This is a genomic window from Chitinophaga sp. CF418, from assembly GCF_900142925.1.
Taxonomy (GTDB): domain Bacteria; phylum Bacteroidota; class Bacteroidia; order Chitinophagales; family Chitinophagaceae; genus Chitinophaga.
Window position 1 is genome coordinate 1 of record NZ_FRCN01000017.1, and the last position, 115,343, is coordinate 115,343.

The window sequence follows — 115,343 nt, forward strand, 5'->3', positions numbered from 1 at the left end:
AAATGTAATACGCCTTCCTTCACACTGGCTGCTAACGCACCAACTGTTGGAACAGGCGCATGGAGCGTAGTTTCTTCTTCTCCTGCCGGATTTACTTTCCCTGCTGCAAGTGTAAGCAACCCAGTTGCAACTATCACTGTACCTGCCGGTACAACGGTAACGCTGCGCTGGACGATCACTAACGGCAGCTGTACTTCTACAGATGACGTTACCCTGATCGACAACGCACTGCCAACAACTCCGGTTGCTGGTGCTGACCAGGAAAAATGTAATACGCCTGCCTTCACGCTGGCTGCTAACGCGCCAACTGTTGGAACAGGTGCATGGAGTGTGGTTTCTTCTACTCCTGCCGGATTTACTTTCCCTGCTGCAAGTGTGAGCAACCCAACTGCAACTATCAATGTACCTGCCGGTACAACGGTAACATTGCGCTGGACGATCACCAACGGTACCTGCTCTTTAAGCGACGATGTGACGCTGACAAACAATGCAGCTCCGGCTCCTGCAAATGCAGGTCCTGACCAACAGGAATGTAACAATACTTCAACCTTTACCCTGGCGGCCAATACTCCGTCTGTGGCTGGTGCAACCGGTACATGGACTGTGGTATCCCCTGCCAGCTATACTTTCCCTGCGGCTGACGTGAATAACCCTGCCGCTAGCCTCACCATACCAGCTGGTACAGTCCTGACACTGAGATGGACTATCACCAATGGTGTATGTACCACAAGCGATGATGTGGTGCTGACCAACTATGCACAACCAGACGTAGCTGATGCGGGTCCTGACCAGTCTAAATGTGCTGGTAGTGACTTCGTAACGGCTGCAAATACACCAACTGTGCCTGGCGCCGTAGGTACCTGGACCGTGATTAGCGGTGCAGCTACGATCAAGGCCGGTGAAGAGAACCTGGCTGTGGCGCATATCACTGTTGCAAACGGTGCTACTGCTGTCCTCCGCTGGACTATCAAGAATGGTCTGTGTGAAAACTTCGACGAAGTTACACTGACTAACTTCCTGACTCCATCTCCTGCTAATGCAGGTCCTGATCAGCGTGATTGTAATAATCCTACATTCACTATGACAGCAAACGCTCCTGATGTTCCTGGTGCTATCGGTACCTGGACACTGGCTGCAGGATCTCCAGGTACTATCACTCCGGGTGATGAAAACAAACCAGATGCTGTAATCAACGTGCCAACAGGTACAACTGTAACAGCTATCTGGACCATCTCCAATGGTACCTGTCCTTCTGTTGACACCGTGCTGCTGACAAATGATGAAATGCCATCACCTGCTGTAGCGGGTCCTGACCAGGAAAAATGTAATACTCCGGCCTTCACAATGGCTGCCAACGTACCATCTGTTGGCGTAGGTAAATGGAGCCTGACAGCAGGCACCACTGCTTCCTTCGCTGTTGCAGACAGTACTAATCCAAATGCAGTGATCAACGTACCTGCGGGTGTGACTGTAACTGCTACATGGACCATTACAAATGGTACATGTGTAACTTCAGACGATGTAGTACTGACTAACTATGTAGCACCAGCTCCTGCTGCTGCTGGTCCTGACCAGGAAAAATGTAACACACCAACCTTCACTATGGCTGCTGCTGCACCATCTGTAGGCGTGGGTAAATGGAGCCTGGTACCTGGATCTACAGCTTCCTTCGCTGTTGCCGACAGTACTAACAGAAATGCGGTGATTAACTTACCTGCCGGTGAATCTGTTCAGGCTATCTGGACTATCACCAACGGAGTATGTAGCACTGTTGATACTGTAAGACTGACCAACTATGTTGCGCCAGCTCCTGCTGCTGCCGGTCCTGACCAGGCACAGTGTAACACGCCTGCCTTCACAATGGCTGCTAATACGCCATCTGTAGGTGTGGGCAAATGGAGCCTGCCTGCTGGTTCTACTGCTTCATTCGCTGTAGCAGACAGTACTAACCCGAATGCTGTAATAACTGTTCCTGCCGGTGTAACAGCCGTGGCTACATGGACCATCACCAATGGTGTTTGTACCACTTCAGATGCGGTGACATTAACTAATGATGCACTGCCAACTGCTACCGCTGGCGCAGACCAGACTAAATGTAACACTACTGCCTTCACAATGGCAGCCAATACGCCTGCAGTAGGTATCGGTACCTGGACACTGCCTGCTGGTACTACTGCTACCATTACTGCTGGTCAGGCGAACAACCCTGCCGCGGTAATTAATGTACCTGCCGGTGTAACTGTAACAGCTACCTGGACTGTAGTAAATGGTACCTGCTCCGTTTCTGACCAGGTAATCCTGCAAAACGACGCATTACCAACTGCTACCGCAGGTCCAGACCAGACCATGTGTAACACACCAGCCTTCACAATGGCTGCTAATACACCTGCTGCCGGTCAGACCGGTACATGGACACTGCCTGCTGGTACTACTGCTACTATCACTGCTGGTCAGACGAACAGCCCAACCGCAGTAATTAATGTTCCTGCTGGTGTAACTGTAACCGCTACCTGGACTGTAGTAAATGGTACTTGCTCCGTTTCTGATGCTGTAGTGCTGAAAAACGATGCTCCGCCAACTACTCCGGCTGCTGGTGCTGATCAGACAAAATGTAATACTCCTTCCTTCACACTGGCTGCTAACGCACCAACTGTTGGAACAGGCGCATGGAGCGTGGTGTCTTCTACTCCTGCAGGATTCACTTTCCCTGCGGCTAGTGTAAGCAACCCAACTGCTACCATCACTGTACCTGTTGGTTCAACAGTAACCCTGCGCTGGACTATCACTAACGGTACCTGCTCTCTCACAGATGATGTGGTATTGACAAATGATGCTCCGCCAACTACTGCTGCTGCTGGTGCTGATCAGACTAAATGTAATACGCCTTCCTTCACACTGGCTGCTAACGCACCAACTGTTGGAACGGGCGCATGGAGTGTGGTTTCCTCCACTCCTGCCGGATTTACATTCCCTGCTGCAAGTGTAAGCAACCCAGTTGCAACTATCACTGTACCTGCCGGTACTTCGGTAACACTGCGTTGGACTACCACTAACGGTACATGTACTTCTACTGATGATGTTATTCTGACTAACAACGCGCTGCCAACAACTCCGGCTGCTGGCGCTGATCAGGCAAAATGTAATACGCCTTCCTTCACGCTGGCTGCTAACGCGCCAACTGTTGGAACAGGTGCATGGAGTGTGGTTTCTTCTACTCCTGCAGGATTCACTTTCCCTGCAGCTAGCGTAAGCAACCCTACTGCTACCATCACCATAAATGCGGGTACTTCGGTAACTCTCCGCTGGACTATCACAAATGGTACATGTGTGGCTTCTGATGATGTTGTACTGACCAACTATGTGGCGCCAGCTCCTGCTGCTGCTGGTCCTGACCAGGAAAAATGTAACACACCAACCTTCACGATGGCTGCTGCTGCACCATCTGTAGGCGTGGGTAAATGGAGCCTGGTACCTGGATCTACAGCTTCCTTCGCTGTTGCCGACAGTACTAATAGAACTGCGGTGATCAACGTACCTGCGGGTCAATCAGCTCAGGCTATCTGGACTATTACCAACGGAGTATGTAGCACTAATGACACGGTAAGACTGACCAACTATGTTGCGCCTGCTGCTGCTGCTGCCGGTCCTGACCAGGCACAGTGTAACACACCAGCCTTCACGATGGCTGCTAATACACCATCTGTAGGTGTGGGCAAATGGAGCCTGTCTGCCGGTTCTACTGCTTCATTCGCTGTAGCAGACAGTACTAACCCGAATGCTGTAATAACTGTACCTGCCGGTGTAACCGTAACAGCTACATGGACTATCCGCAACGGAGTATGTACTACCACCGACAACGTAATACTGACCAACTACGAACAGCCAACTGCTGCTGCCGCTGGTCCTGACCAGGAACAGTGTAACACGCCAGCCTTCAGAATGGCTGCTAACAGACCATCTGTTGGTGTAGGTAAATGGAGCCTGTCTGCCGGAACTACTGCATCTTTCGCTGTATCCGACAGTACTAATCCTAATGCTGCGATCACAGTACCTGCGGGTGTAACTGTAACAGCTACCTGGACTATCAGAAATGGTAACTGTGTAACTTCCGATGATGTTGTTCTGACCAACTACGCGCAGCCAACTGCTGCCAATGCTGGTGGTGATATGACACATTGCGATAACGATCGTTTTGTAATGGCGGCCAACACGCCTTCTGTTGGTACCGGTACATGGAGCCTGCCTGCAGGTACAACTGCAAGCATCGCTGCTACTGACTGGAACAATCCGAATGCTGTGATCACAGTACCTGCGGGTGTAACTGTAACAGCTACCTGGACTATCAAAAATGGTACTTGTACTACATCTGATAATGTGATCCTGACCAACCACCAGATGCCAGCCAACGCGGCTGCAGGTGCAGATCAGACTCATTGTGACGATCCAAACTTTACAATGTCGGCTAACGTGCCGTCTCCTGCTACCGCTACCGGTACATGGACCATTGTAAGTGGTACGGCTACTATCGCTGATATACACAGTCCATCTACCAAAGTGACAGTTCCCGCCGGTGGTACAGTAACCCTCCGCTGGACGCTCACTAACGGTACCTGTACTTCAACTCCTGATGAAGTGGTGCTGACTAACCAGGCTGCAATCCTGGGTAACACCATCACCGCAGATCAGCTGCTTTGTGCTAACCAGACGCCTGCAACACTGCAGGGCGCTACCCTGAGTGGCGGTAACGGTACCTTCACTTACCAATGGCAGGTGAGCACCACAAGTGCTACCACCGGCTTCGTAAATGTGGCTACCAATGGCACAAATGCAACCTATACTCCTCCAATGATCACACAGAATACCTGGTACAGACGTGTGGTAATGTCAGGTGCATGTACAGGCAACATCAGCAACGCAGTAATGCTGACCCTGATGAATGTTCCGCCTGTTGTGATATCCGTACCTGGTCCGCTGACAGTGGATTGCGTACAGGGTACTGACTACACTACCAAATTCGGTACTCCGGTGTTCAGTCACGCTCCTTACAACAACGAGCCACTGAGTGTTACTTACAACGATGTAACTGTAACTGTTGACGCTTGTACCTTCACGATCATGCGTACATGGACAGCAACTGACCGTTGCGGTCTGACCACTCAGGCACAGCAGACCATCACAGTAATAGACAGAACTGCACCTGTATTCACAGGTACAGCTCCTGCCAACATCACTGTTGAATGTGATAAAGTGCCTGTGGCAGTAAACCTGACAGCAAACGATGCTTGTACCGGTATACTGAATATCGTTCCGATCGAAGTAAGAGTTGATCAGCCAGGTGCATGTGCGAGCAACTATCAGCTGATCCGTAAATGGGTAGCTGTGGATGCATGCGGTAACGCCAGCGATACACTCAGACAGGTGATCACCGTAAGGGATATGACACCTCCTGTGTTCACCAACCCTGCTCCTGCCAATATCACTGTAGATTGTGATAAGGTGCCTGCAGGACAACCGCTGACCGCTACAGACAACTGTACGCCTGGTACTATCACTGTAATCCCGGTTGATGTACGTAAGAACCTCTCCGGTAGCAGATGTACTGATAACTACCAGATCATCCGTACCTGGACAGCGACTGACCTTTGCGGTAACAAAACTGTACTGACTCAGACCCTCACTGTACAGGATACTATCAAGCCAAGATTCTCCATGTCACTGCCTCCGGCTATCACTGTTGATTGCGATAAAGTACCAACAGTAGCCACGATAACAGCCACAGACAACTGTACTGTTTCCGTAGCAGTGAAGGTATCTGAGAAGAAAGAGTTCCTCTCTTCTGTATGTACCAGCAACTATAGATTAACTCGTACCTGGACAGCCATCGACAATTGTGGTAATACTGCCACCATGCAACAGGTGATCACTGTACAGGATACAACAAGGCCGGTATTCACCGTAATACCTCCTGCCGATACCACAGTAAGCTGTGATGCAGTTCCTGCTCCGCCTACCAGCCTGAAGGCAACAGACAATTGCAGCGCTGTGAAGATCTCTTACACCCAGACACGCGAAACCATTCCAGGTGCATGCGCAAGCAACTACCGCCTGATCCGTATCTGGACTGCTAAGGATCAATGTGACAATACCGCGACTATCCGCCAGGTAATAACAGTAACGGATACCACCAAACCAGTGATCGATCCTGCTCCGGCAAACGTAACACTGAACTGTGGTGATGCTATCCCGGCTGCTGCTACCCTGTATGCACGCGACAACTGTGATGCTACCTTCCCTAAGAAGGCGACTATGACACAGGATCCGTTTACAGTTGACCTGTGTGCCGGTTATACCATCACAAGAAGATGGACCATCTCCGATGCATGTGGCAATGCGGCTATCGAACGTGTGCAGACAATCACTGTGAATCCTTGTCCTAAACCGGCACTGGATCCTCAACTGCCAGCTAACTGTTCTAACAACACCAAGTTTGCGATCCTGTTGCAGAACAAGGTAAGCAAGCCTAAATTCACCCTGGTGAGCGTAGTTCCTGCTACCGCAGTAAGCACACCGCTGACACAGAGCAGCAACGTGTTCGACCTGAATGGTGCTACACAGGCTACCTTCATCGTAACTGATGGTGTAACAGGTTGTGTATCCGATCCGATCACTTACGACCTGCAGTATGTAACCAAACCAGTGGTTGATCTGGGCGCCGATGTAGCTATCTGTCAGGGTAGCAGCGTCACCCTCGATGCTGGTGCAGCCAACGCAGCTTACGGTATCCGCTGGTCAACCGGTGCAAGCACCCAGACCATCGACGTAACAACTGCCGGCACTTATTGGGCTACTGTTACCAACGGTATCTGTGCTACCACAGACTCTGTTAAAGTAACGGTGAACATACCGCCTGTAGTGAACATTCCGGATACTGCGATCTGTGAAGGCCAGTCCGTGAAACTGAACGCTTACGTACAGGGAGCTACCTATGTATGGAGCACAGGTGAAACTACCGCTTCAATTATGGTGAACATGTCGGGCACTTACAGTGTAGACGTTACACTGAAAGGTTGTACTACTCATGAAGAAGCTACGGTAACAGTTGGTACGCCTCCTGCTATCACGCTGACTGATGATACAGAGATCTGTCCGAATGAAACCCTGATGCTGACCGTTGAACCAGACGGTGGCAGCGTACGCTGGAGCACTGGTGAAACAACCAACTCCATCGTTGTAACAAAAGCAGGCACCTATGACGTAACCGTAACACGCGATGGTTGTGTGGTGAACGATCAGGTGACTGTAACTGAGAGACCTGACCTGGATATTGACCTCGGACCAGACAGAGAGTTCTGTACCGGCGGACGCGTAGTAGTAGATGCTAGCAACCCTGATGCAATCTCTTACCTCTGGAATGATGGCGAGACCACTCCGGTTAGAGAAATAGTAATGCCTGGTAAATATGTAGTGTCTGTTATGGACAGGTTCTGTTCAAGAATAACCATGGATAGTGTGAATGTAACTGTGGCGGGTATTCCTGATATACTCCTGGGTCGTGACACAACACTGTGTATCGGTGAAGACCTGACACTGAAAGTAAATGGTGGTGCTGGTAACACAGTCCGCTGGCAGGATGGTTCTACCGGATCTACTTACAAAGTAACCGGTCCTGGAATCTACACTGTAACAGTGTCTAACGAATGCGGATCCGTATCTGACCAAATAGCTGTAAGCTACAAACCTTGTGAGGCTGAGCCACACTTCCCAACCGGCTTCACGCCGAATGGTGACGGACATAACGATGTCTTCAAACCAGTCGTGAGAGGCCCGATGTATGATTACGACTTACGTATCTTCAATCGTTGGGGTGAGCTGATCTTCCTCAGTAAAGACCAGAAGAACGGATGGGATGGCCGATACAAAGGCGCCCTCGTAGAAAATGGTACTTACGTTTGGCTGCTGACCTATAAGAAGGTACTCGGTGGTGCAGTGAATATCGTGAAAGGTGAAGTAACCGCTATCAGATAGTAGAAGTGTAAAGTACAATAGGCAAAGGCGTCCCGGTTATTCCGGGGCGCCTTTCTTTTTGTCTGGTATGGTAATTTTAGTTAATTTGGAACTGATAGGTACCTATACCACCCTCGTAATAACTATTAAATTGTCCCTCATGACAACCTGCAATCTCCATTACAAGCGGGTAATGCGTGCGTGTGCATTATTCGTATTTCTGCTGCTGTCTGCAGTATTCCACGTTCAGGCGCAAACGCCCCGTTTCAAGGTTATCGCTTTCTACCACGGCACCTATGATCCGGCGCACATTGCCTTCGTAAAAGAGGCGAACCAATGGTTCCCGCAAATTGCCGCCCAGTATGGATTCTCCTATGAAGCCACTACAAACTGGGACAACCTGAATGCCAGTTTCCTTTCGCGCTACCAGGTGGTGCTCTTCCTGGATGATTCGCCTGCCAGCGCATCACAGCGTTCCGCATTCCAGACGTATATGCAAAATGGTGGCGCCTGGATGGGTTTCCACGTTTCTGCGTACACTGACAATGCTGCCGGCTGGAGCTGGTATCACAACACCTTCCTGGGTACCGGTAACTTCCAGACCAACACCTGGGGACCTTCAAGCGCTACATTGCGTGTAGATGATCGCACACATCCGAGCACACTGCGTCTGCCAGCCACCTTTACCTCCGCAGTCAGCGAATGGTACGGCTGGCAAAACGACCTGCGCAACAACAGCAACATCAGGATCCTCGCTTCTGTAGATCCTGTAAGCTTTCCGCTGGGAAACCAGGCTGGCAATATCTGGTACAGTGGCTACTATCCGATTATGTGGACCAACAAGAACTACAAAATGCTGTATGCCAACTTCGGGCATAACGCGATGAACTACTCTACCAACACACAGACATCATCTACTTTCGCCAGCGAGATCCAGAACAGATTTCTCATTGACGGATTACTGTGGCTGGGTGGTGTTGACCCAGGCCCTGCTCCTGCCATCCCCATCCCAGGTACCGTAGAGGCAGAGAATTTCACAACCATGAGCGGTATCCAGACAGAAGCCACTACCGACGCTGGCGGCGGGCAGAATATCGGGTATACCGATGCAGGCGACTGGCTCGATTACAAAGTCAATGTCCAGACTGCGGGCGCTTACAAGGTAGAATTCAGGGTTGCCAGCCAAACACTTGGCGGCGCTATCGAACTGAGAAAAGACAGTGTAGTACTGGGCAGCGTCACTGTACCGGTTACCAGCGCATGGCAAACCTGGGCCACTGTAAGCGACACAGTTGACCTCACAGCCGGTGAGCAGACACTGCGTGTTCAGGTGGCAGCAGCCGGTTTTAATCTTAACTGGATCCGCTTCTCATCAGCTACCAATCCTCCATCGGTAATTCCTATCGGCCAGGTGATCACCCTGAAAGGCAACAACGGCCTTTATGTAAGTGGTGAGAACGGCACTAAAGCCATGATATGCGACAGACCTGCTCCACAGACATGGGAACAGTTTTCCGTACTGGACGCCGGTAACGGTAAAGTAAACCTGCGCAGCATGGGTAAATTCGTTTCTTCTGAAAATGGTACCAAGGCGATGAACTGTAATCGCGCAACGGCTGCTACCTATGAAGCATTCGACTGGATCACCAATGCTGACGGAACCATTTCACTGAGAGGGAATAATGGCATGTATGTATCTTCTGAGAATGGAGAACAGGCCATGAATTGTAACCGTCCTTCGATTGACGGATGGGAGAAATTCAATTTCACAATTGTAGGTCCTGTAGCTTCAGCCGCTAAACTGGCGGTATCTGCTCCCGTGGAAGCAGAACAGCCAACAGCCGGTATTGTGTACCCGAATCCTTTCGGCTCACAGCTCAACTATACACTGCCGGCTAAGATCTCTTCCCACACTGTTGCGATCTATGACATCTCCGGAAAACAGGTATTACGCGCTGTAGTAAGATCTAAACAATCTACCTATTTCCTGAATGTAAGCAGCCTGCCAAGAGGCTTCTATATCCTGGATATTTCCAGTGGTACCTATCACCAAAGAGTTAAAGTGCAGAAAGCTGAATAAAGATTCATAGCAGGATCAAAAAAGAAAGGGTGTCGGCTTAAAGCTGACACCCTTATATTTTTAAAGCCCCTTGCTATTAATATAGCAGTCTTGCCTTGATCGTATGGTTCACTTCCCTCAATAAGGAGAATGCTTCCTTGGACAATTTACTGTCCACATCCAATACCACATAACCGATGGTATCGTTGGTTTTCAGGTACTGACCCAGGATGTTGATCTTATTCTGGGATAATACAGTATTGATCTCTGACAATACCCCCGGCACGTTTTGGTGAATGTGCAGGATACGGTGCGTATGGTCAATAGCCGGTACGCTGATAGCTGGAATGGTATGAGAACCGAAGCTGGCGCCTTTTTCCAGGTAGTTCAGCATTTTGCTGCTCACATCCAGACCGATGTTGTGCTGTGCTTCCTCTGTGCTACCACCAATGTGCGGCGTCAGGATGACGTTAGGCAGCTTTTGCAGGGGCGTAGAGAAGGCCGCGCCATTCTTTTCCGGCTCCACAGGGAATACGTCAATTGCCGCTCCGGAAAGATGTCCGCTGGTCAATGCCTCTTTCAGGTCGTTCAGTTCCACCACTTCGCCACGGGCGTAGTTGATGAAGATCGCACCTTTCTTGGCATATTTCAGCGTTTCCTTATTGATCATATTGGCAGTGGTCTTGGTAGACGGTACGTGCAGTGAGATGATATCCGCCATTTCAAAGAGGGCCTCCAGGCTGCGGATCTGTACAGCATTACCCAACGGGAGTTTGGTTTCCACATCATAGTAAAACACATTCATACCCATGGCTTCCGCCAGTACGCTTACCTGGCTGCCGATGTTACCGTACCCTACAATACCCAGCGACTTGCCGCGCAGTTCATAACTACCTTTAGCTTCTTTCATCCAGGTCCCCTCGTGTGCTGCCAGGTTCTTGTCCGGGATACGGCGTATCAACATAATGGAAAGGCCGATCACCAGTTCTGCTACTGAACGGGTATTTGAATAAGGTGCATTGAACACGGCCACCCCCATCTCACGGGCGCTCTTCAGGTCTACCTGGTTGGTGCCAATACAAAAGCAGCCAACTGCCTGTAACTTATGAGCGGCCTCCAGTACTTTCTTTGTGACCTGGGTCTTGGAACGGATCCCCAGCAGATGAACATCTTTTACTTCACGGATCAGATCTTCTTCGCCCAATGCGCCCGACAGCCTTTTTACATTAGCATACCCTGCCGATGTAAACTCCGCCGCTGCGGCATCGCTGATATTCTCCAACAATAAAATATTGATCTTCTCCTTCGGATAACTTGTCAACTTTTGCTGATCCATGATTATATTTTATGTGTTACCAATTGCAATAAACAATTGGCTTAATAATTGTTATATGGCCAAACGAAGGCACAAACCTAAAAGATGTTCAGCAATTATCAAACAGTCTGTCCTTCAAATTTGATTTCGTCAAAAATTATATCATATTTAGCCTTTTTTATCCATTTTAGAGGATTAAATCTTAAAATACCTTTAAAATCGCATTTTTAGGATTGTTTTTTTTGTGTAACAGATCAATAGGGCCTAATTTTAGCGCCTTTATAATTAAGCAGAAACAGAATCGAGTCTAACTAGCAGAATGAAAGCAGCTTATATTGTATTGACTATCTCAGGTATTGCTTTATATGCCATTACCGCGTGCCAGAGCAACGCGGCCAATAGTAATCGTAAAACCAAAACAGATACTCCCAGGATCGAAGTATTGAGCGAAGCAGCGCTCGCCGTCCTTAACTCATCCGTTACTAAGTCACAGCAGACAGAACTGAACACCTTTTACCAGGATATGGTCCGCGCAGGTTTCAACGGCTCCATGCTGGTGGCTAAAAAAGGTGTAGTGATCTTTGAGCGCTATCATGGCCTGGAGAACTACCGGAACAGAGCTTCCGCCATGAACGACAGTTCCTCTTTCCAGCTCGCATCCGTATCCAAAACCTTCACTGCCATGGGCATCCTCCGGTTGATGGAGAAGCAACAACTGAGCCTGACTGACTCCGTACAGAAATATTATCCGCAATTCCCATATAAAGGTATTACGCTCCAGATGTTACTGTCTCACCGCAGTGGCCTGCCGAACTACCTCTACTTCTGCGACAGTATCTGGTCTGACAAGGACAAGTTCCTTTCCAATGACGATGTGATCCAGCTGATGATCAAACATCGTCCCCGCATTCAACATGCCCCCGGTACCCATTTCCAGTACTGTAATACAAACTACATGCTGCTGGGTTCCATTATCGAAAAAGTAAGCGGACAAAAGTATGCCGACTTTATGCAACAGACCTTTTTTGGTCCTCTCGGCATGACCAATACCTTTGTGTATGCCCCTGCTACAGCCGTACGTCCTCACCAGACCGCCAGCCATAAATACAATGGTCAGCTGGAACCGGATACTTATTTTGATGGCGTAGTGGGCGACAAAGGCATTTACAGTACCGCCAGGGATATGCTCAAATGGGACCAGGCCCTTTACAGCGGTCAGCTGTTCAGTCCAGAAACAATTAAAGCCGCCTATACTCCTTACAGCCATGAGAAACCGGGCATCCGGAATTACGGCCTTGGCTGGCGATTAATGGTATATCCTGACAGCAGCGAGATAGTATATCACAATGGCTGGTGGCATGGCAACAATACCGTATTCAACCGTATTATCAAAGATACTTCCACCATCATCATCCTCGGTAATAAATACAACCGCAACATCTATCGTGCAGTAAAACCGATCAGCGCCATTCTGGGACACGGTACTGAAGAGGGAGAAGAATAATTATTCCCCGTGTTTCCGGTTAGGTAACACATTCTCTCTTGTCCACCTGATCAGGCCTGTAAATCTATCCTGTCTTACCGGACAATCTGCCAGTTGGCAATAATGACAGCATATGGGGATGCAGGGGTCGGTATGTATAAAGAATTCAACTTCTCCGGAGGAAAATTCACTATTGACCAGCCGTTCCAAAGCTTTCAGCTCGTCGTGCGCATCGCTGAGCTCCAGGTAATAAGGCAGGGTGAGATGGCAATCTATGTGATAGTTGCGCCCATACTGCTGCACTCTCATGTTATGTATGTCGATCCAGTTGGCATGTCTGTGAGCGCTCAGGATCTCTATCACCCTGTCCACTACACGCATATCCGTTTCATCCATCAGGCCTGAAATAGAAGTTCTCAGTAACTGGTATCCTTTCCGTAAGATCAGCACGCCCATCAGCAGCGACGCCAATGGGTCTATCCATTGCCAGCCTGTGTAATGTATCAGTAACAGGGCGGCGATCAATCCCACACTGCTGTACACGTCTGTCATAATATGCTGGCCATTTCCGGAAATAGTCAGGGAGGATAATTTTTTCCCTTCACGCACCAGGAATAAGCCCAATAGCAAGTTGGCTAATGTCGTGCAGGCTATCAGCCATAGACCTTTGTCCAGTTTGTCCAGTGACGTTGGATTGAATAGATACTCTGCAGTCTTGAAAAGAATAAGAACACCGGCAATAAAGATCATGGCCCCCTCAAAACCGATGGAAAAAAACTCTACCTTCCCATGTCCATAAGGATGGTTCTCATCCTTCGGCTTACCCGTCAGGTAAATACTGTAACAGGCAAAGGCGCCGGCAACTACGTTGATAATGGATTCCAGGGCGTCAGATAAAATAGCGACGGAATTGGTCAGGTACCACGCCGCGAATTTGGTTCCCGTCAAAATAAAACTGACGATCAGTGATACCAGTATAACGCGTAATTCTCTTCTCTGCAAAACGTGATGGATTGATCCACAAAGAAAAGGAAAATATTGCGTAAGTTAGTAGAGGGTTCTGTGACTGATAACTGTATGTAGATTGCGTTGAATTATCCTTAGCAAATCAAATAATCCTGAGTATTATAGTGTAATCGTTTCTCTTTCAGCTCCTTTATGGGCAACCAAAATCTGTAGTATGTACATTTTAAACCCAAAAGCAAAGTGGTTTTGCCTGCTCGTATGTAGCGCATTCTGCGAAGTCCATGCAAACGCTTCTCCCCTGATCAGTAAAGCTGTCTCACCGGGCAGTTACGGACTATTCCAACAACAGCAGCCTGCCATGGAAACTGTTACCGGTATCGTCCGTGTGTACGGCAAGAGTGGCCGCCCGGAGGCCATTCCGGGTATCAATGTGATCGAAAAGGGCACCGTCAATGGCACCATCACGGATGCCGCAGGCGCCTATACGTTACGGGTGAAAAAGGGCGCTACCCTTACCTTCTCGATGGTCGGATATAAGGCACAGGAACTGAAGGTTTCTGCCGCCACACCGGTCAATCTCATCCTGGAAGAAGACATCAGCGCACTGAAAGAGGTGGTGGTGACCGGTTACCAGACCATTGACCGTAAGCTATTTACCGGGGCCGCCACCAGTGTGAAGGCATCCGATGTTAAACGTGATGGTATTGCAGATGCAAGCCGTATGCTGGAAGGCCAGGTGGCCGGCGTTAGTGTACAGAACGTATCCGGCACTTTCGGTGCAGCGCCCAAGATCCGTGTGCGCGGCGCCACTTCCATTACGGGCGACAATAAGCCTCTCTGGGTGGTGGATGGTGTGGTACTCGAAGATGTGATCAACGTCTCCAACGAACAGCTATCCACTGGTAACCCTGCTACCCTGCTGGGCTCTTCCGTAGCGGGGCTGAATACAGACGATATTGAAAGCTTCCAGATCCTGAAAGATGCCGCCGCTACTTCCCTCTATGGCGCCCGGGCCATGAACGGTGTGGTAGTGATCACTACCAAAAAGGGGAAGGTCGGAAAACCTGTTATCTCCTATACCGGCAACTTCTCAAGTTATCTGAAGCCTACATATGACCAGTTTGACATCATGAAATCTGACGATCAGATGGCTTTCTACAATGAATTGTCCCTGAAAGGCTGGCTCAACCACTCAGATGCTACCCGTGCAGAGAATGGCGGCGTTTATACTAAAATGTACAATCTCATTGATACTTATAATGCGACTAACGGCCAATTCGGGTTGTACAACAGTCCTGAAAGCAAACGCCAGTTCCTGGAAAGATATGCAAAAGCCAACACCAACTGGTTCAATGTACTGTTCCGCAATTCCTTTATGCAGGAGCATTCACTGAGCGTTTCTTCCGGTACAGATAAATCACAGCTCTATGTCTCCACCAGCTTCCTGCAGGACCAGGGCTGGACAATGGCAGATAAACTGAAGCGCTTTACCGGCAACGTAAGGGCCAATTACAACATCAGTGACAAAGTATCTTTCGGGTTCATCACGCAGGCCGTGATCCGTGACCAGCGGGTGCCGGGTACACTGAACAGGAACAGCAACCCGGTAACCGGGCAGTTCGACCGCGACTTTGACATCAACCCATATAGCTACGTACTCAATACCAGCCGCGCCCTCACCGCCTACGATGAAAACGGCAAGCTGGAATATTTTACACGCAACTTCGCCCCTTTTAATATCGTGAATGAGCTGCGCAATAACTACATCGATCTCAGTCAGCTCGATATCAAACTACAGGGCGATTTCTCCTATAAGATCCTGAAGAACCTGAAATATACCTTCCTCGGCAACATCCGTTATGTGAAGTCCTCCCAGGAACACAAGATCAAGGAGAACTCCAATATGCCGCAGGCTTACCGGGCCGCAGGCGATGCCACCATCCGGGACAGGAACCGCTTCCTCTACCGCAACCCTGACGATCCGGAGGCAGAACCAGTGGTAGTATTGCCTTTTGGTGGTATTTACACTACAGAAGATGATTACCTGGTCAGCTATTACTTTCGTAACACGGTAGAGTTCAACAAGAACTGGAACGACATTCACATCATCAACTTCCTGGGAGCACAGGAACTGCGCTATGCCAACCGGCAGAACCGACAATTCGATGGTTTTGGCTACCAGTTTGACAAAGGTGGTGTACCGTTCATAGATCCCAATATCATCAAACAGAATGTTGAAAATAATTTCAACTACTATAGTATGACCATGAACTATGACCGCTACCTGGCATACCTGGCCAATGCTGCTTATTCCTATAAAGGGAAATATAACTTTAACGCGAGCATCCGTTATGACGGTTCCAACCTGTTGGGGGAATCCCGTACGGCGCGCTGGCTACCTACCTGGAACGTGAGTGGCTCCTGGAACGTGGATACAGAAGACTTTATGCGGAGCCAGAGCACCGTCAACAGACTGACCCTCAGAGCCACCTATGGTCTTACCGGCAGTATGGGTGATGCCCGCAACTCCAGCGTGGTATTGCAGAACCGCAGCACCAGGCGTCCTTATCTTTCAGAAATAGAATCGTCCATCTACATCCAGAGCCTGGAAAACTCCGAGCTGACCTGGGAGAAACAATACGAAACCAACGTCGGCATTGACGCAGGTCTGTTCCACGATAAACTGAGCATTACAGTAGATGGTTATCTGCGTAAAGGCTTTGACCTGATAGGCCCCATCCGTACCTCCGGTATTGGCGGGGAAAGTATCAAGATCGCCAACTATGGGGATATGAAATCGCACGGGATGGAAGCTACCGTTGCCTATAAAATCATCGATAATTCCAAATGGGGATTGCGCACGCAACTGACCCTCGGTTATAACAAAGGGAAGATCACCAACCTGCAGAACATCCCAATCATCTGGGATCTCGTCGTGGCAGAAGGTGGCGCCACTGTCGGACATCCTGTACGGGGGCTTTATTCCATACCGTTTGAAGGACTGAACCCTAAAGACGGTACACCCCTGTTCACCAACCAGGACGGTGTGAAAAGCAACAATGTATACCTGCAAAGCGACAAGGTACAGGGCCTGGTGTACAATGGTCCGGTAGATCCAACACTGACAGGAGGCTGGTACAATACACTCCGTTACAGCAACTTTGCCTTATCTGCCCTCGTAACTTACAGCTCAGGTAACAAAATCCGTCTGAATCCCGGTTTCAAGCAGAAGTACTCCGACCTGGACGCCAGTTCGAATGACTTCCTGAACCGCTGGACATTACCTGGTGATGAAAACCGCACCAATGTGCCTTCTGTAATGGACAAGCTAAGTGAGTCGCTGCTAAATGGCGCCTCTCCTTACAATAACTACAACTACTCTACCGCCCGTGTGGCAGATGGTGATTTCGTAAGGCTGAAACAGGTGTCCCTGTCTTATAATCTGCCGCCAAAAATGATACGCCGCGCAGGATTTAACAACCTGTCCGTCAGTCTGGTAGCCAATAACGTCTGGCTGATCTATTCAGATGACCGTCTGAATGGCCAGGATCCGGAATTCTTCAATTCAGGTGGTGTAGCCCTGCCTATACCAAGACAGTTCACATTCTCCCTGAAAGCAGGTTTATAACGTAAAACACTGATAGATGAAAAAGACAACCTACTATATACTTGCTGCCGCCTTACTCCTTTCAGCCGGATGCAAAAAATACCTGGAACAGGCCCCGGACCAGCGTACCCAGCTCAATACGGTAGAAAAGGTGGCTGAGTTGCTCGCCACCGCCTATCCACAGGCGGACTATGCCACCTTTACCGAAGCCGCTTCTGATAATGCGGCCGATAAAGGTTCCGGTGGTACAACGAGTGAGGAGATCAACACGAACCCCTTCTACTTCCGGGATGTAACGGAAAGAGACCAGGGCTCGCCCACCAATTACTGGAATGCCTGCTATCAGGCTATTGCCGCGGCCAACCAGGCACTGGATGCTATCAGTAAGGCAGATAATCCAGCCGACTACAACGCCCAGAAAGGTGAGGCACTGGTAGCAAGGGCCTATAACCACTTCATGCTGGTGACCCTGTTCTCCAAAGTTTATGATGCCGCCACTGCCAGCCAGGACCCGGGCATCCCTTATGTAACGACTCCGGAAAAAGTGGTAAATGGCAAGTATGAAAGGAAGACCGTCGCTTATGTCTATGAACAGATAGAGCAGGACCTGCTGGCCGGTATGCCGCTGATCAACAACACCTCCTATAAGGTGCCTAAATATCATTTTAACAAAGCTGCGGCCAACGCATTTGCCGCCCGTTTCTACCTGTATAAAAAAGATTACCAGAAGGTGATCACTTATGCGGACAATGTATTTCCAGGTGGAAATATCAAATCTAACCTTCGTCCCTGGGTAACGGTATACAGCCTGCTGACTGGTACAGAAATGGAAGCCATCTATACAAAGGCGACCGAGACGGCCAACCTCCTGCTGGTGGAAGCACCGTCCAACTGGGCACGCTCCTATGGCTCATACCGCTACGGCCTGAGAACAGACCTGGTATATTCCCTGTTCGTCTTCCGGAATGTAACCGGCGCAACCTGGGTACAACCCCTGTATTATTCCGGAAGCAATACAGAGAACTGGCTGATACTGAAATTCCGTGAGCATTTCGTACGCTCCAGCGCCAATGCGGATATCGGCGTCCCTTATACTATCTTCCCCCTCTTTACAGCAGAAGAAGTGCTGTTCAACCGGGCAGAAGCCAATATCTACCTGGGTAACTTCACAGCCGCCAAACAGGACCTGAACGATTATGCCAGCATGCGTATAGAAAACTATACCTCCAGCTTCAGGATCACAGATTCCAAGCTGACCAACTATTATGGCACTTCCGATATAAAGACGGCCCTTATCAATACTGTACTGGATTTTAAACAGGCGGAATTCATCCAGGAAGGTATGCGATGGTTTGACATACTACGTTATGGTATTACTGTTAACCATACCAATGTAGCTGGTGAATCTGAAACACTGACCCCGAATGATCCCCGCCGGCTGTTCCAGCTTCCGCAGGAAGTGAAACTGGCAGGTCTTGAACTGAATCCCCGTTAATCCGGTTAAACTAATTGACTATGAAACAAATGCATATAAAATTCTTAATGGCCTTTATCCTCCTCGGGAGCCTTATGGCCTGCTCCAAGGATGATAAAATAGACAGTGTGAACATACCTGGGTTGGGTGGTGAGACCTGGGAGAAAGGCCCGCTCGATTTCTGGCTGGATTCGGTCTTTACCCGGCCGTATAACATAGAAGTGAAATACCGTTTCGAACGGTATGAACTGACACTGGACAAAACACTGGTACCTGTTAAGGAAGAAAAAGTAGAACCGGTCATGTCCTCCATCCTGAAAACCTGGGCAGCACCTTACATTGCCGAAGCAGGAGAAACCTTCTTCAAAACCTACTGCCAGAAACAGTTTGTGCTGGTGGGTAGTCCGCAGTTCAACTCCAACAATACCATCACCCTTGGTACAGCTGAAGGCGGCCGTAAGATCGTGTTGTTCTGGCTTAATGATTTCAACATCACCGACAAACCATTTGTGCGGCAAATGCTTCACACGATCCATCACGAGTTTGCACACATCCTGCATCAGACCATTATGTATCCCGTGGAGTACAAACGCATTTCCACCGGTTATACCGCCAGCTGGAATGACTATACGCTGGATGAAGCCCTGGAAAAAGGGTTTATCACTCAATATGCCCGCAGCGCGCCGGATGAAGACTTTGTAGAAATGGTATCTACCATGCTGGTAGAAGGCAAAGATGGATACGACGCCATTGTTGCTTCGGCCCCGGCTGATGCACAGACTAAATTCCGGCAGAAAGAGGAAATCATTGTCCGTTACTTCAAAGAGAGCTGGAACATTGATTTCCGTAATCTCCAGACCCGGGTACAGGATGCAATTGATCATTTGTAAAACAGGAAACATGCTTTATAACAGACTATATATCATCCTGCTGGCTATCCTTTTTGCAGGGTGTACAAAAGATAAAACCACCTCGCTTTTTGGAGAGAAACCGGAAGAGCGTATGGAGAAAGCCCTGGCAGCGTACAAAGCCACGCTTACCGGTAGTACCTATGGATGGAAAACTGTGGTTTATCCTTCCGCAGGCGGAGGCTACAGCTTCTTTTTCAGGTTTGGCACCAACGACCGCGTGACTATGTATAGTGATGTTACACTGGAAGCTGCCGGTACCGGGAAAGAAAGCACCTATCGCCTGAAAGCTGTACAAAGGCCGTCCCTGTTATTCGACACTTATTCCTACCTCCACCTCCTGTCAGACCCGGATCCAAATGTTTATGGCGGAGAAACCGGATCCGGTTATTCTATTGATTTTGAATATGCTATAGACAGTGTTTCTGCTGATACTATCAAGCTGACAGGCATCTCTTTCAATACAAAGATGATCCTTGTAAAAGCCACACAGGCAGAAGCGGAAGCATATGCGGCCGGTAGTTATGCGAATATAATCGGCAGTATGGAAGATTACATGCTGCAGAACCCCTGGCTGTACCTGCAGTTTAGTGACGGGAAGAAGCTACAGGTGAGTGTTAACACCTTCACCAAAACCTTTACCCTGATCTATATCGACGATGCCAACCAGGTACAGTTATTGTCCAGTCCCTACTACTACACGCTGAATGGCATCTACCTGAAAACGCCAATCACCTATGGAGGCAATACCTTCCATGAAGTACTGTGGGACAGCGTGCGGGAGGTCTTTTATGTTACTATTGATGGTCAACGGATAGAAGTAAAAGTCGCTCCCACATCGGTAGTGCCTATGCACAGGCTGTTGGGAGTGGACTTTTCTTCTCTGATCGTTCCTCCACAGCAGCTGCCGGGATGGTCTGCCAGTTTCACCACCATCTATGCAGGTATCGCTAGTTCATTGGTGAATGGTCCTTACGGTTTAACCCTGTATTATACCGAGTTTGCGTTCGATGTTAGTCAGCAGACTATGAATGTGGATGTATATATCATCCAGAATAATTCACTTTACCTGGCCCGGTATCCATTCACTTACACCAAGACCACTGATGGGGTATTTAACTTTACGGGGCAGACATTCGGGGGCAATGCCACCCTTATTGCCACTGATATGCAACCACTGCTGGATTATATCCGCAATGACCGTTTCACGATGGATTTCATTGTAGATACGCAGGGAGGAAACGGAAGGCTGGGTCAACTGAAAAGTGTGGAACACCCGGATTTCTTCTTTACAGGATTCCCCCAATAAAATGAATCAGATATAAAAAATGCCGCGATGATCGTCGCGGCTTTTTTTATTGTTATACGATACCTTTACTGGTCTGCCCGCAATATGACCGTGAATGTTGCACCCTCGTTTAACCGACCTTCCGCTTTGATCACGCCATGGTGATTTTCCACGATCTTCTTGCAAAGGGCCAGCCCAATACCTGTACCGGTATATAATCTTCCGTCATTCAGGCGCTGGAAGATGGTAAAGATCTTTTCTGCGAATTCCTGTTCGAAGCCTATACCCTTATCGGTGAATTCCAGCTTGACATAGGCCATATTGTCCTCCAATCCTGGATAACGAGACCGTTCAGCTGCAGGCAATGCAGCCGCTGTAATTGTGATAAGGGGCTGTTTTTCAGAGAACTTCAGCGAGTTGCCTATCAGGTTGGTAAACAGTTGCAATAATTGTAAGGGAATGCCTTTTACTGTCGGGAGCCTGTTGCTTTCGATGCGGGCTTGCTTCTGTTCAATGAGCAGATCAAAATCCACTTTTACCTGCTGAAGGACGGCATTAAGATCTGTGGAGACGAACTGTACATCCCTATTGGACAAACGGGAGTAATCCAGCACGTCATTGATCAGTTGCGTCATACGTTTTGCGGAAGACTGTATCTTTTCAAAATAATTGTCTACAGGTGTTCCTTTCTGCAGGCCTTTCTGTAACAGTTCAGAGAATGTCCTGATCTTACGCAACGGTTCCTGCAGATCGTGGCTGGCAATGTAGGCAAACTGCTCCAGCTCTGAATTCTTACGAAGCAATTCAGCGGTGCGCTCTTCCACTTTCTTTTCCAGCTCGTCTGCACTATGCTGCAGGATATCTTTAGCTTGCTGATGTAAACGGGAAATCCTGATCTGCGCACGCACCCTTGCCAACAGCTCTTTTGCAGAAAACGGTTTGGTCAGATAGTCGTCCGCACCAATATCATACCCTTCTATTTTGGCCTCCTCACCTGCCCTTGCAGATACCAATATGACTGGTAATGAAGTGGTTGCCGGGTCATATTTTATATGATGTAAGAGCTGGATACCATCCATTTCCGGCATCATAATATCGCTGATCACAAGCTCCGGCAGAAAAGCTGTGATCTTCTCCAATGCCTCTCTGCCATTAGCTGCTGTATCAACCGAATAATATTTTTCGAGCAGGCGTTGCAGATAATCCCGCATATCAGCATTATCGTCGACAACGAGAATACGGGCTTTTTCTTCCCCATCAGGTGTGTTACTATTAACACCGGTTTCATTCTCACGCCCCAGGTGAAATGCTTCATTGACATATACCTCACTCAGGTCCGAGATATACGCTTCGTAATCATTTTCCATTATCCGGTCTTCGGGCAGATGGGCATTGCCCAGCGGAATGCTGACTGTAAAGGTGGTGCCGGAACCGTCTTCGCTTGCTACGTGGATATCGCCGCCATGCAGCAGTACCAGTTCTTTTACCAGCGAGAGACCAATGCCTGTTCCTTCGTACGTACGTCCTTTGGTATATCTAACACGATGAAAGCGTTCAAACATATGGGGAATTTCTTCTGCCGGAATACCAACACCTGTATCCTGGACACGCAGTACCGCATCATCGCCTACCTGATCCAGGGAAACAGTAATGCTGCCCCCCAGTGTATATTTAAATGCATTGGACAAGAGGTTGAGAATGATCTTCTCCCACATGTCCCTATCTACGTAAGCACCTGTTGTCAGGGTCTTGCAGATCACATCAAATTGTAGTCCTGCCTGCTCTATTGCCGCTCTGAAAGTGCTTGCTATATCTTCTGTGAGTATTGAGAGGTTGACCGGAAAATAGCGTGCCTGTACCCTGTCTGCTTCTATACGACTGAAGTCGAGCAATGTATTCACGAGGCGTAAAAGACGTAAAGCATTACGGTGTGTGGCCGTAACATTTGCTTCCTGCGCCAGGGTAAGGGTGCCTTCCCGCTGAACCATTAATTCTTCCAGTGGGCCCAGCATAAGCGTGAGCGGTGTTCTGAATTCATGGCTGATATTACTGAAAAAGGCAGTTTTAGCCCGGTCTATTTCCATGAGTGCTTCCGCCTTTTTACGGGCTTCTTCAACGGTATGTACGTTTACAATACCGCCTGCTACCTGGTCGGCCACCAGCTGGAAGAAACTACGGTACTTTTCATCCAATTGGCGGTAAGGACTTAATCCTACGATCAACAGCGCAAAAGGACACACCTGCCCGCTTTGTACAATAGGTATCACCAATGCCTGATCCGGACTAATTGTCCAGTTACCTGAAGGCAATTGGCCATATCTATCCTTCAATCCGGTGACAATCACAGATTTATTACTATAAATAGCCTGTTTGAATTGCCAGTCGGCAGCCAGGGAAGATTCAATCTCCAGGGAGGCCGGCAGGATGCTATTGGCAATGGAAGTATCTGTTTTTCCTGCTATTTCAAGGGTACCGTGCTTCAGGTCCGCCTGGTAAATGCAGGCAAACGGGAAGTCGGCCGGATTTTCTTTCAGGATCGTAATAGTCCTGTTGTATACATCTTCATCGCTGATACTGTCCGGAAGATATTTACCCAGGTCTTTCAGGGTCATTAGTTGTCTCTCACCGACAATGCGCTGGGTGTCGTCTGTATTGGCGCAAATGATGCCGCCGGTGCCTCCCGCATCACCTGGTACGGGACTATAGGAAAAGGTATAATAGGTTTCCTCAGGGTATCCATTACGCTCCATGATCAGTTGCAGGGACTCGTCGTAAGTGCCTTCGTTTTCCTGCATAGCGGTTGCCGCGCGGGGTCCAGCCTGGTCCCATATTTCTTTCCATACTTCGCTGGCCCGCATACCCAGCACTTCGGGGTGTTTTCCTCCCAGAATACTTCTGTAAGCGTCGTTGTAAAGATTGATCAGATCAGGTCCCCACCAGACAAACATGGGTTGCCGGGAAGTCAGAATAATGCGCATACAAGTTTTCAGACTTTGAGGCCAGGCTTCTGCGGGGCCTAACGGCGTATCAGACCAGTCCCTGGAGCGTATCAATTCCCCCATTTCACCACCGCCGGTGAGGAATTCAGGGCTTGCCGTCTTCGTTAGTTCCATAATATAGCTGAATCACACTATTCTTTTCTCAAAACTTGCTCCAATCTTTCTGTGAGTATAGATATGCTGGGCGGCTTCACGATATAATCTGCTGCCCCCAGGAGCATCGTTTCAGTAATGTCTTTCTGCTCTGAGGAAGTGGAGTATATAATAACAGGGATATTATTCAGATGTGGAATTTTTTTTATCTCTTTAAGGCATTCCCTGCCATTCATGCGTACCATATTGAGATCGAGGAAAATAAAATGGGGAGTAAATCCGCGATCCTTACGCAGTTTATTAAGGGCATCTACACCATCATTGGCGGTAATACAGTCTATATCTTCATCTATTGCATTCAACGCCAGAGAAAAAATTTCCTGGTCGTCATGATCATCATCAATCAGAAAGCAAATAATCTTCTCCTGCATATTGTGTCAAAACTTACCCAATATACACATTATCGGCCACCGATTTGTTTATAGATCAATAAAAAAACCCGGAACGCAAGGCTCCGGGTTCATTTGATATAATTGCACCAAGTAAATAAAGTGTATCGGACTATGCCTCCTGATCAGGCTTAGCTTCGGAAGACGCCGCCGCAGGACGAGGTTCCCTCGGCTGCTGTATGCGCTCTTCTCTGGCTTCTTTGGTTTCCATTTTCTTTTTCGCACTCTTTGGAGCGAAAATGGCGATCATACGTTTACCTTCCATGGTTGGCATTCCTTCCAGGGCGCCTACCTCTGCCAGTCTTTCAGCAAACTTCAGCAGGATCAGCTCACCACGCTCTTTAAACATGATAGCACGGCCCTTGAACTGTACATATGTTTTTACTTTATTACCGTCTTTGAGGAATTTCTCGGCGTGTTTCGCCTTGAAGTCAAAGTCGTGATCGTCTGTATTTGGCGTAAACCGAATTTCCTTTACCTCGCTCTTATGAGCTTTGGCCTTCATCTCCTTTTCCTTCTTCTTCTTTTCGTAAAGGAATTTATTATAATCGATGATTCGGCATACCGGTGGTACAGCATTTGGGGAAATCTCCACGAGATCCAGTCCCTGTTCTTCTGCCATACGCAGGGCCTCCTCCGTTCGGTATACCCCGACTTCTATATTTTCACCTACCAATCGTACTTCAGGTACACGTATCATTCTGTTCGTGCGGTGTTCCTGTTGTTGTTCTCTTCTAAAATTTGGGTTTCTACCCCTGTTGTTGTTGTTAAAACTTGGTCTGGGTCCTTGTGGCATTAAAAAAAATAAAGTTACAAATTAATAATTGTCAGTAGTCGTCCATAGTCCATGAACAAAGTCTTAATGATTTATCTTCCGTCGGGAGGATTGCATCTGCAGACGTGCATCTGTCGTCTATGGACTATAAAAGCAATTAACGTACCCGAAAATACAAAAGTTCAATTAGTTAAAAATATATTTTATGATCTTTTGTAGAGAAATGACTTATTCGAATGGCCTCCTGCTGACTACTTCTTCTTTTACCAGCGCCATGAACTGTTCCAGGTCCATTGCACCGAGGTCGCCTTTAGCTTGTCTGCGTACCGCAACTTTGCCTTCAGCAGTCTCCTTCTCACCTAATACGAGCATATAAGGAATTTTTGCAAGTTCAGTTTCCCTGATCTTTTTCCCTATCTTCTCGTTGCGGTCATCTATTTCTGCGCGAATTTCCGCATTTTTTAGCAATTCTGCTACTTTTTCTGCATAAGCCTGATTCTTGTCACTGATAGGCAGGATCTTCACCTGGGTAGGTGTGAGCCACAGCGGGAATTTACCGGCGCAATGTTCTATCAGTACCGCTATGAAACGCTCCAGCGAGCCGAATGGCGCACGGTGGATCATTACCGGGCGGTGCTTCTGATTATCTGCACCTACATACTCCAGCTCAAAACGTTCAGGCAGATTGTAATCTACCTGGATGGTACCCAATTGCCATTTACGGCCCAGGGCGTCTTTTACCATGAAGTCCAGTTTCGGGCCATAGAACGCGGCTTCACCGTATTCTACTACCGTATTCAGGCCTTTTTCAGCAGCTGACTCGATAATAGCCTGTTCCGCCAGGTTCCAGTTTTCCTCTGATCCGATATATTTTGACCTGTCTTCCTGGTCGCGCAGGGAGATCTGGGCGGTATAATCAGTAAAATTCAGGCTGGCGAATACGTACAGTACCAGGTCGATCACCTTGATGAATTCTGCCTTCACCTGGTCGGGACGGCAGAAAAGGTGCGCGTCATCCTGCGTAAAGCCACGTACACGGGTCAGACCATGCAGTTCACCATGCTGTTCGTAACGGTATACAGTACCGAACTCCGCAAAGCGTACCGGCAGGTCTTTATAGCTCTTCGGGCTGGCTTTATAGATCTCACAGTGGTGAGGGCAGTTCATAGGTTTCAGCATGAACTCCTCGCCTTCTTCCGGCGTATGGATAGCCTGGAAGCTGTCTTTACCATATTTCTCGTAGTGACCGGAAGTAACATACAGTTGCTTGTTACCGATATGCGGTGTTACTACCGGCATATAACCGGCTTCGATCTGTGCTTTCTGCAGGAAACTCTGCAGGCGTTCACGCAGCATGGCGCCTTTTGGCAGCCACAGAGGCAGTCCCAGGCCCACCTTTTCTGAGAAGGTGAACAGCTCCAGCTCTTTACCCAGCTTACGGTGGTCACGTTTTTTTGCCTCCTCTATCAGGTGCAGGTAATCGTCCAGCTCTTTCTGCGTAGGGAAAGTGATACCGTAAATGCGGGTCAGCATCTTGTTCTTCTCATTACCACGCCAGTAGGCGCCGGCAATGTTGGTCAGCTTGATAGCCTTGATAAACCCTGTGCTTGGGATGTGAGGCCCACGGCAAAGGTCTGTAAAATTACCCTGTGTATAGAAAGAGATGGTACCGTCCTGCAGGTCTCTGATCAGTTCCAGCTTGTACTCATCGTTCTTTTCGGTGAAATATTTCTCGGCATCTGCTTTGCTTACTTCACGGCGTTCGTAAGTGCTGTTCTTTTTAGCCAGTTCAGCCATCTTATCGCCGATCTTCTGCAGATCCTCATCGGAAATGCTGCGGCCTCCCAGGTCAATATCGTAGTAGAACCCGTTCTCGATAGCGGGCCCGATACCAAATTTCACCCCGGGATACAGTGCTTCCAGCGCTTCTGCCATGAGGTGGGCAGAAGAGTGCCACATGGTAGCCTTACCATCCGTATCTGTCCATGTCAGTAACTGCAGCGTGCCATCCGTTGTAATTGGCCGGGACGCATCCGTCACCTGACCATTAAATTTTGCGGCCAAAACTTTACGTGCCAATCCCTCGCTGATGGATTTGGCAACATCCATTGCAGTTACTCCTGCTTCATACTGACGAACTGCGCCATCCGGTAATGTAATGTTGATCATACGATTTGAGCTGTTAACCTACAGCTATTGCTGTGTTGCTTTTATATTGATTTTAAATAGCCGATAAAATTGGCTTGCGAAGTTAAGAAAAATGACGGCATTTTTGTATATCAAATGTAATGGCCCTCACTGCATTCTTACCTCAGGTGGCATTCTTAATAGCGTAAACTGTCTGTAACCTCCACACAGCCCAGCATTCCGTTGCCAAAGTAGGGATTCTGGCGCTTGCTGCTCCTGCTCAGCCAGTACGCTCCCCGGTCATTGAATGCCATAGGGCAGTATTGCCGGTAGATGGTCTTTCCCTTTAGTCCTGTGGTCTGGACGATATCATACAACATATCGGACACCGCCTCAAAACCAGCTCTTTTTGCTTCCAGGTCCTTTTCTCCCAGCAATCCAGCCAGTTCCGCACTGATACTCCCGGTAGCCGTGCGGATAGCCCCCAGTTTTGCAGAATCCATCTGGAGCATGCCCAGTGGAAGACTGTCTATATGCTGCTTCAGGATAGTGGCCCATTTGTCAGTATAGGTAGTATTCTCCTGCGACAGCCCATCGGTGAGGTCATAATAGGCATCCATGGTTATTTGCAGGGAATCATAGAATTCGGTGGCATAGGGTGCTTTCAGCGGACCACTGTCCGCCTGGGTGGCCGCGGGTTGTTTGGCGGCTTCATTACAGGCAAAGAATGCGGTGATAACCAGAATTATAGCTGACCTCATGTTTTATTTTGCTTTTGCGTCCAAAGATAATCGAAACAGTCGATAGAACTGCTCACCGGGCTATGGACTCTCCCCGAAAAGCACTACCTTTGCACCTTCAATTTTATTTAGCAATGCTAATCGCACTACAGGATATAACTTTTGAGTTTGGCGCAAGGGCCATCGTTGAAAACGCTTCATGGCATATTGTACCGGGCGACCGTGTGGGTCTGATCGGATTGAATGGTACTGGTAAATCTACCATTTTACGCGTGATCAATGGTGAATACACCGTTTCGAAAGGAAGTGTAAACAAGATCAAAAACCTCTCTCTCGGGTTCTTCAACCAGGACCTGCTCAGCTTCGAATCTGATGAATCTATCCTGAACGTGGGTATGACCGCCTTTGAGCAAGCCCTGCGACTGGAAAAAGAGTTGGAACGCATCACTAAAGAACTGGAAACCAACGAGGCAGAAGCATTACTGATGGAATATGCAGACAAACTGCATGAATTTGAAGTCCTTGACGGTTACAATATGCGGCATAAGACCGCCCAGGTACTGGAAGGCCTCGGCTTCTCCACAGCCGACCTGGAACGTCCCTACAGCCAGTTCTCCGGAGGCTGGCGCATGCGCGTGCTGCTGGCTAAACTGATCCTGCAGCAGCCGGATGTGCTGATGCTCGATGAACCGACGAACCACCTTGACCTCCCTTCCATCGAATGGCTGGAGAAATACCTTCAGAGCTACAGCGGCGCCGTGATCATTGTATCGCACGACCGTTATTTCCTGGACAGGATGGTCAATAAAATAGTAGAACTGTATCAGCAGCAGTTACACCACTACGCGGGTAACTACGAAGACTATGAGCAGGAAAAGGAACTGCGCCGTGAAATGCAGCAGAGTGCTTACGAGAACCAGCAGGATTACATCCGCCAACAGGAACGCTTCATTGAGCGCTTTAAAGCAAAAGCCTCTAAAGCTGCCCAGGCACAAAGTATTGCCAAACGCCTCGACAAACTGGAAAGAGTAGAACAGGTAGATAATGGACCTTCCAAGATCCGTATCAACTTTACCCCTGACAGAATACCCGGTAAGATCATTACTACGCTGAACAATGTGACCAAACGTTTCGGTAAACTCACCATCCTCGAGGGCGCCAGCGCTGAAATCAACCGTGGCGACAAGATAGCCCTGATCGGTGCGAACGGTAAGGGTAAATCCACCCTGCTCCGTGTGATAGCAGGTGCAGAACCAATGGAAGGTGAACGCATCGGCGGCCATAACGTAGTGCCCAGCTTCTATGCCCAGCACCAGCTGGAAAGTCTGGACCTGAGCAGTGAGATCCTGGATGAACTCAAAAACTTCGGCAGCGGCCGTTCAGAAGTGGAACTCCGCGCCCTCCTCGGTTGTTTCCTCTTTACCGGCGATGATGTTTACAAGAAGATCAAGATCCTGTCCGGAGGTGAAAAAGCACGTGTTGCACTGGCCAAAACCATCATCAGCCAGGCCAACTTCCTGCTGCTGGATGAGCCGACGAACCACCTGGATATGAACTCTGTGCAGATGCTGATTGACGCCCTGGCACAATATGACGGCACCTATGTACTGGTGTCCCACGACCGTTACTTCGTCAGCCAGACGGCCAACAAGATCTGGGAGATCGTAGACGGCGAGATCAAGGAATTCAAGGGTACCTATGCAGAATGGGAAGAGTACAAAAAGCGTCAGGCAGAAAACGCCAAACTCCTGGCTACTTCCGACAAGAACGCCAACGACTCAAAAAAAAAAGACTTAAAGACCGAGCGGCCAGCGAATAACAATAACGCCAACAACAACAGCGGCAACAATAACAATAAGAACACCGGTAATAATAATAGTAGCAATAACAGCAGCAACAGCCAACAGAAGAACACTCCTATAGACAAGGACAAACAGAAGGAGTTACAAAAGCATAAACGTCAGTTCCAGCAACTGGAGGAACAACTGGCCCGTCTTAATGAAAAGAAGACTGCCCTGGAAACTTCCATGAACGACCCTCAGACCTATTCAGACAAAAAGCGCTTCCAGCAGCTGGAATCTGAATACGCTCAACTGGGTAAGGAATTGAAACAGGTGAACGAGGACTATGAGAAGGCTTTCGAGAAACTGATGGAGCTGGAAGGCTGATGCAGGATGCAAGGAGTTACGCGGTTAGATGGGCTGCTATTTATTGGAATGCAACATTTGAGAAAGCGTTTGATAAGCTACCGGAACTAAGTCTGATGTGAAAGCTACGCAGTCAGACGGCCAACTATCAGGTAAAATGAAGCACTGAGACAGCGTTTGATAAGCTACTGGGAAATGAGTCCGATGTGAAAGCTGTACAGTCAGATGGTCAACTATCAATTGGAGGGCTCTTAACGAGGAGGTTTCAGGTGGAGACCCAAGGGCCTTATCCCTTTGAGAGTGCTGATACGCTTGACGGGAGTTATATAGATATTCAAAAGCCAATACGCTTGCTAAAGCTGCATAGCAAGGACCTCGAAAAGGGATACAGCCCGGGGTCCCACCTGAAACCGCAGCAAGCGCCCAAGCAGCAAGCAGCAAGCGCCAGGCAAACCGCAACAACTGCCCGAAATAGAACAACTTAATATATCAGCAGAACTCGTATCTTCAACACAGCGAACTAACTGGAATATAACATATGCAACGCATACTCGTAGTAGAAGACGAAATCAAAGTGGCTAATACCGTGAAAAAGGGTTTAGAAGAGAACGGCTTTGAAGTCGATGTTGCCTATGACGGCAGAATGGGCAAAAGCCTGGGCGCCAGCAATAACTACGACCTGGTGATCCTGGACCTGAACCTGCCCCATGCCAACGGTTACGAAGTATGTGAGGTGATCCGCCGGAAGAATAACGCCATACCGATCATCATGCTCACTGCCCTTGGCGGCATGGACGATAAAATGCAGGCCTTTGAGCTGGGAGCAGACGATTACCTTGTGAAACCCTTCGACTTCCGGGAACTGATGGCCCGCATCAGGGTATTCCTGAAACGTGCGGGTTCCGAAGTACAGGAAAATACGCAATATAAGATCGTGATCGGCGACCTGGAAATAGACCGGGAGAAAAAGGAAGTAACCAGGGCCGGTAAAAAGATCGCCCTGACCGCCAAAGAATACCAGCTCCTGGAATTCCTCGCCCTGCACAAAGGAAAAGTAATTTCCAAACTGGTGATCGCCGAAAAGGTCTGGGATATCGACTTTGATACCGGTACCAACGTAATAGAAGTATATATGAACTTCCTGCGGAAGAAGATCGACAAAGACTTTGATAATAAGCTGCTCCATACAAAAACAGGAATGGGATATTACCTTGCCGAAGAGTGAAGATCAAATATAAAATAGCGCTCTCCTATTCTATTTCAGCATTTGTACTGCTGAATACTTTCGCCATCCTGGCTTACTATTTCTCTGCACAGTCCCGTAAAGCGGAATACCTGGAACGCCTGGAATACCGTGCCCGCTCTATTGCCAATGTGATCATTGAAGATGACCGCGTAAAAGTGGACCTGCTGCGTAAACTGGACAAAACCACCTTCCAGGACCTATATAAAGAAACCATCCTCGTATACGATCCTGCTTACGACCTGCTTTATTCCAATGTAAAAGATACCGCCATCCGTACCTCCCGCCACCTGCTGGACTATATCAGAAAGAACGGTGAGTATAGTCATGAGCGTGATAATGGTGAGCTGGTAGGCGTATATTATACAGAAGGCAAAGTCTCGGTGATCGTACTGGTCACTTCCTTTGACAAATACGGCTTTCAGAACCTGCAGAACCTGCGGCAGATCCTCATTATAGAGATCATTGTGGCAGTTATACTACTGGTGGTAGTCGGCTATTTCTTTGCAAGAGGAATGGTGCGCCCCATTGACAACCTGGTAACACAGGTGCAGACTATCAATGCCAACAACCTCCAGGGTATAACAGTAGATGCTAAAGGTAGGGATGAAATCGCCCAGCTGGGCGCCAATTTCAATACCATGCTGAAGCGCCTGAGCAATGCCTTTGACCTGCAGAAGAGTTTTGTAAGCAATGCCTCGCACGAGCTGAGAACTCCGCTGGCGTCCATCATCAGCCAGCTACAGGTGGCATTGTCCAAAGAAAGAAGCAAGGAGGTATACCAGGATACCCTGACATCGGTACTTGAAGATGCACAGCACCTGTCAGACCTGAGCAACGGACTATTACAGCTGGCGCAATCAGGGCTGGATGAACAGCAATTTGTCTTTATGGAAGTCAGGATAGACGAACTGCTGCTGGAAATGGGCAACCTGATCAAACTAAAGCGCGCCCCGGCTACCCCTGGTGCAGAGCCTCATAAATCTCCCCGGGTTGACATCCGTTTCCTGAAAGAGCCGGAGCTGGATACAGAACTGATCTGCGAGGGTAATGAAAGCCTGCTCAAGGTGCTCTTCCTGAACCTGCTGGACAATGCATTGAAGTTCTCCTCAGACAATACCACCTACGTCACCATCGACTTTAGCCCCACCGATATTCAGGTGCAGGTAAAAGACACTGGCATGGGTATAGCCCCGGAAGATCTGGAGAAGATCTTCGAACCCTTCTACAGGGGCTCCAATTCACACCAGGTACGTGGTCATGGCCTGGGACTTTCCATCTGCAAAAGGATCGTCCTGCTGCATAAGGGCCAGATTTCTGTAGCGTCTGTACCGGGACAAGGCACTACTTTTACTGTCGTTTTACCTCACAGGCATCAATAAGATGTCCATTCCCACCACATTTTAATGACTTTTTAATTGTGTTTAAAGCCCACTTTAAGTAGGATTGCGGAGCTTTGCCTTAATTCTGAAATACGTCATGAAATGCATCTCCTTCATCCTCGTCTTATTTGTTGCCAGCCTTTGCCTGACAGCATGTAAGCATCCCGAGATTGATGGAGGAGCCCAAAAAAAGACCTTTGTGCTGAGTGATACAATGCTGAAGACGATCAGAATAGACACCGCCAGTCTGAAACCCGTACAAAAGGAGTTACAGCTGCCGGGAAAAATAATCCGGAACAACCGGAATGCCCGCCAGACGGATGTACTGATAGATGTAGCAAAGGCTGATCTGAAGAATGTGAAAGAGGGATATGAAGCCGAAATTCTTACAGAAAGCCTTCCCGAAAAAGTGTTTTATGGAAAAGTGGAGACGGTCTATCCGGCAAAGGATTCATCAGCTGGACGTTTGGATATACTACTGGCTATTCCGGAAGCATTACTCAAACCTGAGATGAAAGCGGCTGTAATCGTTCATTGCAATCAGGGCGATGACATGATAGCCATTCCGGAGGCGGCGGTAATAGCAGACCACAGTAAGAATTTCGTGCTGGTGTTCAAAGATAAATACAATATCCAGGTAAGGGAAGTACAAACGTATACGACTACCGGTGATATTATCTATATCCTCAGAGGATTGAATGCGGGTGAAAATGTTATATCTGCACATCAGCAACAGATATACGAAGCACTGAGTGATAATTAACGCTGATCAATAGGGTTTTAGTTCGCATATAGGTTGATAGAATGGACATGCTAATGCAGCTCTTACAGGTGTTTACATTTGTTTGAACTGTTCTACATGCTCAATTACTCCGCCCCGCCGCAGAAGAAACAACGCGGGGCGGTTTTTTTTGTCCCCGGGGTTTCACCCCGGGCTACAAACACACAGCTCCTGACGAGGATCTTATTTTTCTCCCAACCTGGGCCTTAATCTTTGCCTGGATTTATTGAAGAACATTGTTCCCTTATCTACTCCTTTCCGCAGCTCTTCCTGTTGTTCAGGAGACATCTGTAGCACCGTATGGCACTCATCACTGCAGGTGCCTTCATATTTAGCAGCACATTCATCGCACTGGATGAACAACAGGTGACAACCATCGTTCTTACAGTTGGTATGGGTATCGCAGGGTTTACCACACTGATGGCATTGAGCAATCACTTCTTCTGTGATGCGTTCTCCCAGCCTATCGTCAAATACAAAGTTCTTGCCTTTGAACTTCAGAGGAAGTCCCTGGGCCTTTGCCTTATTAGTGTATTCAATAATACCGCCTTCCAGGTGGAATACATTTTTGAAACCGTTGTGCAGCATATATGCGGATGCTTTTTCACAGCGGATACCACCCGTGCAGTACATCACAATATTCTTATCTTTCTGGTCTTTCAGCATGTCAACCGCCATAGGCAGCTGTTCGCGGAAAGTATCAGAAGGCACTTCTATAGCGTTCTCGAAATGCCCTACTTCATATTCATAGTGATTACGCATGTCCACCACTATTGTATCAGGATCATTAGTCAGCTCGTTGAAGCTCTTCGCATCCAGGTACTTACCTTTTGTAAACATGTCGAAAGTAGGATCTTCTATGCCGTCTGCAACAATCTTGTCGCGGACCTTGATCTTCAGTACCCAGAAAGATTTACCATCATCGTCGACTGCAATGTTCAGACGAATGCCGTTGAGGAAAGAATAAGAATAAAGGGTGTCCCGGAAAGCCTCAAAATTGTGTTCGGGAATGCTGATCTGTGCGTTGATGCCTTCGTGCGCCACGTAGATGCGGCCAAAGACGCCCAGGACAAAGAGCCGCTGGTATAGTTCGTCACGGAAAGCGTTGGGATCTTCGATCTTTGCGTACTGGTAGAATGATGTAGTGACGCGCCGGAATGTCTCGGCAGCCAGCCGTACCTTCAGTTCGGCGGCGGATACTCTGTTGTGTAATGCCATTTTGCGTAAAGAAATTTTAAGAACACTTGCCTTGTGAGCAAAATTTCAGTTATCGCCTTACCAGCATTGAGTTTTAACAGACAGACCTGAAAAGTATGCCTAAAAGTCTGTCTCAACTTCTAAAACTGGCTCGGCGCCGCAAAGGTAATAAAATTCTCAGAGTTCTCCCTGCCAGGTCTCTGTTTCCCTGGACCACTCGTACAGGATACTTGTCAGATAATAGGCTGTAGCACTGATAATCAATACATACCCGGCAAACCCTACGGTGAGGTATTCAGGCAGGCCATTCCAGTCATTCACTTCTGCTACATAGGCCAGGGTTGCCATTAAAATACCAAGAACAAAGGCGATTATTGCAATTCTTTTCATGGGGGATAGTTAAGTTAGAAATTCACATGAAAATGTTATACGATACACAGGTAAACTGGCTCAAAATATGTTTTACATTTACTACAACGTGTAAACGAGGGAAATTGTTCAGGGAACTATGAACATATCCCATCCTTTATAACTATTTGATTATTATCGTATATAAAATAATGATAAGACTTGGCATCCTTTTTGAAATTAAGGTATCGGACAAGCAAATCAGATTAACCCAAAAATGTGAATTATGAGTACAGTTCTTCTCTACATCCTTTATTTTATAGTAGGTTTATGGATTTACCGTTTACTAGCTTACTTCTATGACCGTGATCCCAAAGAAAGCTATAAAGCAAGAAAGGAAAGATTTTAGGCAAGCAGGGGAAAGTCAAAACGGCTTTCCCTTTTTTTATTGCACCGTTTCATCCTGTTGTGGTTTTACCAGGCCGCCGAACAATCCCCCGAAACCAACCCTCACCCCGATCCGGGTATCGTCTTTACTCTGATATCCTGCAATTACATCAACGCGGATCACTTTCAGAATATTTTCCAGGCCCGCAAAAACTTCTACATAATTGTTATCACGATTAATATAAAAAGCATTTGACCCTGCCACAAGGTTCCATTTCAAACGATTGAATAAAGGTATCTTATTGGTCAGCAATCCGTTAAAGTGATGCTCTACATTCGCCGTTCCGTAAAGGGAGGCCGTATTGCTATACCGGTAGTATGGCGCCAGCTGAAAGCTATTCAGGTATTTGATGTTATAAAAAGTCTGGTTACCGTTGAAATGCTGGAAATCGGGTATGTCCACATGTTGACTATTGAGGAATCCACCCGCCCCAAAACGGTACTGAAATTCCCCGAAAAGTTTCAGGTTGATGTTGTCCCGTACTTCAAAGTTCCATTTGTCGAAATTAGCGTCGCTGCCGGCTATGTCAGGAATACCCTTGCTGTACCCTATGCGGAATACCGGGTATTTTGAACCAATAGCCACCTTCCGGTCCGGCAGTTCAATAAACCGTTGTCCGGGTTGGAAGGAAAACGCCAGGTTCAGTACCAGCGCCTGATTCCGGTTAAAAGGAATGGCGGCCAGTTCATAGGGATGATTGGGCAGGAAATGTTTGCTGCTATCTTTCCTGAAACTGTAATCCGTAGTGTTTTCCACCGGTATCCTGTCTTCATAAGAGATCCCCGCTGTAATAGTGGCACTGCTTTCAAACCTGCGTTTGAAACGCAGCTCTCCGAACCAGTTCTCATACAACTTCATGTAGTTGTCCTTGAACAACAAAGTATAAAAGATGTTCGCGATCGGAGCAATAGGATTATCGCGATTAAACTGGGAGATGCGTTTCCCTCCTCCTATCGTCCAGGTATTGTCTCCATAGCGTCCTGCCAATTTTGCTTCCTTGTTCCATGACAGGTACGTATATGCGTTCAGATGGGTATTACTGAAGCCATATCTTATGCGGGGAATGATCCTCAGTTCCTGCTTTTGAGGCAGGTCAAATGTCAGCCTGGGCTCCAGGTTAACAGATATCCCTTCTACGGTATTATATTCAACCTGGGTCAGTAATGACTTCATTTCCAGGAGGTGATAATAAATACCGGTATCCCGTTTAAAATAGTATTTATGTTCTATCCCTCCGGTGCTGTAAAGTAGTTTCAGGGGATTAATGGGTTTCTGCCTGCTGCGTAGTGTGTCCAGTCTCCAGGCAGATTGTGCACTGTCTTTCCGGTTGCGGGCGATACTGTCTTTTTTGTGGAAATCTGACACTTCTTCCGGTTCCAGCGGCACCGGGCGTACGCTATCCCAATAGGCCAGTTGTTTCCTGTCAAAAGCGGTATCATAGCGCATAATAGTCCGGTCGAAATATTTCTTCTGAAAATTGGGTGTCAGGTTATAATTGGAATATACATTTACAAAGCTGCCCACTACATTGAAGCCAAACTGTTTGATCGTTATGTTGATGACCTGATCTTTTGTACGCCATACGTCTGCATTCACAGGTACATGTATCTGGGTGATATGCAGGGTATCCATGATCTCCAGCTGGTATTCCTGTGTCACCATCATGTCGACACTGTGAATGCGCCAGTCATCATCCGTGATAAAAATATAACCAGAGAACAGCGGCTCATATTTACGGCGGGGAATCACTTTTATCTTATTCACTGTTTTACCGTCGTCCTGGAAGACGCCTTCCAGTCTATATTTATAGTAGAACAGCGCGTTTTCGGCAATGGGTGATATAAAGCCCCGCTTATTGAACTGGGAGACCATGGCGGTCACGTTATTCTCGTAGAAATCAATGAAGGCCGGAAAGCTAAACCCAAACCCTCCCCCGCTCTGGCGGGCCGACAACACTTCTACTTTCACATCATCCGGTCTTTTGACGGCTACTTTAGTGACAGATTCTGACAGAAATAATACGCCCCGCTTATTAGAATCGAGTCCCATATCGTCCAGGTCATCCTTGTCTATCTTCTGTCCCAGGAAACTATTGGGCATATCCCGCATCTTAAAAATGCCTTTGATATAGTCGTTACAGGTATACTCTTTTACCTGGTCCAGGTAGAAAGAGCGTTTTTTAATCGCCTGACGGATAATGGCATAGGCGGGGTCTTCTCCGCCTGATTTTACTACTACCTCTTTAATCTGAAGACTGAGCGGGGCAAGGATAAAATTGATCTCCTGGTCAGCGGCTGTAACCGTTACCTGCTTCTCTTCCTTTTTATATCCCATATACTGGCAGACCAATATGTAGGTCCCTGCCGGTACATCAAGATGGAACTGGCCTGCTGAATTGGTGGTGGTACCATTGGTTGTTCCCTTTATGAATACGGAGGCAAAAGGTAGCGATTCCTGCTTTTCATTGGTCACTTTGCCCCGTATGATACCTGCCTGGGTATGGTAAGAAATGAAAAGGAAAATAAAGGCTAGTAACGCTTTGGGCATATCGGATAATTATAGGTAATAAGTTCCCGCTCCTCCTGTGGACGATTCTACCAGATAAATATACTGTTTACGGGGAACACGCGGGTATGCGGCAGTGCTTTTATCTCAATTTTAACAGGTAAGTGGCAATAGAGACAGGCGATCTCAGGCAACTGCTTTTTTCTTATAGCGCAGATAACTGCCTGTCAGTCCTCCCAGACCAGCTACCAGGCCGCCAATGAATGCACTGACCAGGCCGATCAGGATCGGGTTCTTTACTTTGATGATCAGTTCACTCATTCTATTAGCCAGGATATGATCGTTCTGGATGTCTTTAAAGAATGCCAGCGCCAGCCATAACAGGAATACGGCAATAAAACCATTCAGGAAAGAGCGTAAGGGAGGCAATGGTATCAGCACGGCTACCAGGAATGCCGCTACGGCCACGGTCCACCATGAAAAGAAATAACCGCCCAGGAAGCTGAGCACAATAATGAGGATAAAACGAGGTACGGATTTCATATATGGGAAGATAAGAAAATATTAGCGGATCGTAATATTTCGGGGCTGATCTGCCCGGGCTACAAACACGCGGCCCGCCGCGGCGGATCGATATACGTTTTTCCGGGTTGTCACCCGGGGCTACAAACACAAAAACCCCTAAAGGGGCTATCACCACGAGTCTTCCCCTGAGTCAGCATACCGGGAAGTACCACCGGCACTTCTCCTGAGTTATAATACCGGGAAGCACCACTGGCACTTCCTGGTATTATATCAGATTATTTGCTTTGTTCCAGTGCCTGAAGGATGTCTTCCAGGATGTCCTGGATATTTTCCAATCCTACAGAGATGCGGATCATTCCGGGTGTGATACCAACTTTCCCACGTTCTTCGTCAGTCAGTTTAGCATGCGTAGTGCTGGCAGGATGGGAAGCGATACTTCTGCTGTCGCCCAGGTTAGCCGTGAGTGTCAGCATCTTCAGCGCATCCAGGAAGCGGGTACCGCTCTGCAGACCGCCTTTCAGTTCGAAGCAGACAATACCACCGCCGCCACTCATCTGTTTTTTGGCGATAGCATGTTGCGGGTGACTTTCCAGCATCGGGTATTTCACCCAGGTGATATGCGGATTGCCTTCCAGTGCCTTCGCCAGCGCCAATGCACTTTCTGAATGGCGGGCCATACGGATATGTAATGTTTCCAGGCTTTTGCTCAGCACCCAGGCATTGAACGGAGACATCGCCGGACCAGTGCTGCGGCAGAAGGAGTAGATCTCTTTGATCAGTTCCTTTTTGCCCACTACAACGCCGCCCAGTACACGTCCCTGTCCATCCATCCATTTGGTGGCAGAGTGGGTTACGATATGTGCACCATCAGCAATAGGACGCTGCAGTACCGGTGTGGCAAAGCAGTTGTCTACGTTGAGAATGATATTATGTTTGTTGGCGATCTGCGCCAGCAGGCTCAGATCTATTATTTCCAGCCCCGGGTTGGAAGGCGTTTCCACGAAGATCATCTTTGTATTAGGCTTGATCAGCGCTTCAACGGTTTCGGGTTTATTGATATCGAAATAACTGTATTCAATGCCCCATTTAGGGAGGAACTTAGTGATCACGGTATGGGTAGACCCAAAGATAGAACTGGCAGATACCAGGTGATCTCCGGCGTTCATCAGCGCCATAAAGCTGGCAAATACCGCACTCATACCAGAAGCAGTGGCATATCCGGCTTCAGCACCTTCCAGGGCACATACTTTATCTACAAATTCATCCACGTTCGGGTTGCTGAAACGGGTGTAGATATTATTATCCGTTTCATCCGCAAAGGTGGCGCGCATTTCTTCCGCATTGTCATACGTGAAGCTGGAAGTCAGAAAGAGCGGCGTAGAGTGTTCCATCTGCCAGGTCTTTTCTGTCTGTATCCTTACTGCATTGGTCTCCGGACGGTATTGGTTTTTCTCCATCTGCTTGCGTTGATATATTGATTGATAAGAATAATCAGCCATTCAGGTCATCATATACCTGTCCGGCCCTTTTTATCATTGTAGTGATTACCCGTTCACTCTTGTTTCCCAGGTGAGGTCTCCTCCTGCCCTGCGCAGGGTTTCCGCAACGGAACAATATTTAGTCATGGAGAGCTCCACAGCGCGGGCTGCCTTATCAGGATCGATGTCGCCACTGAGATGAAATATCACGTGTACCTTTTCCCAGATGGAAGGCTCCTTGCCTTTTTCTCTTTCCCCGTCTATCTCTATACGGAAATCGGTCACTTCCTGGCGTTGTTTCTTCAGGATCATGGCCACGTCAATGGCAGAACAACCACCCAGTCCCATCAGCAGCATCTGCATGGGTCTTACGCCATTGTTCTTTCCCCCGTTCTCTACGGAAGAATCCATTAAAACCTTGTGTCCATTCTGGTCAACTGCTTCCATGTTGAACGCATCATCTATTCTCTGTAGCGATATCTTCATTTGTAGCTAAATTATTTATCAAAGATACTTCTCCCGAAGGCAAATCCCAAATACCCCCTTATCTCAAGGTCATTATGCATTAAGCATTTTTTAACTTAGCTTTGCGCAAATTTTTCAGGGGCATTGACAGTACATAATTTCCATCATAAACAGCCATTTACCTTAGAATCCGGCGCCGTCCTGCCGGAATTGCACGTTGCATATCATACTTATGGTACGCTGAACAGCACAGGCAACAATGTGGTATGGATCTGTCATGCCCTGACGGCCAATTCAGACGTGATGGACTGGTGGAAGGGGCTGATTGGCCCTGGTCAGGCGATTGATCCTGAGAAAGACTTTATTGTCTGCGCCAATATCCTGGGGTCCTGTTATGGCACCTCTGGTCCGCTTTCCCCCAATCCCGCTACCGGCCAGCCATATTTCCATTCCTTCCCGAAGGTAACAATACGGGATATGGTGAGTGCCCACGTATTGCTGCGTCAACACCTGGGCATACAGCAGGTAAAACTGTTGCTGGGTGGTTCTATGGGCGGTTATCAGGCCCTGGAATGGGCTTTACTGGAACCGGCAGTTATCTCGCGTCTCGGCCTGCTTTGCACCGGCGCCTCAGAAAGCGCCTGGAGTATTGCCATCCATACGGCACAGCGCCTGGCTATCGAGGCCGACAACACCTGGCGGGAAGATAACTATGCCGCAGGCGCTAAAGGCTTAAAGGCGGCCCGCGCTATCGGTATGCTAACCTACCGCAACTACCAGACCTTCGTACGTACACAGTCAGACCCTGATAACGAAAAAACCGATCTTTTCAGGGCTTCTTCCTATATCGAATACCAGGGCGACAAACTGGTGAAACGCTTCAATGCCCAGTCCTACTGGCTACTTTCCAAGGCGATGGACAGCCACAATATATCCCGTGGTCGCAACACAGACCTGGCAGGAGCGCTTACCCTCATCTCCCAGCCCGCCCTGATCGTGGGTATCACAAGCGATATTCTTTGTCCGCCGGAAGAACAGCTGTTCCTCTCTCAGCATATCCCCCAGGCCACCTATCATGAGATAGATTCTACTTATGGCCACGATGGGTTCCTCATTGAATTTGAAAAGATCAACAGGATCTTAAAGGACTGGATGTGTTAGGTCGCCGGAATGCCGGGGTTATCATTACATTCCCGGGGTTGCACCCCGCGCTACAAACACTGCAGCTCCCAACGGAGCTGATCGTAGCGAATGATCTGGTTATATAGTCTCTTATTAAAATTTCTCCTGGTCATTTCACTTAGTAATACAGAAGCAGTCGGCGCCCGCCCCACTAAGGAAATGTATATTTATCTGGACGCGCTGATAACGCGGATTTTTCTAAAACGATGCGAAACTAATTCGGGAAGATTCGTAAGAACGATTACGATTACATCGCAAAGCTAAATAGAAAACTGAAGAAAAGATATGCGGTAAATACTGATTTTTACCGCGCCGAAACACACTATAACAAATAGATTTACAGCACATTAAGCACAACCATAACCCACGAACACCAGATATAGGCCAATCAGGTTTCTCTTTGGACAAAGCTTCGGTTATACTTCGCTTAGATAACGCTTAGATAACGCTAATCCTACGTTAATCTTACGTTCATGAACGTAGCATTAACGTAGGATTAGCGTTATCTAAGCGTTATCTAAGCGAGATAAAAGCGGTAAATGTCTTAATACAGAAAAACTTTACAGTTCTATTGTGGAGATTCAGGATTGACTTTACATATTAAGCACCGAAACAGGGCATTGATATCTCAAACCGATAAGAACAGGCATTTAACATCCTGCAACCTGCGTATAATTACACCTCCCTAAAGCTCCTGTTTCACCCTGCAACATCTCTGCTCTACAGTTAAAATCCGATTAAAATGGCCTTAAACTTCCTTAAGGCAGGGCATTATCTACATACTCAAATATATATTTGTATCAGAAATACTATGATCAGGCTTTTTGCATACATATTACTCTTTATTCACATCAACACGACGATGTTCATTCCGGTAACGGATGAGAAAGACGTATATGACGCCTGTGGACGCCAGATCAACGACATCAATACTTTTTTCGAATTGATTAACGATGTAATGCTGGACAACACGGATGTTTCCGGACAGGATGAGGACGATGACCTTGCACATTACTTTACGGGTGACGGTATTACCAGTTATCTTCCTAATGCGCAGCAGATCATCCTCACCAGGGAAGACCCCTCCACCACTGATCTGGCAATTGCTTATCCCCGGGCGCTGGTACAGAAGATCAACAATATAGCCTACGATATCCTCACGCCCCCTCCCAAGGCTTAATACCCACATATTACTTTAAAAGATCTCTGCATGCGAGTACCTATGGCAGTCTTCAATGACTGACTATAAACCTTTATGTGCCTGTATTGTTGATCTCTTCATAAACCATTTCATACAAACATTACAATAAACGATTCTATATGTCTAGTAAGGACTTAAATGTAGCATCACTTTTCCGGATCCTTACCTGCTGTCTGTTACTTCTTGCTGCCGGTATTACAGCCAAGGCGCAGGATACCTTACACATCACTCTCCAGGATGCCGAAAAACAGTTCCTTGAAAGGAACCTGCAGCTGCTGGCGGAAAAGTATAATGTCTCAATAGCAAAGGCACAGATCATTCAGGCACGGTTGTATAACAATCCTAATCTTACCCTTAGCGGTAACCTCTATAATCCAGACAGAAAGAAATTCTTCGACATCAGTAATCAGACGGGCCAGTATGAGATTGGTATACAACAACTGATCTCCCTGGCAGGGAAAAGGAACAAACAGGTACGGCTGGCGCGTACCAATGCGGATATGGCGGAGAATGCCTTCTTCGACCTCCTGCGCACACTGAGGTTCACCCTGCGTAGTAACTTCTACCAGGCGTATTACCTGCAGAGTTCCATGAAAGCATATGAAGAGCAGATCGCTTCCCTGGAGAAGATGGATGCTACTTATAAAGATCTGCAGCAGAGAGGACTTGTAACACTCAAAGATGCAGTACGTCTGCGCTCTTTGTTGTACAGTCTCCGGGCAGAACGCACCAATCTGCAGAACCAGGTGAGTGACCTGGAAGCAGATCTGCAGTTGCTGCTACAGAATAATCATTCCTGGTTTGCGCCTGACATGCCAGACAATGCCATCACCGGTATTCCTGAAGTACGGCAAACAAGTTTACAAAGCCTGGTGGACAGCGCATATGCCAACCGGCAGGACCTCATGCTGGCACAGAATAACCTGCTGTACAACCAGCAGAATTACAGTCTGCAGAAAGCCATAGCAGTACCCGATCTTACGTTGGGCGCCAGCTTTGACAAGAGAGGCAGTTTTGTGAACAACGCCTCCTTCCTGAATATGGGCATAGACCTGCCATTCTTCAACCGCAACCAGGGCAATATCAAGGCCGCAAAGTTCAGTGTTGACCAGACGAAACTACTGGTACAACAGCAGACACAGGCCGTAGAGAATGAAGTACAGACCGCCTATGTAAAAGCTATTAATACCGATAAGATGCTGGAATCTGTAGATCCTGCATTCCGCGGACAGTTTGAGCAATTGCTGCATAGCATTACAGACAATTTCATGAAGAAGAATATCAGCCTGCTGGAGCTTACAGACTTCTACGATTCCTATAAAGAGAACATCCTTCAGCTCAATCAGCTGCAGAATGACAGGATGCAGGCGATAGAGACTCTCAACTTCGCGATCGGTAAAACTTTGTTCAATAAATAATAACAGAAATAGTCATGAAACCTTTTATCATATATATTCTTCCCCTTGCTTTTGTATGCATGCTGTCAGCCTGCGGCTCACATGAACCGGAAGTTAAAAAAGACGATCCTGCCATCTCCGACAGCCTGTTCAAGCATGTGGAAACGGCTCCCGCTGTGATGGAAGAACCATCAGAGAACATCAAACTGAATGGTAAGATCCAGCCGGATGAAAGCAAAGAATCCAAGGTATATGCCCTGGTAAGCGGTAAGATCAAAAGTGTGCACGTAGAGCTGGGCGACTATGTAAAACAGGGCCAGGTGCTGGCGGTACTGCAAAGCTCTGAAGTAGCCGGTATCACCAACGATGTATCTATTGCAGAATCCAGCGTCGAGATGGCCAAGAAGAATATGGAGACACAGAAATCCCTCTTCGAAGGCAATCTGGCTACACAGCAGGATTACCTGGCTGCCCAGATAGAATACAAGAAAGCGCAATCAGAACTGAACAGGGCCCGCCAGGTTGCTAATATCACCGGTGGCAACAGCGCTGCGTATACGCTGAAAGCGCCTATCAGCGGTTATGTGATCGAGAAGAACATCTCCAACAATTCTGAAGTACGCCAGGATAACAGCAGCAACCTGTTCACCATTGCCGATCTTTCTACCGTATGGATCATCGCCAATGTATATGAATCAGACATTGCGAATATCCGTCTCGGCGATGAGGTGCAGGTTAGAACCCTGGCTAATCCTGATAAAGAATATACAGGCAAAATAGATAAGGTATATAATGTACTGGACCCTGCCAACCGCACCATGCAGGTACGTATCAGCATGCCGAATGCCACTGGTGAACTGAAACCTGAGATGTTTGCAACTGTGAAGGTGAGTGCCAAACCAACGGGCGCTATCCTTAGTATTCCAGCCAAAGCAATGGTGATGGACAACAGTAAACAGTATGTAATAGTAAAGAAACCCACAGGCCTGGAAATACGGGAAATCAACCTGTTGCGCAGGATTGAAGACCGCGCCTTTATTACCGGTCTGCAGGAAGGTGAACAGGTGGTGACCAGTTCACAGGTCTTTATCTATGATGCCCTTAACCTTAACTAGCCAAGCCGGATCTCATGCAGAAAATAATAAAATCAGTCATTGCCTTTTCGCTGAAGAACAGGCTCTTCATAGGTTTTGCTACCGTTGTCCTGATTGTATGGGGCGTCTTAGCATTCAAAAATATACCTATTGAAGCATTCCCGGATGTAACGAATACACAGATCACTATCATTACACAATGGCCGGGCAGAAGTGCGGAGGAAGTAGAGAAGTTTGTGACCGTTCCCATTGAAATAGCCATGAACCCTGTACAGAAAAAGACGTCCGTGCGTTCTACTACTGTATTTGGACTGTCTGTAGTGAAAGTGATCTTTGATGATAATGTAGATGATCCTTTTGCGCGTGCGCAGGTTAACAACCTCTTACGAGACGTGGAACTACCTGAAGGCGCTGAACCTGATGTACAGCCGCCTACAGGACCTACAGGAGAGATCTTCCGTTATACGCTGGAGAGCAAGACCAAAACAGTAAAGGAACTCAAAACATTACAGGACTGGGTGATAGAACGCCGTTTGCTGAATGTACCGGGTGTTGGCGATGTGGTAAGCTTTGGTGGTGAAGTGAAGACCTATGAGATCACTGTCAATCCGCAGAAACTTGCTTCCTATGATATTACGCCGCTGGACGTTTACAATGCCATCTCCAAAAGTAATATCAATGTTGGCGGGGATGTGATTGTAGATAATTCACAGGCCTATGTGGTACGCGGTATCGGCCTGCTGAACAATGCGGAAGAGATAGGCAATATCATTGTAGATAACATCAACAATACACCTATCCTGGTAAAGGATATTGCGCAGGTGGCGGTATCCAATCTGCCTCGTCTGGGACAGGTAGGCCGCGATAAGCAGAATGATGTGGTGGAAGGCATTATTGTGATGCGTAAGGGAGAAAACCCCAGTGAGGTGATCAAACGTGTAGAGGAAAGGATCAATTATCTGAATGAAAAAGTATTGCCCGCCGATGTGAAGATCAATACTTTCTACAACCGCGACAACCTGATAGAGTTTGCTACGCATACGGTATTACATAACATGCTGGAAGGGATCATCTTTGTAACTGTGATCGTGTTCCTGTTCATGGCCGACTGGCGTACTACTGTTATTGTGGCGATCGTGATACCACTTGCCTTGTTGTTTGCCTTTATCTGCCTGACACTCAAAGGGATGTCTGCCAACCTGTTATCGATGGGGGCGATAGACTTCGGTATCATCATTGACGGCGCCGTCGTGATGGTGGAAGGGATATTTGTATTGCTGGATCATAAGCAGCATCAGCTGGGAATGGAACGCTTCAATAAGCTATCCAAACTAGGGCTGATCAAAAATACCGGCGGAGAGCTGGGCAAGGCTATCTTCTTCTCCAAACTGATCATCATTGCCGGTTTGCTGCCAATCTTCTCTTTTGAGAAAGTGGAAGGTAAGATGTTCTCTCCCCTGGCCTGGACACTGGGTTTTGCATTGTTGGGCGCCCTGTTGCTGACACTGACGCTGATCCCCCTGCTAAGTAGCATCCTGCTAAGGAAGAATGTACGGGAGAAACACAATATCTTTGTAGAAGGGATTACTTCCGGTGTGATGAAGCTCTTTTCGCGCACCTACCGTCATAAGCGCATTACGCTCATTATAGCAACAGCGCTGGTGGCAGTTGGCCTGTTCATGTTCAAGTTCCTGGGAAGTGAATTCCTGCCCGAACTGGATGAAGGAGCGATTTATATCCGTGCTACCTGTCCGCTGAGTGTATCGCTGGATGAATCTAAAGTATTGGCTAACAAGATGCGCCGCATTATCCTGGCATTCCCGGAAGTGAAGCAGGTAATGTCGCAGACGGGCCGTCCGAATGACGGTACGGATGCAACAGGTTTCTATAACATTGAATTCCATGTTGATATCTATCCGAAGAAACAATGGAAGAGCGGCCTGTCGAAAGAAGAGTTGATCGACAAGATGCAGAAGCAGCTGGAAGTGTACCCGGGTGTGAACCTGAACTTCTCCCAGCCTATCATGGATAATGTGGAAGAGGCGGTATCGGGGGTAAAAGGCTCCCTTTGTGTGAAGATATATGGGGACAGCCTTACTTATACGGAGGCTAAGGCCAACCAGGTATATGACATCATGAAGAACATTCAGGGCGTAGAAGATCTGGGTGTGATCAGAAATATTGGTCAGCCAGAGATGAGAATTGATCTTGATGAAAATAAAATGGCCCTTTATGGCGTTACTACAGCGGATGCGAACGCTATCATTGAAATGGCGATCGGCGGTAAGGCTATCACGCAGATCTATGAAGGAGAGCGCAAATTCCAATTGCGTTTACGTTATGAAGAGCAATACCGCAACAACGCAGAAGCAATCAGTAATTTAATGGTCCCTACCCTACGCGGTGCGCGGGTGCCTATTAAGAACATTGCCACAATCCGTACATTAACAGGGCCTAGTATCATTTTCAGGGACGATAACAGAAGATATACGGCCGTTAAATTTTCTATCCGGGGGCGTGATATGGGTAGCGTTATTGCAGAAGCCCAGGGCAAAGTTGACAAACAGGTTAAACTGGACAAAGGCTATGAAATGCAGTGGGCTGGTGACTTTGAAAACCAGCAGCGAGCTACGAAACGTTTGACGCAGGTGGTGCCTATCAGTCTACTGATTATTTTTCTTATCTTGTTTGTCATGTTCGGAAACGTAAAGGATGCCGGTATGGTGTTACTGAACGTACCATTTGCCATCATTGGGGGAATTGCCGCGTTATTGATATCAGGGACTAATTTCAGTATCTCAGCCGGTATCGGATTCATTGCATTGTTCGGTATCTGTATACAAAACGGGGTGATACTGATATCGGTATTCAAGAACAACATGCAAATGGTGAAGCGGCATGAATTTAATCATCACACTCTTGAAATAGCAATACGGGATGGGGTACGTACGAGGGTACGCCCTGTGGTCATGACAGCGTTGATGGCAGCTATTGGCTTATTGCCAGCAGCGTTATCCAAAGGTATTGGTTCTGAGACTTCCAAACCCTTGGCGATAGTAGTAATTGGTGGCTTGATCACTGCCACCGTGCTCACGCTGCTGGTGTTCCCACTGTTCTTCTACCTGGGTTACAGGAAAGTAGGACAAAAGATGGATTGAGTGGTTCTGTGCTTATGTAATTGAAGAAGCTGTCTCATAAACGAGGCAGCTTCTTCTTTTTTTATACTATTTGTGTAAAACAGAGAGCCCTATATAATGAAAAGACCGCCTCATTTATTTATGACGACGGCTTTTTTACAATTATGTAGACGTATTGTAGCCTCTCTTTAAAGATCAGTAGCTGTTGTGTAGTTGGTTAAAACCTGCAAATGATTGCCTTGTGGCATAAATTTATGATAACAATAATTAAAGTGCCCCTATTTGCAAATGGAACCCATCATCATAAAAAGATCCACTGACGCTAATATAGAAGCAAGCCTTGGATGCCTTTTGGCAGTGTCAATACCAGTTACATGGTATTTATATGCGATATTTACGGCCAGGAATAAATATGACCTTTTAACGTATGGTATAATTGCAATAGTTTTTCTTCTTCCTTCATTCATCAATTTTATTGCGACTAAAATCCCTTTAAAAGCAGCAATGAAGATATCGGATGAAGGTTTGGTACTATCTCCAAGTAAAAGTATCTATGACAGCTTTGCCTTTCTGCAAAAATTCAAGGCTGGAGCAGAAAAACGACTTCTCTGGGAAAATATAACAGGATTCAGATTAGTGATTTATTACAAAGAATATACCATGAGCCCTACTGATGGCACCGGATCAACAACCTATACGGTACCACGACATCATCTTAGCATTATAGATAAAACGAAAAAAGAAGAAGTTATTTTTTCCATTCATGGTTTGGAAAAGACGCCTGATGAAATTCTGGCGCTTTGTAACCACTTCTTAAAAGAGTATAACTGTAGTTAATATGGGTATCGATAAAAGAAACCGCCTCATTTATTTATGAGACGGTTTCTTTTTTGTGGTATTTTAGTTTTCTATCGGGAAATGATGAACCGGACATCCCTGCTTTCAGTTTCTGTTATGACCCTGAGGATGAATGTTCCCGTTGTGGATCCGCTTACAGAGAATGCATCATCTACCTGTAAGGTCTGTGCATATTCTTTTTTACCGGCTATGATGCCGTTCATGTCATACACATAAACAACGATCTTTTGTTTCCTGTTGAGTTTTATCCTGAAATTAAAGTTACCGTTGTTAGGATTGGGCGAGAGCATTACGGTGTCTATCACCTGTACAGGCAAACTATAGCCTGGACCTGCCTGCGGATCATAGGCAGCAATCTCCAGCTCCTTCCTCACTGTGTAAGTACATGCACCAAAGGTGGCTGTCATTTCTACCCAATAGCTGCCAGGATCGGTGAATTTAATCAGCGGAGTACCGTTATCATATCCTAAGAGCACAGCTTTCGGGTCGTAAGACCAGCTGATATTGCCTGGTTCTGGTAAGCTGATATCTTTTATTACAAGCGTATCAAACGCATTCCTCCGGGAGGCTACCAGGAAGTTGACGTCCGGTTTTATATTGCTCTTAGTGACAGTTGCATCGTCACTGACTTCACAACCATGCGCATCCTGTACAGCTATTTGATATTTTCCTTCGGATAATCCGTTGAATATTCCGGCGTTCAGCCAGCTACTCTGATCCAGTGAATAGTGATAAGGTGTCGTACCGCCGCTTACTATCGCGTCGATCCGACCGTCAGTGGCGCCGTCGCAGATGCTTGTAGTTCTTAGTTCAAGTTCCAGCTTTTCAGGTTGATGCACAGTATATGTAACTTCCTGTTTACAACCTTTGTTGTCGGTGATATTGATCGTGTAATCTCCGGATGGGATATTATTTACAGTGCTACCTGATAGGGATGGCGTATTCCATTGATAAGTGTAATTACCATCTCCACCTGTTACATGCAAAGCAATTACACCATCAGAGTCTCCATAGCATTTCACGTCGGCAATATCTGCAGTGGTAGCTATTGGAGCATATGTAGCTGTTAATGTTACTATAGTGTCAGCAATACAACCACCTGCATCACGTACACGCAAGGTATAATCACCTGCGGGAAGCCCTGTGAACGCAGGACTATCCTGCCATGTGCCATTGTCTATCGTATACTTATAAGGGCTTGTTCCTCCTTCCGGCGCTACAGTAATATGGCCAATAGGATCTACACCACAACCAGGATGTTCTTTTTCTGTTACCCGCAGTCCCAATGTACTGGCTGGCTCTGTCATGAAGATCTGGTGTGTGCTGATACAGCCACGGCCATCTTTCACATGTAGCTGATGTGTGCCTGCCGTGATGTGGTCTATCTGTGAGGCTGTACCATATGCACCATTGTCCAATGCATAAGTATACGCGCGATAACTACCCCCATTACCACCAGTAGCGGTGATCTTTGCAAAGCCGTTATCATTGCCTTTGCAGGAAATATTATATCCATTGTAGTCAGATAAAGTATACGTAAAGCTGACTGGTGCTGATGGCAATATCACTGCATAAGTAGCAGGCGCAGACACCATACAGCCACGGCTATCAGAAACGCGAAGTTTGTAGTTACCTGTGGTAGTTAAAACTGTAGCAGCTGTGAATGGATAATATGTGCTACTATCCAGTGACCATTCATACAGGTAAGTACCATCGCCACCGGTAGCAGTGATTGATATATGAGCACCATCTGCCAGGCAGACAGCGTCTTGTACCGTTACTTTGGTGATTTGTAGTTCAAATACTGCCTGGACAATACTTTCTGCAGATACAATGCTACAACCGGGAGACTTCCTATCAGTAATAACAACCCGGTAAGTACCAGCTGCCAGATCATCTATCTGGGTATCTGTATCGAACCAGAAAGCGCCAGATGTCCACACACCATTCTTTAGCTGCTGCCAGTCGTAGCTGTAACTGCCAGAACCACCGGTTACCGTTGCTTTGATCACAGCACCTGTCTGACCATCACAGCCGGATGGCGTTTGTGCCAGTTGTACATTCAGTGCTGAACGCTGGAAGATGGTGGCTATAAGACTTGATGCATCATTACAAGCTGGACCCTGGTTCTTCAGTGTAACGGTATAATCACCGGCGGTCAGGCCAGTAAAGATGCCGGTGCTGCTTGTAATATCAGTACTATTGTTGCGTGAAAGTGTATACGTATATGTTCCCGAGCCTCCTTCTGCTGTTACCTCCAGACGGCCATCGTTACCACCGAAGCAACTTACAGAGTCTTTGGAGACGAACTTTACGGTCAATGGTGTCAATGTGCTCAATGTTACCGTGCTATCCCATTTAGGGCAAAGCGGTGCATCATTGTTAACGATTTCCGCTCTGTAGGTACCTCCCGGCAGATCGGTGAAGGTGTAGGCATTTATAGTAGTTGCTCCTGATTGCTGTACCAATGATCCGTTACTATACAGATTGAATTGGTATGTGGATGCTCCTGTTGCCGCCACAGAGATGTTACCATCACCGGGAGATGCACATAATGGAGATGTAGCAACAAGCGCTCCTCTGACAGGCGAAGGTTGTGTTATAATGATGTCATTTGTAAAGGCGAGGTTGATATTACAGGTGCTGTTTTTCACCTGTGCTTTAAAGGTTCCCGGACCCAGGTTATTCCATGTGAAAGTTTTCCCGTTTACAGTTGTTTCAGGTTGTACCGCAACACCCCCAGACAATAAAGTAAAAGCGTATGAAGCTGTTTCATCAGCACCTGCAGCAGTGACGGTGATGGAACCATCGTTGGCATTGAAGCAGGAAACATTTGCATGTTGGGCAGTATTTTCAGTTACTGTCAGGGGTAGCAGCTCGGGGATCACCACAGGATAAGGGGTGAAACAACTACCGGCATCTGCTGCGGGATTGATCATCCAGAGCGTATATGTGCCAGCAGCAAGTCCGGTGAGGGAAATATCATTGGCAGCAGGCACGTTACCGTTGCTCCACTGAATCAGGTCGCCACAACTACTGGTAGTTGGGTCACAAGGCGTGTTAGCTGTACCATTCCGCAGCGTCCATCTTATATCCGAGAATCCGCCCTTGATAGCGCTGCCTGGAATTGTAACAGTACCATTATTCTGGCTACCGGCGCAGGAAGGCGTGGTGTGAATACCTCCGTCAGCTATCGTCGGCGCAGCGGGCAGTATTTCGATTGAAGGCGTTGTTACTGAGTAAGGCGAATAATAAGTATGACTTGGATAGACGGCCTTCATCCGGTATCTAAACTTAACTCTTTGTATACCATTCCTCAATTCGGGAATTGCCTGGTAAGGAAGAAAGCCAGTACCATAAGCACTTCCTCCTGAATACAATGGCCTCCATATACTATCCGTTAACTGATATTCATATTCAGTCGACCATGTTACAAACTGATTTGATCCCGTCACTACATTCTCTCCTATAGGTCTAAGGGAAACACCTTCAGTTGCGCAGATCCTCCTTCCAAAAGAAGGACTTTGTAGTGCGAGAGGCTCAGCCATCGCGTAAACCCACCTGGCCCGGAAAACAGCCGGGGAATTGTTTTGCCTGTAGGCCGTACATATGGTATATGGTATCTCTTCTTTGATCCTGGAATTGGGGTCGTTAATGATACTTATCGCATCATTGCCCAGGGGGTATAGCATCTCGGGATCATATGGAACGTCGGGGCATTGCACATCAACGCCATAACCAAACGGATTATTTAATGTGTAACTCACATCCCCTATCCAGAGAGAAATATATCCGCTTTGAACGTCAAACTCACCGTGGTATCCCAGCTGACTAAGCGTGACCACATCCGGATTACCATCTTTAACAATCAGGCTGCCAAAGTCTTCATGTGGGTAATCATTATCAATCAGCAAATACATATAAACTTGCTGTTTGCCATCCATCTGCGCGAAAGATCTGGTACCATTCAGCAGCATTGTTCCTATCAAAAGGAAGAATAGGGCAAGACGTATCCTGCCCTTGTATTGTTGTGCCATCTAATCGTTATCTTGAAATAATGAATCTTACATCCCTGCTTTCGGTCTCTGTTATTACACGGAGGATGAATGTTCCTGTTGCAGATCCTCCTACAGAGAAGGAATCATCTACCTGCAAGGTTGGCGCATACTGTTTCTTGCCGGCTATAATGCCGTTCATATCGTACACATAAGCAACGATCTGTTGTTTGCGATTCAGTTTTATTTTAAAGTTGAAATTGCCATTGTTTGGATTAGGTGACATCATTACGGTGTCTATTACCTGTACAGGTACACTATAACCAGGACCTGCCTGGGGATCATAAGCAGCAATCTCCAGATCTTTTCTTACAGTATAAGTACATGCGCCAAAGGTGGCTGTCATTTCTACCCAATAGTTGCCCGGATCAGTGAACTTAATCAGCGGAGTACCGTTGTCATAGCCTAAGAGCACTGCTTTCGGGTCGTATGACCAACTGATGTTGTCCGGCTCTGGCAGGCTGATATCTTTTATCACCAGCGTATCAAACGCATTCCTGCGGGAGGCAACCAGGAAGTTCACTTCAGGTTTTGCATTGGTCTTGGTGATAGTCACATCTCCACTTGCTTCACAGCCATGCGCATCCTGTACTGCCATGTGGTATTTCCCTTCGGATAATCCTTTAAATGAACCAGCGTTCAGCCAGCTGCCATGATCCAGGGAATACTTGTAAGACTTGGTACCGCCGCCTACTACAGCATCAATGCTACCATTACTTGCACCATCACAGATGCTGGTGGCTGTTAATTTCAATTCCAGCTTTTCAGGTTGGCCGATGGTATAAGTGACCTGTTGTTTACAACCTTTGCTGTCGGTGATGTTGATGGTATAATCTCCGAATGGAATGTTATCTGCGGCGCTGCCTGATAACGATGGTGTACTCCATTGATAGGTATAGTCACCATCTCCCCCACTTACATGGAGTTTGATAGCACCATTAGATTCGCCGTAACATTTCACGTCTGTGATGTCAGCTGTAGTAGCTATTGGAGTATTCGCAGCTGTCAATGTTGCGGTGATACTGCTGGTACAGCCTCCGGCATCTTTTACCCATATAATATGATCACCTGCTACAAGCCCTGTGAACTGCGAACTGTTCTGCCATGCACCATTGTCGATCGCATATTTATATGGACTTGTTCCGCCTTCAGGAGCTACGGTAATATGACCGATAGAGTCTGAACCGCAGCCGGGATGTGCCTGCTCACTCACTTTCAGAACTAATGTACCAGCTGGTTCTGTCATGTTGATCTGTTGTGCACTGATACAGCCACGACCATCTTTGACATGCAGCTGATGTATGCCCCCTGTGATGTGGTCTATCAGTGAGGCGGTGCCATATGGACTGTTATCCAGTGCATAAGTATAATCGCTGTAACTACCACCGTTACCACCAGTAGCGGTGATCTGTGCAAAGCCGTTATCATTGCCTTTACAGGAGACATTATATCCGTTGTAATCTGATAATGTAAAAGTGAAGCTAACAGGTGCTGGTGGCAATGTCACTGCATAAGTAGCAGGAGCAGATACCATACATCCACGACTATCAGAAACACGCAGCTTATAGTTACCAGCTGTCGTCAGATTAGTAGCTGACGTGAAAGGATGATAAGTAGTACCATCCAATGACCATTCATACAGATAAGTGCCATCACCACCGGTAGCTGTGAGTGATATATGGGCCCCATCTGCCTGGCAAACTGCATCCTGTACTGTTACCTTCGTAATCTGTATTTCTGATACTGCCTGGACGGTGCTTTCTGCGGAAGTTACTGAACAAGCAGGCGCTTTTCTATCGGTAATGATGACCCGGTAAGTACCGGCGGCCAGGTCTTCTATTTGAGTGTCTGTATCGAACCAGAAAGAACCAGATGTCCAGACACCATTCTTTAGTTGCTGCCAGTTGTAGCTGTAACTACCAGAACCGCCATTTATGGTAGCTTTGATAATTGCACCGGGCTGACCTGAACAACCAAGTGTTGTTTGTTGCAGTTGTACATTCAATGCTGTACGCTGGTAGATAGTGACGTTAAGGCTTGATGAATCATTACAACCCGCTTGTTGATTCTTTAATGTAACGGTATAATCGCCTGCAGGTAGGTCTGTAAAGACACCGGTGCTATTGGCCTTATTAAGACCATTCCCTGTGAGTGTGAATGTATAGGCTCCTGAACCTCCTTCTGCTGCTACCTCGATACGGCCATCATTACCGCCAAAGCAGCTCACAGAATCTTTGGAGACAAATTTCGCAGCCAGGGGTATTAATGTACCCAATGTAAGTGTACTATCCCATTTCGGACAAAGCGGAGCATCATTGTTCACTACCTCTGCTGTATAAGTACCTCCAGGAAGGTCGGTGAAGGTGTAAGTATTAGAACTGGTCACGCCGGATTGCTGCCCCAGAGCGCCATTGCTATAAAGGTTAAACTGGTAATTAGACGCGCCTGTCGCAGCGACAGATATACTACCATCACCAGGAGATACACATAATGGAGACGTCGCAACAAGCGATCCTGTGATAGGTGCTGGTTGTGAGATAGTGATATCGCTTGTAAATGCAAGATTGCTATTACAGGTATTATTCTTCACCTGCGCTTTGTAAATCCCTGCCGGCAGGTTAGTCCAGGTCATATTCTTTCCTGTTCCAACTGTTTCAGGCCTTACTGCAACACCGCCGGACAGCAGGGTGAAGTAGTAAATTGCATTAGTATCTGCACCGGCAGCAGTAACGCTGATTGAGCCATCGTTGGCATTGTAACAGGATACATTAACATGCTGGGCAGTGTTCTCTGCTATTGCCAGCGCTGGCAGTTCAGGGATAGTCACCACATAAGGAGTATAACAACTGCCGGCGTCAGCGCCCGGATTTAACAGCCATAATGAATAAGTACCGGGAGCGAGCCCTGAAATGGAGATACCATTAGCAACGGGCACAGCCCCGTTGCTCCATTGATTCAGGTCACCACAACTATTGGCAGTCGGATCACAGGGTGCGGTAGCCGTATCGTTCCGCAGGATCCATCTCATTGTTGAAAATCCTCCCTGGATAGCACTGCCTGCAATAGTAATGCCTCCATTATTCTGCCCACCGGCACAGGATGGCGTGATCTGAATACCATCATTAGCGACTCTTGGCGCAGATGGCAGTATTTCTACAGGATCTGATACGGGAGAATAAGGAGAATAATAGGCGGTTCCACTATTATAAAGAGCTTTGTACCTATACCTGAACCTCAGTGTTTGTTTAGCATCTCTCACTTCGGGAATACTCTCTTCAGGAAGAATGAACAAGCCCTCTTGCGCCCCTTCAAAGGCCCATATTGGAGGCGAAGAATGGAACCATTTCCATTCACCTCCATTTACCTGATATTCCGATTCAGCAGTCAATGTCAGAAATGCGTTAGACTCTGCTAATGCATTTATACCAATAGAAAGAAAATTCAGATGCTGGTTCGCACAGATTGTTTTATTATCAAAAGGGCTTGATAACTTGAACGGAGTTGGCATAGCAAAGACGCGCCGGGCACGATAGGTCATCAGGTATCCAACTTGCCCATGGAAAGCCGTTTGTGTACATTCCACATATGGTATATCTTCCCTGATCTTTGAGTTAGGGTTAGCAAAAACACTCAGGGCATCGTTGCTTACAGGGTATGCCAAATACCCATAAACACCCGCTTCTTGTAACGGATCAGAGAAACCCACCCCATAATAGTAAAAAAAACTCGGCTCATAGGCCGCAAACAGGTCGCCTGGCCAAAGTGTAATGTTTGCTCTGTATGCCACGTGTTGATCGTACTCTCCCAGAGAATCTAATGTTATCCAATCAGGAACACCATCCTTTGTCTGCAGATAACCGATATAGTCATGGGGAACAGTATTATCAATAAGCATATAAAAGTCCATCTTCGCCTGGGGCAAATTTTGCGCAACAACACGACTTCCTGGCAGGAGCATTGCTCCTATAAAAAATAAAAATAAAGCTAGGCAACAATTCTTTAGCCTGTTTCCCGGTATCATCTGGTATGTTTGTTATCTTGATATAATGAATCTTACATCCCTGCTCTCAGTTTCTGTTATGACCCTGAGGATGAATGTTCCTGTTACAGTTCCTCCAACAGAGAAGGAATCGTCTACCTGCAGTGTTGGCGCATACTGCTTCTTGCCGGCTACGATGCCGTTCATATCATACACATAAGCAACGATCTGTTGTTTACGGTTTAGTTTTATCCTGAAGTTGAAATTGCCATTGTTTGGATTGGGAGAGAGCATCACAGTGTCTATCACCTGTACAGGTACACTATAACTCGGGCCCGCCTGAGGATCATAAGCGCTGATCTCCAGGTCTTTTCTCACAGTATAAGCACACGCACCAAAAGTGGCAGTCATTTCTACCCAATAGCTGCCCGGATCAGTGAACTTAATCAACGGAGTACCGTTGTCATAGCCTAAGAACACAGCTTTCGGGTCATAAGACCAACTGATGTTGTCCGGCTCTGGTAAGCTGATATCTTTGATAACCAGTGTATCAAATGCATTCCTGCGGGAGGCTACCAGGAAGTTCACTTCAGGTTTTGCGTTGGTCTTCGTGATAGTCACATCTCCACTTGCTTCACAGCCATGCGCATCCTGTACCGCCAGGTGGTATTTACCTTCGGATAAGCCTTTAAATGAACCAGCGTTCAGCCAGCTACCATGATCCATTGAATATTTGTAAGGTGTGGTGCCACCACTCACAACAGCATCGATGCTGCCATCAGTTGCTCCGTCACAGATACTGGTGGAGGTTAATGCCAGTTCCAGTTTCTCTGGTTGATCGATGGTATAAGTAACCTGTTGTTTACAACCTTTACCATCAGTGATGTTGATAATATAATCTCCGAATGGAATATTATCTGCGATGCTGCCGGATAATGATGGCGTACTCCACTGATAGGTATAGTTGCCATCTCCCCCACTTACATGGAGTTTCAAAGCGCCATTGGATTCTCCATAGCATTTCACATCTGTGATATCTGCTGTGGTTGCCAATGGAACATAGATAGCAGTCAGTGTTGTGATAATACTGCTCGTACAACCTCCTGCGTCCTTCACCTTCAATGTATGATCTCCCGCGGCAAGACCTGTGAACTGAGGACTATCCTGCCATACGCCATTGTCTATAGCGTACTTATAAGGGCTTGTTCCTCCCTGAGGCCCTACAGTGATATGACCAACAGGGTCAGCGCCACAACCGGCATGCTCCTGCTCTGTGACTTTCAAACCTAATGTACCAGCAGGTTCGGTCATCTTGATCTGTTGTGTGCTGACACAACCACGACCATCTTTTACATGCAGTTGATGTGTGCCTGCTGTAATGTGTTCTATTAGTGAAGCTGTGCCATACACACCATTATCTATTGCATATGTATAGCCACTGTAACTACCTCCATTGCCGCCTGTAGCAGTGATCTGTGCAAAGCCGTTATCATTGCCTTTGCAGGAGATATTATATCCATTGTAATCAGATAAAGTAAAGGTGAGGCTGACAGGTGCTGGGGGAAGTGTGACAGCATAAGTAGTAGCCCCAGAGACCGTACATCCGCGTCCGTCGGAAACACGCAGTTTATAGTTGCCAGATGTGGTTAAAGCTGTAGCGGCTGTAAAAGGGTGATAAGTAGTTCCATCCAATGACCATTCATAGAGATAGGCGCCATCACCACCGGTAGCTGTGACTGTTATATGAGCGCCATCTGCAAGGCAGACAGCATCCTGTACTGTTACTTTTGTGATCTGTACTTCAGATACTGTCTCAACGGTACTTTCCGCAGATGTAATGCTGCAAGCAGGAGATTTTCTATCAGTAATGATCACCCGGTAAGTACCGGCTGCCAGATCTTCTATTTGGGTATCTGTATCGAACCAAAAAGAACCGGATGTCCACACACCATTCTTCAGTTGTTGCCAATCATAGCTATAGCTGCCGGAGCCTCCGGTTACGGTAGCTTTGATAACTGCACCTGGCTGACCAGAACAACCAGGCGGAGTTTCCTGCAGTTGTACATTCAATGCTGTACGCTGGAAGACAGTGGTGGTAAGACTTGATTCATCATTACAACCAGTACCCTGATTCTTCAGTGTAATGGTATAATCTCCCGCAGGTAGGTCAGTAAAGACACCAGTGCTATTTGTCTTATTAAGACTATTGCCAGTGAGTGTAAATGTATACGTTCCTGAACCACCTTCCGCTGATACTTCTATACGGCCATTACTGCCACCAAAGCAACTCACAGAATCTTTGGAGGTGAACCTTATATTAAGCGGCGTTAGTGTGTTCAATGTTACCGTACTATCCCATTTCGGACAAAGCGGTGCATCATTGTTAACGACTTCCGCTGTGTAAGTGCCTCCCGGCAGGTCAGTGAACGTGTAAGTGTTTGAACTAGTCACTCCCGATTGCTGCACCAGTGATCCATTATTGTAGAGATTAAACTGGTAGTTAGACGCTCCTGTCGCAGCGACAGATATACTACCATCACCAGGAGAAACACATAATGGAGACGTCGCAACAAGCGTTCCTATAACAGGTGCGGGTTGCGTTATAATGATATTATCTATAGATGCGAGGTTGATATAACAGGTGCTGTTCTTCACCAGGACCTTATAAGTTCCTGCACCCAGATTAGTCCAGGTAATACTCTTTCCTGTTCCTGCTGCTTCGGGCCTTACTACAACACCGTCTAACAGCAGGGTAAACCCATAGCTTGCGTTAGTATCTGCACCATCAGCAGTAACACTGATAGTTCCATCACTTGCATTGTAGCAGGATACATTAATATGCTGGGCTACGTTTTCAGCCACTGTTAAAGGTTGCAGTACTGGAACAGTAACCGGGTAAGGACTATAACAGTTCCCTGATTCCTGTCCGGGGTTTAATACCCATAGTGTATAATTGCCTGGTGTAAGATCTGTGATAGAAATACCATTCGCAACAGGCACAGCACCGTCGCTCTCTTTCTGGAAATTGCCACAGGCGTTAGCAGCACCAGGGGCTGCATTAGGGTCACAAGGTCCGGTGGACTCGCCATTCCGCAGGATCCATCTCATTGTTGAAAAGCCTCCATTGATAGCACTACCAGGAATTGTAATACTGCCGGTATATTGAGTACCGGAACAGGATGGAGTTGTTTGAATAGCATTGCTGGCTACCGTTGGGGCCGAGGGTTGTACATATACAAAATCCGATTCAGGAGAATAAGGGGAATAATAAGTCGTACCACTTTTGTATACGGCTTTATTCCGGTATCTGAATCTAAGCGTTTGCTGGGCCGTTCTCACTTCCGGGATATCCGTTTCAGGATGAACACCCAACGCATCGACCCTGCCAGTACGATCGGTCGACACAGAAGAATACAACCATTTCCATGGCCCCCCATTCGCCTGGTACTCCCACTCGGTACTATATGTCACAAATTCATTAGACGTCATCGATACATTCCAGCCTGCTGATATAAGATCAATATTCTGGTTCGCACAAATCGTGGTATTAAAGGATGAACTTTGTAATGCAAAAGGGGCCACCATGCCAAAGACCCGCCGCGCTTTATAAGTAAAGCTATTTCCATAGACGTCACGTTGTGTTTGCCATATATATGGCACATCTTCATTGACTTTTGAGTTAAAGTCGAAGAGTATACTCAAAACATCATTCCCTAAAGGATACATCTCCAATTCGTCAATCCCCGGAAAGGGGCTCTCGACAGTTATGAGATCATCCCAGTTTACACCATAAGGATAAAAAGGGTAAAATTCAATATACAGATCCTGTGGATAAAGCATAATGTGTGCTCTGTGTACCTCATTTTGACCATACATTCCTAAAGAATCCAAAGGGACCCAATTGGGATCACCATCTTTGATAATCATGCGTCCTCCTAAAAAATACGACGGCTCACTACGATCAATGAGTGTATAAAAGTCCAGCATTGCATTGGGCTTACTCTGGGCCACAGCCGCATGCCCGGACAGGAGCATTACTCCTATTAAAAAGACGAATGTAACAAGGCAACTACTCTTTAGCTTGTTTCCTGATATCATCTGGTTTGATTGTTATCTTGATATAATAAATCTCACGTCCCTGCTTTCTGTCTCTGTGATCACCCTGAGGATGAATGTGCCTGTTACTGATCCTCCAACGGAGAAGGAATCATCAACCTGCAAGGTTGGCGCGTACTGCTTCTTGCCTGCGATGATGCCGTTCATGTCGTACACATAAGCAACGATCTGCTGTTTACGGTTCAGTTTTATTTTAAAGTTGAAATTGCCATTGTTAGGATTAGGTGATAGCATGACCGTGTCTATTACCTGTACAGGTACACTGGTACCCGGGCCAGCATGTGGATCGTAAGCAGCTATCTCCAGGTCTTTTCTCAGTGTATATGTACAGGCACCAAAGGTGGCTGTCATTTCTACCCAATAGTTACCCGGATCGGTGAACTTAATCAGTGGAGTGCCGTTGTCATAGCCTAAGAGCACGGCTTTCGGGTCGTATGACCAGCTGATGTTATCTGGTTCCGGTAAACTGATATCTTTTATCACCAGCGTATCAAAAGCATTCCTGCGGGAGGCGACCAGGAAGTTCACTTCTGGCTTTGCGTTGGTCTTCGTGATAGTGGCATCACCACTTGCTTCACAACCATGCGCATCCTGTACCGCCAGGTGGTATTTACCTTCGGATAGTCCTTTGAATGAACCAGCGTTCAGCCAGCTACTATGATCTAATGAATACTTGTAAGGCTCAGTGCCGCCACTTACTACGGCATCAACGCTGCCATCACTAGCACCCTCACAAATGCTGGTGGAAGTTAATGTCAGTTCCAGCTTTTTAGGTTGGTCAATGGTATAAATAACCTGCTGTTTACATCCTTTGCCATCAGTGATATTGATCGTATAGTCTCCAGCAGGTATATTCTCAGCGGTGCTGCCTGATAATGATGGGCTACTCCACTGATAAGTGTAGTTGCCGTCTCCTCCGCTTACATGCAGTTGCAGTGCGCCATTGGATTCTCCGTAGCATCTTACATCAGTAATATCAACAGTAGTTGCCAACGGCGCATAGATAGCGGTCAGCGTGGTGGTAATACTGCTCGTACATCCTCCCGCGTCCTTCACCTGCAAAGTATGATCACCCGCGGCAAGACCTGTGAACGCTGGGCTATCCTGCCATGTACCATTGTCTATCGCATATTTATAAGGGCTGGTACCGCCTGTTGGTGCTACAGTGATATGACCAACAGGATCGGCGCCACAACCGGCATGCCCCTGTTCAGTAACTTTCAAACCTAAGGTTCCGGCAGGCTCGGTCATCGTGATCTGCTTTGTGCTGATACAAGCACGGCCGTCCTTTACATGTAGCTGGTGTGTGCCTGCCGTGATGTGTTCTATCAATGAAGCAGTGCCATAAGTGCCATTGTCAATTGCATATGTATAGCCACTGTAACTACCGCCATTGCCACCTGTAGCAGTGATCTGCGCAAAACCGTTGTCATTGCCTTTGCAGGAGACGTTATAGCCATTGTAATCAGATAAAGTGTAGGTGAAGCTGACAGGCGCTGTTGGCAATGTCACCGCATATGTATTTGACGCAGATGTCATGCATCCGCGACCATCAGTAACACGTAGTTTATAGTTGCCAGATGCAGTCAGCGCTGTAGCTGCTGTAAAAGTATGATAGGTACTACCATCCAATGTCCATTCATATACATAAGCTCCATCACCACCGGTAGCTATGATTGATATGTGCGCACCATCTACCAGGCAGACAGCATCTTGTACTGTTACCTTAGTGATCTGTACTTCAGAAACTGCCTGGACTATGCTTTCGGAAGATGTAATGCTACAGGCAGGAGATTTTTTGTCAATTATAATCACACGGTAACTACCTGCAGCCAGATCTTCTATCTGGGTATCTGTATCGAACCAGAAAGAACCGGATGTCCACACATTGTTTTTCAATTGCTGCCAGTCGTAGCTGTAGCTGCCGGAACCGCCGCTTACAATAGCTTTGACTATTGCACCTGATTGCCCGGAACAGCCAGCGGGAGTTTGTTGCAGTTGTACATTCAATGCGGTACGCTGGAAGACGGTGGTGGTAAGACTTGATTCATCGTTACAACCAGTACCCTGATTCTTCAGTGTAATGGTATAATCTCCTGCGGGCAGGTCTGTAAAGATGCCAGTGCTATTTGACTTATTAAGACTATTACCGGTGAGTGTAAATGTGTACGCTCCTGAACCACCTTCTGCCGATACTACTATACGACCATCATTGCCGCCAAAGCAGTTCACAGAATCTTTGGAAGTGAACCTTATATTAAGCGGCGTTAGTGTGTTCAATGTTACCGTACTATCCCATTTAGGACAAAGTGGTGCATCATTGTTAACGACTTCCGCTGTGTAAGTGCCTCCTGACAGGTCAGTGAAGGTGTAAGTATTCAAACCGGTTACACCCGATTGTTGTACCAATGAGCCATTACTATAAAGATTAAACTGGTAATTAGATGCTCCTGTTGCAGCAACGGAGATATTACCATCACCAGGAGAAACACATAATGGAGACGTCGCAACAAGCGTTCCTATAACAGGTGCGGGTTGCGTTATAATGATATTATCTATAGATGCGAGGTTGATATAACAGGTGCTGTTCTTCACCAGTACCTTATAAGTTCCTGCACCCAGATTAGTCCAGGTAATACTCTTTCCTGTTCCTGCTGCTTCGGGCCTTACTACAACACCGTCTAACAGCAGGGTAAACCCATAGCTTGCGTTAGTATCTGCACCATCAGCAGTAACACTGATAGTTCCATCACTTGCATTGTAGCAGGATACATTAATATGCTGGGCTACGTTTTCAGCCACTGTTAAAGGTTGCAGCACTGGAACAGTAACAGGGTAAGGAGTATAACAGTTCCCTGATTCCTGTCCCGGGTTTAATAGCCATAATGTATAATTACCAGGTGCAAGATCTGTGATAGAAATGCCATTATCAACAGGCACAGCACCCTCACTTTGTTTAAGAAAACTGCCGCAGGGGGTCGATCCTGGAGTCCCATTAGGGTCGCAAGGTCCGCTAGCCGGTCCATCCCGCAGTATCCATCTCATTGTTGAAAATCCGCCATTTATGGCACTACCAGGAATTGTAATGCCGCCAGTGTGCTGCGTACCGGGACAGGATGGCGTCGTTTGAATAGCATTACCGGCTAATGTCGGCGCCGACGGTTGTATCTCAACCGGATCCGACGCCGCTGAATAAGGAGAATAATAAGTATTGATTTTGTAAGCCGCCTTATGTCTGTACCTGAATCTCACCGTCTGTTTGCCAGCTCTTAACTCCGGAATATATTCCTCAGGACGGAAATAAAAATAATCCCAGTTATAAGTGGAATTAAAGTACTGCCATGCGCCACCATTTACCTGATATTCCCACTCCGCAGTAAATGTTACAAACTCGTTAGACATTATCGTTGCATTGCTGTTTTCATGCGTCAGATAAAGCACTTCATTTGCACAGATTGTCCTGTTAAAAGACGAACTTTTTAGCGGCCAGGGAGTCGGCATGCCATAGACACGCCTGGCATGATAGGGAGCAGTGTAAGGTTGTGTGACTATATAATTTGTTCCGATAAAATAGGGTATATCCTCGTTGATCCTCGAATTATCATCCATAATGACGGCCAAAGCATTGGAATCTATCGGATATATCTCAAGTGGGTCTATTAAGGGGAAGGGGCCATCGACCCATACCCAGGCATATCCACCCCAGGGATACTGAAGAAGAAGATCTCCCGGATAATAAGCGATCCGTGCCTTATATACGTCATTGGTTCCAAAGTATCCCAGAGAATCCATTCTTACTTCCGTCGGAATACCATCCTTCTGATAAAAAGTGCCTAAATAGTCATGCCATATACCCCGCTCAACCAACAGATAAGTGTCCGCATAAGTATAATCCTGTGCTGTTGCTCTACCCGCCGACAGCATCATTGCTACTATTAACAAAAAAAGCATAGCCAGCCGGTTAATGATCATCTTTCCGCACCGGTTTATATTTAAAGTGGAACATACTTTTCTCAGGGATGCTACTGTCCTTGTCATATACATAAGAACCAATCTTGTATTTTCTAGTGGGTGATATTTTAAAGCTGAAATGACCTTTGCCGGAGCCGGGGGATAATAGCATAACGTTTCATACGAGTACATCCATACTGTAACCTCGTTCCATGTAATGAACAGGTTGACATTACAGAAAATAAGCTCACCGGTTTGACCGCCGGTATTGCGGGTACAGGGTTATAATATCCGGGTATCGGTAACATAGGTAATGGGTGTAGGTGTCCCTTAATCTATTTCAGGCCATACATGGTAAATTTACATAATAGAATAATATTATTTAAAAGAGAATGAGTACTGACTTATCAACTGATTGTCAATCAGCAAAAATTATTTTCGAAATGCAGTAGTATTACACAATGTCAGGACAAAATGTACTGTAAAACAAGCCTTTTAATGTATCAGAACATAATAACGTGTAGGTTGTTAACTATACGATGTCGCCAGTCGACAATTCAACTATTTTCCTTACATTCATCAAAACGTATACGTAATCCCAAGATCATCCTAAATCGCCACAGTATGAAGAACTATCTACAACTCACCTGTTTGTGCGCCCTTTTGTTGCTCATAAACTTGTCTACAAGGGTCTATGGACAGCAACAACAGACAGTAACAGGTACTGTAACAGACAAAACGACGGGGAACCCAATGCCGGGAGTCACTGTCAGTGTCAAAGGCTCACTTGCCGGTACTATCACGGATGGTAGCGGAAATTTCAGATTCAACACGACCCGCCAGTTCCCGATCACGCTGGTATTTTCCTCAGTGGGGTATAGCAGCGCCCCGGTGGTGGTGAACAGTGCGGGTAACATTACTGTGCAACTCGCTTCTACGGAGATCCTGGGAGAAGAGATCGTAGTTGCCGCCAGTCGTGTATCTCAAAGTATACTGGAATCGCCGGTATCTATTGAGAAACTCAATGCAACGGCCATACGGGAATCTCCTACCCCTAGTTTCTATGATGCCCTGCCTTCTCTGAAAGGCGTTGAATCCAGCGTACAGAGCCTTACCTTCCGTACCATTACCACCAGGGGCTTCAACACCAATGGTAACACCCGCTTTAACCAGCTCATGGATGGTATGGACAACCAGGCGCCGGGCCTGAACTTCTCAGTAGGTAATATTGTCGGCATTTCCGAACTGGACGTAGCCAGCGTGGAACTGCTGCCAGGCGCATCCTCTGCCCTGTATGGCGCAGGAGGTATGAACGGTACATTACTGATGAACAGTAAAAGCCCCTTTGACTACCAGGGACTGAGCCTGAAACTGCAGGCAGGTATTAACCATGTAGGCAAAAAGCAGCAGGACCATATCGGTTTCATCCCGGATATTACTGCACGTTACGCTAAAGCCTTCGGTAAGTTCGCCTTTAAGCTCAATTTCGGGTATATGAAGGCTGACGACTGGCAGGCGGTGGATTCTACAAATTTTGACAGGTTAAACCTGCGGACAAAGGCAGGTTTCTCTCATGCTACAGATCCTAATTACGACGGTGTCAACGTTTATGGTGACGAGATCACCACTACTTATGGTGCTTCAGCGGGATTGCTCAATGGGCAAGCCGTATCCCGCACAGGTTACAAGGAAAGGGACCTGGTTGATTACAGCACAAGCAGCATGAAGACAGGCGCTGCATTCCATTATAAGATCACAGAGAATACAGAGGCCATCGTCCAGGGCAACTGGGGAACAGGTACCACTGTGTACACAGGCTCTGATCGTTATTCCCTGCGCAAATTCAACGTGGGTCAGTATAAGATCGAAGTAAGAGGCAAACGCTTCTTTGTACGTGGTTATACCACCCAGGAACGTTCCGGTAAGGCATACAATGCCACTGCATTGGGCACCCTGCTGAATGAAGCTTACAATCCCAGCGTGGTCAGGGACAATGACGGTAATGTAACCGGTGGATGGTTCGCAGAATATGCTTCCGTTTACAACCAGGCCCGTATGGGTGTCTTTCCCGGAGCGCCAGGTGTAAAGACAGATGCACAGGCACATGCCATTGCCAGGGGTGTAGCAGACAGGAACAGGCTGGCACCAGGTAGCGCCGCATTCAACCAGGCAAAAGAGACCATCACCAGCAATTATATCGGTTTCGGCGCCGGCAGGAACGGGGCCAAGTTCAACGATAAAACAAACCTGTACCACTACGAAGGTTTCTATGATTTCACCGATCATCTGAAAGTATTGGAAGTGCAGGCAGGTGCCGCTTTCCGCAGGTATTCCCTGAATTCTGACGGTACTATCTTTGACGATGGCGCCGGACGCATCAAGATCGATGAAGTAGGCGCTTACCTGCAGGTGGGTAAGAAACTGGTCAATGACAGGATCAAGCTGACTGGTTCTGTTCGTTATGATAAGAACGAGAATTTTGACGGCAGGTTTACACCACGTATATCCGGCGTGTTTACCGTTGCACCCCGTCACAATATCCGTTTGTCGTTCCAGACAGCTTACCGCAATCCTACCAACCAGGATCAGTACATCGACCTGCCTATCCGCGCCAATACCCGCCTGATAGGTGGATTACCAGAGATGCTGACCAAGTATGACCTCTACAACAATAAGGGTTATACGCAGGCCAGCGTACAACGCTATGCTGCCACCGGAGATCCTACCCAGCTGCAGCAATATACCTTCGGCAAGTTCAGACCAGAAAGTGTAAGCGCCTATGAGATCGGGTACAAGGGTCTGATAAAGAACCGCTTGCTGATCGATGCTTACTACTATTACAGCGCCTATAAGAATTTCCTTTCCTATACAGCGCTGATACAACCTACAGTACCACTGGCACAGGATCCGACCCTGAGCAGCGCCAAAATATTTGCTACCTACGTGAATAATCCTGAAACGGTAAAAGCACAGGGTGGCGCAATAGGGCTGGATTACCTGATCAAAAGCTGGACACTCTCAGGTAACTTCTCCTACAATGACCTTACAAACAATAAAGGAGAGCTTGACAATGCCTTCAACACGCCCAAATACCGTTTCAATATCGGTGTGGCCAGTAAGAGCATCGCCAAGAACTTAGGCTTTAACGTGATGTATCGTTGGCAGGATGCGTTTGTGTGGAGCTCCAGTTTCGTGAGAGGTACAGTGTCTGCTTATAGCACTGTAGATGCACAGGTTAATTACAGAATACCGAAGATCAGGGCTACTATCAAAGTAGGCGGTTCTAATATTACGAACCATTATTTCCAGACTTCTTATGGTAATCCGAAGGCAGGAGCTATTTATTATACAGCGATCCTGTTTGATGATCTGTTGAAATAGTTGGATTCATTTAAAAATAGCCCCGGGGATGTATCTCCGGGGCTATTTTAGGGTAACGCTAATCCCATCGCATGGAAGATTCTTAATCGCTTCAAGTCCACCCCGAACAGGTCGCTTCTTCGTCGCTTCTTCGTCCCTTCTTCGTCTGCTCTCCGCTGGGATGATATGTGCCTCTATTTATTCTTTTCTGCCCATTCCCGCAGCATGGTAATGGTATCAAACAGGACGCCTGCTTCTCCCCTGAAGTCACCGGAACCTTTCGGTTCACCGGTACGCACATCGTACCATTCATAGAAACCTTTACGGGCGATAGTTCTTGCCATGATGGGCTGTAATTCTTCCCAGGCTTCCTTTATCATTCCATTGGCAATCAGGGCCTGGATCATTCTGCCACCAAACCAGGTCCAGTCACCGGCATTCTGGTATACATAAGGATGCATGTTTGGAAATTCTGCTGCCGGATAAGGAGGATAGACGGTTATACCAATAGTAGCAAACTTCTCTTTGGCGGCAGCATCCACCATTTGTTTATTGATGGCGGCAATTTCTTCGGGTGTGTGAAGGCCGGCCAATATAGCACAGGCAGAGCCACCGGTGTACAGCATCTCCTTTTCATTGAATGATGCGGGGAAAGGACTGCCGTTCAGGTACAGGTGAGGGATGTATTTCTGTGCACCTGTTTCCCAGAGATGTTTACGCACGTTCTCTTTTATGTGCAGGGCTATGCTGGCCCAGTCTTCAGCAGGCTGATAGGATGCTGGTTTCATTGTCAGGAAGTCCTGTATGGCAATCAGGTACATGGCATTGTCGTATATGTCAAGCGCCCATTTGGTTTTATGGTTAATGACCACACCCCAGCCGGTTTCCGGCTGTACATCTCCCCAGTCGACGGTAGTGGCTCCTTTCACCAATCCGTATTCTTCTGCCCATCGCTCGTTGTGAACGTAGGCAAGCGCCTCTTCCATTCTCCGGATAACGGTCTTCTCTCCTATTTTTTCCTGGAGAATGGCGGTATCGCCGGTTACGTCAATGTACTTTCTGATGGCCTGGATAAGGGATGATTCCTGGTCTGTTTCTACGGTGTTTTTATGAGCAACCCAGTCGGGGGCCGCCGGGAAATAGCGGAATTCGTAACCCACATAGGCCTTTTTGATATCTATGAAACCATCGACGATGTCGCCTCCATTACCCTGCATTTTAAAAAAAAGGAGGAGCATGTCCTTCACTTTTTCCGGAGCATGGACTTTCAGTGAGCCCTTAATAAAAGTGTTGAAATCCCTGATCCAGACCTCGCCATAAGAGGTCCCGGCATTAAAACCGGTGAGCAGGCGTAGTGCCCGTGCCTGGATGGTGTCCAGGCGATGATCGTTACGGACGGCTAGTGATAGTTTCCTGTTGTCCGCCTTTTGAGCGAAGACAGGCGCCTGAAAGGCGAACATGGAAAGGAAAAAGATAAGGCAGATGGTGTTTATTTTCATATATCAGTTTGTTGAGACCAGTACCAAATGTACAAACATGAATTTACATGTACAAACATTCTATTTAAAGCAACAAAGTAAAGGTGTCTTATATTTGCGCCATGCAAACTGTTTTCCCAACCCTTTATTCGACCCTCAGCCCTACTGCCTTAGCCTCTTATATTACTCAGCAGTATACATTTGGACCCGTGGAGTGCCGGTTTATCGTACGTGGCGTAGGTGATACATATCTTGTTACATCTGCTGATAAGCAGTTCATTTTACGTATTTACAGGCCGTCCCATCGCACCCTGGGAAATATACAGGCGGAAGTGGAATTGCTGACGGCCCTGCATACTGCCGAAGTATCAGTATCTTATCCACTAGCGGATAAAGATGGCCACTATATCCAATCGCTGCCGGGAGCTGAAGGTACCCGCCATGCGGTGTTATTCAGTTATGCCGAAGGGCGTTCCCATAATATCCTGTCGGACATACAGCTACGCAATTTCGGGCAGGAAATGGCCCGTTTTCACAATATATCCTCTCAGATACAGCTGAGTGAGGACCGATGGACATTTGACCTGGAAACGACCTTATTCAGGCCCCTGGCTGCCGTAAAAGATTATTTCAGCGAAGATCCTGCCATCTATGAATGGTTATTGCAATCGGCAGATAAAGTGATGGCTTTTCTATCAGAGCTGGATACCTCCCGCTTTTCCTATGGCTATTGCCATTTTGATTTCCTGCCAAAGAACTTCCACTTTGACCCTCAGGATAATGTCACCTTCTTTGACTTTGATTTCTTCGGAAAAGGCTGGCTGGCTTATGATTTAATGACTTTTCATCAGCAATTGCTAATAGATACGCACATGGGCCGCCTGACAGCGGAACAGCGGGAAAAGACCTGGTCTCTTTTTATAGATGCTTACCGTACAGAGCGGGCGCTCAGCGAAGAAGAACTGGCGGCTATACCTTACCTGGCATTGGGGTTCTGGGTGTTTTATATGGGTTTTCATGCTACACATGATCAGTTCTATCCTTTGATGCAATCGCATATGTTACAGGGCAGGTTTGCGGTAGTTCGCAAGTTGTTGGAACAGGCATGGAAGGACACAATTCCGGCTGACCGGTAATATTGTCAGTATTTTCATGTGGATCAATTTTGACCTTGTTACTATGCCTTTACCATGCCTTTGCCATGCCTTTACTATGCCTTTGATATAGGGGGGTAATAGGCATAATTTGTGGGTTACGGACGCCATTATGACAGCTTTATGGGGGCCCTCGGTACCCCCTAAAATAGCGACGTCCCGGGGCCATCCCCGGGACATCTTAGATTTGTTGTACCCCTCAGTGGATTAAAACCCTGAGTATCTTTATACGTTGAAACGGAAGTGCATTACATCACCATCGCTCACGATATATTCTTTACCTTCTATACGTAAGCGGCCGTTATCGCGACAGGCGGTTTCGGAGCCATACTTAACGTAGTCATCATAGGCGATCACCTCTGCCTTGATGAAACCTTTCTCGAAATCGGTGTGGATCACGCTGGCTGCCTGTGGCGCTTTCCAGCCGGTGTGGATGGTCCACGCCCTTACTTCCTGCACACCTGCGGTGAAGTAGGTGATGAGGTTCAGGAGGCTGTATGCGGAACGGATCAGGCGGTTCAGGCCCGGTTCAGTCAGGTTGTATTCGGAAAGGAAGAGTTCTTTATCTGCCGGATCCTCCATTTCAGAGATCTGTGCTTCGATACTGTTGTTCATCACCACCACTGTTGCGTTTTCTGCCTTTACGGAAGCTGCAAGCTGCTCGGAGTATTTGTTGCCGGTCAGCATGGAAGCTTCGTCTACGTTAGCCACGTACAGTACTGGTTTTTCTGTCAGCAGGAACAGGTCGGCGATCGCGATGCGGTCTTCTTTGCTCAGTCCCAGCTCACGGATATTTTTACCCTTTTCCAGGTGCTCCTGGCATTGTTTCAGGATTTCGAATTCTATTTTAGCCTTTGGATCGCCACCGGTTTTAGCCATTTTCTCGGTACGTGCGATCTTCTTCTCTACGCTTTCGAGGTCTTTCAGCTGTAATTCTGTGTCAATGATCTCTTTATCGCTTACAGGGTTGATAGCGCCTTCTTCCCTTAGGATGTTATCGTCTTCGAAGCAGCGGATCACGTGTACGATGGCATCCACTTCACGGATATTGGCGAGGAACTTGTTACCAAGACCTTCCCCTTTACTGGCCCCTTTTACAAGACCTGCTATATCTACAAATTCAATAGTGGTAGGGACTACGCGGTTGGGTTTCACCAGCTCTTCCAGCTTTGCCAGCCTTTCATCCGGTACGTCTACAAGGCCTACGTTAGGTTCAATTGTACAGAAACGGTAATTGCTGGCCTGTGCCTTTGCACTATTGCTTACCGCATTAAATAAAGTCGACTTTCCTACATTCGGCAATCCAACAATTCCTACTTGTAACGCCATTTTTCAAAAAATTTGCGCGAAGATAATGCTTTTTTAGCTATCAATATCAAGTCCCCGGGAGGAGTCATCTGGTATAACACAGATTTATGCTTTTAATATTAAATTTTTGCCATTAGATTTGGCATTCAATCATTTCACACCATATGGCATTAAACTACGTCTGGCTGGCTTTCTTCCTGATCTCTTTTGTTGTGGCCGTTTGCCGGCTGATCTTCCTTCAGGATACGGCCGTGTTCTCTACCGTTATGAATGGCATGTTCGAGAGCGCCAAAACGGGGGCCGAGATCTCGCTGGGCCTGGCAGGCATTATGACCTTCTGGCTGGGGATCATGAAAGTAGGGGAAAAAGGTGGAATGATCGGCATCCTGGCCAGGGCGGTAGACCCTTTCTTTTCGAAGCTCTTCCCCGGGATACCTAAAAAACACCCTGCCATGGGGTCTATCCTCATGAACTTCAGCGCCAATGCTTTAGGGCTCGACAACGCCGCTACTCCTGTAGGGTTAAAGGCGATGAAACAGTTACAGGAGCTGAACCCTGAACCGGATACTGCTACCAATGCCCAGATCATGTTCCTGGTATTGAACACGGCTGGCATCACCCTGATACCTACCTCAGTAATAGCCCTGCGTATCGCCGCAGGTTCTCATAATGCTGCCGAGATATTCATTCCGACGCTGATAGGTACTATTATCTCTTTTGTGTCCGGGCTGATCTCTGTGGCCATATACCAGCGTATTAACCTGTTGAAGGCCCCTATCCTGCTGACCTTCGCCGTTTTCGGACTGGCACTGCTGGGGCTTTATTATGTGATGCCCTACCTTACGACTGAACAGCTGGCACAATACACAGCCTTCATCGGTGGCTTCACCATTTTTGCCATTATTGTAGGTTTTCTTGCATTAGGCGTTGTTAAAAAGATCAATGTATACGATGTGTTCATAGAGGGAGCGAAAGAAGGCTTCCAGGTATCTGTTACCATTATTCCCTACCTGGTGACCATGCTCGTGGCTATCAGTACTTTCCGGAACACCGGCTGTATGGACTATGTGCTGGATGGTATTGCCAGCCTGTTTGCGGCGATGGGAATGAACACGGATTTTGTACCCGCGCTCCCTGTAGGCTTAATGAAACCGCTCAGTGGAGGCGCTGCCCGTGCTCTCATGGTGGACATTCTGAAAACACACGGACCGGATTCTTTCGCCGGACGTCTGGCCAGTATTATACAGGGATCAACCGAGACAACGTTCTATGTACTGGCGGTATATTTCGGTTCTGTGAACATCAAAAAGACCAAATATGCGCTGACATGTGGTCTGATTGCTGATGTGGTAGGACTGGTCGCTGCTATTGTTATAGGATACATTTTCTTTCATTAAATAAATTCTTTCACTAACTTGGGGGCCACCACCACCAATAAGTCCGCTTCCACCACGAGGTACTCTTAAACATTTAATGCCACTTAACTATCATGCCTAAGAAAACGCTGCACGAAGACTGGATTGCTGTTATTATTGCTTTTTTAACGATAGGCCTGGTGCTTTTAGGTCTCAAGCCCGTATTCCCGAAGATCGCCGTCTGGAGCGACGCATCCGTTGTGACGGCACAGTTTGGAGGAGTGGCTGTCTGGCAACAAACGGGACTCTTATTTCTCTGGGTTTTGGGCAGCCTCCTGCTGGCGAAGGCTTTTACCGGAAAAGTAGAATTCGCGAAACTGCTGGTGTCTCTGTTGTTTATCGTTTTTATCACCCTGCTGGCGCAGTTCATTGCCAGTTATAAGACACTGAAGGATTTTGGTATAGAGGTCGTGTTATTCAGCCTGATACTGGGGCTGCTGATCAGCAACCTGGTGGGCATACCGGCTATACTGAGGCCAGCCATACAAACGGAGCTGTATATCAAGATCGGCCTGGTACTGCTGGGCGCCAACGTACTTTTCCAGGACATTCTGAAAGCGGGCGGACTCGGTATACTGCAATCCGTAGCGGTGGTGTTCACCGTATGGTATTTCAGTTTCTGGGTATGCCGCAAGTTCAAGCTGGATGATGAATTCCGTATGATGATCTCCAGTGCGGTATCCATCTGCGGGGTATCTGCCGCTATTGCGACTGCGGGCGCCATTGAAGGTGATAATAAGAAATTGTCCCATGTCATCTCCCTGGTCCTTATCGTGGCTATTCCGATGATGCTGTTCATGCCATATATCGCTACCTGGGCGCATATGTCGCCCGCTGTAGCCGGCGCCTGGCTGGGAGGAACGATCGATACCTCCGGTGCTGTGGTGGCAGCCGGTAGCATGCTGGGAGAAGAAGCCCTGAAATATGCTACCCTGGTTAAATTCTCACAGAATGTGCTGCTTGGACTGGCTGCTTTCTTTATTTCTGTTTACTGGTCATATACCCGCAAGGAAGCCGGTTATGAAAAGCCAACCCTGCGTACTATCTGGGAACGTTTTCCCAAGTTTGTACTGGGTTTCGTACTGGCGTCCCTTCTATTTTCCTTTGCATTGTCTCCTGCTACGGTAGCTGGCGCTAAAGGTCCTTTAAAAGAATTGCAAACATATTGGTTCGCTATTGCGTTTACCTGTATAGGACTGGAGACTAAATTCACTGATATCTTTAAAATAGAGAATGGCCGTCCTGCAATGGCATTTATCATTGCACAGCTCTTCAATATCATATTTACGCTGGTGATAGCTTACCTTGTGTTCGGTTGATAATTTAAAAGGAGATCTTCCACAGACCGCAGGTGAACGATTCACAACGGTCTGTGGATGGTCTACTGCCGAATTATTGACATGCTACGCCCCAATACACACGAGAGAATATTATTGGTCGCCGGTATAAGCGGTTACCTACTGCTGCTGCTCATCACCATACTGCATTGGCAGGCACCTCTGTTTGATGAACCGTACTTTATTTCTAATGTTTATCGCCTGCAACAATACGGCCTATCCCGTACTTTCCTGTTAAACATAGACAATCAGGCCCCGGGGCCATTATATCAGCTTGTGCATTATGCGCTGGCGCCTGTTACGCATTTACAGACACCGGGTATCCGGCTGGTGAATACATTTATGCTGCTGTTTATCATTCTGCTGCTGACAGCCATTATACGGAAGATGCAGCGGCGGGTAAAGAGAAGCGTGTGGTTGCCTGCGTTACATATCATGGCGGTGCCAATGGTGTGGCAGGTATCGGGGATGGCATTGACAGAAATACCATCGATGCTCTTTGCCACACTATCTATCTGGCTCTTACAGCTGGCGCTGGAATATACCCGAAAACCCTGGGCGCTGGGCATATTCCTCTCCCTGCTGGCGGGAGGGTGCCTGGGACTGGCGATACTGGGCCGTTCTACTTTCCTGGTACTTGTTCCCGCCGCTTTGCTATTACTACTGCAATCGGCGGGGGAATGGAAGCGTTGGGTACTTGTTAGTATATACATGGGCGTGGCACTGCTTTGCTGCGTACCGGTATTTGTGATCTGGGGAGGATTGATGCCGCCAAAGCAGGCTATCATCAGCACCGGAAGCATGGAGCCATGGCATGGGATACTTGCTTTTGCCTATGGGGCCCTGATCGTACTGATCGTTGCGCCGGGCTGGTTTATCTATAGGCGTTTGACACTGCCGGTGTTGGCAGCGTTGTATATCATCCTGCTGCCTGTTAACTATTACTGGCTGCACTTGCAATACGCTCCATTGAATGAGGCCATGAAAAAGATCTTTCCGGCAGCTGTAATGCAGATATATCCCTATCTCATCTCTCCTATGCTGATGACCATCGCGCTGTACTTCCTGTACAGTACCTTCCTGCAGTGGATGGAGCGTCGTACAGAGCCTTTTTTCCTCTTCATATTACTGGCCACGCTGCTGATGCTGGCTACCAGTTTCAGGATAACCCATCTTTTCAGCTCCAGGTATGTAGCGCAGGCTGCGCCATTGTTCATCATACTGCTGGCGCCTTATATCCGCGCCAGTAAACAACAGTGCATCAGGTTTGCTGCCGGAATGATCATTGGGCTGTTATCGCTGGAAACCTATTTCCTTTTCAGATAAATATGGCTTAGTCGTACTTGCCGGTCTTATCTTCAATGCTGACGTCTGCATCCTTTTTGATCTGCATCTTTACGTATACCAGCAGCTGTGAGGCGCCGGCTTTGAAGCAGACATCCTGTGCCTTACGAACTACATCCATACATTCGTCATAAGTACCTTCTATTACCGTTTCGAAAGGACATACCCTGTATTTCAGGCCGGAAGCCTGTATCACGGCGATAGCCTCGTCTACCACGGCGTATACCTGGTCGCTGGGTACGGAAGGAAGGATCTGTAATGCTAAATTGATCTTGTGTGCCATATTGATTTCAGGTAATTACTCACCCGTTTTAAGGTTATAGTATTAAAAGAAAGGTAAATCTATTTGGTTTGCCTTTTTGATTTTAAAAACTTTAGTAAATAAAAACCTTACCAGTTGCCTGATAAGGTTCAAATTATTTAGGGGTACAGTAGACAATCTTTTAAGGATAATTTACTTAATGGACATTTACACCTGCTAATTTAGCCATTACATCCAGATTTGCATTGTAGTGTGTCCAACGTTCAATTTTTTTCAATTCTCCATTTATACTTACTAATTCTGCTTCAACGCCATTTAATCTAGCGTTCATATCGCTTTTTAAGGATTGAATAGCAGCCATTATAACCTCAAATTGATTTTCAGACATTCATTACAATTTTAGATTTAAATATTACAGTATAGTGCTAAATTAAGTATTAATCAATTGGTGGACAATTTTTAGCCATTTTTAACTTTTTTTCCATTTGACCTCATAGAGGTCCTTGCGCATATCCTTCTTTGTCTGTACGCTGCCAAAGGCGTTCAGCTCTTTCAGCAGCACCAGGTCCACATCCGCGATGACCACCATCTCTGTGTTGGCTGTGGCATCTGCTTTCACACCGGTAACGGGGAATGCAAAGTCAGAAGGTGTAAATACAGCACTCTGTGCATATTGCAGGTCCATGTTGTTCACCTTTGGCAGATTCCCGACACAACCTGCAATGGCCACGTAACACTCATTCTCGATTGCCCTGGCCTGTGCGCAGAACTTCACACGGTTGAAAGCATGCTGCGTATCAGTCAGGAAAGGTACAAACAATATTTGCATTCCCTGCTCTGACAATATACGTGAGGGTTCCGGGAACTCCACATCATAACAGATCTGGATACCTATTTTTCCGCAATCTGTATCGAATGCCTTCAGCCTGTCGCCTCCCTTTACGCCCCAGGCATATACTTCACTGGGCGTTGGATGCATTTTGATATACTCTTCGTGTGTGCCATCACGACGGCAAAGGTAACAGATGTTGTACAGTGCCTCGTCAATGACAATCGGCATGCTGCCGCAAATGATATTCACGTTGTAAGACACTGCATGTTGAATGAACTGCTCTCTTAGCTGCTCTGTATACTTTGCCACTCCCCTGATGGCTCCCGCAGCATCCAGCTGACTGAATTCCGCCATCAGCGGAGCGTTGAACAGTTCGGGAAATACGACAAAGTCTGAACCATAATCGCTTACCGCATCAATAAAATATTCCACCTGTTGCATGAAGCCCTCCAGGCTCCCATAGTCGCGCATCTGCCATTGTACCAGCCCTATGCGCACAGTGGATTTATTGTAACGGATCGTGTCATGATCTTTTTCATAGTAGATATTATACCATTGCAGCAGCGTGGCAAAGCCTTTGGAGGCTTCGTCATGCGGAAGATAATTCTTCAGGATCTTCTTTACCTGGAAGTCGTTGGAGAACTGAAAAGTCAAAGTAGGATCATAGATCTCTTTATCACGTACTTTTTCGATATAGTCCCTGGGCGACATCTCATCAGCATATTTAAGATAATTGGGTATACGGCCACCAGCCACGATACCGCTGAGGTTCAGTCTTTCGCAGAGGGTCTTGCGGGCATCGTACAATCGCCGGGCAAGTCGCCGGCCGCGATAATCAGGATGTACGAAAACCTCAATACCGTAGAGGACATCCCCCTTACGGTCATGTGTGCTAAAAGTATAATAACCTGTTATTTGTTCATACGTATGTTCGTCACCGAATTTTCCATAATCAACGATGATAGACAATGCGCAGCCTACCACCTTATCGTTTACGGTAACGGCAATCTGTCCTTCGGGAAAAAGCTCCACCAGCCGGCGGATGGTGGGTTCGCGCCAGTAGCTGCCTTCCATGTCTGCGTATGCAGATACCATAGATTCTTTCAGGTCGAGATAATCTTCAGGAGTTAACTGCCTGATATCGATCGTTTCGGGAATATGTTTTGAAGTCATAAAATAATAGTTCACTTTTATCTTTTACTGCTGCTTTTCTATAATGTGAAAAAAGTAGCTATATTTGAATCGTTTTTAGCCATGCTCCCTTGAGACCTCAATAAGTAATTATATCACCATAATTCTTAACTGCAGTGTCACTCATCAGGAACCGGGATATTGTTATCATTGGATTACAGCAGTGGTATACCCCAATAGGAAGTAATTGTAAGAATATAGCATTACAATTCGCGCGCCACAACCGTGTGTTGTATGTCAATTCACCGCTTGACCGGCGAACCATCCTACATCAAAAGGATGATCCCAATATCTCTTATCATCTCAGAACTTTACAGAAGAAAGAACCTGCGATCGTACCGGTTGGGGAAAATCTGTGGGCTTATTATCCTTCTTCTATACTTGAATCAATTAACTGGCTGCCGGCGAGGGCGCAGCCACTTTTCTCCTGGTTAAACAAACGGAACAACAGGAAGTTTGCAGGGAGCATTAAAGAAGCGCTCACAACATTGGGCTTCACTGACGTTATCCTCTTCAATGATAACGATATTTTCCGTGGTTTTTACATGAAAGAATTGCTCAAACCGGCTACTTACATTTATTACAGCCGGGACTACCTGCTGGGCGTGGATTACTGGAAAAAACACGGAGAAAAACTGGAACCCCTGCATATCGCAAAAGCAGATGTAGCCCTGGCGAACTCCACCTATCTGACAGATATTCTTAAAAAATATAATCCGAACAGCTTTTATGTGGGGCAGGGATGCGATCTCTCCCTGTTTGACGTAACACAACATTATGCTGTGCCTGCGGACCTGGCGAACATAAAAGGACCGCGAATAGGTTATGTGGGGTCATTGAATGCGCACCGGCTGGACCCGGCCATTATTGAGCATATTGCCAGGGAAAAAAGTGACTGGTCAATAGTACTGGTCGGGCCGGAGGATGAGTATTTTCAGCAATCTGTACTGCACCAGCTGCCTAATGTATATTTCCTGGGCCGGAAGGAGCTCAAAGACTTGCCGGCTTATATAAAGGCCTTTGATGTATGCATCAATCCACAGCAGGTGAACGTACTGACTGTAGGCAATTATCCACTAAAAATAGACGAATACCTCGCTTTAGGGAAACCGGTGGTAGCAACCGCCACCAGGACAATGGAATATTTCGATTCACACACCTATCTTGCCCGGAATGCAAATGAGTATGTTACACTGATCAGCAAGGCGCTTTCAGAAGATAGTCCTGCCCTGCAGGAAAAGCGCATTGCCTTTGCCCGCTCACATAGCTGGGAAAACTCCGTAACAGCCATTTATGAGGCAATATTAAATACCGCATGACCAGATGAGCACATTATTAAGCCTGAAAGAAAAGATCAAAAGTAATCCTGGCCTCAAACAATTTGCGCACCGCATGATAATGCCCAAGGGGCAGGCCAGGCCCCGTTTATGGGTAAGACTGGTGGTGAACCGCTTTGTACATAAAAGAGGGAAAGGCGCTATAGTGCGCCGTTATACCCGGCTGGACGTATTCCCCTTCAATAACTTTACACTGGGCGCTAAGTCCATCATTGAGGATTTCGCCACCGTCAATAACGGGATGGGCGATGTAATTATCGGCAACAATGTACAGGTGGGTATGGGAAATGTGCTGATAGGTCCCGTTACTATTGGCGACAATGTGATCATTGCTCAGAATGTGGTGATGTCGGGACTCAATCATGGCTACCAGGATATTACTGTTCCCATTGGCATGCAGCCTTGTACAACGGGAGAGATCAACATTGGCGCCGACAGCTGGATCGGTGCAAATGCCGTGATCACTGCGGGCACAAAAATAGGAGAACATGCCGTGGTAGCAGCGGGTAGCGTTGTTACCAGGAATGTTCCCCCATTCAGCATTGTAGCCGGGAATCCTGCAAGAATCATCAAGCAGTATAACCCGGCTACAAAATTGTGGGAAAAGGTCCCCTGATCTCTTAATTAGCCTTTATAAACTTCGTACTCCATTTATAAGTGCTGTTCTTGTATGTGACCTGCAGGATGTATGTACCTGCTGGCAGAGATGATACATCCAGCGATTGCTGCAGGTTATCTCCTGCCGGCAGTACATAACTCTTCATGGCCTTACCCGACATATTGAAGATGGTAATAGTACCCTGTGTAGCGTCCTTCATACGTTGTTTTAAGTACAAGGTGCTGACAACCGGGTTCGGATAAGTCGTGATCTCAGGGATGAACGGATCTCCATCCGCATCAAGCACGGTCACTTCGAAAGTAGAGCGGTTGCTCAGATTATTGGCATCGGTTACGATCAGTTCAAATACATAGCTGCCAGGGAATGTCATACCGGAGATCTTCGTGCTCTTCGCATTCGGAGCAGAGAAAACAGCCTGCAGCGGACCATATACCTGTTTCCATGCGTAGGAAGTAATGGTGCTGTTAATAGCATAAGAGGCACTACCATCAGCATTCATGCTTTCTACCGGCAACTTAAGCGTCAGGTCGCCCTGCGTGCGGGCTACAGGCGCCTTATCATTATTATCGTCAGTTTTAGCCGGCAATACCTTTACTGTTATCTTGTCTGTGGCAGTAGCCTTGCTATTGTCTGTTACAGTCAGTTCGAACACATAAGTACCTTCTGTCAAATCAGACACCACATTGATGATCCCCTGTGAATTGGAGAAGTGAACATCTTTACCGGAAGTCTTCAGCCAGCGGTAGTTGGTGATCACGCCGTCTGCATCGGAAGAAGCTGCTCCGTTCAGGATGACACTGTTCACCGGCAATGTGATGGTTACATCAGCACCGGCATTGGCAACAGGGGCTTTATTGGTAGCAGGAGCCGAACCTTTCACCACTACTCTCATTGTATCAGTATCGATCATATTATCATCGTCGGCAACGGTGAGCGTCAGTACATAAGTACCCTGTACCAGGTCTGTTGCCCTGGTAACAGCCACATTGGACTGTGTGAAGGTACCACCGGAAGGACCGCTCAGCTTCCTCCATGCATATTTTACGATCTTACCGTCTGCATCTTTGGAGGCACTTCCGTTCAGGTCTACTGTATTGTTTGGCAGTGTGATGGTCTGGTCAGGTCCGGCATTTGCAACAGGCGCTCTATCAGCCGGTGAAAGATTCACTCTCACCACCACGTTGGCAGTGCCTGTAGCGTTGTCGTCGTCGGTGACAGTCAGCGCGAATGTGTAGGTACCGCCTACCAGGCCTGTTACTGTCGTTTTAGCCTGGTTAGCACTGGTGACTACGCCACCGGCAGCAGGTCCGCTTATTTTCTTCCACGCATATTTCACGATCTTACCGTCTGCATCTTTGGAAGCAGAACCGTCGAGCGTTACTGTACTGGTTGGTAATGTAATACTCTGCATGGTACCCGCAGTGGCCACTGGCGCCTTATTCGGTTGTGCAACAGGGTTTACAGTTACCGTCACATTTGCAGTAGCTGTTGCGTTATCATCATCAGTCACGGTCAGGGAGAATACATAAGTACCAGTCACAAGACCTGTTGCCGTAGTTTTAGCTAAAGTAGCACTGGAGAATGTACCGCCAGCAGGACCACTTACTTTCTTCCAGGCGTATCTGGTGATCTTACCGTCAGCATCTTTGGAAGCTGAACCATCCAGCGCTGCTGTATTTACAGGCAGCGTAATGGTGGTATTGGCGCCTGCATTTGCTACAGGTGCTTTGTTAGCTGCCGCAGGATTTACTTTTACAATAATACTGTCTATGTCTGTAGCCGACTTGTTATCTGTAACGGTCAGTGTGAAGATGTAAGTACCCGCAGTCAGTCCGGTTACGCTAGTTGTAGCAGTTGCTGCATTAGTGATTGTTCCTCCGGCTGGTCCGGACAGTTTTGCCCATACATATTTGCTGATCTTACCATCTGCATCTGTGGAAGCAGCGGCATCGAGTGTTACGGTATTTGTTGGCAGGGTGATGGTAATATCCTTACCGGCATTGGCCACCGGGTTATCGTTACCGTTGCCCGGACCAGCAGGTCCCTGGTACTCATAGGCGCCCACATCAAAGCCCTTGTTCACAGGGCGTTTGTTCCCGTCAAGGTCATCTGCCAGCCCCAGGTCTGCCACCGATTTACCTTCATCAATAGCTTTCGATTTACTTGCAAGGTGCAGATCGCCACCGGCAACGTTGACCACTAGCTTACCTGCATTTGCAGTGGTAGAGAACAGGTTATTGCCGTAGTCGAATTTAATATTCTGCGCTCCCCTGATGTAAATACCATCAGTAGGATAGCTGCCTCCCAAAGACTTCTCGATTATCAGGTTGTTGTACACCTTATGGCCGATAGTGGTCAGGTAAGCGTATATCTTAATACCGCTATTGCCGGTGTTATAGATCGTGTTATTGTAGATGTATGCGGTGACAGGTTCCAGGATCAGCTTATCTGCCACCTGGATACCTTCACCGTTCTCTACGTTGGAAACTGTATTATTGTATACATAAGAAATGCCGGATCCAAATAAGGCAATACCAGGCAGATAACCATTGTCAACAACGTTATCATATAGCCTCACACGGGAGCCGCCCCCCATCAGCATGCCGTAGCTCTGTGCATCCAGTTTGTTGGTGCCATAGTTACGGACAACATTGTTGTGTACCCTATTGTCTCCCATATCTGCCATGGCTACCTGGATACCATCCTGGCCCATGTACTGGAGGTCATTGTCGTATACTTCCAGGTCTTGTATATGGTGGGATTTGATGCCTTTACAAAGGGCATAATCCATGATGTAGTGTGTGTTACCGATATAGAACCCTTCATAGGCAGCATAGCGACCTTTGATATGGTGGATCTTTACATTTTTCATCAGGTATTTACCTTCCCAGAACTGAGGATTGTCGCACTCCTGGGTGGTCTTGGCTACTATAAAGGAGCCTACGTCGTGGATATAGAAGTTGTGGACGTCAATATCGGAGCTGCCTGAGCCCAGGTACATTCCCTGCATTTTAACACCAATCAGGTTCTGACCATTTACATCAAAGCCGTATTCAACACCGGGAGTACCGGAACCTGTGATATGCAGGTATTTGCCACCCATGATGCCGAAGGAAACATCTGTTTTCAGGGTCTTGATACCTGTTCTTACCACACCGCCGCAGTTGGTGATAACGATCGGTTTAGCGGCGGTACCTACCAGGTTACCCAGCTGTATGAACTCGTAGTCGCCCGCGGGAATACAGAGTGTATCACCCGGATTCAGTTTGAAGGCGCTCATGGCGTCCGTATAGTACATGCCAAAGCCGATGTTAGGCTTCGCCATCACTTTCTTATTGCCTGAAGGAGGTGGAGCAGGCGGACTGGAAACAGGCGTCCCCTTCTCATACTGCAGCATCCACTCATATACATTCATGCCATTCTCCCTATAGTCAGGATCATAGGCTTTGGACCATGCATCATGTCCTTTTGCGTCGAAAATGGTGAGTTTGGGTTCAGGGTTTGGAGCCGGGGAATAAGCGTCAATCATGGATACCCAGTCCCTGGAATATTGTGAAGGTACCATGGGGTCGTCTTCATTATGAAGGAACCACATCGGTACATCGTTTTTAGCTACTGTGTTGGGAGCTCTCGGTAGTTGTTTCGGGTTCATATTACCCGCAATAGGCACAACGGCAGCGGGGATCTGGGCATAGGAATCGCCTGCACTTGCAAAATCTTCCGTAACACCGCCTCCCATGCTCAAACCGGTTATATAGATACGTTTACTATCAATCCTGAATTTGCCTTTCAGATAGTTGATCAGGCTTAATACATCTACCGGGGCGGGAATTTTCTCAAACTGAGGAGCTGCTACAATAAATGAAAAAGATTTGCCTTTGACTTTAAATGAGGTGGGAAATGTTCCGTTTTCAATGAGCTTGGGTATGCCATTCCTCAGCACAGCCGGCAGCTGTGTAGTACCGTTTCCCAGTTCTCCTATCCCATGAATGAAGATCAGCAGTGGAAAAGATTCATTGCTGCCTGCATAGGATGGTGGAACGTATTCGTAATACCCCCCGGAATTTGTAACATTAGTTCCGGCTAATGATACCGCTTTCATTTGAGCGGTTGCGGCTAGCGTTGTGTACAGCATCACTGTAAGGCATACAGTGAACATTCTGAACAAAGTCGTGTACAAATGTTTCATCAGTCAGGTTTTTCAATTTATCATATATGGTGTGCCTCGAGGGGGTCAGCCCCTGTTTCTAAAAAAATGACAAAGCGATCAGTTGAAAATGGGTAAGTCACGCCGGATGTAATCGTGTACGTTGTCCCACAGAGGTCTCGTCAAGGTCGTCGTGATGGTCCGTTTACTCACCTGGTTCTTCATAAGGGCGTCTGATTATTGCTTGTGTGTCCCAATCATCTGATATTCTTCTACTTCTTAGATATTCTTCAAGATCCCGCGGCAAAGTACAATAATTTCACTATCAAATAGAATATTTTTTATATGTAATTATATTAATTAATAAAGCGTTATAAAAACTAATACGTAAGGAAATAGAAAATATAATATTGCCGGGGCCGGGTGAAATTAAATTTTGTCAGACATTTACATTATGGTAATATTGTAGCCACCGGAATACACCTTTCCCCAATAATCTTATCCTGTACAAAGACCGCACAAGATTTCAATTCATTGGTTTTATATCAAAAAATACATGGGATTTAAATTATTATCGGTATTTAACAACAGGCATTTTCACTCCTTATTAGGTAATCTAGTCTCTGCTTTCCTGAACGTCCTATCATTTGCCATTCTTGTTCGTTTACTATCGCTTTCCGCTTTCGGGGAATGGGTATTGTTTATAGGCACTTACACGGTACTTGATCAGATCCGAACGGCATTGCTGCAATCGGGCATCATAAAATTCTATACCGGTGTAGATGAAGAAACCGGGCGGGAAGTTGCAGGCAGCGCATGGTACCTCGTGCTCATTTTAACGGGCATTTACCTGCTTTTAAATCTCATTGCAGGACTTATACTATACAACTTTTTCGATGAAACCTGGCGCTTTTTTATGCGTTGGCTGGGCCTTATGATGGTGGTATCTGTTCCGTTCAATGTGGCCAGCTGGTTCCTGCAGGCGGAGCACCGTTTTGACAAGATATTGCAGATACGTTTCTGGCAGAACGGAGGCTTCCTGGTAGTAATAGTATTGTTTCACCTTTTCGGCACCGTTACCCTCCCCCACGTATTGGTTGCATACATGACGGGACTGGCGGCTACCAGCGGCTTTACGCTGATAAAAGGATGGACCAAGGTGCGTACGGTCGTACACAGCACTAAAAAGCAGGTGATCATACTGGTAAAATACGGCTGGCTCATTGTAGGCAGCATGATCTCTTCCGGTTTCCTCAATTACTCAGATAATTTCCTGATCCGTACCATGATCAGCCCCGCGGCAGTAGCTATTTACAGTATTCCGCAGAAGTTCATGGAGGTAATAGAGATCATCCTCCGCAGTTTTGTAGCTACAGCACAGCCTACACTTTCCGGGGCAGCCAACAGGAATGACTGGCCGGAGGTATCACGGGCCTTCAGCCGCTATACGGGCGTTGTCAGCATTGTAATCATTCCTTTTATTATTGGCATGATCCTCTTTACCAAGCCCCTGATCATCATACTGGCAGGCCGTGCATACATACCTGCAACAGATGTGGTGCGCATCTTCCTGCTGTGTGCTTTTCTCTACCCTATTGATCGCTTTATCGGAGTGGCCCTGGATATGATCAACCGGCCCCTGACCAATTTCTATAAGAACTTCATAAAACTGGTGCTGAATATCATTGGCGATGTTGTCTTCATAGTGCTCTTCCACGATGTGCGCTGGGTAGCATTCGGTTCGCTGCTGAATATGATCATTTGTGTGGTGATAGGTTATTATATGCTGAAGAAATATGTGCCGTTCACGACGGGCGAGATTATCCGGTTAGGATGGGCGGAATGCCTGGTGATGTTAGAGAAGGTGAGCGGGAAACTGCGGCTGGTGAAATAATTGTAGCAGGGTTGCCTGTTTCCTGACAGAAAGAAACAGGCAACATTGCTTATGAATTTATAACGATCAGGGCGTGTCCATGCTCTGGATCAGCGCAACCAGGGCAGCCGGTGTTACCGGAGCCAGGGAGAAACTAATCGATACATAATTCTGACCACCCGGAGGCGTCGGAATATTGACAGGCAGTTTCTGCGCAAAGAAGCCACCATTGAGCGCCGTGATGGCCAGGAAAGTACCTGCCTGACCAATGGGCACAGAATTCTGATAACTTAGTAAACCCTGGCGACCAACTGGCGCATTCAGGATCACATTGTACAATTTCACAACCGTATTTACACCGGAAGGTTTGAAGAACAGCATGCAGGGCTCTTCACCACCGTAGCTGGTCTGTGTGGCAGGATTATAGAAGTTGGTAAAATAACCCAGTACCGTGGTTTTGGGGCCAGGCAGATTAGTTAAAGCGTCGCAATTTCTCCAGGTCATCAGGCTGTCGAGACGGAAATTCAATGTGCTGGTAGAGCCGTCGAATAATGCGAATCCAGGCGCCGGATTCCAGGAAACACCCTGATTAGCGCTGGCTGCAACAGGAATGGTTACAGGCTGATTCACATCATTGTAACCCGAAGTGGTGATAATAACAGACGTATCACCACCCCATAATGGTACACCATCCTGTCCGGGTCTTTTAGCAACGGGCACCTGCACGGCCACAGCACTGTCCACCCGCAATTTAAGATCCTGTCCTGCCTGGCTGGCACGTACGAAGAATTCTCCGTAAGAAGTAAGCTGGGCTCCACCATTGTTAGCTGTGGGTCTGCTGGCAAAGATCATGCTGCTGGGCTTTAAGATCTCCTTAATGACTATGTCTACAGTACCTGAAACCGGGCCACCACTCTGTGTGGTAAGAGAGTTCGGACTGATGGTGTAAACAGAACCTTGTTTGGTTTTGATTCTACCACCCTGTCTTCCGTCTACTTTGAAAAATTCGTACTGGGGACCATTCTGCTGCAACAGCTTTGCCAACATGGCCCCGTCGGGATCTGTCTCGGCAGCTACAGCGGCAATCTCATTATGATTCTGAAGTCTGGCCTCTTTGGCTTCTTTCGAGCAGGATACAAAAGTGAGCGCGGCTACGCACAAGCCGCTCCATGTTCTGAGGGAAAAGGATTTCATCGTGGGTTTGTTTTAAGTTAGGGGTTTTCTGTCGGGGATAAAATTATTCATTATGGCTGCTGTAATATAGACACCTCAATATAACTTTCATGAATACTTATGCATATACGCATTCAAAACTGTTTTTATCTCAGGCAATTTGGCGTCCGCATTAAAACAGGGATCATCAAAGTGAAAAGGCCTCCAGGCCTTCGCCCGGAAGCCTTTCGCTCCTTAAAAACAATCCTGTATTAGACTAAATTCTTTTCAGCACTTTTGATTTAATTATGCTTTTACAGATATCTGTGAATGCCCGTGTAGCCTCCGCCAGCTCCTTTCCAAGGGAACGTTGCGGGAAATAATGCAGTACCATTTCGCGGGTCCACGGCTCTTCGAAATATTTGAGAATGTCTTTGTCTTCCGGGTTCACAACAAACTCAAAGCTGTCCTCCCATTCGATACGCATGGTGTGCAGGTTGGGGTGTGTCCTTTCCATGATCTTGTATCCGATAGAGGCTTTAGGCAGGTATTCCAGGTACAGATCTCCAAAGTCGAAACTGGTGGGGAAAGAGATCCTTTCCTTCTCTACCAGTACTACCTTACCTTCTATTTCCAGCAATACCCATTTATGTGATTTCTTAGGGAAGAGATGTTCTCCCAGCAGGGATGGCGTTTCGATATACCCCCTTTTTGCCACACGGAACTGTTCATGGAGGAAAGCCACCGGGTCTTCAACATGTTCCAGTACGTGATTACAGATCACATAATCAAACTCCTTGTCTTTGAAAGGCAGGTGCTCTCCATCTGCCTTCAGGAACTGCTGGTTCCTCAGCACTTTTATGTCGCCGCTGCGATGCGTATTGTCATCTACGTATTTATCTACCACCACATTTGATCTGGGGTGCGGATTATGGCCGCCTCCCACCTCAAGTACCCTGTCCGTTTTTTTAATATTCAGATCGAAACGGGATTGGGGATTTCTGATTTTCATGCGTAAAGTTTATTAATCTCTTATAATGGCGCTACCATCTGCTGGTACACCGTTTCTATTTTATGGGTCATGTCCCGTACATCAAAGTTCGCCTTCACACTCCTGCCGGCGTTTTCCTGCAGGCGGGCACGCAACGTACGGTCCTGTATCAGTCTTTCGATAGCGGCTGCCAGCGCGGCTTCGTCTTTAGGCGGTACCAACAGGCCGGTCACCTCATGTTCCACTGCTTCCCGAGTACCATCCACATCGGAAGCGACCACCGCTTTGGCCATTGCCATTGCTTCCAGCACACCTATCGGGAATCCTTCCCAGAGGGAAGGCAGACAGTAGATATCCACCGCGTTCAATACAGCAGGGACGTCCTGACGGAAATTGTCGAAAACTACCCTGTCACTGATACCCAGGTCTTCTGCCAGCTGCACCGCGTCGGCTTTCAGGTCGCCCTCTCCTATCATTAACAAGGTAAGGTCCTGAATGTTGCCGCATACCCTGGCATAGGCCCTCAACATCCCCAGGGGATCTTTCTGTTCCGTAATGCGGACAATATACCCGATTACCAGGTGATGGGCAGGAATGCCATATAAAGCTTTTATATCGGGATAATCACCAAAACGGTTAAACTTCTCCAGGTTCACCCCGTTTTTGACCACCAGCGACTTAAAATGCCCAAATACGCGCACTCCTGTCTCATGATTGGAATCAGAGACTGTAATATTGAGCCTGGTATGCTGTGTAATGAACTTTTCTGCCAGTATCCTCGCCTTTCTGTTCCAGGCAGGTAAACTGTCATGGAAAGACCATCCGTGGATGGTATATATCACCGGCAGACCCAGTGAACGGGCTGCCCAGAGTACATTGGTATTGGCGCGGGTACCGTGCACATGTACGATATCCATCCGCTGTTCCTTCAGAAATTGTTTCACTTTCATCCACACCTTGATATCAAAAGCCTTCTCGGTATGGATGACGTGGGCGGGTATACCCAGCTGGGCAAGGGATGTAATCATGGGGCCGTCAGTAAAGGATAGCACCACCGGCTCGAACAGCCCTTTATCCAGGTAGCGGACGAGGTCCAGCACGTGGCTTTCGCCTCCTCCTATTTTTCCCTGGCGGATCGTTTGTAAAACCCTGATCTTCTTAGTCGCTTCCATCTGTTACAATTGTTCCATCCACCGGCTATACCACAACTGGAATACGAGGACATTCCAGAGTTTCTGGTGACTTACTTTCCCACCGTCAAAATAATTCTGCTTCAATGTCTGGATATGCGCCGGATCAAAAAGTCCGGTCTGCTCCAGTTTGGCGGGAGATAAATAATACGCCATCTGTTCCTTCAGTTCGTCTCTGAACCAGTGCGTCAGCGGCGCAATAAACGGTTTCTTGGGACGATCCATCAGTGTTTTCGGTATATACTGGTGTACGATTTCTTTCAGGATGTATTTGTTGATCTTATTCTTCACTTTCACATGCGCCGGCACTTTTGCCAGGAATTCCACCAACCGGTGGTCCAGCATTGGCTCACGGCCTTCAATGCCGACTGACATGGTAGCCCGGTCTACTTTTACCAGGTTATTGTCAACCAGGAAGGTTTTATAGTCCACAGACAGCAGGCGGTTCAGCGAATCGTTGATATTGTTCAGTTCTCCGTTCATATCAAAATTCGTCTTGTAGGTACAATGCGTACCACCCAGGTAACTGGCTGCTTCTGTTTCTGTAATATACTGGCTGATATATTTCAGCGCCTGTTGTGATTTGCCGGACGCCCAGATCAGTTTCATCTTTTCATAACGGCTGGCAAAGTTGTATTGTTTATTGAAGTAAGGTATAGTGGCAGGATTTACCAGCTTCATCACCTTGCTTACCACGCCCTGCAATGATTTCGGAATACGCTCCGTGTATTGCAGGGATTGGTTAAATTTATTATACCCGGCAAAGAGTTCGTCGCCTCCATCTGCTGACAGGACCACTTTTACCTGCTTTGCGGCCAGTTTGCTGACCAGTGTGGTAGGTACGGTGGAGTTATCGGCGAATGGCTCGTCATAGATCTCTGGCAGGTGTTCCAGTATATCCCGCGCATCTGAAGCACCCACTATCCATTCGGTATGATCGGTGCCCAGGTGTTGTGCGATCCGACGGGCCTCTTTAGATTCATCAAACAGGGCTTCCTTATAGCCAATAGTGAAGGTCTTCAGGCGAGTGCCGGAAGAAGCCTGTAATATTGCCGCTACGCTGGAGCTGTCATAACCACCACTCAGGAATACGCCCACGGGAACGTCGGCCACCATCCGGTATTTGTAGGCGCTCTCCATCAGCTCTTTGGTATGGCGGATGATATCGCCTTCATACATATTTGTCAGCGGCTGGCGGTAGGCCTCCAGTACGCTCCAGTATTCTGTCGTGGTCAGCGCTTTATTCTTCAGGGACAGATGCATGAAATGTCCCGGTTTCAGTTTATGTGTATGTTCGAAGATCGTATATGGCGCAGGGATATAACTATACTGGAGGAACAGCGATACACTGTTCACGTCTATCTTTTTCTCGAAAGCGGGAAAACGGCTGAAGCTTTTCAGTTCGGAAGCAAACAGCAGTACATTGTTATGCCAGTAGTAATAAAGCGGTTTTACCCCTGCCCTGTCGCGGCAGAAGATGACCTGCTCTTCTTCCCTGTCATAGATCACAAAGGCGAACATGCCGATGCAGCGGTCTACTACTTTCTCTTTCCAGCAATCGTATCCTTTGATCAGTACTTCAGTATCACTGCTGGAAGTAAAGCTATACCCCTGATGTTCCAGTTCCCGGCGTACTTCTTTAAAGTTGTATACCTCACCATTGAAGATCATGGTATACTGCTTAAAATGCATAGGCTGATGGCCGCCGCTGGAAAGGTCGAGGATGGACAAACGGCGCTGGCCCAATCCGATCAATGCATTAGGGTGTTCAAACACTTCATAGCCGCCGTCATCAGGACCACGATGCAACAGCGCATCGGTCATGTCTTTCAGCACGGGAAGGCTGGCTTTTTTAGAAAAATCAATAAACCCTGCTATGCCACACATGGTAATAATTTTAATTGACGATGCTTTACGTTCCACATAATGCCCTTCCAGAAAGCCCTTAAGTGTTCCTTCTCTTTATTCAGAAGGAATTGTAACGTATTCTTGGGAATGGTAAACAAAGTCAGGTACAGTAAAAAGATGATCCGGTTAGGTAATGCCACGTTCCTACGCATGAACAGTATCCTGTTCCTGGTAAGGTAGTAGGTCTTTAATGGGCTGTTTTTGCCCGTAGACATTGATTCTTTATGGTAGATAAGTGATTTGTACTGATAATAGATCTTATAGCCTTTACGTTTGAATTGTTCGCACCAGTCAAACTCTTCGTAGTACAGGAAATATACTTCCGGCATCAGCCCTACCTCTTTCAATACGGAAGCTTTGGTCATCATACCACCGCCGTGTGCGTAGTTGGTAGCAGAGATCTGATCGTACTGGCCCTGGTCAGGCTCCTTACAACCGATCATACTGTTCCTGCCGGTGAATACATCCACTGACTGATAGCCGGCATATTCGATAATGCCTTTATGGAAGAAATAATGGAATTTGGGGCTGACCATGCCTGCATCAGGATGTGCGTAAAAGACTTCCAGCAGGCCTTCTATCAGGCCATCGGTAAATTCCGTATCATTATTCACGAGGAAAATATAGTCGCCTGTGGCCTCCCGGATACCCAGATTGTTACCGCCGGCAAAGCCTTTGTTGGTAGCGCTCCTGATCACCTTTACCGCCGGGTAGGCTGCCAGCAGTGCAGCAGTGGGATCTTCCACGGAGGCATTGTCCACAACGATCACTTCCACATTGCGGTAACTGTTCCTGCTGATGGAAACCAGCAATTCACATGTAACGCTACTTGTATTATAGTTGATCGTTACTATGGAAACCAGCGGTGCTATATTATTTTCCTGTGACATTGACCAGGGGATTATCGATGGTTGTTTTGGAATGCTTTGTATGAATGAAGGTTTTATCAGCGCCTTTGAGCTTGAATACCAGTGAGAGCATAATACCCACTACATGGGGGAGGTTCATTAATACAGTGAGCAGGTATTTTGAGTAGAACTTCCCCGGCAGCGGCAGCATCATACTGATCACAAATGCGCCAAGACAGATGGCCCAGGCAGATAAGGGCAGTGTGAGGTAGTTGCCGAATACCAGGTAAACGGTTGTCATGAACAGTACGCCTGCCAGCAAGAGCATACGTGGCAGTAACATATTCTGTCCTACGGACATATAGAAATAGTCTATTCTACCTTTCAGCAATGCCTGGAACCCACGTACAAAGTAGTGGCGAAGGTATACGAACTGGCTGGACAGCCACCGTTTACGCTGGTTTTCAAATGCGGCTGCATTTGCCACTTTCTCATCAAATATGAGGGCGTCTTCCAGGTAATGTATTTTATACCCTTTATCTACCAGCAACTGCTGCAGTACTTTATCGAAACCACCGGTAGCTTCTGTTTCCAGCAGGGCCTGTTTCATCAGCTGATATTCGAAGCCTATGCCGGAACCTATGATGGAAGCAGAGAGGCCAAGTGCGTTGGCGCCCTTACGGTTAATGTGGTTAGCGATTATTTCATTGGCAGCATCCAGGATAGCGAAAGGCGAATCCATATTCTTTGCCACACGCTGGGCCTGTATGATGTGATGCCCCTGCTGATAGGCGATATTGATCTTCTGCAGGAAATCGGGTGCAGGGATGTTATCCGCATCGGCGATCACCGCCATATCATAAATATTATCATCCAGCTGCTCGAATGCCGCATTCAGTGATTTCGCTTTTGTGCTCTTTTTAAAAGAGACGGGGATCACGGTGATCCCCTCCTCTTCAAGCGTCCGGATAGTTGCCGGTTTCAAAGAATCGGCAATAACGATCACTTTATAGCAGTTGGCCGGATAATCAAGCGATTCATAACTTATAGCTGCGTGAAGGATGATATCATCTTCCTTATAGGCAGGCACCAGGATGGCGATCCTGCAGTAAGCCGCAATTTCCTCAGTAACTTTAGTTTTCTTTGGAAAAAGTTTGCCGGCAACAGAGAACAAGAGGTTGTAAAGTACACAGCCTCCGAGGTATCCGAATATGATTAATTCAATCGTAAAAACCATTATACATTATCTTTTTGTATTAACGCTTTCGGAGTGTTAGCCATAATCCACATGTCGTAGGTGAAGCTATGTGAATTGGAATAGTCGATATCCAGTGCTATTCTTTCTTCTACGGACATATCTTTCTTCCCCCTTTTACTGATCTGCCACAGCCCCGTGATGCCGGCCGGTGCAAGGAAGCGCTGCGCCCATTCGTCTGTGGTCAGAGCGGAGGCTTCGTATAGTGGTAAGGGTCTGTTGCCAACGAGCGACATATCTCCTATCAATACATTAAAAAGCTGGGGAAGTTCATCAAGGCTGGTGTTTCTTAAAAAGGCGCCGAAGCGGGTCACCCGGGGATCATTGGACACTTTATAGAAAACGGGCGCATTACCGTCCTTATATTGATTCAGGTGTTGCAGTTGCTGCAGTTTCTTGTCTGCGTCTGCTACCATTGTCCTGAACTTAAAGAATTTGAATACCTGGTAGTTCCTGCCGGCCCGGCGTGCAGCATAGAAAACGGGGCCTTTGGATTCCAGTTTAATAATGGTGGCGATTAACATTAACAAGGGGCTGATGACAATTATAGCGCAGCTGGCGACAACGATATCAAAAGTTCTTTTCAGTATAGCGTTCAGGGTTCTTTTTGTCCTGATCTTCTTACCACCGTTCAGCACTGTCAGCGGGGGATAACTATTCAGCTGTTTGAATTTGCTGATGAAAGATATTTTAGAGGGTAGTTTTGAAAGGCAATTCACTGTAATGATCTCATCGATAAAGGCATAGTTCTTTACCGCGACTTTCATTTCCGGGGTGATCTCTTCTACATCCACGTACAGCAGGAAAGGGATACAGGAGTAGCAGGTCTCTTTCCGAAGATATTCTTTCCAGGCGTAAAGACCTTTCTGATCATCAATATGCGACCTATAAATAATGACACAGGGTTTTCTTCTGAAAACAGACTGCAGCTGTTCCATTGTTACCATGGCGGTATCAAAGTCCTGTGCAAAAAAACACTTGTACCCCGCTGCTTCAAATTCCGGGGCATTCATATGTTGTCCCACAAACAACACAATATTGCTGTCTGCAACAATTTGACGGGGCATTGCCTGTTCACGTTCTTCAAACTGTCTTGGGGCCGCATTTTTCAATACGCTCAGTTCAGGTGTAAATGTATTCATGCTAACAAAGGAATTAATGGTTACATACTGATTATATCATTAAGTGCTAGGAAAAAGCAGGTACATGCTGAGCTCTCAACACATGATCAATTGTATCCAGTAAGATTACGGGATCAAAAGGCTTTTTGATAATCGTCTTGATGTTACCGGGGCGTATGTTGGCAAACGACTCTTTAGTATCATGCACACCCGAAAGCACCATAAGAGGAATATGCTGGTACAGATTACTTTCGGTCATGAACTCTATGAGTTCCCATCCGTTGATATTTGGCATCTGGAGATCTGTGATCACCAGGTCGGGGATGTTGCCGTTTTTGAGCCAGGCCATAGCAGCCAGACCATCACACGCTGAAACAACGTTGTAGGTCCTGTTTAGCATCACTTCTAGTAAGTATCGGATGGGTAAACTATCGTCTATAATTAAAACTGTTTTTTTCACCTTTAACCAATTTAATTTTACAAATAGATCCCAATACAGTTACGCATTGGAAAAATTAGTGTTCGTTGGCTTTAAATTGGATAAGGTTTTACGGAACTAAAAAAACAGTTTCTCAGGGGATATGAAAGAAAAGACTCAAATATGGTTTCTTTGAAACGCTTGCACTAAAATACGAAAGTAATTCTTAACTACAAGCTCTAAATTTTCGCAATAGTATTGTCTTTGAAAAAACAACGATGTAAAAATATAATACTTTATTCATTTCACAATATGTTTTTGGTAAACGGCTGTTTTTTTTGGGTGAATGCACAAGAAATTATCGTAAACGGATAATCAATGCCATCGCCCTTCTTCTTTTTTTTAAATGTAGCATACGCTGCTGAGAAAATACTGCACAATTATTATACTTTTGCGGAGAACCCCTTATGGGATTGTTCTGTAACGTGCTACAACGCTCAGTTTATCCCCTCAATCATTATATATTATGACTGTGATCTCAGTGATCTTCTGGTGCAGCCTCTTTCTTGTTTGCTATAGTTATGTAGGATACGGTATACTACTTTATATAGTAATTAAACTGCGCCGTTATTTCGTAAAGCCCCGGTATACGGAAGATGGAACGCCCTTCACACCTGAAGTGACCCTGATGGTGGCCGCCTATAATGAAGAGGCCTTTATCAGGGAAAAGATTGCCAATACACTTTCCCTGCACTATCCGGAAGATAAGGTGCAAATCATCTTTGTAACCGATGGTAGTACTGATGACACCAATAATATAATAAGGAGTTACCCCCGGATCACACTGCTCTATGAGCCCGAGCGCAGGGGCAAGACGATCGCGGTGAACAGGGCCATGAAATATGTTAAGACACCTTTTGTGGTATTTTCTGATGCGAACACCTTATTAAATAAGGACGTCCTTATCTGTCTCATGCGTCACTTCCGGGACGAACAGACTGGTGCAGTGGCAGGAGAAAAAAAGATCCTTGTAACGGAACAGGCTGAAGCCGAAGGCGCCGGGGAAGGGATGTACTGGAAATATGAGTCCTTATTAAAGAAATGGGATGCCGAGCTATATAGTGTAATGGGTGCTGCGGGTGAACTGTTCGCCATACGCAGCTCTTTATATGAGGATATACCTGCAGACACTATCCTGGATGATTTTATGATCTCTTTTGGTATAAATAAAAAGGGATATAAAGTAGCCTACGCCCCTGATGCTTATGCGCAGGAAACACCTTCCGCTTCGCTGGAAGATGAATATAAACGTAAGGTACGCATCAGTGCGGGTGGTTTTCAGTCAATGAGCCGGCTGCTGGATTTACTGAACATCTTCCGTTATCCCAAAATTACCTGGCAGTATGTTTCACATCGTGTATTTCGCTGGACAGTTGCCCCGTTATGTTTATTATTAGCACTACTAACTAATATAGTATTATACATGTCCGGCACACCCTTTATCTACGGGCTTATACTGTTGATGCAAACAGCATTTTATAGCATGGCTTTAGTTGGATATGTGCTGGCGAGAAAACAGATAAAAAGTAAAGTGTTCTACATACCTTTTTATTTTGTCTTTATGAATGTGGCCGTGTATCAAGGGTTTGGCCGTTTTTTAAGAAAGAAACAGTCAGCAGTATGGGATCGTTCACAACGTCAGCTAACAACAGGATAAGACGTATTTCATACACTTACCGTTCACTTGCGTTACTTCACCCATTGTTTTATATCGTTCACCCTTCAAAAACAGATTTTCACTAAAAAAATCTCCAACTGTAAAAATATACACTTACTTTTGGAACTTGAACCGAGTACACTAGGCTTAATCCTTATCTGATTAATAAGAAAGCTACCATAGTGTGAATTAATTCCTAACCTCATCCTACATAAAAGCCAATTTGGTAGTAATTCTCTTTTTAGAACTACTCATTTTAATTTTACCATCTCCTCTGATCTGCCGGCCCTGAGTGCTTTGGGCTAATGTTTCATTATTTCTGGCTAAATACCGGGGAAACCCCGATTGTCCATAAACATATATTTTCTTTTATGAAAAGAAATGTACACTTACTATTCAGCATTCTGAGCATTCTGATGCTTTTTGCGGGTGAAGCTATTGCGCAGCAAGCTTTAAATCCTGCGGACCCCATTGTTGTGTACAATTCCAGCTCCCCTCCTACAGCTCCGCCCTATGGACGTATCGGGAAATGGGTGAAGACCAACAGACTGGCCTGGAATACGTCTGGCTTCAAATGTTACATTTACAAGGGTCTGAACTTCCGGCTTAAATTCCCTAAGACCTACCAGCACAATGTTGCTGATGGAAAAAAATATCCAATCTTCGTATTCCTTCACGGCCGTGGTGAAGGTGGCAGCGTTTATGACAACGAGTACCAGTTATTACACGGTGGACAGAATTTCGATACCCAAACAAGTAATGGCAACTTCGACGGTTTCCTCTTCTATGGACAGACAGCGGATGGCAACTGGGGAAACGGTCAGTATGACATTATCAAAGAACTGTTAGATAGCTTTGCCGTAGAGGTAAAAGGTGACCTGAACAGGGTTATCGTCAACGGTCTTTCCGCCGGTGGTTACGGTTCATGGCTTTTCGCGGAACGATACCCCACGTATTTTGCATCAATCATGCCGATGAGTGGTATTGCAAACGGCGATGCCAGTACAACTAATATCAATAATCTTAAATATACAGCTACCTGGTATTTCCAGGGAGGAAAGGACAACGCGCCCGCTCCTTATACCGCCAATACGGTGATCACCGCATATCAAAATGCCGGTGCACATATCACTTATACACTATACCCCAATCTGGGTCATGGTACCTGGACTACCGCCTGGGCCGAACCGGACTTCATTCCTTTTATGAACAGGAACAACACGCTGACCCCCTGGCCACTGGGAGGACGTGCTGAATTCTGTCCCGGCGAGTCATTTAATATTACAGCCGGTATCCCTCCGGGATTTGCCGCCTATGAATGGCAGAAAGACGGTGCGACCATTCCCGGCGCAACCTCCAACAGCATTAATATTACTTCATTCGGTACCTATGCCGTGAGAGTAAGGAGAACTGCCGGCGGCGCCTGGTCAGAATTTTCTCCGACCCCACTTGTTGTTAAAACAAAAGCGGGTACCGTTACTCCACCTATCACTATAGATAGTCTTGCAACAAATGTATTGCCAGCACCTGATGGCAGCACGACTGTTACCATGAAACTACCTGCCGGTTATGCCTCTTACGAATGGCGTACCGTAGGTGGTAATACCTCATTGGGCAACACCAATACATTTACTGCAGGTGTAGGACAATACATTGCCCGTGTGACTGAACAATTCGGTTGCACCAGCAGCTTCTCCGCTCCTTATAGCGTAATAAATGCTGCAGGCGCCAATGTACCAGACCCTGTAGGTGGCGTTACGGTAACACCTGTTTCAGAGACTCAATTGACATTGAACTGGAACGACAAACCTAATCCTCAGAACAATGAGACTGTCTTTGAAATATACCGTAGTGCTACTTCAGGCAGCGGTTACAAAATGGTAGCTAAAATACCTGCCGATGTGTTGGTATTTGCTGACCAGGGATTAGCTTCCAATACAAAATATTATTACGTTATACGTCCGGTAAATGCGAATGGCGCGGCTCCTGTATCAGCTGAAGCAAGTGGTACTACCGAGGCCGATGCTCTTGCTCCTACCTCACCACGGAACCTGACCGTTACAAGCACCAGTTCCAGCTCTGTTTCACTTAGCTGGACGGCTGCTACAGATGACGTAGCTGTAAGTTCATATGACGTTTATGTAAATGGCCAGAAGTCATATACTGTTGAAAGCACCAAGCTTAACATGGTAGCTTACGGCCTGACCGAAAGACAGGTATATAATTTCTACGTAGTAGCCAGGGATGCTGCTGGCAACAACTCACCGCCAAGCAACCAGGTGACCGCTGCGGCTATCGCCAAGGGTATTGCTTATAAGTATTATGAAGGCACATGGAGCTCACTGCCTAATTTCAACAATATTGTACCGGTAGAAACCGGAAGAACCAACAATGTAGACATTAGTGTCAGGAACAGGGATGTCAACTATGCCTTCATGTGGACAGGTTTATTGACCATTCCGGCAACAGGTACTTACTACTTTGCGACCAACTCTGATGATGGTAGCAAGCTGTGGTTCAATACTCCTTACAGCTTTAGTGGTTCTGCTACTGTAAATAATGACGGTTCACACGGTACACAGCAGGTAAGCAGCTTGCCAATGGTGCTGACCGCTGGTGTATATCCTATCACTGTGGCATACTTCCAGGGTACAGGTGGACAGGCTATGAACCTCCGCTGGAGATCCACTGCTATTAATGTAAATAACTTCACCAATATTCCGGATCAGTACCTGGGGGATACCATGACTATTCCTGGATCAGCACCTGTTGCACCATTGATACTGGGCGCTACCGCTAGTTCATTCAACAAGATAGATCTGAAATGGAGCGACAACAGCAACAACGAAACAGGCTTTGAGCTGTATCGTAGCTCAACTTATAATGGTACTTACTCCGTAATAGGAAAGGCCGGCGCCAATGCGACCACATTAACAGACAATACCGTGGCTGCTAATTCCCGCTACTGGTATAAGATCCGTTCAATAGGCCTGTCAGGCGAATCTGCACAGTCAGTGGGTTATCCATATCTGGCAGTATATCCGTTCGATAATTCCGTTGCTGATGTCAGCATCAATAATAATGGAGGAACTGCGAACCAGCTTACCTACACTTCTGCTGACGAAGTAGAAGGTACCTATGCCGCCGTCTTCAACGGCAACAATGGTTATGTAACCATTGGCGGCAACAACAGCGGCTTCCTGCATGATGCATTCTCTGCACGTACTGTTTCCCTCTGGATCAAACCGACGGCAACAGACAATAACCGTATAATATTTGATATTGGTGGCAGCACCAGTGGTCTGGCACTGCGTATCAATGCCAATAAACTGGAAGCAGGAGTAGCAAGCGGCGGCATCCGTGTTGCGATATCTGCTCCATTTACCAGCACCTCATGGACGCACGTTGCCGTAGTATACAGCAGTGGCTCCCTGCGCCTTTACATCAATGGCGATCTGGCAGCATCCGGTACTACCAGCTTTACTACTGTCAATTCAACTACTGATAACGCCAGGATTGGTTTAAATAATGGCACCAACGCCTTTAATTTAACAGGTGTCGCGTTCGTCGGAAATATCGACAGAGCTGCCATTATAGGTCAGGCACTGACACAGGCTGAAGTAAGCCAGGCTTTCGGACAGACCCTGCCATTCTACAGTGCGCTGACAACATCATTGCCTGCAGCTCCGTCTGCACCGACAAACCTGGTGGCCAACGCTACTTCTCCTTCCGCTATCAATCTGACCTGGACCAACAGCACAGCAAATGCTACCGGTTATGAGATCCAGCGTGCTTTTGGCAACACCAATACTTTCGTACTGGTGAAAGCCGACACCGTAACAGGTACTTCCGGAACTTATACAGATACTGCTTTATATGCTAACCAGCAGTATGTATACCGCGTACGTGAAACCGGCGCCGGTGGTAACTCCGCTTACACAGCCAACGCAACAGCCGTTACCGGCAACAACAGACCGGTAATTGACGCGATCGGCAACAGGTCAGCCCGTTACGATGTAGAAACACACATTCCGATTGTAACTTCTGATGTGGATGAGGATGCGATCACGCTGACCACTGATAATCTGCCTTCTTTCGTAACACTGGCATCCGATGCAAATGGCTCCTTCCTGAAGGTAACGCCAAATGCCGGTCTGCAGGGTACGTACAACAACCTGACAGTGTATGCGGCAGATCCGTTTGGTGGTAAGGATACAGCTACATTCAATCTGACTATTAATGATAATTATAGCCCTGTCATAGCCTCTATTGCCAACGTTTCCCTGAATGAGGGCGCTGACCAGCAGCTTTCTCTCTCCGCTACTGACCAGAATGCTTCAGACGTACTTACATGGTCTGCAGCATCATTGCCCTCATTCATTACTCTTACCGGCAGCAACCGTACTGCCAGCCTGAGTGTTGATCCTGGTTTCGCTGATGCAGGCGTTTATACAGTGAAGGTGAACACCGTTGATGGTAGTGGTGGTACTGACACCAGAACACTCACCGTAACAGTAATTGAAAAAGATCCGAACTATAAGCTCTTTGTACGCTTCAGACATCAGACAGATGCTCCGGCGCCATGGAATAACATTACTTCGGTATCTACCAGCAACCTGAAGAACGATAAGGGCGAAACTACGAACGTAGGACTGGCGTTACAGACCAGCAACTGGTACACCTGGAATGAAGGTCCAGTAACCGGTAATGACGGTGGTATCTATCCTGACGTAGTACTGAGAGAATATTATTTCTTCGGATCCTGGCCTGGCATCTTCACTTCCGATAATTCCATCGACGTGAAACTGACCGGACTGGATGCAAACAGGAAATACTCCTTCAAGTTCTTTGCAGGTAGCGTATGGTCTGTACAGGCTAACAACGGCACCACCGTCTTTACAGTGAACGGCGTGAGCAAACCGTTGAATGTACAAGGTAACACTACCAATACTGCAAACTTTGACAATATCAGTCCAAACGGCAGTGGTGAGATCACCTTCAATATGGCTGTAGCCAATGGCACACAGGTAGGTTACCTGAATGCCTTTGAGGTGAACGCTATACTGGACGATGGTACGCTGCCAGCTCCTCCTAAGGAACTGATGGCTACAGAAGACAATGGCAATGTATCCCTCAGCTGGACCAATGTTGCCTATAACGCTACCGGTTACAGGATCCACCGTGCTACCGACAGCCTGGGCGCTTACAGTCTGCTGGGCAGTCTGAACAGCGCAACAGCCAACAGCTATGTGGATAGTACTGTACATGGTAACACTCATTACTATTACAAGATCAGTGCTTCTAATTCTGAAGGTGTATCTGCTACCTATAGCAATATTGTTGGTGTAAATGTACCGATGAAACCACCTCATATCAATAATATTGCTGATGTGAAACTGAAAGCAGGTACTTCCGGACAGCTCAATGTTACAGCTATACCTGACCAGGGCAATACAGTGACCCTGACAGTGGACGGTCTGCCAGCATTCGGTAGCTTCACAGACAATGGCGACGGTACAGGCTCCTTCAGCTTCAGTCCTACTGCCAACAACCTGGGTAGCTATGCAGTGACCCTGACCGCTACAGACAATCAGGGCGCAGCGTCAAGCGATATCTTTAATGTGCTGGTTACTGATAAGAATACCACCAGTGTATTCCTTGACTTCTCTTCCAGCAGTCCGGCCCCTGCGCCATGGAACAATGTGGCAGGATTCCCTTACCAGGGTGTAAGATTGGCCAATGCACTGGATGAATCAGGTACTCCTACCGGTATCAGCGTGACGTTTAACGAAGTATGGGAAAATGACCAGCCTGCAGTAGGTCAGAGCACTTATGACAACTCCGGTATCTATCCTGATGTCGTTATGCAGTCTGCCGTATATGACAGCAGGAACATCACCCATACCGTGAAATTGTCCGGATTGAACAAAGCGAAACGTTATAATGTTGTGTTCTTTAGCAGTCTGAACTTCGGTGTAGCTGCCAAAGTAAGATACACTATCAATACTGACAGCGTGGTAATAGATCCTGCATATAATACTTCCATCTCCAAACAGCTGAACGGCATCCTGCCAAACGCAAATGGTGAGATCAATGTACTGGTAAACAAAACACAGAATGGTTACTATATGCACATGAACGCGATGGTACTGGAAGCTTACGACAGTGCAACAACTGTTCTGAATCCGATCAATCTGCGCGCAAACGCAACAGGCGCCAAGACGATCGCACTGCAGTGGTCAGACAGGACCAACACTGAAACAGGATACCAGGTATGGCGTGCAGTTTCCGGCGGCAGCTACGCACAGGTAGCCAGTCTCCCGGCCAACTCAGTGAGCTATACTGACAATAACCTGACCGTAAACAAGAAATACTACTACAAGGTACGTGCGGTAAGAGGTGTGAGCAATTCTGACTACAGCAATGCTGCATCTGCAACCAGCCTCGGATTCAGTGTAAATGTGAACTTCAGTGAACTGCTGGTGGCTCCTGCTCCATGGAATAATACAGGCATGCGTCCACAACAGGGCGTGGTGGCCAGTAACATGCTGGATGGCCAGAGTAATACAACCGGTATCGGCCTCACTATCCTCGAAAACTTCGATGGTATGTATTCCGCTGGTATCAATACAGGCAACAACAGTGGTATCTACCCTGACAATGTGATGGTGGAAAACTATGGTCTGTTCCCGGGCAACCATGCAGACTACTACATCACCGGCCTGAACCAGGCACTGAAATATGACCTGGTATTCTTCGGCAGCTCCGTAGAATGGGAAGATATCACAGGTAAATACACTGTGAACGGTACAAAGATGGCGTTGCTGAACGCATCTCTGAACAAGAGCGGTGTGGTAACCATCCGTGACGTATCTCCTGATGCTTACGGTAAGATCCATGTAGATGTTGACCCTGGTACGGCAACATCCCGCTATGGACTGATCGCGGCCATGATCATCAAAGGCCACCTGGATCCTGCTACTCAGAATGAGGCAGGTCCGATTGATCCGGCCGGAGATCAGGCAGCAAGGATAGGCGACGGCATGGTAGCAATGGCAGCTCCGCCTGTAGCCCTGATCAACAAGGCGGCTGACTTCGGAGATGCGAAAGTATATCCGAACCCATACGAAAATCAGTTCAACGTAGACATAGTATTGAAAGCCGAAACAGCTGTAAGAGTAGAGATCTTTGACGTTGCAGGACGGCTGTTATATTCAGATTACAAGGGTTCCGTTCCGGCGGGCGCCAGCACCCTGCGTATTAATACCGGTTCAAGGATTAGTGCGCCTGGCATCTACCTGCTCCGCATCAGCGGTAAGAATGGAGAAACCAAGATGGTCAAACTGGTAAAGCGTTAAGCTTTACCAGTTTCTCCCAAAAAGTCCGGGCAACCGGATTTTTTTGCACGCTACAGATGTTAAATAATTACAATTAATATGGATATAATATATTTCATAAAGGCCCTGCTGAAGAAGAAATGGTGGATCATCATCAGTTCCATCATTGCCGTTGTTGCCGCCCTGTTCTTTACTCTCGGCAAGCCAAGAATGTATGCTTCCGTAACCCAGATCGCAACCGGATTCACGACCAATGACCAGGTGAAACTTCGTGACGAGAATGTAAATATTTTTGAAGCAGACGTAAAGTTTGACAACGTGATCGAAATCATCAGCTCTCCGGTGGTGGTTGGCATGCTGTCTTACGACCTGCTTCTTCATGACCTGACCAGCGATAAACCCTTCGTCCGTCTGCAGGAAAAAGAACTGAGCTCGGATGCCTATAAAGCGGTAGACAAACAGGCCGCTATAGAGATCCTGCGTAGCAAGCTCGATTCACTGCAGGTACTCTCCTCCTACAACCCAACAGAAAGGAATATCCTGTCTTTTCTCAAGCTGTTTAAATATGATTACGAATCTATGCGTAAACAGATGTATGCCTCCCGTGTGCAGCGTACTGACTACCTGGAGATCGTAGCTCTTGCGGAAAATCCTGAGCAGGCAGCTTACACAGTAAACACGGCTTACCGGGAATTCCTGCGCTACTACAGGAGTATGCGTACCGAAAGATCAGTGGAAAGCGTAGAGTCTTTCGATGAACTGGTAAAGCAAAAGAAAGCCGAACTGGAAAAGAAAGTGGAAGCGCTCCGTTTATACAAATCATCCGAAGGCCTGCTCAATGTGGAAACAGCCAGCGGTAATGAACTGGACCTGATCAAACAGTTTGAAAAGGGATTGTCGGACGAAAGGGCCAACTATAATACCATCAACTCCTCCCTGCAGAGTGTGAGCCAACGTCTTGCCGCCGCCAGCAGCGGTAAGACCGTTTACACCAACAACAACAGTGAGATCATAGAATTGCGCAAACAGATCAATGAACTTAATGAGGAACTGACCCAGAAAGGTGGCAACGACGACGCAATGCGTACTAAGCTGGCGGGACTGCGTGCACAGATGCAGAAGAAACTCGGTGCTTCCAATACCGGCACACAGACTGCTACTACCAAAGATGCATTAATACAGGAAAAAGCCAATCTCGAAGCACAGCTGAACGCTTCCAGCCTGAATATAAGCGCGCTACAGGGCCAGATCTCCAAACTGAAAGGTTCCGTAGGCTCTTATGCGACTAAGGAAGCTACTGTAAGCGGTCTGCAGGCAGAAGTGGACATGGCACAGGAAGAATACAATAAACTGAAGGAAAAGCTGAATGCCGCACAGGACAACCGGACCACCCCGGATCTTAACTTCAAGCAGATCCTGAAAGGACAACCTGCTTTCAAACCGGAGTCTTCCAAGCGCATGATCATCATGGGTATGGCAGGTATCTCTACTTTCCTGCTCACATCTTTCATTGTATTGCTGCTTGAATTCCTCGATGGTTCACTAAAGTCACCTTCGGTGTTTGAGAAACATCTCGACCTCCGCCTGATCAGCAGTGTGAACCATGCAGACCTGAACAAGTACAGCATCCTGGAAGTGTTGCAGAAAACAACGATCTCTGACAAACATTCCAAACAGCGCCAGAATACCTTCCGCGAGCTGTTGCGTAAGCTGCGGTATGAAGTAGAAAGCAGCGGTAAAAAAATATTCCTGATGACCAGTACCGAGGCACGTCAGGGTAAAACCACTCTTACACAGGCGCTGGCATACAGCCTGAGCCTCAGTAACAAAAATGTACTGGTAATAGATACCAATTTCTGTAATAATGACCTTACCGTACAGATGGAGGCAGCGCCAACACTGGAAACATTTTCCGTTCCTCCGGCTGAGCTGAGCATTGAAAAAGTAAAGGCGATTGTGACCACCTATCCTGTATCGGGCATTGAAGTGATTGGCTGTAAAGGTGGCGACTATACCCCATCAGAGATCTTACCAAAGAATAATCTTTTAAACTACCTCCCCTTCCTGAAGGACTACTATGACTTCATACTGCTGGAAGGCGCCCCGCTGAACGACTATACTGATAGTAAGGAGCTGGCGCAATACGTAGATGGCGTAATAGCAGTTTTTTCATCCAAGCTGGCATTAACACAGGTAGACCGTGAATCGGCCCAGTTTTTTGAAACCCTTGGTGATAAGTTCGTGGGAGCAGTACTGAACAATGTCCAGGAAGAATACCTCGAATTATAATCAAAAGTTTACCCAAAAATGCCAGGCATCACATTCAAAGAACTGTTTAACTTCAAACCACCACAAGCCAATCGGCTGGGATGGATAGACTATGCGAAAGGCATAGCTATCATCCTGGTCGTATACCGACATGTGTTATACGGATTGAAAAGCAGTGGCATGACTGTCAGTCAATGGATCATTGACGGCAATAACATGTTTTACAGTTTCCGTATGCCCCTGTTCTTTCTCCTGTCCGGGTTGTTCTTCGAAAGAAGTATCACCCGGAAGGGAGAAACGGGCTTTTTTGTTACCCGTGTCAATACATTGTTGTATCCCTACGTGCTGTGGGCATTCATTCAGATCACCCTGCAAATACTCTTCTCTTCATTTGTTAACGCCCGCCGCACAGGCGTTGATTATCTGAACATCCTGATACAACCCCGCCATCTTGACCAGTTATGGTATCTATTTGCACTGTTTAACGTAACCTTACTGTATTTGCTGGTAGCAAAACTCTTTCGCTATGACAAATTTGCCCAGGTGCTTGTGTCACTGGCATTGCTGGCCATAGCGCCTCTTGTAAACAATATCAGTACACTCTATGACGTAGCATTACACTACATCTTTTTCTGTATCGGTAACCTGACAGCGACTTACTTCTTTTCAGAGAAAACGCAGGAGAAGCTTTCTTCTGCATATGGATTGCTGGTACTGCTGCCCGTGTTTGCGGCCTGCCAGTATTATTTCCTGTATCATCAGCAGATGAACCTGTTCCTGTATGCAGGCATAGCGCTGACAGGCAGCCTGTTTGTGATCATGCTCTCTGTCCAGCTATCGAAGTACAATGCATTGCCCTTCCTGAGAACGTTCGGGCATTACTCCCTGTACATTTACCTGCTGCACGTACCCATTGTAGCCGTGATCAGGTATTTCCTGCTCAGTACGATGCTGAGACAACATATAGTGGTGGTGTTACTGTTGTTGATTTTTATCGCCATTTTCTCTTCCATCATCGTTTACCGGATATGTATGCAGCTGAAGCTGGGCTTCCTGTTTACCGGCCCCTTTAAGGCCAAACCATACAATCCGCAGCAACCGGGGATGGTCACGCAAAAAACACATTTATAATGCCCGTAAAAAAGAAGTATACGCCCGGCATCAGCAAGGCATTCCATCAGACGATGTTGCTGGTATTTGTGGCGCTGACGATGATACTACTATTTATGAAGATCATGTTTTTTTAAAGTATTCAGATTATTATGCTCAGTCAACAGGCTAAGAAAAACACCGTAATATACCTGTTCATCCTGCTCTGGGTGGTAGCAGTGCCTGCAATCGCCTATGTATCGTCCATGGATGCCAAATTCAGTATTGTGGTGTTTGGCGGCATCATCGGGCTGGTACTGGCAGTGATCAGCGCCATGAACTTCCGCCTCGGCTATTACATATACATTACTATTTCGATGATGGTGCATGTGCCGGAAAGAATGGCCGGAACAACGATACCCGTGGGTGTTGTCATGGACCTTTTCCTGCTACTGATGCTGGCAGGCGCCATCTTTGACAAAAAAAGCAGGGAGAAGTCTAATGTAGCCTATTTCAAAGACCCTCTCCTGCTGATATTGTACCTGTATACTGCATATCTGCTGATACAGTTCTTCAATCCCAACATGTACTCTATACAGGGCTGGTTTATTTTTATCAGGGTGTATATCCGCAACTTCATCTTCCTGTTTCTCACCATCAAAGTGCTGAGCGACTGGTCGCAGATAAATAAGTTCTTTAAATTCTGGCTGGCACTATCTACTGCTGCAGCACTGTATGGCTGCCTGCAGCAGGCCGTAGGACTCCTGCCCTTTGAAAGAGCCTATATTGCCATGAACCCTGACAAGTTCAAGACAGTAATGATCCAGGGGCGGGCGAGGATCTTTTCCTTTATGGCAGACCCCGCAGCGTTCGGCGTACTGATGGCCTGTGGCGCCATTATCGGCACCGTATTGCTCACCGCCAGCCAGAAGATAGTAAGCTACCCTAAAAAGATATTGCTGCTTTTTATTATAACAGTCCATTTGCTGGCGCTTGGATTTTCCGGTACCCGTACCGCGTATGTGATGTTGCCCGTTGGACTGTTATTATTCTTCCTGGTGAACCTGCATAACAGGAATACCCTGATCGCTGCCGCCATTTTCACTTTCGGTATGCTGGCCATTCTGTTCGGACCTTTTTACAGCAGTCCGACCATCATCCGTATCCGCACTGCCTTTATGGGCAGCCAGGATGAATCGCTTAGCCTGCGGGATGTGAACAGGCACAATATACAGCCCTACATGTATACACATCCCATTGGTGGAGGCGTGATGACGGTAGGTAATGACGGGGATACCTATAATCCCGGTCACAGGCTGGCCGGCGTACAGCCCGACAGCGGCTACCTGCGTGCAGTACTGGAACTGGGATGGGTAGGACTGATCATCGTCTGTATCTATACCTATATGGGTATTCATTACGCGATAAAAAATTATTTCAACGAAGAAAATGAACTGAACAAACTGTTGCTGATAGGCATTGCTGCGGTGATGTATGCTATCCTGGTGGCCCAGTATGCGCAGGAGGCGGCGGGACTTGTGGAATCTTCTATTTTCCTGAATGCCATTCTCGGCATCACCATTAGAGTACGGTATAATCTTTCAACATCTAAATAAAACAGTATGAAAAAGGGACTTTTCTTCATTATTGGCTTGGTATTCTGTATATCTGTGCAGGCACAGAAAAAGGAAACCAGCCTTTATATCCCTCTCACCGATTCACCTGAAGTAGCACAATTGAAAGCAGTATTGGTAGAACTTGCCATGCAAAACCCCGCATTAAAGGTGTATGACAACAAGGCAAAAATTGCCAAGTATCAGCAAAACAAAGCCACAGCGGGATGGCTGAACATGTTCCAGGCATCAGGCAACCTGAACGAATACACTTTAAAAAACAACAGTAACAACGCTACGTTCTTTCCCAGGTATAACTTTTCACTGACCGTACCTCTTGGTAGTTTCCTTTATATCCCCAACGATGTGAAGATCGCCAAAACGGAAAGGAAAGTTGTCATCAATATGAAAGAGGAACAACAGCTGAAAATAAAGGCAGATGTGCTGAATGCCTATGAACTGTATGCTGCCAATAAAAAAATGCTGGAACTGGAAGTGCCATTGCTGGAAGATGTGTACAATCATTACAAACAGACAGAAGAAAAATTCTCCGGCGGAGATAAAGAAATCTCTGTAGAAACGCTGAACATCGCCTACAGAAGCTATAATGAGGAGATGGTAAGAAAAGTGATGCTGGAAAGGGATATCAGGCAGGCTAAGATAGAACTGGAAAGACTGATCGGCATCAGCTTTGAAGAAGCGGTACTGCAATCACAGGCAAGGACCTTTAACAAATAGTGTAATCAAGGGATAATGAGATATTACGTCCAAAAAAACTACCCTGTCATGACCACCTTACTGCTGTTGGCGGTATTGCTGGTCATGGCCTGCCAGCAGGTGCTGACGCAGACGGGTGGCCATTTCTGTTACCCACTGGATGACACCTTCATTCACATGTCTATTGCGAAGAACTTTGCATTGCATGGCGTATGGGGTATCAATGCGCAGGAGTTCAGCGCAGCCAGCTCCTCCCCTTTGTATACACTAATTCTGGCTGCATTTTTCAAAGCAGGCATCAACAGCATCTGGATGCCATTTTATATCAATGTGTGCTTTGCTTTCCTGCTGGTTGTGATGACAGACAAACTCTTACAACGTTTCAGTCTGCCTGCATCTGTCAGATGTATTACTTTGCTTTCGCTTGTCATACTGGTGCCGGTGCCGGTGATGGTTGCAAGCGGCATGGAGCATATGCTGCACGCCTTCCTGGCCATGTGGATGTTATATCTGTCTGTCGAGTTTCTGACACCGGATAATACCACCCGCAACCAGGTATTGTTACTGTCACTGGTGGCCGGACTGGCTATCCTGGCCCGCTTTGAATCATTATTCCTGCTGGCCGGTATAATCGTGGCCGGTATATATAACAGGCGCTGGCAACAGACAGGCGTAGTGCTGTTACTGTCGCTGGTACCATTGATCATATTCGGGTACATCTCTGTACGGCATGGTGGTTATTTCCTGCCCAACTCCGTATTGCTGAAGGCCAGCAAACTGGCAGGCGGGCCTTCACAGCTGATGAGCAGCCTGCAGGAGATTGTGGTCTACAAACTGTTGTACGGCAATAACACCATGGTGAACATTTTTACCAACAAGTACTACCCGGAAGGCTCTTCATCGCTGTCAGGCACTACAGTGGTAAGAATGCTGCTGATCATCCCCATACTGATCATATTACTGCGGCCCAATCACGATAATGTCAACACCATCGGTAAGATGAAACAGCTGGCCTGCATACCGCTGATCAACACATTCCTGCATATGGCCCTGGCCGCAGTGGGCTGGCTGTTCCGGTATGAGGCTTATCTCCTGGCGCTGGATATTACAGTAGTAGCTATACTATTGTATTACTACTATCGTCAGCTTAGCCGTAGTCAGCGACATTACTCCCTGCTGGAAAAAGCGGTAGGCGCCTTCCTGTTGCTCTTTGCATTTGCGCCAATAGCATTAAGAGCTGTGGGTGCATTTCACAACCTGCCAGCGGCAGCGCGTAATATCTATGAGCAGCAGTACCAGATGGGGCGCTTTCTGCAAACCAACTATCAGCATACTGCGGTAGCTGCGAATGATGTAGGGGCGGTAAGTTATCTGTCTGACAACAGGATACTGGACCTCTGGGGACTGGGTAACAATGTAGTGGCTGCCGGAAAGCTCCATGGGCAATATTCCCCGCAGTTCCTGGAGCGGTTTACCCGCCAGGAGCATGTAAAGATCGCAGTGGTATATGATACCTGGTTTGACAGCACGCTCTTGCAGCAATGGAGCAAGATAGCTTCCTGGAAGATAGCGAACAATGTGATCTGCGGGGGTGACGAGGTGTTCTTTTATGCGGTGGACCCTGCAGAGGCAACATCCCTGTATAATAAACTGGCGGCATACAAACCATTGTTGCCGCCTGGTGTAACGGTCACCTATTATCCTATTCATCTGTAATGCAAACACAGACTAACTATATTAAAAGCCTGGATGGCGTTCGTGCCATTGCGATACTGCTGGTAATGGCATTCCATTTCGGCGTTATCCGCTTTGGCTGGATGGGAGTACAACTTTTCTTTGTGCTCTCCGGCTTCCTTATCAGCAGCATACTGCTGAAGGAAAAGGATAAGCCATCCCCGCTGCCCCAACGCCTCAAAAAGTTCTGGATCAGGAGAAGCCTGCGCATTTTCCCCCTGTACTACATTTACCTCACGGTATTTGTGGTCATCTGCGCCTTTACGGCTTTTCCTCCAGGCTATTTCAGGGACCTGCCCTATTTATACTCCTATACCTTCAACCTGACCAGGATCGCTAACAGCTGGCATGAAAGTCCGGTGTATACGCATTTCTGGTCGCTCTGTGTAGAAGAACAGTTTTACCTGTTCTTCCCTTTCATCGTTTTCCTGCTTTCCAGGTCCACCCTGCGGGTATTGCTGGTAGTGGTACTTATAGCGGGCCCGATCTTCCGCTGGTCTTTCGGCAACTACCTGGCACAAATCGGTAAAACACCCTTTGAAGTATTCGATGTGATCTACTGGTTTCCGCTCAGTCACCTGGATGCCTTCTTTACAGGAACCGCTATTCCACTGCTGGGACTGAAAGACCGGATCAAAAAGCCCCAAAGGCTGTTCGCACTGGGCTGTTTGCTGGCGCTCGGAGCAGGTTTAATCAATTACTTCTTCGAAAGCCATGGACATTCGCTGCCAACATCTATGGGGTACAACTTCGGAGACGTGAACAGTCATCAGCATGTCTGGTATTACACGGTGCTGAACCTGTTTACCGCCTCCTTACTACTGTTGCTGGTTTCTTCCTACAACAGTGTGCCAGGCAATTTTATAAAGGGAATTCTGGAGAACAACATCCTGGTAGCAATAGGAAAGGTCTCCTACGGTATGTACATTTTGCATTGGGTCATACAAACGCAGCTGGTAGAACGATGGCTCTCCGTCAGCGAAAGCAACAAATACTGGTTATTCCTGATAGATGTACCGGTGGTGTATGTTTTCGCACTACTCAGCTTTCATTTCATAGAACAACGATTTACTCAACTTAAAGATAAATTCACTACCGGCAACACACCGGTAAAAGCCACCACACTCAGCACAAAAAACTAGACAATGAAAAAAGTATTATTACTTGCCACGCTGACTATCCCCAGCCTGGCAGGCGCTCCTGGTATACCAGGAGCCTTCAGGGAAATTATTGTCCCGACCGATGAATATCATCAGGTGCCAGCTTTACTACACGTTCCGCAGGGAAGCCCTAAAGAAAAGTTTCCGCTGATCGTTTGTTTCCATGGAAAAAGCATCGCAGGTCACGACATTTCAAAATTGTTCAGGGAAGGTATCCCCCGTCAGATCAAGGAAGGCCGTAAGATAGAGGCTGTCAACAAAGCAGACGGTAAGCTCTACAAGTTTGCGGTACTGGCCCCGCTGGCAGAAAGCTGGGGCATCAATCCACCACAACTGGAATTTATCCTGAATGATGTATTGAAGAAATACCCTATTGACGCTGACCGCATCTATCTGACAGGATACAGTGCAGGCGGATGGTGTACGCTGATGTCAATGACAGAAAGCAAACACCTCACCTCCCGTATTGCAGCCACCGTGCCCATGTCGCCCGCGCCTATGTACCCGGAGAATTATGGCAGGTTTAAGCTGGTGTCAGATGCGGGATTGCACTCATGGTACTTTGCCGGCACTGCGGAGCCCCAATTCCTGGAGAACAGCCTTCGCTGCATAGATAGTACCAATCACTATCAGAAAGGCCTTGTAAAGCTCACAAAACACGGAAAAGCGCATACCGGCTGGCATGAGTTCTACGATCCTGCCTACAGGGACAGTACGGACAACCTGAGCATTTATGAATGGATGCTTCAATACAAGAGAAAAAAATGAACCGGAGGAAAGCCCTGGGCAGTTTATTGCTCTTAGCCGGCGCCGGAGCGGCTGCATGGTCTGGCATCAGGCTGCGTAACCTGTACAGCACTCCCGATCTGGGAAAGCTACAGGAACATACGGAACTGATCACCGAACTGGCGGAAACCATTATACCCGCCACAGACACGCCGGGCGCCAAAGCTGCAGGTATCACCCCATTCATCATCCGGATGATCCGGGACTGCACCCCTAAAAAGGAACAGAACCGCTTTCTCATTGGACTGGATGAAGTGGACGCTTATACCAGCAACCACTACAATCGCCCTTTTGCCCGCTGTAACATTGAACAGCGCACGGCAATTGCCGCTCATTTCGAAAGGCGCGACCGCCCTTATAAAGGCATCGCCGGAAAGATCAGCCACAAGGTCATGGGAGACTCCTTCTTTGTCATCATGAAGAAGTACACCGTAATCGGCTACTGTACTTCCATGGAAGGAGCTACGCGCGGCCTTGCTTATGACTACGTGCCGGGACATTACCTGGGCGCTGTAAGATTGAAGCCCGGCCAGAAGGCCTGGGCCACAGAATAGTAACTGGTTGTCATGAATGTTTAACGAGAATCAGCAGGACAAGGAAACATCA

The 115,343-nt window shown here is 47.1% G+C and carries 66 protein-coding genes; 35 read left to right on the forward strand and 31 right to left on the reverse strand.

The features are described from left to right. Together F3I09_RS29925 and F3I09_RS29930 are read left to right on the forward strand one after the other, a co-directional pair. Window positions 1-8,025: gliding motility-associated C-terminal domain-containing protein (locus F3I09_RS29925; RefSeq protein ID WP_149698732.1), on the forward strand; the 8,025-nt coding region annotated here is incomplete at its 5' end. A 139-nt stretch (window positions 8,026-8,164) separates the two neighbouring features. After that, window positions 8,165-10,084, forward strand: a complete 1,920-nt coding sequence (locus F3I09_RS29930) for a carbohydrate-binding protein (RefSeq protein WP_149698733.1) — start codon at window positions 8,165-8,167, stop codon at window positions 10,082-10,084. 76 nt (window positions 10,085-10,160) lie between these two features. On the opposite strand, the gene serA is transcribed toward F3I09_RS29930, so the two are convergent. Further along, window positions 10,161-11,399 (reverse strand): phosphoglycerate dehydrogenase, encoded by a 1,239-nt coding sequence (gene serA, locus F3I09_RS29935; protein WP_149698734.1) that lies wholly within the window; start codon window positions 11,397-11,399, stop codon window positions 10,161-10,163. A gap of 298 nt (window positions 11,400-11,697) precedes the next feature. Here serA and F3I09_RS29940 point away from each other — a divergent pair, with 298 nt between their 5' ends. Then, window positions 11,698-12,882, forward strand: a complete 1,185-nt coding sequence (locus F3I09_RS29940) for a serine hydrolase (RefSeq protein WP_149698735.1) — start codon at window positions 11,698-11,700, stop codon at window positions 12,880-12,882. Here F3I09_RS29940 and F3I09_RS29945 read toward each other — a convergent pair whose 3' ends face one another. After that, on the reverse strand, window positions 12,883-13,863 hold the full coding sequence (locus tag F3I09_RS29945; RefSeq protein WP_149698736.1) for a cation diffusion facilitator family transporter: 981 nt from the start codon (window positions 13,861-13,863) through the stop codon (window positions 12,883-12,885). It abuts the gene before it with no gap. Window positions 13,864-14,041: 178 nt separating this feature from the next. On the opposite strand from F3I09_RS29945, the gene F3I09_RS29950 reads away from it, so the two are divergent. Genes F3I09_RS29950 through F3I09_RS29965 form a run of 4 tightly spaced genes read left to right on the forward strand, consistent with a single transcriptional unit; the run spans window position 14,042 to window position 21,125 of the window. Then, on the forward strand, window positions 14,042-17,455 hold the full coding sequence (locus tag F3I09_RS29950) for a SusC/RagA family TonB-linked outer membrane protein (RefSeq protein WP_149698737.1): 3,414 nt from the start codon (window positions 14,042-14,044) through the stop codon (window positions 17,453-17,455). 16 nt (window positions 17,456-17,471) lie between these two features. After that, complete coding sequence (locus F3I09_RS29955; protein WP_149698738.1) at window positions 17,472-18,929, forward strand: RagB/SusD family nutrient uptake outer membrane protein; 1,458 nt, start codon at window positions 17,472-17,474, stop codon at window positions 18,927-18,929. Between the two features lie 20 nt (window positions 18,930-18,949). Then, window positions 18,950-19,798: a putative zinc-binding metallopeptidase gene (locus F3I09_RS29960; protein ID WP_149698739.1), complete on the forward strand. Its 849-nt coding sequence runs from the start codon at window positions 18,950-18,952 to the stop codon at window positions 19,796-19,798. Window positions 19,799-19,808: 10 nt separating this feature from the next. Continuing rightward, window positions 19,809-21,125, forward strand: a complete 1,317-nt coding sequence (locus F3I09_RS29965; RefSeq protein WP_188134011.1) for a DUF4302 domain-containing protein — start codon at window positions 19,809-19,811, stop codon at window positions 21,123-21,125. Window positions 21,126-21,190: 65 nt separating this feature from the next. Here F3I09_RS29965 and F3I09_RS29970 read toward each other — a convergent pair whose 3' ends face one another. From F3I09_RS29970 to F3I09_RS29990, 5 genes are all read right to left on the reverse strand, one after another. Further along, a complete protein-coding gene (locus F3I09_RS29970; protein ID WP_149698741.1) occupies window positions 21,191-24,217 on the reverse strand; it encodes an ATP-binding protein in 3,027 nt (1,008 codons plus the stop codon). A gap of 17 nt (window positions 24,218-24,234) precedes the next feature. Beyond that, complete coding sequence (locus F3I09_RS29975) at window positions 24,235-24,627, reverse strand: response regulator (RefSeq protein ID WP_149698742.1); 393 nt, start codon at window positions 24,625-24,627, stop codon at window positions 24,235-24,237. A gap of 130 nt (window positions 24,628-24,757) precedes the next feature. Continuing rightward, window positions 24,758-25,441, reverse strand: a complete 684-nt coding sequence (gene infC / locus F3I09_RS29980; protein WP_149698743.1) for a translation initiation factor IF-3 — start codon at window positions 25,439-25,441, stop codon at window positions 24,758-24,760. A 207-nt stretch (window positions 25,442-25,648) separates the two neighbouring features. Beyond that, window positions 25,649-27,589 (reverse strand): threonine--tRNA ligase, encoded by a 1,941-nt coding sequence (gene thrS, locus F3I09_RS29985; protein WP_149698744.1) that lies wholly within the window; start codon window positions 27,587-27,589, stop codon window positions 25,649-25,651. A gap of 155 nt (window positions 27,590-27,744) precedes the next feature. Further along, window positions 27,745-28,308: a DUF3347 domain-containing protein gene (locus tag F3I09_RS29990; RefSeq protein ID WP_149698745.1), complete on the reverse strand. Its 564-nt coding sequence runs from the start codon at window positions 28,306-28,308 to the stop codon at window positions 27,745-27,747. Window positions 28,309-28,421: 113 nt separating this feature from the next. Here F3I09_RS29990 and F3I09_RS29995 point away from each other — a divergent pair, with 113 nt between their 5' ends. The 4 genes from F3I09_RS29995 to F3I09_RS30010 all read left to right on the forward strand — a co-directional run bounded on the left by F3I09_RS29995 (window position 28,422) and on the right by F3I09_RS30010 (window position 33,822). Beyond that, the gene (locus tag F3I09_RS29995; RefSeq protein WP_149698746.1) at window positions 28,422-30,455 is read left to right on the forward strand and encodes an ABC-F family ATP-binding cassette domain-containing protein; all 2,034 of its coding nucleotides are present in this window, start codon (window positions 28,422-28,424) and stop codon (window positions 30,453-30,455) included. A 517-nt stretch (window positions 30,456-30,972) separates the two neighbouring features. Further along, on the forward strand, window positions 30,973-31,659 hold the full coding sequence (locus F3I09_RS30000; RefSeq protein ID WP_089836354.1) for a response regulator transcription factor: 687 nt from the start codon (window positions 30,973-30,975) through the stop codon (window positions 31,657-31,659). After that, window positions 31,656-33,059, forward strand: a complete 1,404-nt coding sequence (locus F3I09_RS30005) for a cell wall metabolism sensor histidine kinase WalK (RefSeq protein WP_149698747.1) — start codon at window positions 31,656-31,658, stop codon at window positions 33,057-33,059. Before F3I09_RS30000 ends, F3I09_RS30005 begins: the two co-directional genes overlap by 4 nt. A 97-nt stretch (window positions 33,060-33,156) precedes the next feature. Then, window positions 33,157-33,822, forward strand: a complete 666-nt coding sequence (locus F3I09_RS30010; RefSeq protein WP_149698748.1) for an efflux RND transporter periplasmic adaptor subunit — start codon at window positions 33,157-33,159, stop codon at window positions 33,820-33,822. A gap of 201 nt (window positions 33,823-34,023) precedes the next feature. On the opposite strand, the gene F3I09_RS30015 is transcribed toward F3I09_RS30010, so the two are convergent. The 6 genes from F3I09_RS30015 to F3I09_RS30040 all read right to left on the reverse strand — a co-directional run bounded on the left by F3I09_RS30015 (window position 34,024) and on the right by F3I09_RS30040 (window position 40,827). After that, window positions 34,024-35,058, reverse strand: coding sequence for a rhodanese-related sulfurtransferase (locus tag F3I09_RS30015; protein ID WP_149698749.1), 1,035 nt, complete (start codon window positions 35,056-35,058; stop codon window positions 34,024-34,026). Window positions 35,059-35,214: 156 nt separating this feature from the next. After that, window positions 35,215-35,427, reverse strand: coding sequence for a hypothetical protein (locus F3I09_RS30020; RefSeq protein WP_149698750.1), 213 nt, complete (start codon window positions 35,425-35,427; stop codon window positions 35,215-35,217). Between the two features lie 403 nt (window positions 35,428-35,830). Continuing rightward, window positions 35,831-38,380, reverse strand: a complete 2,550-nt coding sequence (locus F3I09_RS30025; RefSeq protein WP_149698751.1) for a DUF5686 and carboxypeptidase regulatory-like domain-containing protein — start codon at window positions 38,378-38,380, stop codon at window positions 35,831-35,833. A 144-nt stretch (window positions 38,381-38,524) separates the two neighbouring features. Then, a complete protein-coding gene (locus tag F3I09_RS30030) occupies window positions 38,525-38,881 on the reverse strand; it encodes a hypothetical protein (RefSeq protein WP_149698752.1) in 357 nt (118 codons plus the stop codon). Between the two features lie 257 nt (window positions 38,882-39,138). Then, the gene (locus tag F3I09_RS30035; protein WP_149698753.1) at window positions 39,139-40,320 is read right to left on the reverse strand and encodes a PLP-dependent aspartate aminotransferase family protein; all 1,182 of its coding nucleotides are present in this window, start codon (window positions 40,318-40,320) and stop codon (window positions 39,139-39,141) included. 87 nt (window positions 40,321-40,407) lie between these two features. Then, on the reverse strand, window positions 40,408-40,827 hold the full coding sequence (locus F3I09_RS30040) for an OsmC family protein (protein ID WP_149698754.1): 420 nt from the start codon (window positions 40,825-40,827) through the stop codon (window positions 40,408-40,410). Between the two features lie 123 nt (window positions 40,828-40,950). On the opposite strand from F3I09_RS30040, the gene metX reads away from it, so the two are divergent. From metX to F3I09_RS30070, 6 genes are all read left to right on the forward strand, one after another. Continuing rightward, entirely contained in the window at window positions 40,951-41,967 is a 1,017-nt protein-coding gene (metX, locus tag F3I09_RS30045) for a homoserine O-acetyltransferase (RefSeq protein WP_149698755.1), read from the forward strand. A gap of 832 nt (window positions 41,968-42,799) precedes the next feature. Then, window positions 42,800-43,168: a hypothetical protein gene (locus tag F3I09_RS30050; protein ID WP_149698756.1), complete on the forward strand. Its 369-nt coding sequence runs from the start codon at window positions 42,800-42,802 to the stop codon at window positions 43,166-43,168. Between the two features lie 140 nt (window positions 43,169-43,308). Next, a complete protein-coding gene (locus F3I09_RS30055) occupies window positions 43,309-44,607 on the forward strand; it encodes a TolC family protein (RefSeq protein ID WP_149698757.1) in 1,299 nt (432 codons plus the stop codon). Window positions 44,608-44,621: 14 nt separating this feature from the next. After that, window positions 44,622-45,701: an efflux RND transporter periplasmic adaptor subunit gene (locus tag F3I09_RS30060; protein ID WP_149698758.1), complete on the forward strand. Its 1,080-nt coding sequence runs from the start codon at window positions 44,622-44,624 to the stop codon at window positions 45,699-45,701. A 14-nt stretch (window positions 45,702-45,715) separates the two neighbouring features. Further along, entirely contained in the window at window positions 45,716-48,838 is a 3,123-nt protein-coding gene (locus F3I09_RS30065; RefSeq protein WP_149698759.1) for an efflux RND transporter permease subunit, read from the forward strand. Between the two features lie 267 nt (window positions 48,839-49,105). Next, a complete protein-coding gene (locus F3I09_RS30070; RefSeq protein ID WP_149698760.1) occupies window positions 49,106-49,654 on the forward strand; it encodes a hypothetical protein in 549 nt (182 codons plus the stop codon). 71 nt (window positions 49,655-49,725) lie between these two features. On the opposite strand, the gene F3I09_RS30075 is transcribed toward F3I09_RS30070, so the two are convergent. The 4 genes from F3I09_RS30075 to F3I09_RS30090 form a co-directional block, all read right to left on the reverse strand. Next, window positions 49,726-53,712 carry a T9SS type A sorting domain-containing protein gene (locus F3I09_RS30075; RefSeq protein ID WP_149698761.1) on the reverse strand — a complete coding sequence of 1,329 codons (3,987 nt, stop codon included), beginning with the start codon at window positions 53,710-53,712 and terminating at the stop codon, window positions 49,726-49,728. 7 nt (window positions 53,713-53,719) lie between these two features. Beyond that, window positions 53,720-57,637, reverse strand: coding sequence for a SprB repeat-containing protein (locus F3I09_RS30080; RefSeq protein ID WP_188134012.1), 3,918 nt, complete (start codon window positions 57,635-57,637; stop codon window positions 53,720-53,722). A 126-nt stretch (window positions 57,638-57,763) separates the two neighbouring features. After that, window positions 57,764-61,549, reverse strand: a complete 3,786-nt coding sequence (locus F3I09_RS30085; protein ID WP_188134013.1) for a SprB repeat-containing protein — start codon at window positions 61,547-61,549, stop codon at window positions 57,764-57,766. A 270-nt stretch (window positions 61,550-61,819) separates the two neighbouring features. Beyond that, complete coding sequence (locus F3I09_RS30090) at window positions 61,820-65,776, reverse strand: SprB repeat-containing protein (RefSeq protein WP_188134014.1); 3,957 nt, start codon at window positions 65,774-65,776, stop codon at window positions 61,820-61,822. A 624-nt stretch (window positions 65,777-66,400) separates the two neighbouring features. Here F3I09_RS30090 and F3I09_RS30095 point away from each other — a divergent pair. Further along, the gene (locus tag F3I09_RS30095) at window positions 66,401-69,157 is read left to right on the forward strand and encodes a TonB-dependent receptor (protein ID WP_149698765.1); all 2,757 of its coding nucleotides are present in this window, start codon (window positions 66,401-66,403) and stop codon (window positions 69,155-69,157) included. Between the two features lie 173 nt (window positions 69,158-69,330). On the opposite strand, the gene F3I09_RS30100 is transcribed toward F3I09_RS30095, so the two are convergent. Beyond that, window positions 69,331-70,635 (reverse strand): GH36-type glycosyl hydrolase domain-containing protein, encoded by a 1,305-nt coding sequence (locus F3I09_RS30100; RefSeq protein WP_149698766.1) that lies wholly within the window; start codon window positions 70,633-70,635, stop codon window positions 69,331-69,333. A 101-nt stretch (window positions 70,636-70,736) separates the two neighbouring features. Here F3I09_RS30100 and F3I09_RS30105 point away from each other — a divergent pair, with 101 nt between their 5' ends. Then, entirely contained in the window at window positions 70,737-71,750 is a 1,014-nt protein-coding gene (locus F3I09_RS30105) for a phosphotransferase enzyme family protein (protein WP_149698767.1), read from the forward strand. A gap of 243 nt (window positions 71,751-71,993) precedes the next feature. Here the strand turns inward: F3I09_RS30105 and ychF are convergent, their stop codons facing one another. After that, on the reverse strand, window positions 71,994-73,097 hold the full coding sequence (gene ychF, locus F3I09_RS30110; protein ID WP_149698768.1) for a redox-regulated ATPase YchF: 1,104 nt from the start codon (window positions 73,095-73,097) through the stop codon (window positions 71,994-71,996). A gap of 143 nt (window positions 73,098-73,240) precedes the next feature. Between ychF and F3I09_RS30115 the strand changes: the two genes are divergently transcribed. The 3 genes from F3I09_RS30115 (at window position 73,241) to F3I09_RS30125 (ending at window position 77,154) form a co-directional block, all read left to right on the forward strand. Further along, a complete protein-coding gene (locus F3I09_RS30115; RefSeq protein ID WP_149698769.1) occupies window positions 73,241-74,473 on the forward strand; it encodes a nucleoside recognition domain-containing protein in 1,233 nt (410 codons plus the stop codon). 92 nt (window positions 74,474-74,565) lie between these two features. After that, complete coding sequence (locus F3I09_RS30120; RefSeq protein ID WP_149698770.1) at window positions 74,566-75,810, forward strand: YeiH family protein; 1,245 nt, start codon at window positions 74,566-74,568, stop codon at window positions 75,808-75,810. Between the two features lie 81 nt (window positions 75,811-75,891). Further along, complete coding sequence (locus tag F3I09_RS30125) at window positions 75,892-77,154, forward strand: glycosyltransferase family 39 protein (protein WP_149698771.1); 1,263 nt, start codon at window positions 75,892-75,894, stop codon at window positions 77,152-77,154. Window positions 77,155-77,161: 7 nt separating this feature from the next. On the opposite strand, the gene F3I09_RS30130 is transcribed toward F3I09_RS30125, so the two are convergent. From F3I09_RS30130 to F3I09_RS30140, 3 genes are all read right to left on the reverse strand, one after another. Beyond that, the gene (locus F3I09_RS30130; protein WP_149698772.1) at window positions 77,162-77,455 is read right to left on the reverse strand and encodes a thiamine-binding protein; all 294 of its coding nucleotides are present in this window, start codon (window positions 77,453-77,455) and stop codon (window positions 77,162-77,164) included. Window positions 77,456-77,630: 175 nt separating this feature from the next. After that, a complete protein-coding gene (locus F3I09_RS30135) occupies window positions 77,631-77,822 on the reverse strand; it encodes a hypothetical protein (protein ID WP_149698773.1) in 192 nt (63 codons plus the stop codon). A gap of 81 nt (window positions 77,823-77,903) precedes the next feature. Further along, window positions 77,904-79,439: a bifunctional GNAT family N-acetyltransferase/carbon-nitrogen hydrolase family protein gene (locus F3I09_RS30140; RefSeq protein ID WP_149698774.1), complete on the reverse strand. Its 1,536-nt coding sequence runs from the start codon at window positions 79,437-79,439 to the stop codon at window positions 77,904-77,906. A gap of 134 nt (window positions 79,440-79,573) precedes the next feature. Here F3I09_RS30140 and F3I09_RS30145 point away from each other — a divergent pair, with 134 nt between their 5' ends. Both F3I09_RS30145 and F3I09_RS34695 read left to right on the forward strand, forming a co-directional pair. After that, the gene (locus F3I09_RS30145) at window positions 79,574-80,776 is read left to right on the forward strand and encodes a glycosyltransferase (protein WP_149698775.1); all 1,203 of its coding nucleotides are present in this window, start codon (window positions 79,574-79,576) and stop codon (window positions 80,774-80,776) included. 4 nt (window positions 80,777-80,780) lie between these two features. Further along, window positions 80,781-81,410: a DapH/DapD/GlmU-related protein gene (locus F3I09_RS34695; RefSeq protein ID WP_149698776.1), complete on the forward strand. Its 630-nt coding sequence runs from the start codon at window positions 80,781-80,783 to the stop codon at window positions 81,408-81,410. A gap of 4 nt (window positions 81,411-81,414) precedes the next feature. On the opposite strand, the gene F3I09_RS30155 is transcribed toward F3I09_RS34695, so the two are convergent. Next, window positions 81,415-85,602 (reverse strand): PKD domain-containing protein, encoded by a 4,188-nt coding sequence (locus tag F3I09_RS30155; protein ID WP_149698777.1) that lies wholly within the window; start codon window positions 85,600-85,602, stop codon window positions 81,415-81,417. 514 nt (window positions 85,603-86,116) lie between these two features. Between F3I09_RS30155 and F3I09_RS30160 the strand changes: the two genes are divergently transcribed. Beyond that, on the forward strand, window positions 86,117-87,454 hold the full coding sequence (locus tag F3I09_RS30160) for a lipopolysaccharide biosynthesis protein (RefSeq protein ID WP_149698778.1): 1,338 nt from the start codon (window positions 86,117-86,119) through the stop codon (window positions 87,452-87,454). Between the two features lie 66 nt (window positions 87,455-87,520). Here F3I09_RS30160 and F3I09_RS30165 read toward each other — a convergent pair whose 3' ends face one another. The 8 genes from F3I09_RS30165 to F3I09_RS30200 all read right to left on the reverse strand — a co-directional run bounded on the left by F3I09_RS30165 (window position 87,521) and on the right by F3I09_RS30200 (window position 96,358). Further along, window positions 87,521-88,627, reverse strand: a complete 1,107-nt coding sequence (locus F3I09_RS30165; RefSeq protein ID WP_149698779.1) for a hypothetical protein — start codon at window positions 88,625-88,627, stop codon at window positions 87,521-87,523. Between the two features lie 235 nt (window positions 88,628-88,862). Further along, a complete protein-coding gene (locus tag F3I09_RS30170) occupies window positions 88,863-89,597 on the reverse strand; it encodes a class I SAM-dependent methyltransferase (protein WP_149698780.1) in 735 nt (244 codons plus the stop codon). 20 nt (window positions 89,598-89,617) lie between these two features. After that, on the reverse strand, window positions 89,618-90,748 hold the full coding sequence (locus F3I09_RS30175; RefSeq protein ID WP_149698781.1) for a glycosyltransferase: 1,131 nt from the start codon (window positions 90,746-90,748) through the stop codon (window positions 89,618-89,620). Window positions 90,749-90,751: 3 nt separating this feature from the next. Then, entirely contained in the window at window positions 90,752-92,653 is a 1,902-nt protein-coding gene (gene asnB, locus F3I09_RS30180; RefSeq protein WP_149698782.1) for an asparagine synthase (glutamine-hydrolyzing), read from the reverse strand. Continuing rightward, window positions 92,641-93,564, reverse strand: a complete 924-nt coding sequence (locus F3I09_RS30185; protein WP_149698783.1) for a glycosyltransferase family 2 protein — start codon at window positions 93,562-93,564, stop codon at window positions 92,641-92,643. The genes asnB and F3I09_RS30185 overlap by 13 nt, the downstream gene beginning before the upstream one ends. Then, the gene (locus tag F3I09_RS30190; RefSeq protein ID WP_149698784.1) at window positions 93,548-94,759 is read right to left on the reverse strand and encodes a glycosyltransferase family 2 protein; all 1,212 of its coding nucleotides are present in this window, start codon (window positions 94,757-94,759) and stop codon (window positions 93,548-93,550) included. The genes F3I09_RS30185 and F3I09_RS30190 overlap by 17 nt, the downstream gene beginning before the upstream one ends. Further along, complete coding sequence (locus tag F3I09_RS30195) at window positions 94,759-95,919, reverse strand: sugar transferase (RefSeq protein ID WP_223233438.1); 1,161 nt, start codon at window positions 95,917-95,919, stop codon at window positions 94,759-94,761. Before F3I09_RS30195 ends, F3I09_RS30190 begins: the two co-directional genes overlap by 1 nt. 46 nt (window positions 95,920-95,965) lie before the next feature. Continuing rightward, the gene (locus tag F3I09_RS30200) at window positions 95,966-96,358 is read right to left on the reverse strand and encodes a response regulator (RefSeq protein ID WP_188134015.1); all 393 of its coding nucleotides are present in this window, start codon (window positions 96,356-96,358) and stop codon (window positions 95,966-95,968) included. 484 nt (window positions 96,359-96,842) lie between these two features. On the opposite strand from F3I09_RS30200, the gene F3I09_RS30205 reads away from it, so the two are divergent. The 10 genes from F3I09_RS30205 (at window position 96,843) to F3I09_RS30250 (ending at window position 115,291) form a co-directional block, all read left to right on the forward strand. Then, entirely contained in the window at window positions 96,843-98,033 is a 1,191-nt protein-coding gene (locus tag F3I09_RS30205; RefSeq protein WP_149698786.1) for a glycosyltransferase family 2 protein, read from the forward strand. Window positions 98,034-98,404: 371 nt separating this feature from the next. Next, a complete protein-coding gene (locus F3I09_RS30210; RefSeq protein ID WP_188134016.1) occupies window positions 98,405-105,391 on the forward strand; it encodes a fibronectin type III domain-containing protein in 6,987 nt (2,328 codons plus the stop codon). Between the two features lie 78 nt (window positions 105,392-105,469). Continuing rightward, window positions 105,470-107,659, forward strand: a complete 2,190-nt coding sequence (locus tag F3I09_RS30215; protein WP_149698788.1) for a Wzz/FepE/Etk N-terminal domain-containing protein — start codon at window positions 105,470-105,472, stop codon at window positions 107,657-107,659. 18 nt (window positions 107,660-107,677) lie between these two features. Next, a complete protein-coding gene (locus F3I09_RS30220) occupies window positions 107,678-108,769 on the forward strand; it encodes an acyltransferase (RefSeq protein WP_149698789.1) in 1,092 nt (363 codons plus the stop codon). Between the two features lie 131 nt (window positions 108,770-108,900). Next, the gene (locus F3I09_RS30225) at window positions 108,901-110,343 is read left to right on the forward strand and encodes an O-antigen ligase (protein WP_149698790.1); all 1,443 of its coding nucleotides are present in this window, start codon (window positions 108,901-108,903) and stop codon (window positions 110,341-110,343) included. 6 nt (window positions 110,344-110,349) lie between these two features. Beyond that, window positions 110,350-111,078, forward strand: a complete 729-nt coding sequence (locus F3I09_RS30230) for a TolC family protein (protein ID WP_149698791.1) — start codon at window positions 110,350-110,352, stop codon at window positions 111,076-111,078. A 48-nt stretch (window positions 111,079-111,126) separates the two neighbouring features. Beyond that, the gene (locus F3I09_RS30235) at window positions 111,127-112,773 is read left to right on the forward strand and encodes a hypothetical protein (RefSeq protein WP_149698792.1); all 1,647 of its coding nucleotides are present in this window, start codon (window positions 111,127-111,129) and stop codon (window positions 112,771-112,773) included. After that, on the forward strand, window positions 112,773-113,933 hold the full coding sequence (locus F3I09_RS30240; protein ID WP_149698793.1) for an acyltransferase: 1,161 nt from the start codon (window positions 112,773-112,775) through the stop codon (window positions 113,931-113,933). Before F3I09_RS30235 ends, F3I09_RS30240 begins: the two co-directional genes overlap by 1 nt. A gap of 3 nt (window positions 113,934-113,936) precedes the next feature. Further along, a complete protein-coding gene (locus tag F3I09_RS30245; RefSeq protein WP_149698794.1) occupies window positions 113,937-114,719 on the forward strand; it encodes a hypothetical protein in 783 nt (260 codons plus the stop codon). Continuing rightward, complete coding sequence (locus F3I09_RS30250) at window positions 114,716-115,291, forward strand: gluconate 2-dehydrogenase subunit 3 family protein (RefSeq protein WP_188134017.1); 576 nt, start codon at window positions 114,716-114,718, stop codon at window positions 115,289-115,291. Before F3I09_RS30245 ends, F3I09_RS30250 begins: the two co-directional genes overlap by 4 nt. Window positions 115,292-115,343 lie beyond the last annotated feature (52 nt).

Coding starts and splice junctions, on each gene's coding strand:
- F3I09_RS29930 (WP_149698733.1), top strand. CDS start 8,165: ATGACAACCTGCAATCTCCATTACAAGCGGGTAATGCGTGCGTGTGCA.
- serA (WP_149698734.1), bottom strand. CDS start 11,399: ATGGATCAGCAAAAGTTGACAAGTTATCCGAAGGAGAAGATCAATATT.
- F3I09_RS29940 (WP_149698735.1), top strand. CDS start 11,698: ATGAAAGCAGCTTATATTGTATTGACTATCTCAGGTATTGCTTTATAT.
- F3I09_RS29950 (WP_149698737.1), top strand. CDS start 14,042: ATGTACATTTTAAACCCAAAAGCAAAGTGGTTTTGCCTGCTCGTATGT.
- F3I09_RS29955 (WP_149698738.1), top strand. CDS start 17,472: ATGAAAAAGACAACCTACTATATACTTGCTGCCGCCTTACTCCTTTCA.
- F3I09_RS29960 (WP_149698739.1), top strand. CDS start 18,950: ATGAAACAAATGCATATAAAATTCTTAATGGCCTTTATCCTCCTCGGG.
- F3I09_RS29965 (WP_188134011.1), top strand. CDS start 19,809: ATGCTTTATAACAGACTATATATCATCCTGCTGGCTATCCTTTTTGCA.
- F3I09_RS29970 (WP_149698741.1), bottom strand. CDS start 24,217: ATGGAACTAACGAAGACGGCAAGCCCTGAATTCCTCACCGGCGGTGGT.
- F3I09_RS29975 (WP_149698742.1), bottom strand. CDS start 24,627: ATGCAGGAGAAGATTATTTGCTTTCTGATTGATGATGATCATGACGAC.
- infC (WP_149698743.1), bottom strand. CDS start 25,441: ATGCCACAAGGACCCAGACCAAGTTTTAACAACAACAACAGGGGTAGA.
- thrS (WP_149698744.1), bottom strand. CDS start 27,589: ATGATCAACATTACATTACCGGATGGCGCAGTTCGTCAGTATGAAGCA.
- F3I09_RS29990 (WP_149698745.1), bottom strand. CDS start 28,308: ATGAGGTCAGCTATAATTCTGGTTATCACCGCATTCTTTGCCTGTAAT.
- F3I09_RS29995 (WP_149698746.1), top strand. CDS start 28,422: ATGCTAATCGCACTACAGGATATAACTTTTGAGTTTGGCGCAAGGGCC.
- F3I09_RS30000 (WP_089836354.1), top strand. CDS start 30,973: ATGCAACGCATACTCGTAGTAGAAGACGAAATCAAAGTGGCTAATACC.
- F3I09_RS30010 (WP_149698748.1), top strand. CDS start 33,157: ATGAAATGCATCTCCTTCATCCTCGTCTTATTTGTTGCCAGCCTTTGC.
- F3I09_RS30015 (WP_149698749.1), bottom strand. CDS start 35,058: ATGGCATTACACAACAGAGTATCCGCCGCCGAACTGAAGGTACGGCTG.
- F3I09_RS30020 (WP_149698750.1), bottom strand. CDS start 35,427: ATGAAAAGAATTGCAATAATCGCCTTTGTTCTTGGTATTTTAATGGCA.
- F3I09_RS30025 (WP_149698751.1), bottom strand. CDS start 38,380: ATGCCCAAAGCGTTACTAGCCTTTATTTTCCTTTTCATTTCTTACCAT.
- F3I09_RS30030 (WP_149698752.1), bottom strand. CDS start 38,881: ATGAAATCCGTACCTCGTTTTATCCTCATTATTGTGCTCAGCTTCCTG.
- F3I09_RS30035 (WP_149698753.1), bottom strand. CDS start 40,320: ATGGAGAAAAACCAATACCGTCCGGAGACCAATGCAGTAAGGATACAG.
- F3I09_RS30040 (WP_149698754.1), bottom strand. CDS start 40,827: ATGAAGATATCGCTACAGAGAATAGATGATGCGTTCAACATGGAAGCA.
- F3I09_RS30050 (WP_149698756.1), top strand. CDS start 42,800: ATGATCAGGCTTTTTGCATACATATTACTCTTTATTCACATCAACACG.
- F3I09_RS30055 (WP_149698757.1), top strand. CDS start 43,309: ATGTCTAGTAAGGACTTAAATGTAGCATCACTTTTCCGGATCCTTACC.
- F3I09_RS30060 (WP_149698758.1), top strand. CDS start 44,622: ATGAAACCTTTTATCATATATATTCTTCCCCTTGCTTTTGTATGCATG.
- F3I09_RS30065 (WP_149698759.1), top strand. CDS start 45,716: ATGCAGAAAATAATAAAATCAGTCATTGCCTTTTCGCTGAAGAACAGG.
- F3I09_RS30070 (WP_149698760.1), top strand. CDS start 49,106: ATGGAACCCATCATCATAAAAAGATCCACTGACGCTAATATAGAAGCA.
- F3I09_RS30075 (WP_149698761.1), bottom strand. CDS start 53,712: ATGGCACAACAATACAAGGGCAGGATACGTCTTGCCCTATTCTTCCTT.
- F3I09_RS30080 (WP_188134012.1), bottom strand. CDS start 57,637: ATGGACTTTTATATGCTTATTGATAATACTGTTCCCCATGACTATATC.
- F3I09_RS30085 (WP_188134013.1), bottom strand. CDS start 61,549: ATGCTTTATCCACAGGATCTGTATATTGAATTTTACCCTTTTTATCCT.
- F3I09_RS30090 (WP_188134014.1), bottom strand. CDS start 65,776: ATGCTTTTTTTGTTAATAGTAGCAATGATGCTGTCGGCGGGTAGAGCA.
- F3I09_RS30095 (WP_149698765.1), top strand. CDS start 66,401: ATGAAGAACTATCTACAACTCACCTGTTTGTGCGCCCTTTTGTTGCTC.
- F3I09_RS30100 (WP_149698766.1), bottom strand. CDS start 70,635: ATGAAAATAAACACCATCTGCCTTATCTTTTTCCTTTCCATGTTCGCC.
- F3I09_RS30105 (WP_149698767.1), top strand. CDS start 70,737: ATGCAAACTGTTTTCCCAACCCTTTATTCGACCCTCAGCCCTACTGCC.
- ychF (WP_149698768.1), bottom strand. CDS start 73,097: ATGGCGTTACAAGTAGGAATTGTTGGATTGCCGAATGTAGGAAAGTCG.
- F3I09_RS30115 (WP_149698769.1), top strand. CDS start 73,241: ATGGCATTAAACTACGTCTGGCTGGCTTTCTTCCTGATCTCTTTTGTT.
- F3I09_RS30120 (WP_149698770.1), top strand. CDS start 74,566: ATGCCTAAGAAAACGCTGCACGAAGACTGGATTGCTGTTATTATTGCT.
- F3I09_RS30125 (WP_149698771.1), top strand. CDS start 75,892: ATGCTACGCCCCAATACACACGAGAGAATATTATTGGTCGCCGGTATA.
- F3I09_RS30130 (WP_149698772.1), bottom strand. CDS start 77,455: ATGGCACACAAGATCAATTTAGCATTACAGATCCTTCCTTCCGTACCC.
- F3I09_RS30135 (WP_149698773.1), bottom strand. CDS start 77,822: ATGTCTGAAAATCAATTTGAGGTTATAATGGCTGCTATTCAATCCTTA.
- F3I09_RS30140 (WP_149698774.1), bottom strand. CDS start 79,439: ATGACTTCAAAACATATTCCCGAAACGATCGATATCAGGCAGTTAACT.
- F3I09_RS34695 (WP_149698776.1), top strand. CDS start 80,781: ATGAGCACATTATTAAGCCTGAAAGAAAAGATCAAAAGTAATCCTGGC.
- F3I09_RS30155 (WP_149698777.1), bottom strand. CDS start 85,602: ATGAAACATTTGTACACGACTTTGTTCAGAATGTTCACTGTATGCCTT.
- F3I09_RS30160 (WP_149698778.1), top strand. CDS start 86,117: ATGGGATTTAAATTATTATCGGTATTTAACAACAGGCATTTTCACTCC.
- F3I09_RS30165 (WP_149698779.1), bottom strand. CDS start 88,627: ATGAAATCCTTTTCCCTCAGAACATGGAGCGGCTTGTGCGTAGCCGCG.
- F3I09_RS30170 (WP_149698780.1), bottom strand. CDS start 89,597: ATGAAAATCAGAAATCCCCAATCCCGTTTCGATCTGAATATTAAAAAA.
- F3I09_RS30175 (WP_149698781.1), bottom strand. CDS start 90,748: ATGGAAGCGACTAAGAAGATCAGGGTTTTACAAACGATCCGCCAGGGA.
- asnB (WP_149698782.1), bottom strand. CDS start 92,653: ATGTGTGGCATAGCAGGGTTTATTGATTTTTCTAAAAAAGCCAGCCTT.
- F3I09_RS30185 (WP_149698783.1), bottom strand. CDS start 93,564: ATGTCACAGGAAAATAATATAGCACCGCTGGTTTCCATAGTAACGATC.
- F3I09_RS30190 (WP_149698784.1), bottom strand. CDS start 94,759: ATGGTTTTTACGATTGAATTAATCATATTCGGATACCTCGGAGGCTGT.
- F3I09_RS30195 (WP_223233438.1), bottom strand. CDS start 95,919: ATGAATACATTTACACCTGAACTGAGCGTATTGAAAAATGCGGCCCCA.
- F3I09_RS30205 (WP_149698786.1), top strand. CDS start 96,843: ATGACTGTGATCTCAGTGATCTTCTGGTGCAGCCTCTTTCTTGTTTGC.
- F3I09_RS30210 (WP_188134016.1), top strand. CDS start 98,405: ATGAAAAGAAATGTACACTTACTATTCAGCATTCTGAGCATTCTGATG.
- F3I09_RS30215 (WP_149698788.1), top strand. CDS start 105,470: ATGGATATAATATATTTCATAAAGGCCCTGCTGAAGAAGAAATGGTGG.
- F3I09_RS30220 (WP_149698789.1), top strand. CDS start 107,678: ATGCCAGGCATCACATTCAAAGAACTGTTTAACTTCAAACCACCACAA.
- F3I09_RS30225 (WP_149698790.1), top strand. CDS start 108,901: ATGCTCAGTCAACAGGCTAAGAAAAACACCGTAATATACCTGTTCATC.
- F3I09_RS30230 (WP_149698791.1), top strand. CDS start 110,350: ATGAAAAAGGGACTTTTCTTCATTATTGGCTTGGTATTCTGTATATCT.
- F3I09_RS30235 (WP_149698792.1), top strand. CDS start 111,127: ATGACCACCTTACTGCTGTTGGCGGTATTGCTGGTCATGGCCTGCCAG.
- F3I09_RS30240 (WP_149698793.1), top strand. CDS start 112,773: ATGCAAACACAGACTAACTATATTAAAAGCCTGGATGGCGTTCGTGCC.
- F3I09_RS30245 (WP_149698794.1), top strand. CDS start 113,937: ATGAAAAAAGTATTATTACTTGCCACGCTGACTATCCCCAGCCTGGCA.
- F3I09_RS30250 (WP_188134017.1), top strand. CDS start 114,716: ATGAACCGGAGGAAAGCCCTGGGCAGTTTATTGCTCTTAGCCGGCGCC.